Consider the following 89,038-nt stretch of genomic DNA (forward strand, 5'->3'; position numbering starts at 1 on the left):
CGCACATCCTGACCAACCCCAGAACCAGACACAAAACACCCCTCCCACGAGTGGTGCATCCACCACCAGACCCCACCCTGACACGCCCCCGCCACCGAAGGGGACATTCCACGCGGCCGGGGGCGTGTCGTCCCGGGCGGGGGCGTTCGACGCCGTCGGGGACAGCAATCCCGTCCCCGCACGCGCAGGATGCCCCCGGGCAGTAGATCCCCACCCTCGTGCAGTAGACCGCGCCGGAGACGGCCCAGGCCGGAACCGGCGTCGAAACCACAACCGCCGGACCCCACACAGACGCTAGAAGGGACCAGGCCGGGGAAAGGGGCGGCCCCCAGGGTGAGACGCCCAGATTCGCCGCCACGACCGGGCGGAGTGGATCAGGCCTGCGGCCCTGGGTGCCCGAGTCCGGCGGGTTCTCGCCACCGGCCCTCACCGGTCGGGGTGGCTCACCCCTATCCCAGCAGCCCGGCGCGTTCGGCGAGGACCGCCAGGTGCACCCGGTTACGGGCACCGACCCGCTCCTGCGCACTGCGCAGGTGGGCCTTGACGGTTGAGACCGAGATGTACAGCCGGTTCGCGATCTCCTCAGTGGTCAGTCCCTCGGCGGCCGCGGCGATGACCTCGAGCTCGCGCCGGCTGAGCCCCGCCGCCGCCTGCTGAGCCTGGGCCACGGCGTGCTGACGCTCCTGCGAGCGAAGGTCATAGGCCGCCGCCGCCGGTGCCGTCGGCTGGGAACGCACGTATCGCAGCAGCTCGGCAAGCGCCCCCGGTGAGAGCACCGACTCGCCCGCCATGACCCGACGCAGCCCGGCATGGAGCTCCTCGGAGGCGGAGTACTTGAGCAGGTACCCCACAGCACCGGCCTCAATGACGCGCACGACGGCGTCGTCAACGTCCCAGGTAGTCAGCGCCACGACGTGGGGGTGGCGCGGTGCGGCACAGATCTGGCGGGTGGCCTCGATCCCGTCCATGACGGGCATGCCCAGGTCCATGAGCACGATATCGGCCTCGATACGGCCCACCACGTCGATCGCCTCACGGCCGTCACCGGCCTCAGCGACGACGACGTAGTCCTGGCCGGGCCGCAGGAGCGGCTTGATGGCCGCGCGCGTCAGTGGGTCGTCGTCGACGAGGATGACACGGACCGGGCGGGCCGGTGCGGGGGACGCGGACCAGGAGGCCGGGGCGGCGGAGGGATCGGGCACGGAGCCCAGCCTAGGTGCGTGCGCCGACACAATCACCATCCCAACGGCCCAGGCCCCGGATGGTACAGCCCCGTGAGCTGCACGCCGGCCGATTTCTCCCGACCGGGCTGTGCAGATACTGGTTGGCGGCCGCTCAGCGACTGGTGCGGGGTGACTCCGCCGAGCGCCAGGGCAGGTGCGCGCTCACGACGAACCTGCCCTGGCCGTCGGGGCCGGCATGGAACGTACCGCCGCAGATCGCCGCCCGTTGGGCCATGCCGCGCAGGCCCGAGCCGCCCTGGGCGTCACCGACGACGACTCCGGGTTCTGACGCTGCGCCTCGGCCAGCACCCGAGGCCTGAGGCACCTCATAGGACTCGGGGTCCTGAGCCTCCGGCTCGGTCCGAGAGATCCGGTTGGAGCAGGTGATGTCGATGCCGGTGTCCGGACCGCCCTCGACGCGCAGCTGCACACTCGTACCGGGCGAGTGCTTGCGGGCGTTGGTCAGGGACTCCTGGACGATCCGGTAGACGGCGCGCGAGAGCACCTCATCGGCCTGCGCAGCGCGGTCGAGGTAGATCGAGGAGCTCAGCGGCTGACGGGCGGCAAGAACCCCGTCCACCACCTCTCTGAGGTCCTCCAGGCGCGGGGCGGGCTCGACCGCGCCCACCGGCTCGCGCAGCACGGCGAGCAGGGAACGCAGGTCCCGCATGGCGCCCTGGGCCTCCTGTCGCACGCGCTGGGCGGCGGCCCGCGGATCGTCCTCGCCGACGGCGCCGGCTGAGTCCGGGGCCTGCGAGCCCTCTGGGGCATTCGAGCTCTCCGACGTCTCCAGGACGCCCTGCTCCAGGGCGGCGGCGTGGAGGGCGAGCAGCGACAGGCGGTGGCCGAGTCCGTCATGCACCTCGCGAGCCACCCGCTCACGCTCAGCCTGCAGGCTGACGGTGTCCGCCAACCGGCTGGAGGTCCGGGTCTGCTCCTGGGCGGTGCGCTCGGCCTGGGCTGAGGCGTCGGCCGCCTCCCGGGCTCGGCGTCGTGCCTTCATCTCCCCGTCACGCGCGCGCAGCCACAGTCCGACGCCGACCGGCAGGGACATGGCCACCACCGCGAGGAACAGCACCTGCAGCACCGACACATGGGTCACGGCATGGGGGTCAGGGGAGGATGAGTTGAAGGCACCGATCATCGAGCTCCCGGTGGCCCCGTAGCTCGCGTCCCGGAAGAGCGCCGTCAGGGTGCCGACGGCGAGCAGCGCGCCCGTGGCCCACGGGACAGGGTCGCGCAGGGAGCGGGACCGGCGCACCACGGTGGTGAAGGCGATGAGTCCCACCGTGGTGTCCAGGGCAGCGATAACACTCGCGAGCGCCGAGACGACCGTGATTGGCACCGGCCAGCGCCGGCGCAGGAAGAACGCCACGAGAAGCCCCAGCCCCGTGAGGATTCCAGCGGCTTCGAGCACTGGGTGGTGGCTCTCCTTGAGAACCTGCTCATGGTTGAAACGTGTTCCCAGCGCAATGAGGAACCCCATGGCGCACAGGGCGAACAGGCCCAGGGATCGCAGGATCGTCAGGGTGACGCGCAGGGCATGGCGTTGCGACGGGGACAGGGACTGTGTAAACGACGGAGCCGGTCTTACAGGCGCGTACGGCACAGGGGCGGAGGGAACCGCAGTCATCGGGGGGCGGAGGCGCGGGTCCGACGCCGCAGGAGTACCGGGAGCAGCGGAAGGAGCGGGGTATGAGGGATGCGGGGAGAGTCCCGCGTACCCCGTGTACCCCGGATATCCCGGATATCTCGGATAGGAGGGGTAGGCCGGTGGGATCGGCGGGTATGGCAGGGCCCGCGCCCCGAAGGCGGGCGCAGTGAGCTCAGTCCGACCACCCCCAGGGCTACCGCTCCAGCCCGACACGGGTGGGGTGCCGGGTCCAGGAGTGGGCGGGTAGGTGGGGACTGACATGTGCTCACTGTAGAACCGGGCACTGACACGCATGATCGCCCGATAGGACACGATTCGGGCGCTACAGCACGGGAGGCATCGTCCTTTTGGACAGTCGCGATGAGTGCCCTTTCGGACGGCCGCCTCGGACTCATCGGTCGATGTGCGCGCCGCACGGCCGGGGCCATCGTTGTTCCCGTCAGCTGATCCCGTCAGCTCCGGTGACGACACACCGTGATGGGCACTGCCGCATCCCGCTCAGTGCCTCACCTCCCGCATCTCGAAGGACCCATCATGACCAGCCCCGTCAACCCAGTCCCTTCCTCACCCGCCGGTGTCCCCGCCGCGGGCTTCCCCGCCCCGGCCGCAGGCATGGGCTTCCCCGCCCCCGAGCCGAAGCGCTCCTGGTTCGCCCGGCACAAGATCCTCACCGGTATCGGCGCCTTCATCGCCGTCGGCATGATCGCCTCCGCACTCAACGGTGGTGGGGGTTCGGGGAACTCGAGCACTACCGCCGCCACCCTGCCGTCCATCCAGTCGATGGCCAGCGCGCCCGCTCAAGCAACCGCCGGCCAGGACTCCGCAGCCGCACCCAGCCCTCAGCAGCAGGAGCCGGCAAAGGATGCCGAGAAGTCGGACTCCGCACTGAGCTTCCCCGGGAAGCAGAGCGACGACGTCGTCGGAAACGCCGGTGACACGATCGACGACGGCGGCATCAAGGTCAGCGCCACGCCTGTGGCCGCGGGTGACGCCACCCTGGGCCCCACCGCCTGCTCGACCATCACGATCACCAACGGCTCCAAGAACACCCTGGACGTCAATGCCCTGGACTTCACCTTGCAGAACCCGGCCGGGGCGATCAGCAACAGCGGCTTCCTGGGGTCGAGCAACCACCTGTCCTCATCCACGCTCATCGCGGGTGGCTCGGTCAGCGGCGATGTCTGCTTCGATGCCGACGTGTCGGCCGGAGGGCAGTACGTGCTCCTCTACAAGCCCACACTCTCGCTGTTCGGGCACCGCCGGGCCTGGATCAACAACCTCTGACATCCCACGGGGTCCGCAGGTGCATCTGGCACGTGCGGACCCCACCGGCCGGGGACATTCCACGCGGCCGGGTGCGTCTCGTCCCAGCCGGGGGCATTCGACGCCGTCGGGGACAGCAATCCCGTCCCCGCACGCGCGACATGCCCCCGGCCGGAAGAGAATGTCCCCGCACGCGCGGGATGTGCCCCAGCTGTCGAACGAACAAGACTCGACACACATTCTGTTGACACTTATGGTGGTGAACTGTCAACAGATTGTCCGGGGGTGTCAGAAATGGTTCATGCAGCCGCCACTTCCTCATGGCCGCGCGTGACCTGGGAGACCTTGCCCTGGCGCCCCCGGGACGGTGCTGCCCTCAGCGCTCGGCAGCGCTCTCGTCTGCCACGCTCCTACGACTCGGCCGTCGTACCGAACATCGCCGACGCCGCGGTCGAGCTCCCCACCGAGGTCATGGCACGTGAAGCGGCTACGGTATCGGCGGTAGCGCGCTTCGATGCGACTGCGGCCTGCGCCCTGCTTCCGTTCACTGCCCTGCTTCTGCGCAGCGAGTCGAGTGCGTCCTCGCGCATTGAGCGCCTGACGTCGTCGGCACGCCGCATCGTGGAAGAGGAGACCTTCGGCGGCGACCGCAGCAGTGGAAACGCCGCCCTCATCGTGGCCAACACCCGGGCGATGGAGACGGCCACCGGAGCACCCTGGCCTCTGGGCCTCGGCTCCCTGCTGTCCATGCATCAGGCCCTGCTGGGGGACTCTGCCCCGACCATCGCAGGCCGTCTCCGGCAAGAGCCGGTATGGATCGGTGGCTCGGACCTGTCCCCGGCAGGCGCCATGTTCGTCCCTCCTCACTATGAACGGGTGCCGAGCGCAGTGGAGGATCTGCTCTCCTTCTTGCGGCGCTCAGATCTGCCGCCCTTGACCAAGGCGGCGCTGGCGCACGCCCAGCTGGAGACGATCCATCCTTTCGCAGATGGCAACGGCCGCACCGGGCGGGCGCTGATTCACGTCGTCCTGTCGGGGGAAGGGCTGTCCCTCAACGCGCCGCTGCCGCTGTCGGCGATCCTCCTGACCGATGTGGGGACCTACTTCCGAGCCCTGGACAAGTACCGAGCGGGGGCGCCGCTGGCGGTGGTCGAACTGTTCATCGATGCGGCGCAGCGCGCCGCGGAGCTCGGGGCCTGGGCGGGCCGGGAGCTCGACGACGTGCACAGGCAGATGCAGGATCGTGTGTCCTCCCGTGCCGGGACCCCCGACCGCGACCTCGTACGTCATCTTGTCTCCCAGCCGGTGACGGATGTTCGCGGGGCGGCCGCTGCGGTGGGAGTGTCGGAGCAGGCGGCGCGGCGCGCGCTGGAGCGCTTGGAGAACGCCGGCGTCGTTCGGGGCTACCAGGTCTCCCGGGGTCGCCGAGCCTGGAGGGCTCAGGACGTCCTGGACCTCATGGATGAGGTGGCCGAAGGACTCGGGCGCCGGCAGGCTCCCGCGGACGTCTGACAGGACGTCGTCACGGCGGGGACATTCCACGCGGCCGGGTGCGTCTCGTTCCAGTTAGGGGCATTCGACGCCGTCGGGGACAGCAATCCCGTCCCCGAATGCGTCACCTGTCCCCGACCGCACAGAAATGTCCCCGCACGCGCGAGACGTCACCGGCCGCGCGGGGTCCCAGCAGCGCGGGGCGTCGGCTCAGATGCCGCGCGCCGACAGCACGCCGTCGATCGCGCGCAGCTCCTCCAGGACCTTGGGCTCGATCTCGCCCTCGACGTCGACCAACGTCACCGCCAGCTCGCCGCGGGACTTGTTGAGCAGGTTGGCGATGTTCTGCCCGTGCTGGGCCACGATCGTGGAGACCTGGCCGACCATGTTGGGCACGTTGCGGTTGACGATGACGAGCCGGTGCGTGCCCTCCTGGCGCGCCATGACGGCCTCGGGGAAGTTGACCGAGTTGTGGACCTGCCCGTCCTCGAGGAAGCCGCGCAGGGAGTCGGCGGCCATGATGGCGCAGTTACGCTCGGCCTCCTTGGTGGAGGCGCCCAGGTGGGGCAGGGAGATGCACTTGGGGTGCTTGTGGACCTGCGTGGAGGGGAAGTCGCACACGTAGCCGCGCAGCGTGCCCTCGTCGAGGGCCGCCACGACGGCGTCAGTGTCAACGATCTCGGCGCGCGCGAAGTTGAGCAGCACCGCGGTCTCCTTCATGAGGGCCAGGCGCTGGGTGCTCACCAGTCCGCGGGTGGCGGGGATGAGCGGCACGTGAACGGTGAGGATGTCGGCGCGGCGGAAGACCTCCTCCATGGAGTCGGCCCGCTCGACCTCGGCGCTCAGGTGCCAGGCGTGCTCCACGGAGATTCCCGGGTCGAAGCCGACGACGTTGAGCCCCAGCCCCAGGGCGGCGTTGGCCACCTGCACACCGATGGCCCCCAGGCCGATGACGCCGAGCGTGCGGCCGGGCAGCTCGAATCCGACGAACTGCTTCTTGCCGGCCTCGACGGCCTTGGCGATCTCGGCGTCGTCGCCCTCGAGGGTGTGGGCGAAGCGGGCTGCCGGGATGAGGTTGCGCGAGGCGATGAACAGTCCCGCCAGGACCAGCTCCTTGACGGCGTTGGCGTTGGCGCCGGGGGTGTTGAATACGGGCACACCGCGCTCGGTGAGCGCCTCGACCGGGATGTTGTTCGTGCCGGCGCCGGCGCGGGCCACCGCCAGGACCGACTCCTCGATGGGGGTGTCGTGGAGCTTGGCCGAGCGCACCAGGAGGGCATCGGGCTCCTCCACGGAGCCGCCGACCTCGTAGAGCTCGTCGGGCAGGCGGGACAGGCCGGCCCCGGAGATGGCGTTGAGGGTGCGGATACGGAACTTGTGGTCAACGCTGCTGGTGGTCACGGAAGTACTTTCTGCAGAGCGGTCCGGGTGGGGGAAGGTCGTGGCGGACAGGTGGTCGAGCCCACGGGCCGATGGCCGGCCCACAAACCGGTCGGGCCCACAGGCCAGGCGAGACGGCCGGGATGGCGAGCCGGCGGGCGCTCAGGCCCGGGCGGCGAAGTCGGTCATGTAGTCGATGAGGGCGCGCACGCCCTCGATCGGCATGGCGTTGTAGATGGAGGCGCGCATGCCGCCCACGGAGCGGTGCCCCTTGAGGTTGGTGAGCCCGGCGGCCTCGGCGCCGGCCAGGAAGTCGGCGTCGCGGGCGGGGTCGGCCAGGGTGAAGGGCACGTTCATCCAGGACCGCGAGCGCTCCTGAACGGGGTTGGCGTAGAAGTCGGAGGAGTCGATGTAGCCGTAGAGGAGCTCGGCCTTGGCGCGGTTGCGCTCGGCCATCGCCTCCAGGCCGCCGCCGTCCTCGATCCAGTGGCCGATGAGCCCCAGCAGGTAGATGGCGAAGGTGGGGGGCGTGTTGAGCATGGAGTCGGCGTCGGCCATCTTCTGGTAGTCCAGGACGGTGGGGGTCACCGGGCGAGCCCGCCCCAGCAGGTCCTCGCGCACGATGACGACGGCCAGGCCCGAGGGCCCCATGTTCTTCTGAGCCCCGGCGTAGATGAGGCCGTAGCGGGAAACGTCAATGGGCCGGGAGAGGATCGTGGAGGAGAAGTCGGCCACCAGCGGGACCTCGCCGGCCTCGGGCACGTAGTCGAACTCGACGCCGCCGATGGTCTCGTTGGGCGTGTAGTGCAGGTAGCGGGCCGCCTCGGGCACCGTGAAGGAACCGGGCTCGGGGGTGGTCGTGTAGGAGGAGGCGGCCTCGTCGGCGGGCACGACGACGTCGAGCTCGTAAGCGCCGGCCTGCTTGATGGCCTTGGCGGACCACTGGCCGGTGTTGAGGTAGGCGACCGTGTCGCCGGGGGCGGTCAGGTTGAGGGGGATGCCGGCGAACTGGGCGCTGGCCCCGCCCTGGAGGAAGAGCACGCGGTAGTTGTCGGGGACGGACAGGAGGCGGCGCAGGGTGGCCTCGGCGTCGGCCGCGCAAGCCACGAAGTCGGCTCCGCGGTGGGAGACCTCCAGGACGGACATTCCCGATCCGCCCCAGCTGGTGAGCTCGGAGGCGGCCTGCTCGAGGACGGGCAGGGGGAGCTGGGCGGGACCGGCGGAGAAATTGAAAACGCGCACGGAGTCATCATGGCCGCTTATGCGCGCGGCGGCAATGTCGTCCCGCATGGCGTCGCCCGCCGACGTCGGAACGCAGCCGGACCGCTGCCGGCATGCGGCCGGCATGCGGCCGGAACGCGGCACAACACGAAATTCTCATGTCCTCCAAAAGTACGGGTGGCACAGGCCCTTCACCCCGTCAACCGAGCACGTTGTCAGCGATAGCACAGGTGGACCGCTCAACTGGCCGGTAGGGTTTACCCACGCCCAAGTCCCTACCTGACAAGTTTTTATGATCGATTCACAGCACGACGAGACCACTTCTGCAGCAGCTTCCGGCTCCACGTCGGCGGCCGCGCAGCAATCGCACGGCCCAGGTTCCGATCGCACGCCCTCCCTGGGACACCAGGTGCTCGACCGGCTCCGCAGGGGGCGCAAGCCGCGCTTGGGCGCCATCCTCATGGCGCTCGTCGCCGTGGTGTCCCTGGCCACCGGGTTCCGGGCCTGCAACTGCAACCGGGCCTGGATCGAGGTCTCCGCGGCGGCCACGCCGGAGGCCAACCCGCTCAAGGGCATGATGCCCTTCGCGCCGGCGGACGCCTCCCACTCACCGGCGCTGCAGGAGAACGCCCCGCCCCACACGATGGAGTGGCTGACGCTGCCGGTCAGCGACGTCGTCGCCGGGCCCGGCTCGTACTCGTGGGACAGGCTCGATGCGCACCTCAATGCCATCGCCTCGCGCGGACACCAGGCGGTGCTGCGCTTCTACGTCGACTACCCCGGGCGCCCCAGCGGCATCCCAGCCTACCTGCTGAGCTCCCACGCGGTGCCGACCCACGACTACACGTTCCACGGCAACGCGCCGGGCCAGTCGCTGGCGCCGGACTACAACGACCCCGAGATGATGTCGATGCTCACCGGCTTCATCTCGGCCCTGGGCCAGCAGTACGACGGCGACTCGCGCCTGGCCTTCATCACCCACGGCCTGGTGGGCTTCTGGGGCGAGGGGCACACCTACCCGATGAACGGCAAGGTCTCCGGCGAGAACCCCTCCGGCGAGAACTGGATGCCGTCGGCGGCGAACCAGAACACCCTCGTTGACACCTGGGACAGCGCCTTCCAGGTGACGCCGACGCTGGCGCGCTACCCGTCCGCGGAGACGGTCAAGCACGGGGTCGGCTACCACGATGACTCCTTCGGCTACGCGACGATGGACACCGCCGACTGGCACTTCCTGCCGAAGCTGAAGGAGGCCAAGGCGGACCAGGCCTGGCAGCAGCATCCGATCGGCGGCGAGATCTACCCGGGCATCCAGGAGTGCTCCGTGCGCAACCCGGGCAGCTGCATGGCCTCGGGCTCCAACGGAGGAACGGTGGACATCAACGCCTCCATCAAGGCCACGCACGCGAGCTGGCTGGTGGACAACTGGGCCTTCACCACGACCCTCAACGGCTCCGAGCGCGAGCGGACCGTGCAGGCCTCCGCCGAGACCGGCTACGACCTGGCGGTGGCGCGCTGGCGGATGCGCAACGGCAAGGTCGAGGTGCAGATCGCCAACAACGGGGTGGCGCCCTTCTACTACAACTGGAACGTGGAGGCGGTGGCCATCAACACCTCCAACGGCATGGAGGTCGGGCGCACCACGCTCAGCGGCGACCTGCGCAAGGTCGCGGTCGGCAAGTCCCAGACCTTCTCCGGGCAGCTCCCGGCGGACCCGGACGGACAGAACACGATCCTGGTGCGCGTGGTCAACCCGCTGGACTCGGGTCAGCCGCTGCGCTTCTCCAGCGCCGGCCAGGACCAGACGCTGCCCGGCTACCTCACCCTGGGCCGCACCCCCACCAAGTAGGGCGCTGGGCCACCGAAGGGATCCCGACGGGGACCCGGCCCCACCCGGGGCCGGGCGCCCTCACCGGATCCCACTCCAAGACAACGTCAGCCGCAGGTCCGTGTGAACCCCCGCATACGCGGGGCTGACGCACTGCGGCTCACCTGGCCGCCGGACGGTAACGGCAAGCACCGGAAGTGAGAGACGGCGGGGGTTGAAAATGAACCAAGCATCTTCAATCCCCGCCCTCCTGGTCAGGGTAAGCCTCTCGGGAAGGAACACCACGACTGAGACCGGACGCCGCGTCGTGATCGCCTCGGCGACGAACTCCCCTCTACCCCCGCATACGCGGGGACGACGTGCTGCTGTTCGTGATGGTGCTGCGCAACCTGCCTCTACCCCGCATGCGCAGGGCCGGCAACTCGCTGGCCTTGTGGGTGGTGGTGGCGACGCCTCTACCCCCGCGTGTGCGGGGCTGACTGCTGATCTCATGGGTACCTCCTCGCTCGCTGGCTAGCCTCTACCCCCACATACGCGGGGCTAACTTCCTCCTCTCCGACGGCTCGAAGCTCACCGCCCCTCTACCCCCGCATACGCGGGGCTGACCTGCTGACCTGCTGACCTGCTGACCTGCTGACCTGCGATGTTAGTCGGCTCGAGGTCGCCGTGGGTTCACTGCCAAGGTGGTGGCGCCCAGGGGAACCATGAGCGCACCGTCGAAGACCACCGGCCCGGGCACCTTCGCGTCGAAGGTGACCGAGACGTGCCAGCGCCCGTTGTCCTCCTGCACATCGATACCTCCGTCGCTTCGTGAGTCGGAGTGACGCTCAGCCGCAACGAGTCTGCAACCGAGCCCCGAAGCGCATTCCTCCAACAAGGACACAATGTGTTCAGGCTCCTCCGCCGTCGGCACAACGGTGGTCCACCGTAACGAAGGAGCCGTAGCGGCCCGCAGAACTCGAGGCAGAGAAGCCATCGTCCTGGTCTCGGCGAGTTTGGCCTCAACCACCCCCGTCCTCACCGCGAGTCCCACGGAGGGCAGCCGAGAACCCCCGGCCACGAGCACCCCCCGCAGGACGGGCAGGTGACGGCGACCCAGCCCGCCGATGAGTGGCAGCATCCAGCCCGCCTCCCCAAGGGAGTCTCGCAGCTGCTCCATGACGAGAGCAGCGTCGACGGCATGCACCAGAACTGCCCCTTGTCTCCCACTGTGGGGCATTCGGTAGAGCGAGCACGTGCGCAGCAGCTCCCGAGTATCAGGCGCAGCCCCGTCACCCGACCTCCCACCCATGAACCGATAAAGATAGGTGGGTCGCACGCTCATATACGGATGCGTCCCCGTCACGGTGCTGCGGCGCCGCTCCTCCTCTCGGGCGTCCAAAGCAGCCAGGAGTCCTTCCGTCCCCACCCGCAGCCGAATCCAGCCCGTCGGGTCCGGTTCCCAACAGAAATGACCAGGTGGCACCTCACCAGCACCGTCGACGACGTCGAGCAGCACGGGTGAGGTCGGACGCCCGAGGTACTCCACGGACCGCGCCACCTTCTGCAGAACGGCCAGATCGACCGGGCCATCGGCGGCGAAGGTCCAACGCACGACGTCGCTCGGACCGGTGCCGACCATCATGCCGCACTCGGGATCTTTCGCCTGCTTCTCCAGGAGGCGGTCGTTTCGGTCGACAATCCCGGTCGGCGAACCGTTCTTGTCCATCTTCAGCTCATTGTTAACGGGAACCCACCGCCGGTAACCGATCCGACGCTCACCAGCCGGAGGGGCGGTGATTCGTGGAGGAAGGCATCGGAAGAGAACCTCGACCTCGGAAACGCCTTCTCCGAGGCCATGGGCGGCAGACAGCATCGCGGCCAGTACGCGCGCTGGAGCCGGCGGCCATTCGGCGCACCCCTCTCCGTCGTGCGCGTTGAACTCTCCGAGGGGGAACGAGGCCGTGATGGTCAGATCACTCATCGCTGCGTCCGTCAGTTTTGCGCCCGTCGACGTCCAGGATGATCTTTCCCAGCGGGGAGCCGTGGGTGATCGTGACCGTGGTGGCGCCGTTCCAACCGATCTCCTGGCCCAGGTCACGCACGAGGTCCACCAGCTCGTCGACCTCCGGCAGTGCGAGGGGCTCAGAGGGTGCTCCGTGCCTCTCAACCTTGACTTCAAGGCCCGGCTCGCGCAGGCGCAGTTCCGCCCCTGCTCGCAGGTCCAGCCGTTCCTGAAGCAGTCGGTACAGCAGCAGGGTCAGACTGACCACCAGCGCTCGTGCAGGCTCCGGGCGAGAGAAGGCGAATGTCCTCAACCCCGCGAGGGAGAAGAAAGCCTTCCCCTTGATGAGTTCATAAGTGAGGTCAGAAGGAGCCTTAGCGACCTTTGCAGGAGGCATCGACCCCAGCCCTAAATTGGACAGCTTCACTCCCTGAATCGTCACTTCTTTACCCACTGCCGCGAAAAGCGGGTCTGTTTTCGCGGCCATACGACGGCGCTCAGACACTCCGGTCGCGATAATCTCCGATGTGAACAACCTCGCAGAACGCGACTCCGCAGGGTTCATGACGTAGTAACCGAGATATTCATCTCGCGTCGCATTCAGCTCGCGGGCATTCTTACCCCCCTCTTTATTTCCTCCCTGGTTGGCTTTGTCAGCAGCCTTCTGGGAGCGCTTCGTCTGCGAGTGCCACCATCCGAAGGGGATCGCTGTGGGGAATCCAGTAAGCAGGGCATCCGGCTGGGAGCGGGTGGCATTCTGGATCCCCTCAAAATCGACGCCCTTGTCGGCGAGCTCACCTCGTATGAGCCTCCAGGTGGCGTCGGCTTGCCGGTGCGAGAGCTCCACGGAGGTGGTCAGCACCTCTCCTTCCTCGTCGACGAGGACCACCAGGGGGAACCCCAGCACCTCAGCGAGAGTGGAGGTTCCTCCTCTGAAGCGACTGGCCAGAAGTGCCTCGCACCGCGAGGCCTGAGAGCCCCAGCTATCAATTGTGGCCGCCTTCTTACCGTCGAAGGTTTCAAAGACTCCGACAACCTCTCCCTCCTGACGGATCGTGCCCGCCGGAGGTGTCACAGTCATTCCCGCCAATGAATCATATTTGCTGGCCACGCTAATTCCAGCCACCGCACTGTCCTCCATGAGAGCACCGATGGTGGAGCGAAATTCCTGGGCCGTCGTCATCGTTCAATCTCCTTATCCGCATATCTATGGTCATGCTGGCCGAGCACAGCTTTCATCCGCGTCCTCACAACACCAGGGGCATTCCGTAGCCGTAGGCCTTCCCCCTCCCGATGCCCTGGTGGTAGGCGGATGTTCCAGCCTCACTGATACTGCTCACCGTGCCGGTGAGGTCCCGGAGGGTGAAGGAGCGTCCGCCTCGCCTGCCCACGAACCACCTCGGTGAGACCGCCAGCTCACTGACCCCCAGACCATGGCGCTCCAGCAAATCGGTGGCCCATCCGTCAGCTTCTTCGTCGAGGACGGCGCGGACACGATTCCTTCCCGATTCGTCAGCATGGCGTTTCTCTGCCACCACTCGAACAGTGAAGCGCTGACCGACGGCAAACCCTGACGGCGCCTCGATGGCCTGTGTTCCGGGCAGATCGAGATCGGCCCGGAATCTGATGACCAGGGAGCCCTTCTGCCCGCCGTACTCGGTTGGTAGAGCCAGGCGGTACAGGACACCGAGGTCTGCGCGAATCGACCGCGAAGCGCCTCTGAGATCGGGCAAGTACGACATGGCGAGACGATGGACCGCATCAGGTGTCTCCAGGTCCGATAGCGCCTTCGCCAGCGGGAGGACTGCGATCTGATCAGGCATGGGTTGTTGTCACCTCTTTCTCTCTCATGCCCCGGGGCGGGCGGGCCCGAACGATGTCACTTTGGCCGTGGAACCGGTGCCGCGAATGAGGGATGTCCACCGGCGCCACGGCAGGTCAGGCGGCGGGGACTCGTGCAGATCGATGATTGCCTCCATCGTGAAGGGAACCGGATTCAGCACCCACGTGAGGGCCTTGGCCGGACTTTTTCGCGCCATCTCGCGCTGCTGCGGCTGGAGGAGCAGGTGACCGCAGAAGGCCAGGAGATCCACGAGCGGGTACACGTCGCACTCCTCCGATCCACTGGTGATACGCGGGGTCGCCTGACTGGCGGAGAAGCGCAGCCCCGGCTTGGCCCGAGCAACGGCAAGGTCGCCGTGCACCAGTCGGTCAAGGTGTGCCGCCCCCGTAGCGACGGCATCGTCGGCAGTGGTCAGTGACGCCCCCATCAGCCTCCAGGTGTCCTGCACCGATTTGGCGGTATGGCTCTTACCGCTGAGCAAGGTCAACGCCGAGGAGCGGACCTGGAGATCGTGCATGCCAGTACTCTTCAACCGCTCGGCTGACGTCGCTGACGCATCGAAGACGGCTACCGGCCCACATGCGCTGAGGTCGCTCGTCTTGTCGGCGGCCTGCCAGCCGGCATGTGACAGGACGTTGACCGCAGATCGCGCGGGCGTCGTCGTGGTGATGCCGCGCAACCCACGCTCCCCGAGGCCCCAGGTCCGCTCCACCAGGCCACGAGCGGCCACATTCACCAGCTCATCCGTATCCCCGCCATAGCCGACGACGGGAACTGCCTCCCCCTCGAAGCGGAGCGTCGCCCCCGGCAGTAGCGACACCAGTCCCCACGTAGCCAGGACATAGGCTGCACGATTTCCCGGCAGCGCAGTCAGGCGGTACTCGGCAGCCCCATCAGGGCATTGCACGCTACTCATGGTTCTGCTCCAGTTCTTGCGAGACGTCCCAGTCAGCCAGGCGCAGGATCGTCTCGATCAGCGCCAGGGTGTAGGGACCGTAGCGATCATTGAGACGGTGGAAACGATTCATCGCCTCAGCCCAAGAAGAGCCACACGGGTCCTGATGCCGTGGAGCTGGTCCGTGCTCGGGCAAGCACACTGGTCCTGGGCCTCGGAAGCGGCCGTGGTGACTGAGAACCAGATGCATCACCAGGTCAGGATCGTGCGCCGTCTGCTCACCCTTTTCCAGCTGCTCCTTGAGGAGATCCGCTGAGGCCGCTTCGTGCCTCCAGCCGGAAGGAACGCCGGCCATGCGCATGGAGCGGTTCCAGTACCTGCGAGGGAGCCGAGACTTGCTCAGCTGCCTTCGATGCTTCCGCTGAACCGGTTCCTCCAGGACGAGGAAGCCGCTCTCATCCACGGCTGCGCCCAGGGCGGCCTGCATCCTGGGATCATCCTTGCCATCATCATGGTGACACCCGGCTGTGACGAGGTCCTCCACCAGGTTCTCGGGCAGGCCGATGGCTCGGGCCCACTGTCCTGCACGCTCACCCACCCGGTCTCCGTGGCCGCACAGGGTGCGCTCGTCGGCGTCATCCTCGGTGCTCGCGGGACCTTCGGTGGCGGACTCCACGAGCCGCAGGCGGAGCCACGGGTGACCACTGTCGGCGCCAAGGACGTCGTCGACGATCTGCCCGCCCGGTGGCACTGCGAGCAGGGCCGCCTCTTCCAGGAGGTCGGCGTACGGGTCGTCAGTTCGCAGGTCACCCCCGGACAGGTCCGTGAGGATGACCTCCTCCCTCCGGATCATTCCCCGGTCCGTCCCCGTCGCGAGGGACACCAGCTCCTTGGACACCTCCTCAGCCGTGGCGCCGGGCATGACGTGCTGCCCGGAGTAGTCACGGCCGGCGTTCTCCAGCCCATAGGGGTTGCTGCCGTCACTCGGCGCCAAGACGAGGATCTGACCGGGAACCAGATCGGGAAGAGAGTCCCCGGCCTCAAGGACGCTCGACTCCTGCGACGTCGGATCGATGATGACGAGGGGCTGCGTTTTCACCGCCTGCTTCGCTACCTCCCGAGCATCGTTCAGCGGGATGCTCCAGGCCTCGGCTCGAAGATCGGGCCGCCAACGAGTCAGGTCCTCCTGGAGGGCATCGGAACTGACACCGGCGAGGTCTCCCACACTCTTACGGAAGACGATGAATGTGTCCGGCCGTGGATCGGCCAGCGGCCGGATCCACGGGTGGACCGGGGCGTCGTTGCGGGACCCCAGGGTGCGCAGATAGGCGGCGAAGACATTCGGAGGGATGACGACCGGAACCTGATCCGCGTTCACCAGCTCCTCCCGCCCATCAGCGTCGTCGAGCCGCTTCACCACCTCACCGAGGGTGGTGGCTCCGCCGATCAGCTCGACGACGGCGTCTGCGGCCGCACCGTGGATCGGGTCCCTACTCGTGGTGGAGTGAACGATGGTCACGCTGCCGTCAGAGCGGGCACCGACCCGGTTGACCCGTCCCAGGCGCTGCACCAGGGAGCCCGCCTGACAGCTCTCCGTCAGGAGGTGGGTGAAGTCGAGGTCGGCACCAACCTCCAGAGTCGATGTGGCCACCACAACGGTGGCCTGCGCGTCCTGACGGCCCTCGGCCCCCGTCCGATAAGGGGAGAGTCCTTCCACGGCGTGCTCGCTACGGCGAGCAGGCATCCCGCCGACCATGACGTCCACGTGAGGAGCCTGATCCTTCAGCCTTCGGGCCTGCTTCTTCAACCCGGCCACGACCCTCTTGACGGTGTCCAGGGTGTTGCAGAAGACGACCAGCGACTCTCCCCGGCTCAGCTCCTTCGCACGGCTACATGCCTGCTCCGTGAGAGCGACTGCCGCTTTGCCTTCCACGCAGTGAACATCCACCGGGACACCGTCACGAAGCGCCCGCCGCGCAGCCAGTTGCGGATCCAGGCGGCACTCCTCCTCCCAGTCCAGACTGAGACCGGGAGTCGGCTCCTGGCCGGTCCCCCGGCGGAGGGTGGGAAGCGTCATGGGTGTCGCCGTCATCGGCATGACCTGCAGGCCCGGGACGCTGCCACCACAACGATCCTCGAGCCTGCTCTCCTCGCTGCGGAGCACGAACAAGGTAGTCAGGGCCTGCTCGGAGATGTGCGCCTCGTCGAGGACCCAGAACGCATCCATCCCCGTCAGCGCCGCATCGATGCTGCGGCGGTAGGGCGAGAGCTGGTAGCCGCGGAACAGCAGACGGGACACGGTCATGTCGAGTGTTCCCACGATGATGGCTGGGCGCGAGGGGTAGCGCGTGTGCTCCGTCAGGTCCCGATCAGCATCAGCGAGCCCGCCGCGCAGGCGACGCACCTCGAGCACCTCCGCCGCAGCAGGGATCGCGAAAGCCGAGCGCAGCACCTCGGCCACATATCTCACCGTCGACCGATCACCCGTACCTTCTCCGAGCGCCTTCCTAATCCTTTGCGCCGCCTCGAAGGAGTCATCGACGACGGCGCGCCGGTCGACAACGAGATGCAGTCTCAGGGGGACCACCCGCCTCCGATGACGTCGGCTTACCTGCTCGGCATCCTGGGCCAGCGCGTACAACCATCCGATGAGGACCGCGAGGGTCTTGCCCATCCCGGTCGGGACGCTGAGGTGGGACGGCGGCTCTCCCTGGGCAAGTCGCTCGGCCAGGCGCACCTGGTAGTCCCTGGGCTCATGCCCAGTGATCTCGCGGAAGAGGTCTGTGAAGTCCAGGCCGCTCACATCAACACTCCTGAGAACTTGTTCTAACCATAGATAAGTTCAACCCCCAGTCCCCTGGGGCAGCATCGCCAGCACTTCCGTGCGGACCATTGATAATCCGCTACCTCCACCAGCTGTGGAGCCGATGCGTCCCATGAGAGGCACGGCGATGATGAGACTCATCTTATACTTGGTGAGCCCCCCTGTCACTGCCCGCTGCTGCGCCGAGGGTCCAGAGGGGCACTGCGGTCAACATCGAACTTGACCAAACCGATCATTAACTCTTGACCAAATAGTCGATGAAGGCACGACCGATCTGATCGTCACCCGCAGCTCCCGGACCCCAGAGTTATCCACAGACCCACTCTTTTGGCTGTACGGCAGCACAAAGTGGCCCTTACGATCAGTTCATGACCACCTACCAGCCGCGTCTCATGGACCAGCGCCTCGAGGAGCTGCTGCGGTCGGTCCCGGCGGTCAGCGTCGAGGGAGCCCGCGCCGTCGGGAAGACCCGCACCGCCAGGGCCCACGGCACTACCTTCATTGCCGTTGACGATCCTGATGAACGCGCCCAGCTCGCCGCCATCGGATCGCGCTTCACCGCTCTTCCCAGTCCTCTCGTCATCGACGAGTGGCAACGCATGCCCGAGCTGTGGGACCGGGTACGTCGCGCCGTCGACGACGATCCCTCTCCCGGCCGTTTTCTGCTCACTGGGTCCTCCACACCGTCCCAGGCACCCACCCACACCGGCGCAGGACGGATCATCACTCTGAGGATGCGTCCCTTCAGCCTGGCCGAGCGCGCGATCGAGACCCCAACGGTCTCGGTGGGGCGCCTGTTAGGCAGTGGCCTCGGCACTCAGGACCCCTCCGCCCTGACCCCGATCGAGGGGTACACGAGTGTCACGATCGACCAGTACGTCGATGAGATCTGCCGCTCGGGCTTCCCCGCCATCAGGGAGCAGCCGCCTTTAGGGCGCAAGGCCCAGCTGGACGGATACATCGAGCAAACACTCCGACATGATCTACCGGAAGCGACGGGCGGCAGGCGACGTTCACGAACCGTGAGGGAGTGGCTGACGGCCTACGCAAGCGCGGTGGCCACAACGGCGAGCTTCACCTCCATCGCCGAGCTGGCGACCAGACCCCTGAGCACCGACATGGGCTTGGCGACAGCACGCTCCTACCGAGACCATCTCAGCGGGATGTGGCTCCTGGACCCGGTTCCGGGCTGGAGCCCCAGCGAGAACGAGTTCTCCCGCAACAACCTGACCGACAAGCACCAGCTGTGCGACCCGGCCCTGGCCGCTCGCCTTCTCGGATACGGCCCCTCCGAGGTGCTCGGGGTCGGACACCCGATCCTCACCAGCCCTCGGGGCACCCCACGCCGCCCCCGAGTACTCGGCTCACTATTCGAGTCCCTGGTGATTCAGAGTCTTCAGGTCTACGCAGAGGTCCTCAGCGCCCGGGTCTTCCACCTGCGCACCAAAGGCGGGCTCCAGGAGATCGACATCATCCTCGAAGGAGCCGACCGTCGGGTCGTCGCCTTCGAGATCAAGGCGAGGGCCACCCCAAAGCCGGAGGACACCAAGCACCTGCGCTGGCTGCGCAAGAAGATCGGGCCGAGGCTCGCGGACGCAGTCCTGGTGACCACCGGCCGTCTGGCCTACCGGGACGAGGACGGGATCGCCGTCGTGCCCGCCGCCCTGCTGGGGCCGTAGGACCTCAGCCGACTCCCGGCCCCGACGTCGTCCCAGCCCCGCCTCACAGGGGGTAGGCCGACGACGCCCCCTCGATGGCCTCGGTGAGGTCGATCTCGCGCTCACCCAGGCTGAAGCGGTAGCGGCCCAGGATCTCCAGGGGCTCGTCCTCGGTGGCCAGGAAGGCGCGCACGGCCTCCTTCTCCTCCTCATCGAGCCAGGTCATCTGGTCCGACAGGCACCGGTAGCGGCTGGCCTCGGCCACGTCGCGCAGCCACTGCATCTGGGTGTCGTCCAGGAGGTTGCGGCGGTGACGGAAGAAGACGACGTCGGGGTCGACCCCGATGACCCGCCCCAGCCAGAGCCGGTTGATGCCGGCGTGCAGGGCGTTGTAGGCCTTGGCGTCGGACAGGTCGTCGGAGGCGTAGTTCTCCCACATGGGGGCCACGTCCGGCCCCACCCGCACCGCGTCGAGCAGCCCGATGGAGGGCATGATGAGCGCCCCGGAGCCCAGGAGGAAGGTCTCCTCCCCGGCGGTGTCGCGCACGAGGCGCAGCCCGGTGCGGTAGGCCTCCTCCCGGTCGATCTGGCGGTGCCGGTAGCCGGGGATGGCGGCGGCGTTGATGAAGTCGAGCTTGAGGTAGCTGAAGCCCCACCGGTGGACGATCTTGGCGATGAGCTTGCGCACGTAGGTCTGGGCGGTGGGGTGGGTCGTGTCCAGCGCGTAGTAGTCGCCGCCCCAGTTGGAGCCGGCCACGGCCAGTCCGCCGTCGGCGTTGTGGACGAACATCTCCGGGTAGTCGCGCACGGCCCGTGAGCCGGGCAGGGCGATGAAGGGCGCCACCCACAGGCCCGGCTGCATGCCGGCCTCCCGGATCCGGGTCGCGGCGGCCTCCATGCCGTCGCCGAAGCTCTCGCCGGCCTCCCAGTCGCCGACCGCGACCTCCCAGCCGTCGTCGATCTGCAGCGTCTTGAAGCCGAGCTCGGCGACCTGCGGGATTTCGCGCTCGAGGGCCTCCTGCGAGATGCCCTCGTAGTAGGAGTACCAGGAGCACCAGACGCTCTGCGGCTCGATCGCCCGGCCACCCAGGCTCTCGCCGAGCTCGCGCGCGTAGCGGGCCATGACGGCGGTGGCCGGGCCGGGCAGGATCACCCAGCGCGCCGGGTCACCGGACTCGGTGAAGGCCTCCAGGACCGCGGTGTCGGCGCGCAGCCGCGGCGTGCGCCCGTCCAGGCAGCCGACGAGCAGAGCCCCGGCGGAGTCCTCCAGGACCGCCATCCAGGCCGAGTGGTGGCGGGCCGGGTCATCCCAGGGGGCGTCGTCGGCGGTCCGACGGCGCTGCTCGTCGGCGATGCGCATGGGCGCCTCGCTCAGGCGGCGCCAGCCCGACGGCGACCAGGAGTTCTGGCCGGTGCGGTAGAACTCGCCGTCGCGCATGTCATGCAGGAGGGTCAGGTGGGAGGCCTCGACATAGACCGCACCGGTGGCGCCGCCGGCCCCGTGCTGGGTGGTCACCGTGCCGTCGCAGGCCAGGGCGATGCTCCGCCCGGTCAGGGTGATGTGGTGAATCATGCGCTCTCCTCGGCTCCGGCCTGTCCTGCCCGCGGCTCGGGTCCCCCGCGAGGCACCGGCACCGCCGGCTCGCACTGTACGTGCTACCGACCGTACAGACCGACATTTTCTTCACAGATGACGCGGAGCCGCGTCGTTGATGAGATTTCCGTTGATCAGTGAGGATTGTGCTGCCCACGGTGGAAGTAGTCCGCCAGCTCCGCGTCGAGCTCGGGCACGTCGAAGGGCACGGAGCCCGAGCGCAGGGACCGGGTGGCCAGCACCCCCGCTGCGACGGCGTCGCGCGCACTGACCGGGGAGACCTCGGTGGCCCCGCCGTCGCGCACGAAGCGCAGGAACTCGTCGATGGCGAGCTGGTCGGCGCTGTCGTGCCCGGTGCCCTCCTCGGCGATGACGTACTCCTGGGTGGCGCGCTCGGCGTAGTGCTCGGTGCGCTCGGTCCACACCTTGACGACGTCGCCGGCCCCGTCACCGAGGTTCTCGGCCCGGCCGCGGGTGCCGATGACCGTGTAGCTGCGCCAGTAGTCGGGGGTGAAGTGGCACTGCTGGTAGGAGGTCATGGCCCCGTTGCGCATGGTCATCATGAGCATGGAGTGGTCCTCGACGTCGATGACGGGGTTGAGCCCGTCCACCTCGTCGGCGGGCCAGTGCTCGAGGCTGAACCAGTCCTGCATGACGGTGCCGGCGCTCGTCCCGGCCGGGCGCCGCTCGGCCTCCCCGTAGACCATGAGTCCACCCATGCCGACGACGCGGGCGGGCGCGGAGTGAGCCAGCCAGCTCATGACGTCGATGTCGTGGGCGGCCTTCTGCAGCAGCAGGCCGGTGACGTGGCGGCGCTCGGCGTGCCAGTCGCGGAAGTAGTAGTCGCCGCCGTTGCCCACGAAGTGGCGGCACCAGATGGCCTTGACCTCGCCGATCCGCCCGGAGTCGATGATCGACTTCAGCAGCCGCACCACCTCCATGTGGCGCATGTTGTGGCCCACGTAGAGGCGGGTGCCGGTGCGCCGGGCGGTCTCAAGGATGTGGTCGGCGGCCTCGATGGTGATGGCCAGGGGCTTTTCCAGGTAGACCGGGATGCCGGCCTCGAGGAAGAAGCAGGCCAGCTCCTCGTGCGTGTCGTCGGGGGTGGTCAGGACGACGGCGTCGATCCCGTGCCCCAGCAGGTCGCGGTGGTCGGCCACGACCGCCACGCCCTCGGGCAGGAGCCGCCGGGCGCGCTCGACGGCGTCGGGGGCGGTGTCGGCCGCGGCGACGAGGCGGGCCGACACCGGTGAGGAGTCCGCGAGCGCGGCCAGGTAGCAGCGGGCCCCGATGCCGACGACACCGACCCGCAGCTCCCTTGAGGCTTCAAGCACCCTGTCTCCCTCAGCTCTTCTGGCGGGCCGCCCACCAGGAGCGCAGTGCCTGGCGGGCCAGGTCCTCGCCGATGGGCCCCTTCTCCATGCGCAGGTCCATGAGGAAACGGTAGGCCTCGCCGACGACCGGCCCGGGGGCCACGCCGAGCTCGACCATGATCTGGCCGCCGTCGAGGTCGGGGCGGATGGCGGCCAGCTCCTCGGCGGCGCGCAGGGCCTCGATGCGCTCCTCGAGGTCGTCGTAGGCGCGGTCCAGCATGGCGGCCTTGCGGCGGTTGCGGGTGGTGACGTCGGCCCGGGTGAGCCGGTGGAGGCGCTCCAGCAGGGGGCCGGCGTCGGTGGCGTAACGGCGCACGGCCGAGTCCGACCAGGCGGCGTCGACGTAGCCGTGGAAGCGCAGGTGGAGCTCGACCAGCCGGGAGACGTCCTTGATGGTCTGCTTGTCGAAGCGCAGGGCCCGCAGCCGCTTGGCCGTCATCCGGGCGCCGACGTGGTCGTGGCCGTGGAAGGTGACGGTGCCGTCGGGCAGGAAGCGGCGGGTGGCGGGCTTGCCGATGTCGTGGAGGATGGCGGCCAGGCGCAGCACCAGGTCGGGGCCGGGGACGGGCCCGTCGGGCCCGGTCTCCAGGTCGATGGCCTGGTCCAGGACGGTCAGGGTGTGCTCGTAGACGTCCTTGTGGCGCTTGTGCTCGTCGACGGTCTCGCGCAGGGCGCTCAGCTCGGGCAGGACGACGTCGGCCACGCCGGTGTGGACCATGAGCTCCAGTCCGCGCCGGGGCCAGGGGCTGATGAGCAGGCGCTCGAGCTCGGCGCGCACGCGCTCGGCGGAGACGATCTCCAGGCGGGGGGCCATCTCCTCCATGGCGGTCATGACGTCCATCTCGACGTCGAAGCCGAGCTGGGCGGCGAAGCGGGCGGCCCGCATGATGCGCAGGGGGTCGTCGTCGAAGGACTGCTCGGCACTGACGGGGGTGCGCAGGACGCCGGCGTTCAGGTCGGCCAGGCCGCCGCAGGGGTCGACGAGCTCGAGGTCGGGCAGGCGCAGCGCCATGGCGTTGACGGTGAAGTCGCGGCGGGTGAGGTCCCCGGTGAGGGTGTCACCGTAGGTCACCTGGGGCTTGCGCGAGCCGACCTCGTAGGCCTCGGTACGGTAGGTGGTGACCTCCACGATGGTGGATCCCTTGCGCGCGCCAATGGTGCCGAAGGCCCGGCCCACGTCCCAGGTGGTCTCGCCCCAGGCGGCCAGGATCTTCTCGGTCTGCTCGGGGCGGGCCGAGGTGGTCAGGTCCAGGTCGTGGGGGGCGACGCCGAGGAAGGCGTCCCGCACCGGCCCGCCGACCAGGGCGATCTCGTGCCCGGCGCGCACGAAGGCGTGGCCCAGGGCCGCCAGGGCGGGGGGCAGGCCCTCGAGTGCCTGACGGGCCTTGGGCGTCAGGCCGCGGTTCTCAGCGGCTTCCGGGGAGTCGGCAGGGTCAGCGGGAGCGGGGTGCGCAGTCATCGGCCCAAGCCTGCCATGAACCCTCACCGGTGCGCCGTCGTCCTCGGCCTCCGCCGCCCTGTGGTGAGGACCATCCCGCACCCCGGCCACGGCCGCCACCGACCGCCGTCGCCCCCTCACGTCCGTCTGCGGATGGCGCAGTTGTGTGCGACGACGTACTCGGCCAGCGGCGCCCGGCGGCCCGGACGCCCTAGAGTGTCCCCATGCCCTCTCCACGCACTCGCACGCCCCGCGCCGGAAACCCGGCCCACCGGGCGAGTGCACGCGCCCTGCCCATCGTCAATGAGACCAGTGCCGGCGGCCTGGTCGTCGACGTTCAGAACGGGCAGGCCTTCACCGCGGTCATCGCCCGGCGCAACCGGGGCGGGCGCCTGGAGTGGTGCCTGCCCAAGGGGCACCTGGAGGGCGCCGAGACCCCCGAGCAGGCCGCGGTCCGCGAGATCATGGAGGAGACCGGGATCACCGGTCGGGTTCTTCGCCACCTGGCGACCATCGACTACTGGTTCGCCGGCCACGAGCACCGCGTCCACAAGGTGGTGCACCACTTCCTGCTGGAGGCGGTCAGCGGCACGCTGACCACGGAGAACGACCCGGACCATGAGGCCGAGGACGTCGAGTGGGTCGCCCTCGACGACGTCTCCCATCGCCTGGCCTACCCCAACGAGCGCCGTATCGTGGCCGCGGCCTGGGACATCCTGGTGGGGGATGGATGACGGGCACCGCCGCCTCTGTGTACGCGAAGGTGGTCACCACGCTGGGCTCCCGGCTGCGGAGCAGGGCGATGGTGACCATTGCCGCCCTACTGGGGGTGGCCGGCCTGGTGCTGTGGCCGGTGGCCGCCCTGCCCGTGGCCGAGGCGGACCAGGGCTCCGGCACACTCCCGCTCGCGCAGTCCGCCAGGCTCTCCGCTGAGATTGCCCCGGCCGCCCCGGCGACCCCGTCCACGACGTCGGCCTCGACGACGGCCGCCCCATCCGCCCCGGCGGAGAAGGACAAGACCACCAACCAGGTGACCGTGAGCATCGACGCCATGGCCCCCGAGGTGCTCCACAGCGACCAGGACCTCAACCTGACCGGCACCATCACCAACGGAACCGCTCAGACCATCACCGGGGCGGACCTGGTGACGCGGGTGCAGCGATCCACGGAGGCCACGAGTCGGGGCCTGAGCAAGTGGCTGACCGGGACCGACGAGTCGGGACTGTCCGATCCCTTCACGGTCCCACTGGGTCACGACCTCCAGCCGGGGGGCGTCTCCCAGTTCTCCATCACCATTCCCGCCGACGAGCTGCCGCTGGTCAGCACTGACCAGTGGGGGCCGCGCGGCGTCTCCGTCACCCTGGCGACCCAGGACGTCTCCCTGGCCCAGGACCGCAGCATCCTCGTGTGGGACAGCGGCACCTCCGTCGCGCCGGTGCGCATGACCGTCTTCCTGCCGGTGACCGCCTCCGCTCAGGAGATGGCGGTGCTGTCCGCCCCGCATACCCAGGAGCGCACGGAGGCCCTCAGTCGCATCCACAACCGGGTCCTGGGCCTGGTGAGCATGGCCGGCGACGGCGTCGTGGTCGCCGTCGACCCGGCACTGATCGAGGCCCTCGGTGTCACCACGGCCAGCCTCGAGCAGGCCGCCCGCAACAGCAGCTCCCAGCCCTCCACGCCGGACGCCTCCCCTCAGGCGCCCCAGAGCGCCGACTCCTCCGCGTCGTCGGCCCCGACCACGCCGTCGACGCCGGCCCCCTCGGCGAGCGCCGCCCCGTCCCCGCAGGCGGGGGGCACCGCAACGTCGCCGTCGGACAAGAAGACGTCTCAAGTCTCCAACGAGGTCATCCAGCTCTCCGCGGCTCTCGCGCGGGCCATCCACACCGACAGCCTCGTGGCTCTGCCGTGGGGCGACTCCGACACCGCGGCCCTGGCGCACCTGCAGCAGACGAGCCTCATCGAGACCGCCGCACGGCGCACCCAGGAGTCGGCCATCGTCAAGGTGGGGGCCCCGACATCGGTGTCCTGGTTGGCCTCCAGCGTCGCGGACACCACCACCGTCAATGCGCTGGCGCAGCCGGATTCGACCATCATCGCCTCACCGGAGTCCTTGCCTCCGCCCGACGATCTCACCTACACCCCCTCCGGTCTGGGCGCCTCCGGGGACCACGCGATCCTGATCCCGGAGCAGTCCCTGTCGGGGGCGCTCACCGGTGAGGACGCCAAACCCACTGCCTCCGATCAGGGCACCCCGACCACCCAGAGCGCCCAGGCCACCGCGCTCGACACCCGCCAGCTGCTGCGCAGCGACAGTGCCATCCTGGCCCGCCAGGCCCCGGCGCTGGAGCGGGACATCGTCGTGGCGATGCCCCGCCGGGCCGCCTCCGCCGTGCAGTCATCGGTCGTGCGCGAGCGGGTGGCCGCCCTGCGCTCAGTCCCCTGGACCCAGTCCCAGCCTCTGTCCGCCCTCCAGGAGCGCGCCCAACAGGAGGTCTCGGCCGTGGCTGAGGGCACCTCTCGGATCGATCGCTCCGAGATGCCGGAGACGGTGATCGACGTCGACGAGCTGTCCGCCGACACCCTCGCCGCCGCCGGCCGTACCGCCGCGACCCTGCAGTCGATCTCCTCAGTGCTTTCCGAGCCGGCCGCCCTCCTGGGCGACTACACCAGCCTGGAGGCGGTGGTCTCCTCAGCGTCCTGGCGCTCCGACCCCAAGACCCGCAATGCCCAGATCCCCTATGCCGAGGCGGCCGGCGCCGGCGTCACCTCCTCGCTGGCCGCGGTGCCGTCGTCGACCATCAACGTCATCAGCTCCGAGGCCCAGCTGCCGGTGCGCATCACCTCCTCCCTGAACCAGGACGTGACGGTTCAGGTCTACCTGGTCTCGAACAACAAGCGACTCCGGGTCCCGCGCACCACCACCGTGCGGGTCCCGGCCCACCAGCAGGCCAAGGTCACAGTGCCGATCCAGGCCGTCGGCTCCGGCGACGTCGCCCTGACGGTGCAGGTGCTCGCCGCCGACGGCGCCACCGTGGGCACCCCCACCACCGTCAACATGCGCGTACGCGCCGACTGGGAGGGACGCGGTACCGGAGTCATCGTCGGGGTCCTGGTCGCCATCGTGGTGACCGGTACGGTGAGGACAGTACGACGAGGCCGCCGCACCGCTGTGGCCCCGGCTGCACAGGAGACGGCATGAGCATCATCAAGCGTGTACGGATCGGGCGATCCTCCTCCCAGGGGCGCAGCCAGGCCTCCCTGGCGCGCTCCTCGGCCATCATGGCCTCGGGGACCCTGGTCTCCCGCATTCTGGGCATGGTGCGCAACGCCCTGATCGTCATGGCGCTGGGCGCCACCGGGTCGGGGGCCGCCGACGCCTTCAACACGGCCAACAACCTGCCCACCTACCTGTACAACATGATGATCGGCGGGATCCTCAACGCGATCCTGGTGCCGCAGATCGTTCAGGCGCTGCGACGGCGCAACGGCGAGGAGGTCGTCAACCGCCTCCTGACCGCCGCGGCCACGCTCATGCTGGTGGTCACGTGCATCGCGACCGCGGCCGCGCCCCTCATCTTCACCCTCAACGCCAACTCCTTGGCCCAGGGGCAGTGGCGAGCGCTGTCCTTCGCCTTCGCGTTCTGGTTCATGCCGCAGGTCTTCTTCTACGGCCTGTACGCCCTGTGGGGGCAGGTGCTCAACGCCCGCTCGAGCTTCGGGCCCTACATGTGGTCGCCGGTGCTCAACAACATCATCTCGATCGCCTCGATCCTGTTCTACCTCCATATCTACGGCCGCTACACCACCGGTGAAGGCGCAGAGGTCTGGGACTGGGGCCGGATCACCCTCATCGGGGCGACGACGACCCTGGGCATCGCGGTCCAGGCGCTGATCCTCTACATCCCCCTGGTGCGCTCCGGGTTCCGGCCGCGCATCATCTTCGGGGTGCGGGGCCTGGGGCTGGGCAAGACCGTCAAGGTGGCCCTGTGGGCGCTGGCCGGGGTGGGCGTGGCCAGCCTGAGCAACTGGATCACCTCCAACCTGGGCTCCTACGCGGTCACGGCCTCCGAGCAGCCCGAGTACGCGAACGTCATCGTGCCCTCCACGACCATGTGGCTCAACGCCTACCTGGTGTACATGCTGCCCCAGTCACTCGTGGTCACCTCCATCATCACGGCCCTGTTCACCCGGATGAGTGAGAAGGCCGCGGCCGGGGACGCGGCCGGCGTGCGCGAGGACCTCTCCTTGGGGCTGCGCTCGGCGGGCGTCTTCACGGTGCTGGCCACCGCGGGCATCTGCGTCCTGGCCGTCCCGGCCCTGCAGCTCTTCACCCCCTCGATCTCCCTGCCCGAGGCCCAGGCCAGCGCCCCCATGCTCATCGCTCTGGCACTGGGCATCGTCCCGCAGGGGATCTGGTTCGGGACCCAGCGGGTGATGCTGGCCTACTCCGATACCAAGCGGCTGCTGCTGGCCGACGTCGTCGTCGGCGTCATCCCCGTGATCCTGTGCGTCCTGGCCTACTTCGTCGCCCCGGCCAACCACTGGATGACCTGGGCCGGCGCGGCCAACACGATCAGCCAGATCGGGGGCTGCGTGGTGGTCATCCCCATGATGCGCTCCCACCTGCCCAGCCTCGACGGCCGCAAGATCGTCACCACCCACCTGCGTCTCATCATGGCGGTGGCGCCCGCGGTCGTCGTCGGGATCCTGCTCAACACGATGCTCGGTGACATCGACGCCGACTCCTCCCTGGCCAACATGACCGCGGCACTCGGACACATCGCCGTGGTCGCCACCGTCATGTCACTCATCTACCTGCTGATGGGGCGCATTGTCCGGATCGAGGAGATCACAGTCGCCTTCCGGCCCTTCTCGCGGATCCTGTCCACGCTCGGTCAGCGTCTGCCCGGCGCCCCCGGGCGAGCGGTCCTGGCGGCTGCGGCCTGGTTGTCACCGGCGCAGCCGCAGACCCAGGCAACCGCTCAGATGGCGGCCGTCCAGACGCCTGCACCCCCGCCGCCACCGGCTCAGGCGGCCTCAGGCCCCTCCGGTCTTTCAACGGGGACGACGGCGCATGGTGCTGTTGGCTACACCTCCGGGGGTGCTCAAGCGATTCCGCCCGCACCGCCGCCGCCTGCTCAGGCCCAGGCCCACTCCTGGGGACAGCCGGGTCAAATGGGGTCTCAGCCCGCGGGCGGCCACCCCTCTCAGGCCGTGGCGGGCCACCCTCACAACGGGCAGCCCGTCCAGCGTCTCGCACCGCCGCCCCCGGCACCCTCGCAGGCCGCGGCCGCACCTCCGCCCCCGAGCGCCGATGCCGCAGCCGGCTCCTCCCACCACTGGCCCACCCCGGGGCAGGTACCAGCCAACGCACCCGGGAGTATCCCGCCGTCGCTGCCGGCCAGTATTCCCCCGTCGCGGGGGGCCACAGGACGCTCCGCCGCCCACCCGTCACACAGCTCTGCCCACACCGGCCACATCACCCCGGTCTGGAGCCCGCGGACAGTTACGATGGGGTCAACTGGTTCAGAGGGACAACCATCCCAAGGAAGGAGACGCATGTCGGAGGCGACGCCGATCGGCAGTGGTCGCTACGGGCTCCTGGGAACGCTGTCCACCACCCTGCCGCGTATTGTCAGGCACCGTGGCGTCGACACGATCCTGGATCGAGACGTCACGATCCTGGTTCTCACCGACGCGACGCTTCATCGCGACAACGTCCTGGAGTCGGCCAGCAGGGCGGTGCTGGTCGAGGACCAGCGTCTCCAGCAGGTCTATGACGTCGAGCGCGCCGAGCCCTCCGTCATCGTCACCGAGCCGCTGACCGGACGCACCTTCTCCTCATTGGTCTCCCGGGGCATGCCCCCGGCGCAGGCGCGCGCCATCATCGGCGAGACCGCGCAGGCGCTCGACGCCGGTGCTCGCCGGGGACTGCACCACCTCAACCTGTCGCCGGAGTCCATCCGCGTTCTTCCCGACGGAACGGTGAAGGTCAGTGGCCTGGGCATTGAGGCCGCAGCCCTCGATCTGGAGAGCCGGGTCGCCGGCCATGACCCATCGGCCGCCGACCGTGCCGACGCCCGCTCCCTGGTGGAGATCCTCTACTACGGTCTGACCGGCCGGTGGCCGGGCAAGCGCCCCGGTATTCCCTCCGCACCTCGACTGGGCGGCGTCCCGGTCAAGCCCTCCACGCTCGTGCCGGGAATCGACCCGATCCTGGATGATCTGTGCGAACGCACCTGGAGCAGCCAGCCCCCCATTTCCGCTGCTGAGGTGGCGCGCTCACTGGGCACCTGGGACCAGGTGGCCGGCTACCACGACTCCGGGCCGGCGCAGCGCCCCTCGTCCCAGCACCCCTCGTCGAGCGGCGGCGCCACTGGTGGCGGTGCCGCAGGTGCCTCGGCCGCCGTCAGTGCCGCGGGAGCCGGTGTCGCCAACGCGGCGCGCGGAGTCCTGGACCGGCTGCGGCGCAGCGGTGCGGGCAAGAGCACCACGGTCAGCGCACCGGCGGGCCAGACGGCACCCGCACCAGTTCAGCCGGAACCGGCACCGTCCGTCGAGCCCACCGCCTCCGACGCGCCTGCCGAGCAAACCTCCGTCATCGAGGCGGCCTCGACTGCCACAGCACCGGTCACGCAGGCCCCTGATCCGCAGCAGCCCGAGTCGGCGGCCGCGCAGAATCAGTCCACCGACGACGTCTACGTCCAGGTCACCGGACCGACGAACCCGATCCCGAACGTCCTGTCGACCGCCTCCGAGACTGTTCCCGGGCCGGCCCCGGTCCCGGCCGAGCCCTTCACCGGCAGCTTCCCGGCCTTCGATGACGACGAGGATGAGGAGGTCGACCCCGAGGCCGCTCGCCGCGAGCAGCGCACGACCAGCTCGGTCCTGGTCACCTTCTTCCTCATGGTCATCGTCTTGCTCGTGGTGGCCAGCTACATCGTGTACCAGACGATCGGCATCCCCTTCGCGGACAAGGACCGCGCGGCCGCTGACACCGTCCCCTCGGCCAGTGCCCAGGAGAACGGCGGCGGGGGCGGACAGCAGCCCGCGCCCCAGCCGGCTGAGGCCAAGCCCGAGATCGCCGGTGTCAACGTGGTCAACAACCTGAGTACGCAGGCGGCCAACAACCAGCAGTACCTGGCTGACGGGGACACGAGCCACGCCTGGTTCTCCCACAACAGCAGCAGTCAAGAGCTGCTCCAGCCGATCGACATCGAGATCAAGCTCAAGAGCCGGGCCAAGGTCTCAGAGATCGACTTGCAGGGCACCAACGACGGCGGACAGGTCGAGGTCCGAGCCACGGACCTCAGCAACGCGGGCGGCGGCACGCTCCTCGCCCAGGGTCCCTTCACCTCGGGAACCACCACCCTCAAGGTCGACAACCCCCAGGAGGTCGACACCATCGTCATCAGAGTGACCCAGTTGCCCAAGAACAGTGATCCCACCGAGTTCCCCTACAAGGCGACAGTGACTGAAGTCACAATTAAATAAGATCTTCCCTGGGAACAGACTGCACTGATTACCAGTTACCTTAGGCAGTCGCGCACTGCGGCCCCCTATCCGCTCGTCAGGAGAGTCATGATTCACGACGTCGTCATCGTCGGCTCCGGTCCCGCCGGCTACACAGCCGCCATCTACGCGGCCCGCGCCCAGCTCAATCCGGTCATCCTGGCCGGTTCGGTGACTGCCGGCGGTGCCCTGATGAACACCACCGAGGTGGAGAACTACCCCGGCTTCGTCGAGGGCATCATGGGCCCTGAGCTCATGACCCAGATGCAGGAGCAGGCCGAGCGCTTCGGTGCCGACATCCGCTACGAGGACGTCACCGCCCTCGAGCTGGAGGGCGATGTCAAGCGCATCACCACCTCTGACGGCGTCTACGAGGCCCGCACAGTCATCATCTCCACCGGCTCGGAGTACCGGCACCTGGGCATCGACGGGGAGGAGCGCCTCTCCGGCCACGGCGTGTCCTACTGCGCCACCTGCGACGGGTTCTTCTTCAAGGACCAGGACATCGTCGTCGTCGGTGGTGGGGACTCGGCCATGGAGGAGGCCACCTTCCTGACCCGCTTCGCCCGCTCCGTGACGGTGGTCCACCGCCGCGACGAGCTGCGCGCCTCGGCCGTCATGGCCAAGCGCGCCCAGGAGGACCCGAAGATCTCCTTCGCCTGGAACTCGCGAGTCGTCGAGCTCGACGGTGAGGACTCGCTGACCGGCGTCACCCTGGAGGACACCGTCACCGGGGACCGCCGCCGGCTCGAGGCCACGGGTCTGTTCGTCGCCATTGGACAGGTGCCGCGCAGCGAGCTCGTCACCGACGTCCTCGAGCTCGACGAGGCCGGCTACATCAAGGTCGAAGCGCCTTCTCAGCGCACCCGCATCCCCGGGGTCTTCGCCTGCGGTGACGTCGCCGACCCCACCTACCAGCAGGCGATCACGGCGGCCGGATCCGGCTGCCGAGCGGCCCTGGACGCCGAGCACTACCTGACCACTCTGCAGGCCTGAGGGCCGGCTGCCTCCACTCAGCACAGGGCTGGCAGGCTCCGCCGACGTCGACAAGCCAGTCCTGCTCCAATCCCGACTCACCCATTCACAACGTTCGAGGAGAACAATCATGTCCCAGGCTCTCGCCGTCACCGACGCCACCTTCGAGGAGGAGGTCCTTAAGTCCGAGGTGCCCGTCGTCATTGACTTCTGGGCCGAGTGGTGCGGGCCCTGCCGCCAGATGGCGCCGATCGTGGACGAGGTCGCCGCCGACTTCGGTGACAAGGTCAAGTTCGTCAAGGTCGACGTGGACGCCAACCCGGCCACGGCCCGCTCCTACGGCGTGCGTTCCATCCCGACCTTCGCGGTGGTGCGCGACGGCGAGGTCTTCCACCAGTTCGCCGGCTCGCGCCCCAAGACCTCGTTCAAGGCCGAGGTGGAGAAGGTCCTGGCCTGAGCCCGAGCCCCCGTCCTTTTCTCTCACTCTCACGCATCGGCCTCGCCGTGCTGCCCCTCGCGGGTGTCTCGGCGGGGCCGATGTTCTGTCCCACCGGTTGTCTGATGTCTGGTTCCGTCGTTGGGTGGGCCGTCACCTCAGCGAGGCCGTATCTGACACAGCATCTGACACAGCATCTGACACCGCACCTGTCACCCGCCGTCACGGCCCCGTAGAATCGCACCGGATTCGCACGCGGCACCAGGGCATGCGACACGGCAAGAAGGCGGCACATGCAGCACACCCAGTACATCTCCACCCGTGGCCAGATGGCGGCAGCGGGGTTCACGGACGTTCTTGTGGCGGGCCTGGCGCCCGACGGTGGCCTGGCGGTTCCCAGCCGGCTGCCCGCCCTGAGCCCTGAGCAGATCGAGGTCTGGCGGCCCTTGGGCTACGCCGACCTGGCCACGGAAGTCATCGGCCTGTTCGCCACCGACATTCCCCGCGAGGACCTCGCGGAGCTGACCCGGGCCGCCTATGGAGAGGGGAGGTTCCCCCAGCCGGTCGTCCCTGTCACCGGGCTTGACGAGGTCGCCGACGGCCTGACCCTCGTGGGCCTGTCCGAGGGACCGACGATGGCCTTCAAGGACCTGGCCATGCAGTTCCTGGGGCAGGCGATTCCCTATGTCCTGGCCAAGCACGGACAGGTGCTCAACATCCTGGGCGCCACCTCCGGCGACACCGGTTCGGCGGCCGAGCACGCCTTCAGGGGGCAGGAGGGCGTCAGCGTCTTCATGCTCTCGCCGGCCGGCCGTATGAGTCCGGTGCAGCGCGCCCAGATGTACACCCTCCAGGACGCCAACATCCACAACATCGCGGTGCGCGGTGTCTTCGACGACTGCCAGGCGCTGGTCAAGGCGTTGAGCAACGATGCGGAGTTCAAGGCCGCTCATCACCTGGGCGCCGTCAACTCCATCAACATCGGCCGGATCGCCGCGCAGGCCGTCTACTACGTGTGGTCCTGGCTGCGGGTCACCGACACCGTGGAGGAGGGGTGCCGCGCCGGCTACCGCATCGATGTGTGCGTGCCCTCGGGCAACTTCGGCAACATCTACGCCGGATTCCTGGCCCGGTCCATGGGGGTGCCGATCCGCCGCCTCATTCTGGCCACCAATGAGAACAACGTGCTCGAGGAGTTCTTCACCACCGGCATCTACCGGCCCCGTTCCGCGGAGGACACCCTGGCCACCTCCAGCCCGTCCATGGACATCTCCAAGGCCTCCAACCTGGAGCGCTTCATCTGGGCGCTGCTGGGCCCCGAGGTCTTCGTGCAGCGCTGGGCGGAGCTGGAGACCACCGGCACGCTCGACCTGCGCGATCAGCTCCCGCGCCTGCGCGAGGAGTTCGGCTTCGTGGCCGGCACGTCCTCACACGCTGACCGACTGGAGGCCATCCGCACCGTCAAGGAGCGCTCCGGCCGGCTCATCGACCCGCACACGGCCGACGGCGTCACGGTCGCTCTGCGCGTCATGGAGACCGGGTTCCCCACACTCGTCATGGAGACCGCCAAGGCCGCGAAGTTCCCGCAGACGGTGGCCGAGGCGCTCGGGAGCGAGCCGGAGACCCCCGACGTCGTCGCCGATCTGCTCGCCCGGCCCCAGAAGGTCGAGACGATCGACAACGAGGAGGCCCCTCTGCGCGCCCTCATCGAGGAGCGGGCCCTGACCCGCTGACCGAGGTCGGCCCGTAGGGCTACTGACACCTCACCGCGCCGCGCATCGCACCCACGATGCGCGGCGCGTCCTTGTCCGGCGCGCGCGCCGTCCCAGCGATGAGGTGAGGAGCGTGTTTCACGTGAAACACCGCGGAATACTCTTGCCCCCGCCGACTGCTGAGCACGGCTGGGTCCGTGGCAGACTTAGGGCCACGGACGCATCAGTGGCGACCAAGGAAGGACCGCAGGTGAGTGAGAGCAGTAACCAGGTGAAGGGCAACCGACTCGACCAGTGGCTGGACAGCTACGCGGCACGAGCCCACGGACTGCGTGCCTCGGAGACGCGGTCCCTGTTCGCCGTCGCCTCCCGACCCGAGGTCGTCTCCCTGGCCGGCGGCATGCCCAACCTCAAGGACCTCCCGCTGGAGCGTCTGGCCGAGGCCACCGCGCGGATGATCCGGGAGGACGGCGGCCGGGCGCTGCAGTACGGGAACGGGCAGGGACTGCCGCGGCTACGCGAGCAGATCACCGAGGTCATGGCCCTGGAGGGGATCAGAGCCGATCCCGAGGACGTCATCGTCACCACCGGCTCTCAGCAGGCCGTCGACATCATCACCGAACTCTTCGTCGACCCCGGCGATGTCGTGCTGACCGAGGCACCCACCTACGTCGGCTCACTGTCGATCTTCGCGACCTACCAGGCCGATGTGCAGCAGGTGCCCATTGATGCCGGGGGCGTCGTCCCGGAGGCGCTGGAAGAGACGATCGTCCGCCTCGAACGCGAAGGACGCCGTATCAAGTTCTTCTACTGCCTCCCCAACTTCCATAACCCCGCCGGAGTGACCCTCGCCGAGGAGCGCCGTGGACAGGTCGTTGAGATCTGCCGACGCCACCACATCCTCATCGTGGAGGACAATCCCTACGGTCTCCTGGGCTTCGAGGGGCAGACCCACACCGCACTCAAGACCCTCGCGCCCGACGACGTCGTCTACCTGGGTTCCTTCTCCAAGATCTTCGCCCCGGGTTACCGCGTGGGCTGGGCGGTGGCCCCGCCGGCCGTGCGGGAGAAGATGAAGCTGGCCTCCGAGGCGGCGATCCTGTGCCCGTCGTCGGTGGGTCAGTTCTCGATCTCCATGTACCTGGAGCAGTTCGACTGGAAGCAGCAGATTGTGGACTTCCGGGCCATGTACCAGGAGCGGCGCGACGCCATGGTCTCGGCGCTGGAGGAGTTCCTGCCCATGTGCCACTGGAACGTGCCCGACGGTGGCTTCTACGTGTGGGTGCGGCTTCCCGAGGGTCTCGACGCCAAGGACATGCTGCCGCGCGCGGTCACGAGCCTGGTCGCCTACGTCTCCGGGACGGCCTTCTACGCCGGCGGCAGGGCGGGGCAGGACCACCTGCGACTGTCGTTCTGCTACCCCGAGCCCGCCGAGATCCGTGAAGGGGTGCGCCGGCTCTCCGGCGTCGTGACCCGCGATCTCGAGCTGCTGAGCCTGTTCGGGCCCACCCACAGTCCCCATCCGTCCGAGGGCGTCCACGCGCCCGCACCCGACCAGATCTGAGGTTGACGATGAACCAGTCTCCACTCCGTATCGCTGTCCTCGCCGGCGGATTGAGCCATGAGCGCGACATCTCCTTGCGCTCAGGGCATCGCGTCGCCCAGGTACTCAAGCACCTCGGGCACACCGTCCTCGTCCTGGACATCGACGCACGCACCATTGGATCGCTCAAGACCTTCGGACCCGACGTCGTGTGGCCCTTGGTTCACGGCGGCCCCGGGGAGGACGGGGGGCTTCAGAATGTGCTCATCTCCCTCGGACTGCCGTATGTCGGCACGCACTCCGACGGCTGCCAGCGGGCCTCATTCAAACCGACCGCCAAGGCGAGTGTTCGCACCGGCGGAGTGATTACTCCTGATTCATTGACGCTTCCACAGTCCTATTTCAGTCAGCTGGGGGCCCAGGAGGTTCTCACCGTCGTGGCGGGTCATCTGGGACTTCCTGTCGTGGTGAAGCCGCATCAGGGGGGCTCCGGACTTGGTGTTTCCTACGCATCGACGGCGGACGAGCTGCGCTCCGCGATGGTGGCGTGCTTCGCCTACGACGAGCGCGCCCTCATCGAGCACTACATCGCCGGGACGGAGCTGGCGGTCTCCGTCGTCGACACAGGAGAGGGGCCACGCGCACTTCCCCCTGTTGAGGTCGTCACCGACGGGCAGTATGACTTCGATGCACGGTACAACCCGGGCCGTTCGGAGTACTTCGTGCCGGCTCGGCTGGATGAGGCGGTCATCGAGAAGGTGAAGAAGACGGCTATCACGGTTCACACCACTCTCGGGCTGGGCAATCTCTCGCGCACCGACCTCATTCTCGATGACAAGGGGACTCCGTGGTTCATCGACGTCAACGTCATTCCGGGAATGACGGAGACCTCCCTGCTACCCATTGCCGCAGAGGCTGAGGGCTCCTTGGACGACCTGTATGACGCGTTGGCGAGGAATCCACTGGTTCATCCGTAACACCGGCTCGGTTTCACGTGAAACGGTGGCTCCACTCCTATCGAGTGGAGCCACCGCTGTATTCATGTGACGTTCCGTAGGACCGTGGAGCGGATATCACCATCAGCATCTTCTTCTCGACGGCGCGCCATCACGAGTAACCGGAGGGCCTGCGGTTTCACCTGGAACCGGATGCGGTGTGCGTGTGTCATCGCCTGGTGAGACACGTCTGCCGTACGGTCATCGAGACACGCTGCTCTCGGAACAGGGCAGGGGCTGGCGTTGCTCGGACCGGCCTCAATATCCCGTCAGAACGATCAGTGCTGGCATCGTAACGGCAGGACAGAGCATCGGGACATTTGGAATCCTCAGCGTTTCACGTGAAACCTGCTTATGAGCTTCCCGCTTCTCGTGCTGATGAGGGGGTTGACGGTTCCTTCGTTCGGGGAACGGCGTGCTTTGAACGCAAGGCGCTGCCGCCCTCGTTGATGTGCTTCAAGTGCAACGCACGGCAAACAATGCTGCCCACCGGGTCACAGGTATGGACGTCATTGCCCATACCCAAGCGCTAGCCGATCGGGAGATGGAGCACGCACGCTCAACGCAACGCGATCATGTTTCACGTGAAACCAGACGTCAACGGTGCCACTGACCAAATCAGCACGTCTCAGCCAGGTCCACGGCGCACGGGCCCTTCTCCCATTCAGTATGTCGTCGTGTGCCGTTGAGAGACCGTGTGGCGCGTCAGAAGCGCGGTAGCGCATCCGGTCTACCCAGCGTTGCGATGAGGCGTGCCGCACGGCTGCTACAAGGAGACGCGGGAGTAGGCGGCTTCAGACGAGCAGGACACGAATCGGCTCTCATCGTCAGCATGGGGCAATGCCACCAGCGAGGTCGACGCAGAGCCACGTAGGACCGGCAAAGGCACCCGCGACCGACTACCGATACTGCGTCCATTTGTTTCACGTGAAACCTGCTGTTGGCTGCGGCCTTGTTCGATTCCTGCGCAGACGGGCGTCAGCTTCATGGCGGGAGAGGGGTGCCGATGCCAACTGAGACGGTGGCCCCTATGCGGGTACGGCCCGGCTCAGCCTGACACCCAACGGTTCCCATAAGGGACAGCCATTCCCGGGGTAGCGGTACTCCAAGCCAGCAAGCGGCGTCCCAATAGATCGGTTTCGGATGGAACACGCTCATGTATGACAGCCCCGGCTCCATACCCTGGAGCTAGCCACCGTACCGCGTGGCGCGTTACTGGTGGTCGATGACGACCGCCGTTCTCTGCCCCTCCTGCCCTGATAGTGGGTGGCCGAACCAGCGAGGATTACCTGCCGGGTAGGTGGGGAGGGGTGTCGAAGGCCCCGGAGGTTCCTGTCTCTGCCAATGAAGCCTGACGAACAAGCTCAACACCGATGGCCTCCGGTATCTGGAGCGGCCAATCCGCCTCTCCCACACATCGGATCGATGGGCAGGCCCGCGACACCCTTCATGACCTCTGATCGATCAGCACGTAATCCAGACAGCCGTTCTGAAACGGAGCGCTCCGCGTACCCTGTTGATCTCGCGGTTTCACGTGAAACATGCTCTGCATTGCGTTGGTATAGCGTCAGCACAGTCAGGACTCCGCTGTATCGTCTGCTCCGTCATCCTCATGCGCCGATGCGGAGGCAGATGCATTCCAATCCAAGTGAAGGAGTCGAGTAGTCTGCTGCACGGCTCCGTGCCCAACACTGACTATCGGCACATGCGATCAGGAGCATGACCGACTTCTGTTCTTCGCGTCGGAACGTGTGCGGGACCTTCGCGTCGTACTCATCGCTCGGGGACGAGCGGTACCTCCCCCGGGGGAGGCCTGAGCATCCCGTTCCCGCACGCCAGGATGAACCCTACGAACATTGACGCGACACCGCTGGCCCAATCGGAACGAGAGCGCTCTTCAGCGACTTACGGCGGTTTCACGTGAAACCGGCTCATAGCCCCCAGGAAGTGCACACCATGCCTGCCCCTTCAGTGCGGCGGTACACGTCGTGACGCTCGGATTCGCTGTGCTTCCCCAATGCACGGCACTCGATCAGCACCCGCCAAAGCAGATGTATCTTCCGCACTCTTCCATTTCAGCACAACGCCTTCCATCCCTTCCGACGCGACGTACTCGACGGCCGACCTCCCGTATCCACATAGCAGCGGCGTCCGGCTCGTCCTCACGTGCTACAGCACATGACGGGTCTCCCTCCAGGAAGGAGAGTCCATCAGTCATCAACGCCATCCGGCAACTTGAAGTCACGGACTCAGTCCTCAGTTCCGTCCGCAGCGTCTTATGGAACACTCCCGGCGGAGGCCTCGCCATTGGTTTCACGTGAAACCAGCCCCAGCCCCGAGAAACGGCTGCCATGCCGCCCACGCCAGTCAGGCAGCGCACGTTGTCACGATCGGATTTGCAGTACTTCTCTAACAGACGGCACTCGATCTGCCCCGCCCAAAGCAGATGTATCTGCCCCGTTCTTCCGCGGCAGCAGTACGTCGTATCCCGTCGGGCACGACGTATTGAACGGGAGACCGCTACCGGGCACTGGGAGACGGCATCACGTTGCTCCTCATGTGCTACGGCATACGCCCTACCTGCCTCCGAGGAGGGAGAGGGCATCACGTCTCATCAACAGCTTGAGATCACAGCATCTGCGCTCGGTGACGTCTGCAGAGTCTCACGGAGCATTGCCGTCGGACGCTTCACCATCGGTTTCACGTGAAACCGACTCACAAACACGGCGCGGGCGTCATGGCAGCGCCGACGTCATTCCGCGGTCCGCTCTCCCAGGATAGGTAAGCACGGTGCTCCTCTTCGCGGTGTCTGCCACGCACATGACGCCTGTGAGTAGCCAGGAGCCTCACTCATGCCTCAGCACTGCGCCACGATTCAGAACTCCGCCCTTGACGCCGCGCTTGGTGCACCAACAGATGCGCTACAGAGGACGTGAGCAACACGAGCAGTCTTCACTGTTGGAATGCAAACCCGATGCCTCCCCCGGGGGAAGGGACTGCGACGGCATCACCGACCACTCATCGGCTAGGTACGCAAGCACCACGTCCGCTAGAAGACCCTCAACGAAAGCCACCCTCCATCGACCGTCTTCTGGTTTCACGTGAAACCAGCGATCACGAGTATTCGGTATGAGTTCCCCTGTGTACATTCCTCCGCTGTTCGTGGCCGACATACTGAGGTCAGCATGGCCCCGCGGTCGTGAGTCCCACCGGGAAGCGGCATTCTCCGGCCACCGATCTACCTGGCCACGACGAAACACTGATACCCCGCAGAGCGCCACCCCTACCCCACGGGGAGGGGAAGAACTCGCCTTGTGGTTTCACGTGAAACCACGTGGATCCCCAGTCTCCCCGCTACCGTCGGGACCGACGTGCTGGAGCAGTCAGCAACGCATAGGCTCATGACGACTAGCTCGGCATTTCAGGACCCACCGCCCCGCTTTTTGAAGCGCTGACGCGGCGAACATTGACCGTTTCTCTGTATCCATGCGAGCGACTACGCCAGTTTCGAGCGGCCCTAGCAACGACTCTGAAGAGGGCGTACGCGTGCAGCCTCATCCGCGTCATCGCCCATACAACGCCGCACGGGAGGCGTCGTGACTCCGCGATCCCTGCCATAGGCACTCCTCTATCGCCGCCTGAGAACCACATCCTCCAGTACCGCTACGCCTCGATACGGTCGCGCACACAGTTTCGGTAGCGATGCAACCGCCACTTCCCATGTTTCACGTGAAACCTTGGGAGTACCAGGACCTGTCTGTATCTGATCTCCTCACGTCCAAGACTCTGCTCGAGTAGGAGCGTGGGGTGGTGTTCATCGTCTCGGGGATGAGCAAGCAAAGGCATCTGAGGACGCAGCGGCGTTCATGGAGTGGCATCAACCCCCGCTTCCGCGCCGCGATCCCGAAGCGACCGGTGGTTTCACGTGAAACCGAGGTCGTATTCCAGCGACGCTCCCTTCTCACTTTGCCCACGGAACCATGACAGTCAACGCTGCGGGCACTAAGCCGCGAGCTTGATCGACCCTGCGGCGTCATGGTGGCCTGGCCCGGCATTCTCAGCTGGGGGTCGGCCGCACCTTCCCCTACCTGCCCCCAGACTTCAGCACAGAGGCGCGAGGCGGACGGTAGAGGCCGGTTCCGACCCCCTCCCCAGGTCGACCCACTCTGCGAGTAGCGAGAGGCATTGGTCAGGCCTCGTGCGTGCTTCACGATGGTTCCAGGCGACGCCTCAACCAGCGGCTCGGTTGTCACGATACCCGACATTCTGGCGCGTCATGCATCCGCAACCGTTCCGCCTCAACTCATCAAGCATTCGCCGGTATCCACGTACCTCAGCAATGACGGGTAACTCGGTATCCACATGTTTCACGTGAAACCCTGGGCTGACACAATCAGCGTTGGACACCGTGAGTGACACCCTGAGCTCACCCCGAGTCATGGGATCACCGGTGAGTGCCACCGTGTTTCACGTGAAACACGACCGTCGACCCATCCACGAGCCCCATCAATGGCTATTCAGTAAAGACGACGGTGGGGCCGAGACACTGAGTGTCTCGGCCCCACCACGCTCAAAGGATCAGAGCAGGCTACTCCTCGTCAAGAGACGTTCCCGGCGCCAGCGCATCGACCAAGCGGGCGAGGTCCTCATCGCCCGCGAACTCAATGGTGATGCGCCCCTTCTTCGCTCCACGTGTCACCTTCACACGAGTGTCGAAGGCATCGGACAGCCGGGTTGAAAGCGCCGGGAGAGGAGTGCTCCGAGCACGCAAGACCCTCGGCTGGTCCGGTCCCGGCTCAGGCTCCTCATGCAGCGCAACCAGCTCCTCCGTGGCACGCACCGACAGCCCCTCCGCCACCACGCGCTGAGCAAGTCGCTCCATCTCCGCCGCATTGGGAAGACCCAGAAGCGCACGAGCGTGTCCTGCAGAAATGACATTCGCAGCAAGCCTGCGCTGCACCAGCGGCGGCAGCTTCATGAGGCGCAAGGTGTTGGAGATCTGGGACCGAGACCGGGCAATCCGCTCGGAAAGCTCCGCATGAGTGCACTGGAAGTCCTCCAGCAGCTGCTGGTAGGCCGCAGCCTCCTCCAGAGGATTGAGCTGAACACGGTGCAAGTTCTCCAGCAACGCGTCACGCAGCAGATCGACGTCGTCCGTATCCCGAACGACCGCCGGAATCGTCTCCAGCCCGGCTTCTTTGGAAGCGCGAAGACGCCGCTCACCCATAATAAGCTCGTACCGAAGCTCCTCTCCCGGAGCAGTCGGCACCTGACGCACCACAATCGGCTGCAGCAGACCCACTTCTGCAATCGAGGCTGCCAGTTCCGCGATGTCCTCTTCATCGAAAACCTGACGGGGTTGACGAGGGTTCGGGTGGATTAGCTCCACCGGAATCTCAGCGAAGCGGGCACCCGGAACGGGAACAAGCTCATCGGCGCCTGTATCCGCCGTCTTCTCCTCGGCATCGGTCTCGTCGGGCGCCTCGGTTCCAGCATCGGCCGAGGCCGCCGTCAGGTCCTCCTCGGTCCTCTCCTTCTGGGCATCGGAGTTCCCGTGATCGGCAGCCTCAGGCTGCTCCTCCTCCGTTTCACGTGAAACCTCGGGGACCACGGGCGTAGATTCCGGTTGAGGAACCGACGTCGAAGCGCTCTCCTCCTGGACGTCTTCAGCCGTCGAGGCCTCATGCGAAGGCTCCTCCACCACAGCGGGGACTGTCTTCGTTGCCTTCTTGGTTACTCGCTTCGGCGCGGCCGATGCACTCCGCTTCGCTGAGCCGGCGGATGACGACTTCTTCGCGGTCTTCTTCTCCGTCACCTCCGCATCAGTCGTCGAATCCGGCGTAGTTTCACGTGAAACCGGCTTCTTCTGCTTGTTCTGAGCACCGGTCTTGGATGCGGTCGTGGATCGAGTCGAGCGACTCTTGGATCCACGCTTCCGCTGAGACGGAGCCAGGAGAGTAGCGGCCAGATCGCGAGTACTGCGCGCCTCGGCGGCCGGCTCAGGCTCCGGAGCGTCATGCGTGGCCTGCGAGGCCGCATCCTCATCACGCGACTCGTCCTTCCGGGAGTCGGGGAAGAACACATCGGAAGGACGAGACGCAGCAGGTACTTTCTCCTTCTGCGCCTCGGGAATCAGCGCCTGCAGACCTCGTCCCAGTCCGCGCCGTTTCTGAGCCATCAGGCTTCCTCGCCTTCAATTCGGGGAGCGCCCCGCAGAGCGACCTCACGAGCCATTTTCTTGTATGCAATTGCGCCGGTGGACCGGGGATCCCAGAACACCACAGGAGCACCGAAGGAGGGGGCCTCGGCAACACGGATGGAACGCGGCACCTTGGTGTCCAGCGTCGCATCAGGGAAATAGGAACGAACTTCGGACTCCACCTCACGGGCCAGGGTGGTGCGTCCGTCAAACATGGTGAGCACAATCATGGAGACTCCCAGTCCCGGATTGTGAATACGCGCGATCCTGTCAATGGAGCGCGTCAGCAGGGCGAGGCCTTCGAGAGCGTAGTACTCGGCCTGCATCGGAATAAGCACCTCGTCAGCAGCGACGAAGGCGTTGATCGTCATAATGCCGAGGCTCGGCGGGCAGTCGATGATGACGTAGTCGAGGGGCTCCAGACCATCCGTTTCACGTGAAACCAGGTAGTCCACCAGCGCACGCCGCAGTCGTGACTCACGCTCAGCAGTGGAGATGAGCTCTATCTCAACCGCAGCCACGTCAATAGTCGCAGGCACACACCACAGGGACTCGCAGAATCGCGTCTTGGCGACGACATCCTTGATCGGCATGGCGTCAACGAGGACGTCGTAGATGGAGGCGCTGTCCTCATCATGCTCCACCCCCAGTGCAGTGGAGGCATTACCTTGAGAGTCGGCATCGATGAGCAGAACGTGCAGCCCACCTTCAGCTAAAGCCGCCGCAAGATTCACCGCGGTCGACGTCTTTCCAACGCCGCCTTTCTGATTGGCGACTGCGATGACACGAGTCCGCTCGGGATGTGGGAACTCTCCACCCGCTACCTCGTCTAACGCGAGGTGCTCGGCCTGGAGCTGATCGAAGATAGACGATCCGGACAAACCTGCTTCTCCTCGGACGGCGACCCAACAGCCCGAGCCAGTCGGGCAGTTACGAGTCTACGCGAGCAGGTCGATCCTTACGCGTTACACCGAACGCGCGCCGTATCTCAACGGCTCTTCGGGCGGCGAATCTCAACCACAGCCGTCGTTTCGTCACCGGCAGTGACGACCTCATGAACGACAGCAACTGATAACTTCGCCTTCTTAATGACATACTTGGCGTCGTCGACCTCATCCTGCGCCCGCATCCCCTTGAGGGCCAGCAGGGCGCCCCCCGGTCGGAGCAAGGGCGCCGTCAGCCGCACGAGCTTGGACAGGTTCGCCACTGCGCGAGCCGTCACCACGTCATAGCGGTCCTTGACCTCCTCGGCCCGGGCCCGGCGGATGGTCACATTGTCCAGGTCCAGCTCCTCGACGACGTCGGAGAGCCACTGCGTACGCCGCTCCATCGTCTCAATGAGCGTGACGTCGAGGTCGGGGCGCAGCAGCGCGACGACGATGCCGGGAAAGCCGGCCCCGGAACCCACGTCGGCCACGCTTCCCCGGGCCGGCAGGAAGGGGACCACGGCCGCCGAGTTGACGATGTGCCGGGTCCACAGGCGGGGAAGCTCGCGCGGCCCCACGAGACCGCGCAGCTCACCCTCCTCAGCGAGCATCTGCGCGAAGTGCTCCGCCGCGGAGAAGGAGACCCCGAAGATCTCCCGCATCTCCGCCGTCGGCTCCTCCACCTGGGCCCGCTGCTCCTCACTCATGCTCAGGCCTGCTCCGAAGCGGAGTCGTCAGCCGCGTCCTCGGCGTCCTCGTCCACGCCCTCCTCATCGGCGGGCAGGACCACGACGTAACGGTGCGGCTCGGCGCCCTCGGACTCGGAGACCAGTCCGGCGGCGGCGACGACGTCGTGGCACACCTTGCGCTCAAAGGGGTTCATCGGCTCGAGGCTGACGGCCTCTCCCGAGGTGAGGACCTTGGTGACCGCCTCCTGGGCGACCTTGGTCAGCTCGGTACGTCGATCGGCGCGGTAGCCGTTGATGTCGAGCATGAGCCGGGAGCGGTTGCCGGTACGCGCCTGCACCGCGAGGCGAGTCAGCTCCTGAACGGCCTCGAGAACCTCGCCGTCGCGTCCAACGAGGTCGGCGAGCTCGCGCTCGTCACCCTCCTCGGAGGCGACCACGGCAATCGAGGCGCGCCCGTGATCGATGTCGATGTCGATGTCACCGCCCAGGTCGGCGATGTCGAGGAGCTCCTCGAGGTAGTCGGCACCGATCTCGCCCTCCTCCTCGAGGCGCGAGACGGTGTTGCTCACGGGGCTGCTCACGGCCTCATCCGCCGCCTGGTGGGAGGAGTCGTTACTGTGCTGCTCACTCATCATGTCATCCGTATCTGTGATGGGAACCGGGTTATCTGGCCGCTGAACACGTGTCAGCGGTTGCGCTTCTTCTTGGCCTGGGCCTTGCGTCGGGCCGCCGCCTCGCGCCGCTGACGGGCACGGCGCTCATAACGACGTCGAGCGATCTCCTCATCGCTGAGGCCACCACTCTTGGACGAGGTCGAGTCCTTGTCCTCATCAGCGTCCTCGAGCTGCTCGACGTCGGAGTCCTCGGCGACGTCCTCACTGCGGGACTCGCCCTGACCGCCGGACTTCTTCTGCCGGTTCTTGCGCACCGGCTGCACCCGCTGACCTCCGGTGCGTCCCTCGGCCTCGGCCTTGGCGATCGCCTCGGCTCGCTCCTCCTCCTCCAGGGAGGGCAGTCCCTTGCGGGCCCGCTTGGCGTTGATGCGGGCGCGGTACTTCTTCTCGGCCTCGCTGCCGGGGGCGGGCATGTTGCGGATGGTGAAGAACTGCTGGCCCATGGTCCACAGGTTGGAGACCACCCAGTAGACGAGCACACCGATCTGGAAGTTGACGCCGGAGACGGCGAAGATCACCGGCATCACATACAGCATCATCCGCTGGGAACGGATCATGGGGTTGTCGGAGTTGAGGGAGTCCGTCGACATGTTCTTCATCGACAGCTGCGCCATGGTGTACCACTGCGTCACCGACATAAGGACGATCATGGCGACCGTGACGATCTTGACCTGCGTGTCGGAGCTGCCCAGGAAGGAGGAGGACAGGCTGGCGCCGAAGACGCTGGAGGCCTGGACCTGCTCGGCCAGCTGCTGCGTGAGCGGACCGATCGAGGGGCGGCCGTATTTGCCGGTAGCAACGGCACCCAGGGAGGCCAGCACCCGGAACAGGGCGAAGAAGATGGGCATCTGCACCAGAATCGGCAAGCAGGAGGCCAAGGGGTTGGTCCCGTGCTTGCGATAGAGCGCCATCATCTCCTCGTTCATGCGCTGGCGCGACTCGGGATCCTTCTTGCCCTTGTACTTGGCCTGGAGGGCCTGCATCTCGGGTTGGAGGAGCTGCATCCCGCGGGAGGCTCGGATCTGCTTGACGAACAGCGGCATGATGAGCAGCCGCACCACGATCGTCAGACCGATGATGGACAGCACCCAGGCAATACCCGGTCCTTCAGGGAAGCCGATGAGGACCAGGGCCTTGTGGATCGTGACCATGACCCAGGCCACGGCCACCTTGAGCGGCCACAGCAACGTGTCCATCCGTACTCCTTGTATGAGGGTTCTCGTGCGAGAGGTATCAGTGTGGGCTCAGGATCTGAGCCGGCGTCGTGTCCACCGGTTCAGCGGCGTCGGTCAGGGGTCCTCGATCATGAACCGCGGAACGTCACGGGGATGGTGGTACCGCCACTGCCCCTTGTCCGGAACATGGTCGACTCCACCGCGGGTCAACGGGTTGCATCGCAGCAGACGCCACAGGGCCAGCAGCAGGCCCTTGATCGGACCGTGCACCTTGAGCGCCGTGACGGCGTAGGCCGAGCACGTGGGGTAGTAGCGACAGGAGGCCGGCAGGGCGGGCGAGATGAAGCGCTGATAGAAACGCACCGGTGCCACGAGGACGCGCGTCAGCCATCCGCTCATCGCTACGCCCGCAACCGGCCGGCTCACCGCCGGCGCCCTTCAGCTTGACGCTCCCGGCACCGGCTCAGAAGCCGATCCAGGTCACGTCCCAGGGTGCTGCTGTCGGCGCCGTCGGCACCCGCCAGTCCGCGCACGACGACGCGAGCTCCCGGTTCCAGGGAACCGACCCGCTGCGCCATAAGGGCTCTGACCCGGCGCTTGACGCGGTTGCGGCGAGTGGCCAGCGGGACCTGCTTCTTGGGCACGACGACGCCGACGAGAGCCGGGGAGTCATCCCCTCTCCCGCCGGCGTGGTAGTGCACGACCAGCCTGCGGTTCCCGCAGCGCGTACCCCGACGAATCGCGGTAGTGAAGTCCTCACCCCGCGCTAATCGGTGCGTCGCGCCGAGCACCTCAGGCGGCGAGGCGAACGCGGCCCTTGCGGCGCCGCGAAGCGAGGACGGCGCGGCCTGCGCGGGTGGACATGCGCTTACGGAAGCCGTGCACCTTGGCACGACGACGGTTGTTCGGCTGGTAGGTCCGCTTGCTCACGGGCTTAACTCCTGCTTGAGGTGATCGGAACAGTGCATCGCGAGGTTCGCGGCACTGTCGCTCGTGCGGCTGCCCCATGGATCGGGACCTGACTCCGCGCGAACGTCTGCAATAGCCTACGTTTGGCCCTCTTGCCGGTCAAACGAATGTGGCCGACTGTGACCACTGTGACCGGTGGCGTCATCCACATCCTCTCCACACTCCGTCCACAAGCGGGGTCGTCCGTGTCCACGGCTGTGGGAAGGACTCCGTCCACACCCTTGCGGATATGTGGATAACTCCTGGACCTGCTCACACCTCCTCGAAAGCCCCGTCAATGACAACATATTTGTCATTCCGCGGGCTCGCAGCAGATCATCCGGGCCATCGATACCTAACTGTTTTCAGAGTTTATTCTGAACGTTATCTGTGAGGCATCGCTCGGTGTGTCCCCAGGTGTGGACAAGGCTGTGGAGAACCAGCATGATGGGACGCCTGGTCAAGACCTTCCGGTTCGCCAGTTCCACACAACCCTGTCATCATCGACACAGGGCCCCGGCCGGCGTCGGTCGGGTTGCAGTCACCGGGTTCACCAACCATGCCGATCAGGAGTCCGTCGTGCCCGACGCCGCCAATACCAAATGGCTCTCAGCCCTTGAGGTGCTCTCCAGCTCCGGAGAGCTCGGCCAGGGCAAGATGTCCATGATCCGCATGACCCACCTCATCGACGTCGACGGCACGCTCGTCCTCGTCGTCGGATCGGCCTTCGCCAAGGACATCGTCGAGCAGGCACGTGCCCCCATCAGCGCCGCCATCACCCAGGTCTGGGGCCGCCCCATGCCCATGGAGGTCACGGTCGACACCTCCTCGGAGGCCTCGCGCGCACCGATGACTCCCATGGCTCCCGAACCGGTCAACCTGACGACCGTCGCCCCCGCACCGGCATCCTCCCCGTCCCCCTCGATGCCGCCCCAGCCCTCGGGGCCCTCCGCCGTGCCGGCTGCGCCCGCTCCACCGACGGTGCCCGCCTACGGCGAGCAGCTCGCCGAGCCCTCGCCCTACTCGGCGACCGCCCCCTCACCGATGCCTCACTCCCAGGCCTCCGCCGCCTCGGCGCCGTCGACGATGTCGGGTTCCCTTCCCGGCAGGTCGGGAATTCCCGGCACTTACAGCCCCGGGGGCACCGGCCCTCAGAACCCCACCGGGCTGCTGACGCCCACCGCGGCCCACGACGTCTCCCAGCTCAATCCGAGATACACCTTCGACACCTACGTCACCGGCTCCTCCAACCGCTTCGCCCACGCCACCGCGCTGGCCGTGGCCGAGGCCCCGGCCCGTGCCTACAACCCCCTGTTCATCTACGGCGGCTCCGGCCTGGGCAAGACGCACCTCCTGCACGCCATCGGCCACTACGCCCAGACCCTCAACCCGGGGATCCGCGTCAAGTACGTCAACTCCGAGGTCTTCGTCTCCGACTTCATCGCCTGCGTGCGCGACGGCAACCAGGACGACGGCCGCATGGAGGGTTTCAAGCGCCGCTACCGCGAGGTCGATATCCTCCTGGTCGACGACATCCAGTTCCTCCAGGGCAAGGAGTCGACCCTCGAGGAGTTCTTCCACACCTTCAACTCCCTGCACTCCTCGGGCAAGCAGGTGGTCCTCACCTCCGATCAGCCCCCCAAGGCCCTCGGTGGGCTCGACGAGCGCCTGCGCTCCCGCTTCGAGTGGGGCCTGCTGGCCGACGTCCAACCCCCGGACCTGGAGACCCGCATCGCGATCCTCTCCCGCAAGGGCACCGCCGAGGGCCTCGATCTGCCCTTCGACGTCCTGGAGTACATCGCCTCACGCATCACCACCAACATCCGCGAGCTCGAGGGCGCCCTCATCCGGGTCACGGCCTTCGCCTCCCTCAACAAGCAGCCCGTCGACCAGACCCTGGCCGAGATGGTCCTCAAGGACATCATCTCCGACCCCGAGGGCCAGGAGATCACGACCTCCCTCATCATGGCGCAGACCGCCGACTACTTCGGCATCACCATCGATGACCTGTGCTCGGCCAACCGCTCACGCACCATGGTCTCGGCCCGCCACATCGCCATGTACCTGTGCCGTGAGCTCACCGACCTCTCCCTGCCCAAGATCGGGCGGGAGTTCGGCGGGCGCGACCACACCACCGTCATGAGCGCGGACAAGAAGATCCGCACCCTCATGGCCGAGCGGCGCTCCACCTTCAACCAGGTCACCGAGCTGACCAGCCGCATCAAGCAGGCCGCCCAGTCACCCGCCTGAGCCGACGAGGGGACGCATCATTCACGTGACTGACAGATGTGGTCCGGTGAAGGTGCTCGAAGGCGTGGACGGGACTGGCGGGAGCGCCGCGAGGAACGAGCGGCGCGGATGGTTGCCAAGAGTGCCTTCACCGGACCACGTCAACCACCGCTGTGGACGGTGCTGAGGAGGGCACGTGGAGGAGCGAGCGTGTCGCTGTGGAGGTAGCGCATCCCCGCTGTGGAATGACATGGATGTCATTCGCTCTCTCCACCGAGACGTTGCCTGACTCACCAGAACCACCCACGTGTCATTCCCCAGCATCACTGGCGTCATGACGGCGAAAAATCCTGTTATCCCCAGCATCCACACGTGCTACTACCCCTACAGATCTAGATGACAAGAAATCGCGAAGCACGATCGGCCAACGAGACCGGACCAGGCCCCGGGCGCTTGTCATTCGGAAAGGCTCATGGGATGAGCATGGGTGATCGCTGGTGACAGGGTGGCTCCCACGGACTACCGTCTACACTCTCGACCCAGGACTGCGTTCCCAGCGACGCCGTTCCCATGACGACTGTCCGCCGGCGACCTGCCGGCACCACGTATTTTTCTCGGCTCAGTAGTGCCACGACGCCTACCGGCCGACCGACCACGATTGACGGAGGCACCTACCGTGAAGCTCAGGGTTGACCGAGACATCCTCGCTGAAGCCGTCACCTGGACTGCACGATCCGTGCCCGCCCGCCCGCCGGTACCCGTGCTCGCCGGAGTCAGGCTGGAGGCCAAGGGCTCCAGCCTCGTCCTGGCCTCTTTCGACTACGAGGTCTCCGCCCACTGCGAGGTGGCCGCCGATGTCGAGGAGGACGGCGTCGTCCTCGTCTCTGGACGCCTCCTGGCCGATATCGCCAAGGCGCTGCCGAACAAGCCCGTCGACCTGGAGGTCGAGGGCAACAAGGTCGCCGTCTCCTGCGGATCGGCCCGCTTCTCCCTGGCGGCCATGGCCGCCGACGACTACCCGGCGCTGCCGGTCATGCCCGCCGTCGCCGGCACGATCGACGCCCACGACCTGGCCCGCGCCGTCGGACAGGTCTCCATCGCCGCCTCCCGCGACGACACCCTGCCGCTGCTCACCAGCGTCCAGATCGAGGTCGAGGGCAGCTCGTTGGTCCTCATGGCCACCGACCGCTACCGCCTTGCCATGCGGGAGCTGACCTGGTCGCCGTCCAACACCGAGCTGTCCACCACGGCCCTGCTCAAGGCCCGCACCCTCTCCGACGTCGCCAAGTCCCTGACCTCTTCCGGAGACGTGACCGTGGCCCTCAGCAGCGAGTCGGCCGCCTCCAGCCTCATCGGCTTCGAGGCCGGCGGCCGGCGCACCACCTCCCTGCTCACCGACGGCGACTACCCGCCGGTGCGCCGCCTCTTCCCGGAGTCCACCTCGATCCACGCCACCGTGGGCACCGACGAGCTCATGGCCGCCGTGCGCCGCGTCAGCCTCGTCGCCGACCGCTCCACCCCCATCCACATGTCCTTCACCCAGGGCAACCTGGAGCTCGACGCCGGACAGGGCGACGACGCCCAGGCCACCGAGCAGCTCGTCGCCCACCTCGAGGGCGACGACATCTCCACCGCCTTCAACCCCGGCTACCTCCTCGACGGCCTGGGCGCTCTCAACCAGCCCTACGTGCGCCTCGACTTCACCCACGCCTCGAAGCCCGCGGTGCTCACCGGCATGGACTCCATCGGGGGCACCGAGGACTCCTCCTTCCGCTACCTGCTCATGCCGATCCGCTTCGGGGCCTGAGACCCGACGGTGCATGTACGTCTCTGACCTCTCCCTGGACGACTTCCGCTCCTACCGCAGCCTGGTGCTGTCCCTGGAGCCGGGCCCCAGCGCCTTCGTCGGCTCCAACGGGCAGGGCAAGACCAACCTGGTCGAGGCCATCGTCTACCTGGCGACCCTCTCCTCCCACCGGATCGGCGCGGACACCGCCCTCGTCCGACGGGCGGCACCGGGGCAGGCCCAGCCGGCCGGCGCCGTCGTGCGCGCCCGGGCCGTTCACGGGGAAAGACCCAGCGTCCTGGAGATCGAGATCATCGCCGGCAAGGCGAACCGGGCCCGCCTCAACCGGGGCGGTTGCCGGCCCCGTGACCTGCTCGGGGTGCTGCGCGCGGTCGTCTTCGCCCCCGAGGATCTCTCCCTGGTGCGCGCCGAGCCCGGGGTCCGCCGGGGCTTCCTCGACGACCTGGTCGTCACGCTGCGCCCGGGCCTGGCCGGGGTGCGCGCCGAGCACGACAAGATCCTCGCCCAGCGCGCCAGCCTCCTGAAGTCCGCGCGCGCGGCCCGCTCCTCGACCTCCTCCATGCTCTCCACCCTGGAGGTCTGGGATGCCCAGCTCGCCGCGGCGGCCGCCCGGCTCATCGCCGCCCGGGTTGACGTCGTGCGGCGCCTGCGCCCCTGGGTGGCCTCCGCCTACGAGACCGTCTCCGGGACCTCCGGGCAGCGTTCCCGCGCCCAGATCGCCTACCGCTCCAGCCTGCTGACTCACGAGGGAGTCCCGGAGCCCGACCCCCACGACGAGACGGCCTGGCTCGCCGGCGAGGAGACGCTCCTCGATGAGACCGCCCTGGCCGCGCGCCTGGAGAGCGCCATGGCTGAGCTCCACGCCCGCGAGATCGACCGCGGCGCCAACCTCGTCGGGGCGCACCGCGACGACCTGAGCCTGTTCCTCACCGGTCTGCCCGCCCGCGGATTCGCCTCCCACGGCGAGCAGTGGTCCTTGGCCCTGGCACTGCGCCTGGCCTCCTACGACATGCTGCGCACTGACATCGACGCCTACGGCGGGGACGGCGAGCCGGTCCTCATCCTCGACGACGTCTTCGCCTCCCTCGACGAGCAGCGCCGCCGCGCCCTGGCCCAGATGGTCGCCGGCGCCCAGCAGGTCCTGCTGACCGCCGCCGTCGACGACGACGTCCCCGCCGAGCTCGCCGGCGCCCGGTACCGCGTGGCCGACGGTGAGGTCACCCGTGGCTGAGCCCTCCGCGTCCACCGGCGATGGCCCACTGCCCGACGTCCTGGCCCAGCGGGCCCTGACCCGCCAGCGCGCCCAGGCCTGGGAGAAGGGCGACAGTCGCGTGCCGGCCCGCCGCCTGCGCGAGCCGGCCGGCGGTTCCGGGGGCAAGAACGCACAGCCGGCAGCGCCCTGGGACCAACGCCGCGAGCTGGCCCGGGCCCTGGGCCAGAACCCCGACGATCCGGCCGACCGCGGCCCCGGACTGGCGCGGGGACGCGACCGGCCCGGACCCACCCCCTTCGACCCCCGCACCGGGCAGCGCGAACTGCGCCGCATGGTGGCCGACAACGGCTGGGCGGGAAAGCTCGCGGTGGCCGGCGTCGTCGCCCGGTGGCGAGCCATCGTGGGCGATCAGGTCGCCGAGCACTGCACCATCGAGTCCTTCGACGCCGGGCGTATCACCCTGCGCGCCTCGTCCTCGAGCTGGGCCCAGCAGCTCCGGCTCCTCCAGCCCACCATCGAAGCCAGGATCGTCGAGGCCCTGCGCTCGGGGCCCGGCGGCCGCCAGGCCGGAGGGATCAGTACCGGCGACGCGGTGGAGCTGCGGATCCTGGGGCCGGCCGGCCCATCCTGGAAGCGCCGCGGAGTCGGCCTGCGCGGCACCCGTGGTCCGCGCGATACCTACGGATAGTGGCAGCGCAGGTATCATCGGCAACGTGCCGGCCGCAGCCGTCGTCGTCGCAAAGACACGGAGCGGGCGCCAGGCATCGGGCGATGCGGTGATCCAGGCGAGACAGAGGTGACCACGGGCACGCCCCCAGCTGTTCACGGCACAACGGTTCACGGGCCCATCTACGCTAGAATGCGGTGAAACCGCCCAAGGTGCGCCCAGGACCGTCCTGATGTACCCACCTACGTGTGCGCACGATCCTCCTCAGGATCGTCGTGTGAAGGGGCCGGACGGAGACATCGGACCACTGAGGTCCCGATGCGCACAGATTGAGGAGCAACTGACACGTGTCTGACCAGGACGCCACTGTGAATCACGATTACGGAGCCTCGGACATCACCGTCCTCGAAGGGCTCGAAGCGGTCCGGAAGCGCCCCGGAATGTACATCGGTTCCACCGGTGAGCGGGGCCTGCACCACCTCGTCTACGAGGTCGTCGACAACTCCGTCGACGAGGCCCTGGCCGGCTACTGCGACCACATCGAGGTCACCATCCTGGCCGACGGCGGCGTGCGCGTCAGCGACAACGGCCGCGGCATCCCGGTCGACGAGCACCCCACCGAGCACAAGCCCACCGTCGAGGTCGTCATGACGATCCTGCACGCCGGCGGCAAGTTCGGGGGCGGCGGCTACGCCGTCTCCGGCGGTCTGCACGGCGTGGGCATCTCCGTGGTCAACGCCCTGTCCACCCGGGTGGACACCGAGGTCCGCCGGCAGGGCTTCGTGTGGCGCATGTCCTTCGCCGACGGCGGCCGCCCCATCACCGAGCTCGTCAAGGGCGAGGCCACCGAGTCCACCGGCACCACTCAGACCTTCTACCCGGACCCGACCATCTTCGAGACGGTCGACTTCGACTACGAGACGCTGCGCCGTCGCTTCCAGCAGATGGCCTTCCTCAACAAGGGCCTGCGCATCACCCTGACCGACGAGCGCCTCGGCGTCCAGGACGCCGGCGACGAGATCGCCGGGGACGACTCCGCCCCCGACGCCCCCGAGGTCGGCTTCCGCACCGACTCCTACTGCTATGAGCACGGCCTGCGCGACTACGTCGCCTTCCTCAACAAGTCCAAGAAGGCCGAGCTCATCCACCCCGAGATCATCGACTTCGAGGCCGAGCAGTCCCTGGGCGAGAACCACTCCATCAGCCTGGAGATCGCCATGCAGTGGACCAGCGCCTACTCGGAGTCGGTCCACACCTACGCCAATACGATCAACACCACCGAGGGCGGCACCCACGAGGAGGGCTTCCGCACGGCCCTGACCACCCTGGTCAACAAGTACGCCCGGGACAAGGGCCTGCTCAAGGAGCGCGACGACAACCTCACCGGTGACGACATCCGTGAGGGGCTGACCGCCGTCATCTCCGTCAAGCTCTCCGAGCCGCAGTTCGAGGGCCAGACCAAGACCAAGCTCGGCAACACCGAGGCGCGTACCTTCGTCCAGCAGACGGTCTACGCCCAGCTCGGCGACTGGCTGGACTCCCACCCCGGTGACGCCCGCGCCATCATCACCAAGGCCTCCCAGGCCGCCGCCGCGCGCCTGGCCGCCCGCAAGGCCCGCGAGGCCACCCGCCGCAAGGGCGTCCTGGAGTCCGCCTCCATGCCCGGCAAGCTGCGCGACTGCTCCTCGAAGAACGCCGCGGACTCCGAGATCTTCATCGTCGAGGGAGACTCCGCCGGTGGCTCCGCCGTCGGCGGCCGCGACCCCGAGCACCAGGCGATCATGCCGATCCGCGGCAAGATCCTCAACGTGGAGAAGGCGCGCCTGGACCGGGCCCTGTCCTCCGACACGATCCGCAGCCTCATCACCGCCTTCGGCACCGGTATCGGCGAGGACTTCGACATCGCCAAGCTGCGCTACGGCAAGATCGTCATCATGGCCGACGCCGACGTCGACGGTCAGCACATCGCCACCCTCCTGCTGACCCTCCTGTTCCGCTACATGCGGCCCCTCATCGAGCACGGCCACACCTACATCGCCATGCCGCCGCTCTACCGGCTCAAGTGGTCTAACGCCGAGCACGAGTTCGCCTACTCCGACGCCGAGCGCGACAAGCTCCTGGCCGCCGGACAGGAGAAGGGCCGCCGCCTGCCCAAGGACGGCGGGATCCAGCGCTACAAGGGTCTGGGCGAGATGAACGACCACGAGCTGTGGGAGACGACCATGGACCCCACCACCCGGATCCTCAAGCAGGTCACGCTCGATGAGGCGGCCGACGCCGACGAGACCTTCGCGATCCTCATGGGCGACGACGTCGAGCAGCGGCGCTCCTTCATCCAGCGCAACGCCTCCGACGTCCGCTTCCTGGACATCTGAGCGGTACCGAGCCACACGTGAAGCGCCGGCCCGCTGCCGGCGACCTCCTCTGAACACGAAGGAATCCTGTGAGCGACGAAGTTGAAGAGATCATCGGCGACGAGGGAGCGACGAACGTAGCCGCCCCCGAGCGCATCCAGCCGGTCGACCTCCAGATGGAGATGCAGCGCTCCTACCTCGACTACGCGATGAGCGTCATCGTGGGCCGGGCCCTGCCCGACGTGCGCGACGGACTCAAGCCGGTCCACCGCCGCGTCCTGTACGCCATGTACGACGGCGGCTACCGCCCCACCGCCTCCTTCTCCAAGTCCTCGCGCATCGTCGGCGACGTCATGGGGACCTACCACCCCCACGGCGACAGCGCCATCTACGACGCCCTGGCCCGCCTGGTCCAGTGGTGGTCGCTGCGCTACCCGCTGGTGGCCGGCCAGGGGAACTTCGGCACCCCCGGCAACCTGGGGCCCGCCGCCCCCCGGTACACCGAGTGCAAGATGGCGCCCCTGGCCATGGAGATGCTCCGGGACATCGATGAGGACAGCGTCGACTTCCAGGACAACTACGACGGACGCAACCAGGAGCCGGTCATCCTGCCGTCGAGATTCCCCAACCTCCTGGTCAACGGCTCCGAGGGCATCGCCGTCGGCATGGCCACCCGCATCCCGCCGCACAACCTGCGCGAGGTCGCCCGCGGAGCCCAGTGGTACCTCGAGCACCCCGACGCCTCGCGCGAGGAGCTGCTCGACGCCCTCATCGAGCGGATCCCCGGACCCGACTTCCCCACCGGCGCCACCATCCTGGGCCGGCGGGGCATCGAGGACGCCTACCGCACCGGCCGCGGCTCCATCACCCAGCGGGCCGTGGTCAACGTCGAGGAGATCCAGGGCCGCCAGTGCTTGGTGGTCACCGAGCTGCCCTACCAGGTCAACCCCGACAACCTGGCCGACAAGATCGCCCAGCTCGTGCGCGACGGCCAGGTCACCGGCATCGCCGACATCCGTGACGAGACCTCCGGGCGCACCGGTCAGCGACTGGTCATCGTCCTCAAGCGCGACGCCGTCGCCAAGGTGGTCCTCAACAACCTCTACAAGCGCACCCAGCTCCAGGACAACTTCCCGGCCAACATGCTCGCCCTGGTCGACGGGGTGCCGCGCACCCTGAGCCTGGACGGCTTCGTGCGCCACTGGGTCGCCCACCAGATCGACGTCATCGTGCGCCGCTCCCGCTTCCGCCTGCGCAAGGCCGAGGAGCGCCTCCACATCCTCGAGGGCCTGCTCAAGGCCATTGACGCCCTCGATGCCGTCATCGCCCTCATCCGGCGCTCGCCCACCACCGAGGAGGCCCGCACCGGCCTCATGGGCCTGCTGGACGTCGACGAGGCCCAGGCCGAGGCCATCCTCTCCCTCCAGCTGCGCCGCCTGGCCGCCCTGGAACGCCTCAAGATCCAGGAGGAGTCCGAGGAGCTGCGCGCCCGCGTCAAGGACCTGCGCGAGATCATCGCCTCCCCGGAGCGCCAGCGGGGCATCGTCTCCGACGAGCTGGCCGAGATCGTCGAGAAGTACGGCGACGAGCGCCGCACCCGGATCGTGCCCTTCGACGGCGAGATGAGCATGGAGGATCTCATCCCCGAGGAGGACGTGGTCGTCACCATCACCCGCTCCGGCTACGCCAAGCGCACCCGCACCGACTCCTATCGCTCCCAGCACCGCGGCGGCAAGGGCATCCGCGGGGCCACGCTGCGCGAGGACGACGTCGTCGACCACTTCTTCGTCACCACGACGCACCGCTGGCTGCTGTTCTTCACCAACTACGGTCGCGTCTACCGCGCCAAGGGCTACGAGCTGCCTGAGGGTGGGCGTGACTCCAAGGGTCAGCACGTGGCCAACCTCCTGGCCTTCCAGCCCGGCGAGGAGATCGCCCAGGTCATGGAGCTCCAGGACTACGACCAGGCCGACTACCTGGTCCTGGCCACCCGCCGCGGCCTGGTGAAGAAGACCCGCCTGAGCGAGTACAACTCCAACCGCTCCGGCGGTGTCATCGCCATCAACCTGCGCCAGGACGAGGAGGGCAACTACGACGAGCTCGTCTCCGCCCGACTCCTGAGCACCGGGCAGGACCTCCTGCTGGTCTCCCGCGCCGGCCAGTCGCTGCGCTTCCACGCCGATGACGACACCTTGCGCCCCACGGGCCGGGCCACCAGCGGCGTCACCGGCATGCGCTTCCGTGAGGACGACTACCTGCTGGCCATGGACGTCGTCGACCCCTCCTGGCAGGACGCGGACCTGTTCGTCGTCACCGAGGGCGGCTACGCCAAGCGCACCAACGTCGTCGACTACCCCGTCAAGGGCCGTGGCGGCCTGGGTGTCAAGGTCGCCAACCTCGTCGAGGCCCGAGGCAACCTCGTGGGCGCCTTGGTGACCGACTCCGGTGACGAGGTCCTGTGCATCATGGCCTCGGGCAAGGTGGTCCGCTCCGCCGTCGTCGAGGTCTCGCGGACCGGTCGGACCACGCAGGGCGTGACTTTCGCCAAGCCCGACGCTGGAGACCGCATCATCGCGGTGGCCCGCAACACTGAACGGGACATGGAGGAGGCGGTCGATGCCGCCGATAGCGCCCCGAGTGCCGACTCTGCGGACTCCACCGACCAGGCCCAGGCTCTCCAGGCCCCGGAAGGTGACACTGGCGACTCTCCTGCGGACTCAGCGGCGGACACGGTAGCGTTGGAAGACAACGAGAGTGAGGTCGAAGCATGAGCCAGCCGGTTTCCATGTCCCCTGACGGTGGGCAGTCCGCAGGTGCCGCATCCATTGTGGGTGGCGCGGATGCCTCCGGCAGCGCGTCGGGCGGCAAGAGCAAGAAGAGCAAGAAGACCATCGCCGGGCCGCGCCGCGTGCGTCTGGCCCTGACCCGGGTCGACCCCTGGTCAGTGATGAAGGCGAGCTTCCTGCTCAGCTTCGCCGCGGGCATCATGCTCATCGTCGCCACGGCGGTCGTGTGGTTCATGCTCGACGCCATGCATGTGTTCTCCACCATCGAGGAGCTCGTCAAGACGGTCGCCGGTGAGCGCTCCAACACCTTCTCCGCGATCGTGGCCTACCTCGAGCTGCCGCGGGCCCTGGCTGTCTCCACGATTGTCGCCGTGGTGGATATCGTGCTGATGACTGCCCTGACCACGCTGGGCGCCTTTCTCTACAACATCACTGCCACCCTCGTCGGTGGGATCCATCTCACGCTTGCGGACGAGTGATCGGATTTGGTCTGCGATAGCCGGACAGGTTAATCTTCTCCGGTCGCAAGGGCCTATAGCTCAGTTGGTTAGAGCGCATCCCTGATAAGGATGAGGTCGCTGGTTCGAGTCCAGCTAGGCCCACCGTCCGCGGTGAGACGATGAGGAGGTTTCATGAGGAACCGTGCAGTCGTATCAGCCGCGGTCTTTTCGTTCCTGGCCGCTGCGGGTTATACCGCGTGGCTCAGGTTCGAGGCGGCCCGTATGGAGCGGGCCGCGTGGGCCGAGGTCACCGACCCCGTTGACTAGCAGCTGACGGAACCGGTGAGCATCCTCCCCGAGGGGCCATGGCGCAATTGGTAGCGCACCTGCTTTGCAAGCAGGGGGTTACGGGTTCGAGTCCCGTTGGCTCCACCACTGATTTCTCATACTCCCCGCTCCCCGAGATGGGCCATGATGGTGGTCCGCCTCGGGGATTCTCTCGTCGGTACAATGTGTGCCGGAGGTGACCGTGATGGATCCGGTGTCACTGGCGACCGGAGGGCTGTTCTTCTCATGGCTGGCGCATGACCTCGAAGAGCTGGCCACGATGCCCGGCTGGACGCACCCGCTTTTCGACAAGGTTCCCTTCCTACCCGAGGACATCCGACGTCACGGCTGCTCGCGTGAGCACGTCTACCTGGGGATCGGTCTCATGGGTGTCCTCATGGCTGTTGCCTCCATTGACGGCTACCGCACCCGTGGACGCTCGCCCGTCTACCAGGCCGCGCTCTACGGCTACGGCATGCACACCTTCAGCCACCTGGGTTCAGCGGCCCTGGCCCGGCGCTACACCCCGGGGGTGGCGACGGCGCTGCCGGTCGTCCTGCCCTTCTGGATCTTCGCGAAGCGGACGCTGCGAGCTCATGGGGTCGAGGTGCGCCCCCACCGATGGGTGATCCCCGCCTTCCCGGTCATCGCCGGCACGGCCCTGGGCAGTGCCTACCTGATGACGACGGGGCGGTCGAGGGAACGTCGTCGAGATGGAAAGTAACCTTGACTCGAGGGTGAAGGTCTTTTTATCATGTGTGTTGTGGTCAGGATTGATCTGGTCGATCACCAGTAACTGAGCCGATTCTATGTCTCCATTGACGGAAGGCAGCCATGACTATCGAGCGCAAGGTAGGTATCGCCTACTCCATCCGATTCACTGTCGGCGCCGTTCTTTACTCCGTCGGAGTTCTGGTCGGCCTGAGATGGGCGCGATCCATGGAAGGTGACCCATGGCGATTCGCCTTGGCACTGCTTCCCATGGTTGGTGTCCTCATCTGCGCGTGGGCGATGATGCGCTTAGTGCGTGAGGCGGATGAGATGCAGGCGCGCAAGGTGATGGAAGCGCTTGTTATTTCCACAGCGGGGACAGTCATCACATCGATCGCCTACAGCTTGTTGGAAGAGGTAGGGGCTCCTCGCGTCAGTCTCATCTGGGTCGGCGGTGCGTGGGCTCTGTTCTTCGGTGTCGGGATGCTGTGGTCCACCTGGCGGTACCGGTGAGGAACGATCTCAAGGTCCTGCGCGCCCAGCGCAGCTGGACTCAGGCCAGGCTCGCCGAGGAGCTGGGGGTCTCCCGCCAGACGGTCAACGCTTTGGAAGCCGGGCGCTATGACCCCTCCCTACCCCTGGCCTTCAACATTGCTCGCGTCTTCGGCCTGACCATCGAGGAGATCTTCTTCCCCGATGACGAGGCCTCTTAGGATGAACGCCGTGAGCCGCTCCGTTGACATTCCGCCCCCGAGGCGAGGACGTCGCGAGCTCGTCGAGGACACCGGGGTGCGGCTCGGCCTGCACATCAAGTCGGCCGAGCAGGCCATGATGGCCGCCAAGACCGAGGCTCTCAGAGGCTTTGGCCTCACCGTGGCTCAGTACGCGGCCATGCTCTCCCTGTACTACGTGCCCGAGCAGTCCTCGGCCCAGCTGGCCAGGGCTGCCGCAGTCACTCCGCAGACGATGGCTACCGTCATCGCCAAGCTGGAGCAGAAGCGGCTCGTCACCCGTCACCCCTCCTCCGACCACGCCAAGGTCCTCATCGCCTCGCTCACGACCGAGGGTGAGGCCCTGCTACTGCGCGCCGACAAGGTTGCACGCCGCATCGAGCAGCGTATGGCCGAGTCCTTCACCGCCAAGGAGCGTCAGCAGCTCACCGATATGCTCAGGCGCGTCACCTCCCTCCTGCGCGACGACTTCATTGCCGAGTAGCGGCCAGCAAGTAGCAGGATGCTCGGCCCCGGATCGGTACCGATCATGCGAGTGAGGCGAGGCATCACATCTTCTCAACCTATGGGTGTGTCGCTGCGTCTGGGCTGCGGATGGGCTTGGCAGCGCCGGGTTCTCGGGGAAATTGGCACGGTGGTGTCCAAATCGGTGACAAAGGACCGAAGACCTCCGTTTCGTACCAAAGAGAACCTTGGAATCATGCGGTTTCACTCCGTCTCGACGGGAACGGTCCACGCCTTTGTCACCGATTTGGACATTCCCGGTCCTGTGATGACTCCTCATGACGCTCGCCTGGTTGCCGGCAGCCGTCGATCGAGGGACCGCCTCTTGTCGTGTATCAGGTATCTGATACTGTGTTGATGACTGATACAGGAAGGTGTTGCTCATGAAGGCCATGCAGATCGTCAACTTCGATGGCCCGGCGTCCGGGTTGCGGTACCAGGAGGCTTCCACCCCTGAGCCCGGACCGGGTCAGATCGCCGTGGATGTGGACCATGCCGGCGTCGGCTACGTCGAGGCGCTCTTCACAGAAGGACTCGTGCCTATCGACCTGCCCTGGACCCCCGGGCTGGAGGTGAGTGGCCGAGTCCGTGCTCTTGGAGACGGTGTGGATGGCTACCGGGTCGGGGATGCCGTCGTCGCGCTGACCATCACCGGGGGTGGTGGCTACGGGCAGGTTGCCGTGGCTCCCGCCGAGCTCGTGACGCCTCTGCCCGCGGGCCTGGACCCGGTCCTGGCCGCTGCGGTTCCGGCCAACTCGACGACGGCGCTCGTCGCCCTGGAGGAGATCGCCCACCTGCGCCGCGGCGAGAGCGTGCTGGTCCATGCCGCCGCCGGTGGCCTCGGCTCGCAGATGGGCCAGGTGGCTCGACTGCTTGGCGCGGGCCGCGTCGTCGGCGTCACCCGCAGCGAGGTCAAGCGCCAGGAGATCCTGGACCTGGGCTATGACGAGGCCTGGTTGACTGAGGACCTCTCCGAGGCTGAACCCGCCCAGTTCGACGTCGTCGCCGACCCGGTGGCCGGCCCGGCCCGGCTGCGCAGCCTCGACCTGCTGCGTACGGGAGGACGGCTCCTGGCTCTGGGGGACGCCTCCCAGGCGGAGGACCAGCAGGTGAGTACCACGTCGCTGTGGCTGCGGGGCATTGGCGTCATCGGCTTCAACCTCGGGGCCTTCAGCCAGGCGAACCCGGCGCTCGTCGGAGGCCACCTGAGGCGCGCGGTGGAGCTCGTGGCCTCCGGAGAGCTCCGTGTTCACGTCACCGACCGCCTCCCGATCCAGGAGGCCGCTCAGGCCGTTGCCGCGGTGCGTGCGGGAACCACCACCGGCAAGATCGTCCTGACCCACTCGCAGGACTGACGACCCGTCCAGGTCCGCAAGATTCGTCAGTGAGCTCTGGGCGCCATACGGGCATTATGGAGCGCATGAGAGAAACGATCGGCTCCTTCGACGTCGTTGGCCTGCCTCTTCGGACGTCGAACCGAGAGGCGGCCCGCACCATTCCTCCTCACTGGCGGGCCGCTGCCGACGCTGGGCTCCTCGCACCCGAGAAGCCCAGCGTCGGCCCCGGCATCTATGCGGTCTACACCGACTACGAGACTCCCGGTGACGATGTCGACGGTGTCTACACCCTCGTCATCGGTAGGCGCATCGAGGCCGGAGGTCCGGTTCCCCCCGGCCAGGTGACTGTGACGATCCCGAACTCCACTCGCGACATCGTCACGCTGGCCGATGCTCGGCCGGAGAGTGTCTATGACGCGTGGGTGGATGTCTGGGCCCGTAAGGACCTGATCCGTGACTATCGTGCCGACTACGAGTACTACGCTCCGGACGGATCGATTCATCTGTCCATCGGGATCCTTTCGGACACATGAGGGCTGAGCAGTACCAACGCCAGCTCGACGCCGTCACCGACTACATCTACACGCATCTCGACGACGACCTCAGCCTGGAGACTCTCGCTCACGTCTCCGGGTTCTCCCGCTATCACTGGCACCGCATCTACCGGGCGGTGCGCGGGGAGACGGCCGCTCAGACCGTACGCCGTCTCCGTCTGGAGCGGGCTGCCGCCATGCTCACAGAGACCTCGTGGCCGGTGGAACGGATCGCCTGGAAAGCCGGGTTCACTGGCACCGAAGTGTTCAGTCGAGCCTTTCTCCGCGCATATAGGACGACTCCCAGCCGATTCCGCATCGGTGGACGCCCGGCATCGATCGACTCACCAGTGACGAGTTGTGGTTCAGGATCGACGTCGTCGGTGAGTCAGGACCCGGGGTGGGCGGTTCGTGTGGAGACTCGCCGCGGCTATCGACTTGCCGTATCCGAGCACCGTGGTTCCTATATGGATATCGGCCGGGCCTTCAGCCGAGTCAGAGACCGTGTGGGCTCAGGGAGTCTGATGGTTGCCATCTATGAGGACGATCCCGACGCCGTTCCCCCGGCTGATCTGCGCTCGGCGGCTGGAACCGCCGTCGACCCCGGTACGAAGATTCCCCACGGCCTTGCTGAGAGGATGGTGCCGGCCGGCCGATACGCGATCATGCGTTACATCGGCCCGTACTCGTCGATGCATGCCGCCTACCGGTGGCTCTACGGTCAGTGGCTGCCGAGCTCGGGCGAGGAGCCGCGAGACCATCCGATCATCGAGGAGTACCTCACCGACCCGGCGACCACTCCACCTGTCGACGCCGTCACCGACATCCTCCTGCCGCTCCTGTGAGGCATCCGGCCTGATGCGGCCCATCAAGGTCGTTCTGACTCACGAGTCCCGCTAGGCATCGCGCCGGAGTGTCTGCCGGTTGGCGATGAGGACGCTTCCGACGGCGCACAGTGCGATGACGACCAGGGCCGCGATCACCGGCATCGCATGCAGCCCCGTCGGCAGGAGCAGCGCGGTGGGAAGCCGGCGGGACACTCCCGGTACCTGGTTCATCACCGGTAGGACGAGGACCAGGAGCGTGGTCAGGGCGATGGCCGTCGTCGTCCGGCGCAGGCCGGCCGCAAGCAGGTGGCCGATGCTCATCGCCATGACGATGTAGAGGCCACTGGCCACCCACGTCCTGACCACCATGGCGGTAGGTGGGCGTCCGATCGCGCCGGCAGTCACGACGACGGTGAGGAGCAGGCCGCACGAGTACGTTGCCCACGCGACGACCCAGTCGACGGCCAGACGCGGGAGCAGCACGGTGCTCAACCGGCGTACCCGGGTCCGGTAGAAGATCGAGGAGCCCGGGCGCGTGTCCCAACCGATCGAGGTGATCGCCACCGCGACTGTCACAATGAGGCCCAGCTGCATGGCGGACTGGTTGAACAGGGACACGGCATCGGCCGGTGTGGCCTGCGAGGCCGAGATCGTGAGCTGGTCGCTGCTCGCTGCGGCGCCGAGAATCTCAGGCATGTAGATCGCCAGAGCCGGACTGGACAGCCCGAAGAAGGCGAAGGCCACGAGTACCCCGAGACCGAGCCCGGAACGCATGAGCCGGCGCAGCTCGACGACGAGAGAGCTCAAGACGGAGGCTCGGATGGGGTGGGCCGAGGCCAGCCGAGGTGAAGTGGGCATCAGGACTCCTGTCCGGTGACGAGGCTGGCGAAGGAGGCATCGAGGTCGCGGCCCGTCAGCGTCACCTCGAGCATGGGGAGGTCCACCTGCTCCATGACCTGGGCAAGCAGGGCCGTACCCATCTCGAGGCTCGGGAACCGGACCGTGCAGGTGGTTGTGGTCGGTGTGGTGAAGGAACCGCTGGGGAAAGCCTCGTTCAACCTCGTCGTCAGACGTGCCTGCTCGCCGGGCTCACAGGGGTGCAGGAACCTGAGGGTCCAGGAGGGCTCACGACCCGAAGTGAGGAGATCCGCCGTCGTGCCCTGGGAGATGACGCGCCCCTCATTGATGACGACGACCTGGTCGGCCAGCTGCTCGACCTCGCTGAGCAGATGGCTGGACAGAAGAATGCTCCGATGCTGCTTCTGCTCCTGGATGAGACGGCGCACGTCGGCGCGGCCGACGGGATCCAGGGCGCTGTTGGGCTCGTCCAGGATCAGCAGAGCTGGGTCCAGAACGAGTGCTGCCGCGATCCCCAGGCGCTGCAGCATCCCTCGGGAGAAGTCGGCGACCCGCCGCTTGGCGACCCGGGCCAGCCCGCACTGATCCAGCGCCTCGGAGACACTGATGTCGCCGCAGGCGCCCGAGAGCGCCAAGGATGTCTCCACGATCTCGGTTGCCGTCAGCCATGACTCGAACTGAGGAACATCCGGGCAGTAGGCCACCGTCCGGCCATCGGTGACCTCGACGTCGCCCTCATCGGCCGGGCACAGGCCGGCGATCACGCTGAACAGAACGGTCTTACCGGCGCCATTGGGCCCGATGACTGCCGTGACCGACTGGTCCCGGGCCTCCAGGCAGATGTCATGGATCCCGGCTCCATTGGCGAAGACCCGACTCAGGTGACTGACGCGCACAGCGGTGCCGGGAGGCATCACAGATCTCCGTCACTCAGCGTTGTTCCCCTGACCCGCCCCAGGGCCAGGTAGGCCACCGCTCCAAGAGGGATGACGAGCACCACGATGAGAGCCCAGGCCGCCTTGGGCAGATGCTTGACGCGGGAGCCTCTGGCGATATCGATCAGACATGTCACGACCACGATGGTGACCAGGACGATGACGGGGATCCAGATGGCCCAATGGGCAGGAGCGTTCACGGTGAGGCTCGCTTTCTCGGTGAAGGGTGCGTGGGGAGGAGGTAGTGCGGTCAGGAGCCTTGCTCGCCGTCGGGCCGTGGGATGAGGACCGTGGTCAGCGTCCGACGACGCCGCTCGCCTCCGGGCTGATTCCCCAGCAGGTTCTGCAGGGCCTGGGAAACGGTGTCCAGGAAGGTGTCGACCTCGGCCTGGGTCGCCCAGAAGCTGGCCTGGGTGAAGTTCACCCGGTCCTTAGTGAGATCAGGATGATCGCCGTCGCGGATGTATGCGGAGAAGTCGCCGATGAGTCCGGTGGTGAAGACCGTGAACACCGTCATGAGCTCCTCGCGGCTCAAGGAGTTGAGGTCCTGCGGGGTCGGGTTGGCCATTCCGGGGGTGACTCGATAGGTCTTCTCACTGGTCCCCCGGACCTGCCGCTCCCGGGCCACTTCGATGAGTCCGTGCGAGGTGAGGTGGTTGATGTGCCGGTAGAGCGTCGCGATGGGGACGTCGACAAGGTGCGTATGAAGCTGATGAGGGGTGAGGTCGCCGTCGGCGAGCAGTGTCTGGATGATGCGCAGACGAACTGGGTGCAGCAGTGCGGAAGAGGCCATGTCCGAACAGTATCAGTATCGATACTGAAATCAAAGGGAGAGGGGTGCGGAAACGGCTGACGGGCTGCCGATGCCGAAGCACCCGCAGCCCGTCAGCCACGCTCATCCGCGGGGAGGATCGTTCCCTCACGGGGCTGTCGTCAGTCCATACCGGCCCGCCGGCGTCGGTAGGCCTGGATCATCATGGCCGGCACCGTGATCCCCAGCACCGCCCCTCCGGCGATGAGGAAGGTGTCGGCCGCGCTGCCTCCGGTGAAGGGGATGGCGGGCACCGCCGACTTGCGGTTGGAGATCTTGCCCAGCGCCACGACCTGCCCCTGGGAGGAGATGGTGATGGTGCGGGGGGTGGCGTCCAGGACGTAGCCGACCGGCGGCTTGGTCTCGACGAGCCGGTAGGAGCCGTAGCCCAGCTCCGCCAGCTTGAAGGCGCCGGGGTTCGCATCGGTGTCCAGGCCGCCCTGGGCGCAGGTGCCCACGCAGTCGGTGATGGTGCGGGCCTGATCCGGCTGAGGCCGACCGTTGGAGTCAAGGGGAATCAGCGACCACTGGGCGCCCTTGATGGGGTTGCCGCGCTCATCGGTCTTGGTCCAGGTGGCCGACCCCTTGATCCGGGCGTTGGTGACCTGACCCAGGTCAAGGGTGGGTGTGTCGTCGTCCCTACCGGCGGCCGGCGCCGATCCGTCCAGGGTCTTGGTCAGGGTGGTGGAGGACAGGTGGTAACCGGCCGGCGCCTGGGTCTCGGTGATGGAGTACTCGCCCCAGGTGAGCCCGGAGACCTTGAAGAACCCGGCTCGAGGGTCCTGATCCACCGAGCCGTTGGGGCACGTGGCCTTCCCACCGGTGACGACGCAGTCGGTCACCTCCTTCTGACCGCCGTTGAGCGCCGGGGAGGCCAGCGTGAACACGGTCCCCGCCAGCGGGTTGCCGGCGTCGTCGACCTTGCTCCAGACGACCTGACCGGGCTGAGCCGTGTTGACCATCGTGCACTGCATCCACTCACCAGTGGCCAGATCCAGGGTCTTGGAGGCGGAGTTGACCGTCGACGACGGAGTCCTGATATCCGAGTTCGGGTGCGGCACGCAGGAGACCGTGGCCTTGTACCCGGCCGACTTGGGCGACGACGAGGACTCCGACAGCACCGTCTGGCCCTGGGGCAGGTAAGCGGAGTCGAAGCCGCCGGCGCCTGAGGCGGTCTTACCGCGCTTGGGAGTTGCCGTGAGCGTCCAGTCCTTGGCGGACAGGCCCAGAGAACCGGCCGCGGTGTTGTCCACCTGCTTGGCCAGGGACAGGTTGGGCAGCTGGACCTGCACCTGGTGGTCCTCGACCTCACCATTGACCGCGATGCCGGTGGGCTGAGGGTCCTCGGCTGCCCGCCCGTTGGGCGGGGCGCCGGTGATGCGCAGACGCATGAAGGTGGCCGCACCGTTGCCATTGATGGTGCTGCGCTTGGCGTCCTGGGGGACGGTCCAGGTCACGGTGGCCTTACCGGCGCTGGAGCAGGAGGTCACCGCGGAGCGCTCACCGGCGGAGAAGGTTCCGTCCCGGTTCCAGTCCACCCAGCCGGCAATCTTGGTGTTGCTGCCCGAGCAGGTGATCTCCTGACTCCACTTCTGGCCGATATCGGTCCAGATGACGCGGTCCCAGTTGGCGGGGAGGGCGTCCTCGTCATCAATATCCGTGGTGTTGTCCCTCGAGGCGTCAGCGCTGTGGGTGATGTTGTCATCATGGTCCGTCAGGGCACCCAGACGCACGACGGCGGAGTTCGTGGTGGCCACGTTCCCCTGGTCCGTTGCCGCACTCAGGTTGTACCAGTCTCCGGCGTCGCCCTCATACGGTGCCTTGCCGCGGGCGATGTTGCGCTCTCCGCTGTCAGACAGCTCCCCGCCGCTCCAGGCCGGCTGGAACGCGCTGCCCGCGACACCGTAGCTCTCAGGCGCGTCGCCGTAGTCCATGTAGGAGACGACACCGAAGGCGACGGCGCCTCGACCGCCCCCGTGGATCTCGACGTAGCCGGTGCGCATGTTGCTCAGCAACATGACCGAGGAGGGGCCGTAGCCGTTGGGGACCTTGGCGCTGCACTCGGCGTCGTCCGGGCGCATCTTGACGCCGGGCCGGTTGCCAACAGGGGTGGAGACGGAGACCTTGCCGATGACGGAGTTCGTGATGCATCCCGGTGTCCGGGCGCTCTCCAACAGGCGGTAGGTGACGTCTTGGGAGGCGACGTAGGGGATCGGGGAAACGGAGATGTACTCCTTCTGGCCGTTCGGTATGTGCCAGCTCGAGGCCTCAGCATCGGCGAAGACGATGCCCTCCATCGGAACCTCCACCTTGTTGGGGAAGCGCTCCAGCTGGCTCTTCGCGGGCTGGGAGGTGGAGGTCACCAGGTAGGCGCTGCACTCGATCTGGAACTGCTGCGTGGAGGAGTCCCTCAGGTTGGCAATGCCCAGAGGCAGGTTCGATGAGGTCGTATAGGGCTTCTTGGCGACCCCGGCGGTGTAGTTGGTGCCGTCATTGTAAAGGCGAGCCAGGCCGTCTCCCCTCCAGTTACCCGGATAGTATCCGACACTCAGGCCCCGGTCCGTGGGCAGCCCCGTCTCGTTCTTTCCCACGGCGGTGGTGCGCACATTGGACAGGGTGCATCGACTGGTTCGCCACTTATCGCCGGAGATCCGTGAGGGAGTCGACCAGACCACGCCGGTGCTTCCGTCGGGAAGGATTCTCGTGCCTTTTCCGGGCAAGGTATTGGTCATCTCGGTCCAGTCGATCCAGTCGATCACCTGGGTGTATTTTCCCGATCCTCCGGCAGGATTACCATAAATGGCCTTGGCCGGGGGAGCCGGGAGCGTCGTCGTGCCCAATGCGCCGGCAATCAGGGCAAATGTCGAGATGGCGGCACCGCTCCTCAGTCTCCGACGAGACTGGCGTGAGGGTTGACGTGACGACGTCAGTTCCCGCCGGTGTGAGCGGACAAAGAATCTGCGAAGCATGAAGCGCTACCTCAGTTTTAGGGTCATGGGCCTTGACACGGTAGCATTAAGGAATTCCACAGAGAATCACGGTGAGATTCCTGCAACTCAACAGCAATCAATGTCACGGTTGAGTGTCGCCGATAAATTTGGGTCCCTGGTCGGAAAGTGACGTATTAGTATTCTTCTGGTGCACTCATTGTGCCTGCGCTCATTGTGCGGGAAGCGGTGCTTGGGCAGTGGTGGCCGGTTCTGTCTGCGCTGAGGCGATGCCGCGAGGAGTCGCTGAGGCACTGGGGTGAAGGGCTGCGCCATCGGACAGGACTGCTTAGGATAGGTAAGGCTCAGTCACCGCCCGGTTACAGAAGGATGAGGTCATGTCACAGCCCTGGGAGATCTACGATGCGCTTCTTGACGGACTGCCCGACGACGTCGTCGTGCGCACAGCGGGACAGGGGCCCCGCTGGAGCCGCGTCCTCAACTCCGCCGGCGGCGTCGGCACGGCCTGGACCATGGATGTGCGCAGCCGGCCGGCCCTCAACGACGGGCCACTCGACGGGCGGCCGCTGCGCGACGTCGGCGCCCTGGCGAAGTCCTGGAACCTGGCTGAGGCCAGCATCGGCCAGGCCGCCATCAACTCCTGGTACTCGCGCGAGCAGACGGCTGCTGACAACGGTTTCGAACCCACCGGGGAGGGACTGACCTGGCGCCAGGTCTTCGACCCCTACCGGGAGATGATCGTCGGCAAGAGAGTCGCAGTCATCGGGCACTTCCCCTTCGCCGAGGCCGCCCTGGCCGGCGCCGGCGAGTACATCTGCCTCGAGCGCAACCTTCAGCCCGGCGACTGGCCGGACAGCGCCTGCGAGTACGTCCTGCCCGAGTGCGACCTCGTCTTCATCTCCTCATCGAGCTTCGTCAACAAGACCGCGCCGCGCCTCATCGAGCTCTCCCGCCAGGCGCACACCGTCCTGGTGGGGCCATCGACGCCACTCAACCCGGTGCTCCTCGACTACGGCGTGGACACCATCACCGGTTTCATCGCGGCGAGTTCACTGAGCGACCCCGCCTCTCTGGCCGAGATGGTCCCGGCCGGCGACATCGGCCCCGGATTCCGCGTCCACCGTCACCGGGCCTGATCGGCTGGCCCTCGCCACGGCAGCCGGCAGGCGTCGGTCGCTGCGGCAGCGCTATGGAAAGTGCCATGGAAACTGCCATGGGATGAGAACTGGAACAACGACGGCGCCGCGCTGGACATGACCCAGCGCGGCGCCGTCGTGAATTCAGAGGGGGCGGTCAGGCCTGAGCATCCTCGGGGCTGATGCCGTAGGCGGCCTCATCCTCGGTGGAGTCGGCCCAGTACTCCTCGGCCCACGGGTCCTCAACGGGCTGGCTACGACGCCACACGACATAGGCGCCGGCAGCGGCCGCGCCGGCGACGGCGAGCCAACCCAGGGTCTTGAGCACGCGGTGCTTCTTCTGCTTCTTCACGGGAACCTCCAATGCGGCGGACTTTGCGGCAACAGCCACGCGCTGGGCGCGCTCTGTCAGGGTACCGTCCGTACCTGCAGCAGCCTGGGCAGCCACGGCGGCGCGCTGCGCACGAGGGATGTAGTCCTCGACAACCCGGTAGCGGGCCTCGTGGACCACCGGCTCCAGACGCTCCTGTGCGTCCTTGGCGGCGCGGGCCACGCCCCCGGCGGCCTTGCTGACGTGCGGAGCAGCCCACAGGGCGGCCTTCTCAGCCTGGCCGACGACGGATCCGGCAAGGGATGCTGCCTCCTTGCGCAGATGAGTGGTGTCGAGCTTCTTATCGCAGCATGTCTTCGTCAGGCAGGACATGGTTGCCTCCCAGGTTGGAAACGGATACAGACGGTCGTTGTGCAACGTGCACCAATGGTCGCACCCCGGCGCGGCCTGGCCCACACGATGTCCAGCCGTTTTGCCTGGGGTGAACAGCACCGCACACCACTGAGGGGTTCATGCCGATGGGCCCGCGACCGTGCCACCATGTCACTCATGGAAGCGACTCTTCACACCAACCTCGGCGATATCCGCCTGGAGCTCTACCCCGAGCAGGCTCCTGAGACCGTCTCCAACTTCGTGGGGCTGGCCACCGGCCAGAAGGCGTGGACGGATCCACGCACCGGCGCGGAGTCCCACGCTCCGCTGTACGACAACGTCATCTTCCACCGTGTCATCCCTGGTTTCATGATCCAGGGCGGTGACCCGCTGGGTGACGGTACCGGAGGACCCGGCTACGTCTTCGACGACGAGATCGACGCCTCCCTGACCTTCGCCGCCCCCTACGTCCTGGCCATGGCCAACGCCGGCCGCCGCCTGGGCAAGGGCACCAACGGCTCGCAGTTCTTCATCACCACCGCTCCCACCGAGTGGCTCCAGGGCAAGCACACGATCTTCGGTGCCGTCACCGACGAGGCCTCCCGCGCCGTCGTCGACGCGATCTCCGCTGTGGAGACCGACCCGCGTGACCGCCCGGTGCAGGACGTCATCATCACCTCGGTGGACATCACCGAGTAGTTTCCACGAGGACAAGGGGTGGCCGCTCAGCAACGAGGGGTCACCCACCGCACCGCTACCGAAGCACCGGAATCAGGTGTGATTCGCCTCTGTGACGCCGCTGGGACCCGCGTCCCGGCGGCGTCGTCGTATCCGGTTCACCCGTCCCAACCCGCTCAAGCCCCGATCATCCGCACAGGAGCATCCGATGACCTCGACGAACTCGTTTCCGCAGCAGGCACCGCCGGTGTGCCCGCGGCACCCGGACACGGTGGCCTACGTGCGCTGCCAGCGCTGCGACCGACCCACCTGTCCCGCCTGCCAGGTGCCCAGCTCGGTGGGGGTGCACTGTGTGGACTGTGCTCGTCAGTCTCAGGCCGGCCGACGTCAGGCGCGCACGCTGCTGGGCGGGAACGTCACCTCCGGGGCCCTGGTCACCAAGATCCTCGTCGGCCTGTGCGTCGTCGTCTACGCGCTTCAAGTCCTCATCCCCGAGGTGACGATGCAGTCGCTGGAGCTCCGCCTGGGCTTCGTGCCGGCGCTGGCCGTCTACGAGCCCTGGCGGTTCCTGACCACCGCCTTCCTGCATGCGAACTACATGCATCTCGGCTTCAACATGTGGGCTCTGTGGGTGCTGGGCGGTGCTCTTGAACCGTTGCTCGGGCGGTGGCGCTTCACCTGCGTCTACCTGCTCAGCGCCCTGGGTGGCTCGACGATGATCTACTGGCTCTCCTGGCCGGACACGGAGTCCTGGCTCACGCTGACGGTGGGCGCCTCGGGAGCGGTCTTCGGCCTGTTCTCGGCCATGTTCATCGTGCAACGGCGCTTCGGGCGAGACACCTCGGGGATCGTGGCGCTGGTGGCGATCAATGCCGTCATCTCCTTCCTGGGGGCCAACATCTCCTGGCAGGGGCACCTCGGTGGGCTTGTCGTTGGAGGGATCGTCTCGGCGATCTACGCCTGGGCGCCACGGGGGAAGCGGCAGGTCGTGGGGATCGCTGGAACCGTTGCGGTCGCGGTGGTTCTGGTGGGGCTCGATCTGCTTCGGGCCCTCCTCTCCTGAGACGCACCGCCCCTGTGTTGCGTCATGACTTCTGAGAGTTTCGGATGTCATGACATCTCAAAACACCGGTCGGGGGCGGGTCTGCCGGATGGGAGAGCTCTGCTGCTTCGGTCTGCCGGAGAGGGGCTGCCCCGGTCACTGTGGTGGCTGCCGGCATCGTCCGGGCGAACTGCACGAGGGTGGGATGCTACTGGACGAGGGTCGGGTGCACTTCGGGTAGGTGGGGCCTTCGTGCAGTACGCACAACCCTTGGCCAGTGGATCCCGACCCTCGTGGAGCAGGCCGACTCGGGCCCACTCTTGGCGGACCCGGCGTCGAGCCATAGCCTCCGTACCCCATCACTGGCGGCGGTCAGGGAGCGGTGGGGAGGACCTGTGACGGAGGCGCCGGGCTCTGCGACAAGAACCCCGGGCTCACTCCTGCGCGGCCTGGTGTCCACAGCGCTGACATGAGCGAGCCTGCCGGCGAATCACCCAACGGAGATCGTTGGAATACTGCGGTTTTTCCTCGGCGAGCAGTCTCGATGAGGGGTTAATGTCAGCGCTGTGGACACCGACGCCCCACCAGACCTCTTCCCTTCGTCCTGTCCTCGCTTCCAGGACCACCAGCCTGCCCTGGGTTCCCGCCCGAGCGGGTGTCTCAGAAGTCATGACACTCACGTGTCTCAGAAGTGAGGAGACGGCACATGAGACGCACCGGCCCTGAGAAGCCCCGCGCAGCCCGTGCAGCCCGTGCGGCCATGAATGACAAGCCTGAAAGAACACCTCTGTGGTTCATCCACATCTGTGGACACAGGTGTGGAAACACAAGCGTGTAGTTATCCACAGGCCTGTCCACATATGGGGAAAGTCGACGTGGGTTGTGGGGAGTCAGTTGTCCACGGATCCACAGATGGCCTGGGGAGGAAGAGGGAGCGGGCCGAGGCCATGCGTGCCGGGCTCCGGGGATCCAGCCCGGGCCCCTTCGTGGGGCGGCCCTCGGTGATGCGATCAACAAGCAGTCCTGTCGGCTCGCTCAACCCGCTGTGTCAATCCGCTGTGCCGGGCGCCTGGAAAGTAGGACCGAACCGTTGTGACGACAAGGCCCCCGAGCCGATGCTCGGGGGCCTGTGCGGATGCCTGATCGTGTGAGTGTCTGAAACCTGCTACTTCCAGCGAAGCAGACCGAGGAAGCCCGACATCATGATGAGGAAGCCGATGTAGAGGTTGCCGTTGTACAGCCAGTCTCCGGCGTGGTGCTCGGCGAAGTAGGGCAGCGGGTACCTGCCCTGGAAGAGGTAGGTGGCGACAACCCACAGCAGCCCGATGACCAGGAGCGTCACCATGGTGGGGGCGTACCAGCGCGGAGAGGCGGTGTCCTTGATCTTCTTGGGCGTGCGCGAGACCCGGTTCGCCGCGGCGCGCGACTCCTCCTCGAGAGCCTTGGCCGCCTTGGCCGGGTTGCCGGAGCGCTCAGGGTGCTTCTTCTTCGACGACGAGCTCTTCTTCGAGACCTTGGTCGCCTTGTCCTTCGTCTCCGTCTTCTCAGAGGCGGCAGAGCCCTTCTTCGAGCTCTTGCCCTTCTCAGCGCTCTTCGCGCTGTTCTTCTCCGAGCTCTTCTTCGAGACCTTCTCCGAGCTCTTGTCGGCGTCGTCCGCTGTGGACTTCTTCTCCAAGGCCACCCTGGGTCTCCTCACTAGTTGGGGATGGTGGCATGAGACCACCGCAATACATCCGGGCCTAGCCTAGGACATGCTGTGAAGCTTCCTCACGGTGCACCCTGTGATGAGTCCACCACTCCCGGCTGGTCATGTGGGGGGTGTACCCCCTTAGACTGGCCGCTAACCTGATGATGTCCCAGTTCTGAGGAGGGGCGATGACTAGAGGAGGTCTTGTGCGACACCGTGCACCCGGCCAGAGTCGTGCTGTTCGAATCTTCAACGGCACCTTGACCGGAATCGGTGAGCTGCTCATCACCGCTGGCCTCGTCGTCGCTCTCTTCCTGTGCTGGCAGCTGTGGTGGACCGGCATTGACGCCAACGCCAGCGCGCAGGCGGTGGCCACGCAGTTCCACGAGAAGCAGGTCGAGTCCCCCAGGAAGACAGGCCAGAAGCACTACGATGCTCCGCCTGTCATGGAGCAGGTCGGCTACGGCGAGACCATCGGGATGCTCGTCGTCCCCAAGTGGTACGGCGTCACCAACAACAACATGCCCATCATGGAGGGCACCGGATCCGACGTCCTGGACCAGGCGGCGGCGGGCCACTACACCAACACCCAGCAGCTCGGAGAGCTCGGGAACTTCGCGATCGCCGGGCACCGGCGCACCTACGGCAACTCCTTCCGCCGCATCGACCTGCTCCATGAGGGTGACGAGATCATCGTCTCCACGGCCAAGACCTGGTACGTGTTCAAGGTGCAGAGCCACGAGCTCGTCCAGCCCGAGCAGGTCGAGGTCATCGCTCCGGTCCCCGACCAGCCGGACGCCCAGCCCAAGGATCGCTACATCACGCTGACCACCTGCCACGGATCGACCGCCGGCGAGTTCGGCAATGACCAGCGCTGGATCGTCCACGCGAAGTTCGAGTACTGGATGGATCGCTCCGAGGGCCGTCCGGAGTCCGTGCTCAACGATCCGGGGGTCAACTGATGTACGGATTCATTTGGCGCCACCTACCGGGTCCCGCGTGGCTTAAGGCCATTGAGTCGCTCATCCTCATCGCCGGAGTCGTCTACGTGCTCATGCAGTACGTCTTCCCCTGGGCCAACGCCACCTGGCACCTGTCCGGCAACGCCGACGTCGGCTGACCGGCGGCCCAGTGTCCGCAGTGCTGACACTCACGAGTCCGACGGCGAAGACCTCCTCGAGGATCGTTGCAATACCGCGATTTCTTTTCGGCGCGCGGTGCCGGAGCGGGGTTGATGTCAGCACCATGGACACCGGCGCCCCGCCAAGCCTCGTCCATCGGAACGAAGAGGCAGTGTGAGGAACGGAGCGCGTGTGGGGAACAGGATTGCTGTTCCCCACACGCGCTCCGTCGTCGTCAGCGAGAGGGCGGGTGCGCGACCGGGCCCGCGGGAGTGCGGTGCAGGCCCGGCGCGACGTCCGCTCAGGCCAGCGAGGGCTGGAGGCCGAGCGTGCCCACGAGGTGCTCGCGGTAGGCCGGAGAGCTGACCTTGTCCAGCCAGGCGCGGGCCTCGGCCAGGCGGCCCTCGATGCCCAGGCGCTCGACGACCTCCTCGTTGTTCTCCGCGGTGTAGAAGCGGGTGAGGTCCTCGATGGCCTGGTGGGCCAGGCGGGTGTCGCGGGCGACCTTGGCGTCCAGGCGCTCCGCGTACCACGACGAGCTCAGGATGTTCTCCCGCTCGAACAGGGCGCGGAACTCCGGGCTCGTCAGGTCCCAGCCCTCGCGGGAGGTGCCGTCGATCATGATCTCCAGCAGGGCCCGCAGCGGCGGCACGGCCCACTCGATGGAGCCGTCAGCCCGGTAGTGCTCGGCCACCACCTTGTGGGTGGTGACGATGATGTCCACCGAGTCGGCGAAGACCGCCTCATCCTGCAGCTCGGGACGCAGCATCTGCTCGGTGAAGACGACGTCGGGGTGCAGGAAGATCCGGCCGAAGAAGGTCGAGGTGAAAGCCTGGTTCATGCGGTAGCCCAGGCGCGAGGCCTGGATGGTGCGACCCTCGTACTCGAAGTCCTCGATGCGCTCGAGGTAGCCGCCCTCGACGAGGTGGTGGGCGTCGCGCTCCTCAGCGCTCATGCGCGAGAAGATCTCCGGGATGAGCAGCGAGATGTCGTGGGCCACTTGCACCTTCGGGCCGATGTAGCCGGCCGAGGACAGCCAGCCGTCATAGCCGCTGAGGGCGTAGGACAGCAGGGCCGCGTTGAGGTCGTAGATGGCCGGCAGGGCGTTGAACGGGGCCTTGGTGAGGGCTCCCTCGCTGCCGGCGCCCGTCGTCGAGGGGGACTTGCCGGTCATGGAGGAGATGAACTCCATGAACAGCTCGGGCAGCTCCATGTAGTGCAGCGGGTTGTAGGCGCACAGGGGCGGAACCCCGTCCTCGGGCGGGTTATTGCGGCGCCCGGCGGCGACGACGTCGACGCTGTGACGCAGCGCCTCGTCCAGGGGAACGTCCCGGAAGAGGTGGTTGGTCAGGTCCGCCAGCGCCACGTCCTTCGGGTTGGCGATGTCGGGACGCACCTGGAGGTAGCGGGGGTTCTTGGTGGGGGCGCCGTTGACCAGGCGCGGGTCGGCCGTGGAGACCCAGTAGGTCTGCTCGGCGGGGTCCTCGGCCTCGGGCAGGGCGGCGGCGCGGGCCACCAGGTCCTGCATGGGCTGGGTGAAGCGGGACAGGCCGGGGGCGTCGGCGGCCATCGCCCGGGCGTCGGCGGGCGTCAGCGGCTGGAAGTTGGAGATGAACAGGTCCGCCTGCGGATCGGACATGTCCGACTCGGTCTGCTTGTCATAGCCGCGCACGATCGCGTCGTCGGGCCGCTGGAAGAGCAGGGACTCGCAGTTGGTGACGAACTTGCGCGACAGCTGCGAGTCCGGGGTGGAGACCAGGCCGCCGGGGGCCACGATCGAGGCGGTGATGTCGTCCTCGGTCTGGACCTTGGCCGCAGGCGAGAAGTCCGGGCGCAGGGACAGCAGGCGCCAGGCGCCGTCGTCCTCGAAGCCCACGCGCAGCATGTTGACCTTGATGACCTCACCGTCCAGGCGCAGGGAGTTGCCCTTGCGGCCGTTGATGATGCCCACGGAGAAGTGGCTGCGCCAGTCCTGGCCCCAGCTGGGCTGGTAGAAGCGCTTGACGGTGAAGACGAGCTCTTTGATGTGGGCCGGGATCGACTCCAGGAAGGCGTTGTACTCATCGGTGTACATCGACGACGGCGTCAGCAGCTTGATGACGCTTCCCAGCGAGCGGCGCTCGGAGAGGATCGAGCGGTGGTTGTTGCTCTTGTTGGCCGGGTCCACGAAGCGGTCGGCGTAGTTGCCGTCGAGGATCGCCTGGACGGCGTCGAAGTCCTCGTCGACGTCGCCGACGTAGGCCTCACCGAAGACGAAGGCGTCCAGGAGGGACTTGGAGATCTCCGACTTGCCGCCGCCGGAGACGGTGGCCGGCTTGTGTGCCTGCGTGGACCAGGGGGCGGTGCCCACCAGGTGCCACTGGGTGGCGTCGCCCTCGCGGTGCTTGGCATGGACCCGGTAGCCGTTGGGGGCCACGTAGGTGTTGCCCACGAGCAGCGGGATCGAGGCCTCCTGGCCGTCGGGGCCGGTCCAGGTGATCGTCTGGCTGCGCATCGAGTAGTGGGCGCCGGCGGGCACCAGCACCACGGTCGGGTCGTCCACGACGACGGCGGACCCGTCCTGGCGCGCCTCGAAGCGGCCGGGGTTGCGCTCGATGACGTGCTCGAGGGTCAGGCCCTCGGGGGTGTGGATGTCGGTGTACTCCTGGCCCAGGTTGTAGCGCGGGTAGGCGACGGCGCCGCCGGCGTGCTCCTCCTCCACGCAGCCGAAGAGGTTGGCCGAGTACCCGATCTGGGTCTTGACCTCCTTCTTGCAGTAGCCGAAGTAGTTGTCCGCGATGACGGTGACGATGACGCCGCGCTCGTCACGGGCCACGCACTTGAAGGCCTTGCCGCCGTTGTAGAGCTCGGCCTCGTCCTTCCAGCACTGGCCGTCGCGGCGCTGACGCTCGGTGGCCTCCTCCCAGGAGGGCAGGCCCAGCTCCTTCTTGGTCAGAGTGGTCAGGTGCGGGGCGAGGATGACGCAGCCGGTGTGGCCGGTCCAGGACTCCGGGGCCAGGGAGGAGTCGTTCTCCGGCAGGTAGGGGTCGCCGCCGTTGCCGAAGATGCCCTCGACGAAGTCCAGGTTGGAGACCAGGCCACCGGGGGCGATGAAACGGATCTCCATGGAGCGCTCGGCGGAGAAGCCGGGGACCTCGGGCACGACGACGGGGCGCAGCAGCAGGGACACGAAGCAGCGGGCCGGGTCCTCCTGCCGGGAGGCCCACGGCAGGGTCAGCAGGTCCTCGGGGGCATCGACGGCGTGGGCCAGCAGACGGGCGAAGACATCGCGCGGGACGGCGATCTTGTCATCGGGAATCGGCAGGCCGCCCTCGGCGACGTGGAAGACGCCGGCAGTGGTGCGGCGGTCGTTGCGGGGGTTGTGCAGGACGCCGCCGAGCACTCGGTAGCTCTCGACGTAGTCGGAGGTGAAGCTGGTGGCGTCCTCAGGCAGGGACAGGGCCCGCGCCAGGCCCGGCTGGTCCAGGACGAAGGTGGAGCGGGGCAGCCTCGGGGTGACGGCCGCGCCCTCCAGGTAGGAGTCGAGGAAGGTCTGAATGCGCTGGTCGGCGGCACAGGGGCGGTGAGCCAGCCGGCGGGAGAGCTCGCGCTGGCGAGCCAGAATCGGGGACATGAGACGGTCCGCCTCACTCTGCTTGACCGGTGCCGGAACGGGAAGTCCCAGCAGCTCCAAACGCAGGGCGATGGCGGAAGTGGTGGCCGCGTCTGTAGTTGTCATGGCACGAGCCTAGACGGACCAAACGACACGCTCCTGTTACGTTCTGCCCAGAAGGACCGCTTCTCCAGTGTGTTCGACGTCGCACCCGCCGGTCGGTCACCGTTCGCGGCGACCGACCGGTGCGACATCGAGCGCTCAGGACAGGGCGCTCAGGACAGGAGCATCTGGGACAGTGCCGTGCCCACGACGCAGGAGGTGAGCACTCCGATGAGCCCGGGCACCAGGAAGGAGTGGTTGATGACGTACTTGCCGATGTGGGTGGTGCCGGTGGGGTCGAAGCCGATCGCCGCCAGGTCCGAGGGGTAGGTGGGCAGGATGAAGTACCCGTAGGAGGCGCCGATGAACCCGACGACGACGACCGGGCTCACCCCGAGTGACAGGGCCATGGGGGCCACGATGAGCAGGCCGGCGGCCTGGGAGTTCACCAGCTTGCCGATGATGAACAGGACGATGGCGTACATCCACACGTGGTGGGACAGGACGCCCGAGAGGCTGTGCTCCAGGCTCTCCAGGTGGGCGTGGACGACCGTCTCGGTCATCCAGGCGACCCCGAAGATGGAGAACATGGCGGTGGCCCCCGCCTTGAACACGGCGGTGGAGGCGATCTTGCCGGCCTGCACCTTGCAGGTCAGCAGGATCAGTGCCCCGGCGGCGAGCATGACCATCTGGATGACCAGGTTCATGCTCAGGCGCTCCATGGCGCCGTTGTCTCCCGTGGGGAACTGGGGACGCAGTACCTCCAGGGCGCCCAGGACGACGACGGCGGCGATGGCGCCCAGGAAGATCCAGGTGGCGCGGTAGGCCTGGGGTGGGAACACCTTGCCGATGAGGGTCTCGGAGCTGGAGTGGACGGTGGCGCGGAACTCCGGATTCTCCAGCCGCTTCTGGTACTCCTCGTCCTCGTCCAGGTCCTTGCCCCGGCGCATCGACCACAGGGCGGCCAGAAGGACCCCGCACAGCGACGCCGGGATGGAGATCGCCAGGATCTGGAGGACTGACCAGTGCCGATCGGTGTTCTTGGCGATGATGGAGACGATGGAGACCGTGGCCACCGAGACCGGTGAGGCGGTGATGCCCATCTGGGCGGCGACCGATGAGGCGGCCATGGGGCGTTCGGGGCGGATGTTCTTCTTGATGGCGATGTCCGCGATGATGGGCAGCATCGTGTAGACGACATGGCCGGTCCCGCATAGGACGGTGAGGAACCAGGTGACGCAGGGACCCAGGATGGTGATCTGCTCGGGATGTCGACGCAGGACCCGTTCGGCCACCTGCATCATGACGTCCAGGCCGCCGGACTGCTGGAGCGTGGCGGCGCACCCGATGACGGCCAGGATGGTGAGAATGACGTCGACCGGGGCCTCCCCCGGCTCCAGGCGGAAGCCGAAGACGAGGACCAGCAGGCCGATCCCGGCGATGAGACCGAGGGCGATCCCGCCCTTCTTCGCCCCGACGATGAGGCAGGTGAGGATGATGGCTACTTGAAGGATGATGCTGAGGGTCTGAAGGGCTGCGCTGGCGTCCATGGAGGATCTCCCCGGTTGGGCGGAACGGGTGAGGACGAGTGAGGGGCGGCGCTCCTCGAGCAGGCGAGGAGCCGAGACGCGAAACTGGCCTAGCGGGAGGATTAAGGTCAGTGTCTCACCAGCAGCCGGGGACCATTGTCCTGGTTGATACCGGCCGTTTTCGGTGTGCTTCGTTGCCGGCTGGGCGCGAACTCACATTCTGGCTCCCGGTGCGCCGTCGTCGACCCTCAAAGCGCACGAAAGCGCTGTTCGGGGCGATTTAGGTGACAACCCGATAACGTGAGTCGGTCACGTCATGGCTGGTTCCCAGGTCTGCATCGCTACCATCACGGCCCGGTGTTCCTTCATACTGGACGCATGTCGGCGCCCGATGCGGCTTGTCCGCAGCGATCACTCCCGATCGCCGTCGGCGGTCCTGCTGGACGGTGACCGGCCTCCGAGTCGGCGCCAGCAGCCAACATCGGTCATGATGAGACCCTATGTCGCAACCGGAGCGTTATCCCCCGCGCCGTCGCGGCACCCAGTCACCTCCATGACATCAACCGAAACGAGGAGCGCGTGGCAGAAGGCACGAGTGGGAGCGGACCCAGCCGCCCCGTCGGCAACAAGCTGACCCAGGTGGCCAGCGCCGGTCGGCATACCCTGGGCAGGGTCTCGGGGGGCGGTAAGAAGCCCGGAAAGGGGCGCAAGCCGTCGAAGGCCGAGCGCTCCAAGGACGCCGCCTCGGGGCGTAAGCGCCGTTTCTTCAACTACCCCCGCGCCGGCAAGGGCAAGATTCACCGCTGGATTCCCAGCTGGCGGTTCGTCCTGGGCGTCTTCCTGCTGGGGGTGCTCAGCACTGTCGGCGCCTTCATGTGGGCCTACAACACCATCAAGGTGCCCAAGCCCAGCGAGTTCGCGCTGGCTCAGAGCAGCACGGTCTACTACGCCGACGGAACCACGGAGATGGGGAAGTTCGCGGAGATCAACCGGCAGTCGGTGGACGCTTCCACCCTGCCGGACTATGTGGGCAACGCGGTGGTGGCCTCCGAGGACCGCTCCTTCTACTCCAACAAGGGCGTCGACCCCAAGGGCATCGCGCGCGCCCTCATCAACAACCTGCGCGGAGGCGACACCCAGGGCGCCTCGACCCTGACGCAGCAGTACGTGAAGAACTACTACGTCGACACCACCAGCTCCTACTCCGGCAAGTTCAAGCAGGCCATCATGGCCATCAAGATCGACCGGGAGAAGCCCAAGAAGGAGATCCTGGGCGACTACCTCAACACGGTCTACTACGGCCGTGGCGCCTATGGAATCGAGGCCGCCTCGCAGGCCTTCTTCCACCATCCCGCCAAGGACATGAGCCCCTCGGAAGCCGCGCTCCTGGCGGGGATCCTGCCGTCGCCCAGCGCCTGGGACCCGGCCGAGAACCCGGACAAGGCCAAGGAGCGGTGGGGGCGAGTCCTGCAGTTCATGCTCGACGACGGCTACATCACCCAGGCCCAGTACAACGAGGCCAAGCAGACGGGTATGCCGGACGTCAAGGAGTCCCAGACCAAGCAGGTCTACGCCGGCACCAACGGCTACCTGCTGCAGATGGTGCGCTCCGAGCTCGAGAACAAGGCCAAGATCTCGCCGGAGCAGATCGACACCGGCGGCTTCAAGATCGTCACCACGATCAACCAGAAGGACCAGGAGGCCGCCGTCAACGCGGTCAACTCCCTGCCTCCTGGCGCCTCGCCGAACCTGCGCAAGGCGCTGGTGTCCATCGACCCCAAGACGGGCGGTCTGCTGGCGCTCTACGGGGGTGATGACTATCTGACCAGTCAGGTCAACACCTCGACCGATGCCATCGCCCAGGCCGGCTCCACCTTCAAGCCCTTCGCGCTGGTGGCCGCCCTGGAGAACGGGTGGTCCTTGAACAGTGGTTATCCGGCCACCTCGCCGATGACCATCGAGGGCCATCAGTTCCAGAACTTCAAGAACGTCTCCCTGAAGTGGGCCAGCCTCACCCAGGCCACGGAGCAGTCGCTCAACACCCCCTACCTCCAGCTCAATCAGGAGCTCATGAATGCCGAGGACCTGGAGGAGGGGATCACGGCCAAGGTGGCGAACCGTGCCGGCTACCCGGAGAACACCCAGGGGCTGAAGACCCCGGAGCAGCGGACTCTTGTCCAGAACGTGCTCGGCTCGGCCTCCCCGCACACGATCGATATCGCGACGGCCTACTCCACCTTCGCCTCGCAGGGCATCCGGCACGACACCCACATCGTGGCCTCCCTCAAGAACCCCGATGGCACGGATCGCTACACGGCGGACACCAAGGGGCATCGTGAGTTCGACGAGGACGTCATGGCGGATACGACCTACGCCCTCCAGCAGGTCGTCTCCGGCCCGAACGGCAGTGCGGACAAGGTGGCCGCCAAGATGGATCGCCCGGTTGCCGCGAAGACCGGATCGTCGTCGGACAACAAGTCCGCCCAGTTCGTGGGCTTTACTCCGCAGGTGGTCACCGCGGTGACCCTCTACCAGACGGGAACGGACGGCTCGGAGGAGTCGATCGAGCCCTGGGGGGAGTACGACGAGATCACCGGCTCGACCTACCCGGCGGACATTTTCATCGACTACATGAATGTCGCGCACGAGGGGTTGGAGGTTGAGGACTTCCCGCCGCCGGCCGAGCTGCTGGCCACCCGTGGTGGAACGGTTCCGCAGACCGCCAAGCCCACCGGTGAGCCGGAGGAGGAGGCGACTACGACCCCCACCGCTCCGCCTGAGGCGACTGCGACCCCCACCCCGCAGCCGACCACTGAGCCGACGCCGCAGGGCACCCCGCAGCCTGACGGGAAGCAGACCGAGCAACCGGACTCCGAGAAGAAGCCTGGAGGAGACCAGGGCGGTAATGGTGGCGACCAGGGCGGCGGCAACAATGGCGGCGACCAGGGTGGCGACCAGGGCGGCGGCGGCAACCGCGGCAACCCCGGCGACCAAGGCGGCGGCGGCAACCGCGGCAACCCCGGCGACCAAGGCGGCGGCAACAATGGCGGCAACGGTGGAAACAACGGCGGCGGTAATAACGGCGGCAACCAGGGCGGCGTCCTCTAGCGCCTCGCTGTCCGCCGACTGATCCCGTCCGCCCGCGGAAGCCTGACGGTGGGCCGATGACGTGTTGTATGGCACGTCGTCGGCCCACCGTCTCGGCTTTCAGGGCCACCCGGTTGTCCGGTAATGTGGCGAACTGGCTGCGCCGTCGGGCGGATGGACCTCTGTTCACCGGATGGTGCGCCGCACGCATCACCCTCCTGTCACGGAAGGACCGTGACCGCCACAGACCAGAGGAGGTGGGTACCAAGCATGCGTCACTACGAGATCATGATCATCCTCGACCCCGAGACGGACGAGCGCACCGCCAACGCGACGCTCGAGAAGCTGCTGCAGGTCGTCCCCAGCAACGGGGGCACCGTGGACAAGGTCGACATCTGGGGCAAGCGCCGGCTGGCCTACGACATCAAGAAGAAGTCCGAGGGCTTCTACGCCGTCGTGGACATGACCACCACGCCCGAGATCGCCCAGGAGCTCGACCGCCAGCTCGGCCTCAACGAGACCGTTCTGCGCACCAAGCTGCTGCGTCCCGAGGCCTGAGCCTCTACCGGGAACGGAGACAACGCCATGGCCGGAGACACCATCATCACCATCATCGGGAACCTCACCGCGGACCCCGAGATGCGCTTCACGCCCTCCGGGGCAGCGGTGGCCTCCTTCACGGTCGCCTCCACGCCGCGTACCTTCGACCGCCAGGCCGGCGAGTGGAAGGACGGGGAGACCCTGTTCATGCGCTGCTCGATCTGGCGTGACGCCGCGGAGAACGTGGCCGAGTCGCTGACCAAGGGCACGCGCGTCATCGTCCAGGGCCGGCTGGTCCAGCGCTCCTACACCACCCGTGAGGGCGAGAACCGCACGGTGGTGGAGATGCAGGTCGATGAGATCGGCCCCTCCCTGCGCTACGCCAAGGCCCAGGTCACCCGCCAGCCGCGCGGCGGCGGCCAGGGTGGCTTCGGCGGCGGTCAGGGCGGCCCTCAGGGCGGAGGCTTCGGCGGCAACCAGGGCGGTCAGGGCGGATACAACCAGGGCGGCCCCCAGCAGGGCGGCTACAACGGCGGTGGCGGCTTCGGCGGTCAGGGCCAGTCCGGGTACAACGCCCCCGCCGGCGGCGCCGCGGACGACCCGTGGGCCACGGGCGGCTCCACCTCCTTCGGTGACGAGCCCCCGTTCTAAAGCCGCGACGTCGTCGTCCCGTTCCCTCTCACACAACACTTTTCATCTCGTAGAGCGCTCAAGCGCTCAGACCAAGGAGTACCACCATGGCGAAGCCCCAACTTCGCAAGCCGAAGAAGAAGGTCAGCCCCGTCAAGGCCATCAAGGTCGGCACCATCGACTACAAGGACACCGCCACGCTGCGGAAGTTCATCTCCGACCGCGGCAAGATCCGCGCCCGTCGCGTCACCGGCGTCTCCGTCCAGGAGCAGCGCAAGATCGCCAAGGCCGTGAAGAACGCCCGCGAGATGGCTCTGCTGCCCTACTCGAGTTCGGCTCGCTGATCGGAGGCACGCGCAATGACCACCAAGCTCATCCTCACGCACGACGTCTCCCACCTCGGCTCCGCCGGCGAGGTCGTGGAGGTCAAGGACGGCTACGCCCGTAACTACCTCCTGCCCCGCAAGCTGGCCACCCCGTGGACCAAGGGCGCCCAGCGCCAGATCGACCAGATGGCCGAGGCGCGCCGCAAGCGCTCCATCGAGTCCCTCGAGCACGCCCAGACCGCTCGAGCCTGGCTGCAGGAGAACGTCGTGACCGTCTCCGCCACCGCCGGTGACAACGGCCGCCTCTTCGGCGCCATCACCACCGCGACCCTGGCCGACGCCGTCAAGGCAGCCGGCGGCCCCGCCGTCGACCGTCGCAAGATCCAGGTCGTGCCGCCGATCAAGTCGACCGGCCGTCACAGCGCCTCCGTGCGCCTGCACGCCGACGTCGTGGCCCCCCTCGAGGTCAACGTCGTCCCCGCGCGCTGAGCGCCGGGCATCCTTCCGCCGTCGGGCCGGGTCCTCCCCGTGGGGGCTCCGGCCCGACGGCGTTGTCCTGGGTCGTGCTGGGTCGTACAGCGTCGTGCCGGCGGTCCGGATCGTAGGGTAGGTCGCGACGTCGTACCCTTAACCCTCTGTGTTGTCTCATGACTTCTGAGAGTTTCGGATGTCATGACATCTGAGACACTGGTGGGGTGGGTTGCCTGGGGGTTATGGGTAACTCGATTTCGCCGTCTCGGCGTGAGCAGGTCATAGGTTTTGACTCCAGGACCAGTGGGATGAGCGTGGAGGAGTTCTGCGCTCAGGTGGGTATCTCGCGGGCCTCGTTCTACCGGATACGCCGACGCGCTGAGCACGAGGGCCTGGCTGCCGCGCTGACGGCGCGCTCACGGGCCCCGCACCACCCGGCGCGGGTGTGGGACCAGGGCACTGATGAGCGCATCGCCCAGGTTCGCGCCGACCTGCTCGCCGCCGGCCGGGAGGCGGGTCCGGCCTCGGTGTGGTGGGTGATGAGCCAGGGCGCCAGCGTTCCGGCTCCCTCTCGCGCGACGATCGCCCGCAGCCTGCGCAGAGCCGGCCTGGTGGTCCCCGCCCCGCGCAAGCGGCCCAGGACGTCGTACAAGCGCTTCACCCGCAGCGCGGCCAACGAGCTGTGGCAGATCGACGGCTTCCAATGGCGCCTGGAGGACCGTCTGGTGACCGTCTACCAGGTCGTTGACGACTGCTCGCGGGTCATCACCGCCCTGAGGGCCTGCTGGGGCGGTGAGAGCGTGGCAGGCGCCCGCACGGTCCTTGAGGAGGCCTTCGCCACCTGGGGGCGCCCGGCGGCGATCCTGTCGGACAACGCACTGGCGTTCAACACCAGCCGTATCACTGGACCGGGAGCCACCGAGAAGTGGCTGGCATCCCTGGGGGTGCGTCCCATCAGCGGGCGGGTGGGCCACCCTCAGACCCAGGGCAAGGTCGAGCGCTCCCACCAGCCGGCAGCCGCCTGGCTGCGCGCCCACCCGGCCAGCACCCTTGAGGAGCTCAACGCCGAGCTGGACCGCTTCACCAGCTACTACAACACCGAGCGCCAGCACCAGGGCCACGGCATCGCACTGACCCCGCTGAGGGTATGGGCGCAGACCCCCAGGGCGCTGGCCAGCCCAGCCCCCATCGACCTGGAGCGCCTCCCAGCCGGCGGCGGCCCCATCAGCCTGCCCGACCCCACCGACCCGACCGGCTCGGATAGTGCCGTGGACCGCGCCCGACGCACCGTGATGTCCAACGGGTGCGTGTCCTACAAGGACCGTGCACTGTCACTGGGCCAGACCATGCGCGGCATCGAGGTCACCCTGATCGAGTACCCCACGCGCCTGGACCTCTACGACCCCGACGGACGCCGCTTCGTGTCCCTGCCCTGGCCCCAACCCACCCAGAGGCAGCAAGGCAACCGCTCCACCATCGACACCAAGAAACCGCCCTACAGACTCATCCCACTACCACCCCGACGCCCCCGAACGTCTCACAGGTCATAACCCCCACCGGTGTCTCAGAAGTCATGACACCCAAATGTCTCAGATGTCATGACACCCAAATGTCTCAGAAGTGAGGAGACAGCACAGTACCCTTAACCCTCGACCTCGAGGCATAAGGCACGACGGGGCGGTCGGGAGCCGGCGATCATCTCCACAGGTCTGCTACGGGACGCGCGCTTCGGGCGACGGCGGCGGGGAAGAGAGTCAGGAGCCGGGCGCGCAGCACGTCGAGGTGCGTGAAGTCCGCCCAGATGAAGCGCTCGATGCGCCAGCCCATGCGAGTCAGGGCGTCCTGGCGCTGCTTCTCCTGCCACAGGTCCTCCGGGTCCCTGTACTTGATCCGCCCGTCGAACTCCGCCACTACCCGGTACTCCGGCCAGGCCTCATCGGGGAAGTAGAGGCGGGAGTGGTGGACGTCCGTGATCGCCATCTGAATGCGCGGAGCCGGCAGGCCCAGAGCGCGCACCAACCAGTGCAGCAGCGACTCGCCCGGTGATTCGGTGAAGGCCGAGGCCATGGCGACGACGGCACGTGCGCGCCGCGCCCCGGCACGTGGGCCCTGCGCCGCAATGGTGGCTTGGAGCTGATGCCGGGCAGCCTCGACTCGGCGGCTCGACTGGGAGTACTGGTATCGCGATGGACGGGCGATAGCGCGGAGCGCCGACTCGACCACGCACACCGAGTCGTGGGCGGGAAGGTCGAAGGCGCAGTCAACTGCGGTCCGTCCCAAGGTGCTCACAGGCAGGCCCGAGACGGTGGTGATGTCCTTCTGCGGCAGCGTCAGGTGTCGTCGTCGCAGGTAGGCGAGGCGTTGTGCTCCCGGCGGGAGGGGGAGCTCCTGGTGGGGATGGTGCGGACTTGAGGGGACGACGACGCTGACGTCCGGCTCACGTTCCCGCAACCACAGACCATGAACGAGTGCGGCCGACTCGTGGCTCAGGCAGCGCGCGGACGTGACCTGAAGGCAGGCGGCCGCGCAACGAGCCAGACTGAGACGCGCGCCGGCCTCCCAACGGGGCAGGTCCTGAGCGCCGATATCCCCATAGACACCACGAAGGAGCCTGACGGGGTTGCGCATGGCGGCCGGTGGGCCGGCGGACACGACAACGGGAGGCAGTTGAGGCGGTTCGGGATAGGGCTCCATACGGCAAGCGTGATGGGCGGGTGGATGAGGTGGCTACTGCAGTGTCGGAGCCCTGTGGATGCAGCAGGGAACGGACAGCACTGTGGCCACGGGGTGACGGCCTCGTGCTGGCTGCCCGGATCGTAGGGTAGGTCGCGAGGTCGTACCCTTAACCCTCTGTGCTGTCTCCTCACTTCTGAGACATTTGGGTGTCATGACATCTGAGACACTCACTCAGGCGGGAACCCGG

General features: G+C 67.2%; 68 protein-coding genes and 2 tRNA genes. 40 read left to right on the forward strand and 30 right to left on the reverse strand.

All coding sequences use genetic code 11. The annotated features are described in order from the left end of the window. Positions 1 to 449: 449 nt before the first annotated feature. A complete protein-coding gene (locus AB7V09_RS09680; protein WP_314156026.1) occupies positions 450 to 1,202 on the reverse strand; it encodes a response regulator transcription factor in 753 nt (250 codons plus the stop codon). A gap of 133 nt (positions 1,203 to 1,335) precedes the next feature. Continuing rightward, complete coding sequence (locus tag AB7V09_RS09685; protein ID WP_419143615.1) at positions 1,336 to 2,832, reverse strand: histidine kinase; 1,497 nt, start codon at positions 2,830 to 2,832, stop codon at positions 1,336 to 1,338. Positions 2,833 to 3,411: 579 nt separating this feature from the next. Between AB7V09_RS09685 and AB7V09_RS09690 the strand changes: the two genes are divergently transcribed. After that, positions 3,412 to 4,161, forward strand: a complete 750-nt coding sequence (locus tag AB7V09_RS09690) for a DUF4352 domain-containing protein (protein WP_419143616.1) — start codon at positions 3,412 to 3,414, stop codon at positions 4,159 to 4,161. A gap of 309 nt (positions 4,162 to 4,470) precedes the next feature. Then, on the forward strand, positions 4,471 to 5,652 hold the full coding sequence (locus AB7V09_RS09695) for a Fic family protein (RefSeq protein WP_419143617.1): 1,182 nt from the start codon (positions 4,471 to 4,473) through the stop codon (positions 5,650 to 5,652). Between the two features lie 189 nt (positions 5,653 to 5,841). Here the strand turns inward: AB7V09_RS09695 and AB7V09_RS09700 are convergent, their stop codons facing one another. Both AB7V09_RS09700 and serC read right to left on the reverse strand, forming a co-directional pair. Next, a complete protein-coding gene (locus AB7V09_RS09700) occupies positions 5,842 to 7,032 on the reverse strand; it encodes a phosphoglycerate dehydrogenase (protein ID WP_009406788.1) in 1,191 nt (396 codons plus the stop codon). Positions 7,033 to 7,173: 141 nt separating this feature from the next. Continuing rightward, the gene (serC, locus tag AB7V09_RS09705) at positions 7,174 to 8,253 is read right to left on the reverse strand and encodes a 3-phosphoserine/phosphohydroxythreonine transaminase (protein WP_003788576.1); all 1,080 of its coding nucleotides are present in this window, start codon (positions 8,251 to 8,253) and stop codon (positions 7,174 to 7,176) included. A 271-nt stretch (positions 8,254 to 8,524) separates the two neighbouring features. Between serC and AB7V09_RS09710 the strand changes: the two genes are divergently transcribed. Next, entirely contained in the window at positions 8,525 to 10,081 is a 1,557-nt protein-coding gene (locus AB7V09_RS09710; RefSeq protein ID WP_419143618.1) for a DUF4832 domain-containing protein, read from the forward strand. Between the two features lie 625 nt (positions 10,082 to 10,706). Here the strand turns inward: AB7V09_RS09710 and csb2 are convergent. From csb2 to cas3u, 5 genes are all read right to left on the reverse strand, one after another. Continuing rightward, the gene (gene csb2 / locus AB7V09_RS09715) at positions 10,707 to 12,023 is read right to left on the reverse strand and encodes a type I-U CRISPR-associated protein Csb2 (RefSeq protein WP_419143619.1); all 1,317 of its coding nucleotides are present in this window, start codon (positions 12,021 to 12,023) and stop codon (positions 10,707 to 10,709) included. After that, entirely contained in the window at positions 12,016 to 13,227 is a 1,212-nt protein-coding gene (gene cas7u / locus AB7V09_RS09720; RefSeq protein ID WP_419143620.1) for a type I-U CRISPR-associated RAMP protein Csb1/Cas7u, read from the reverse strand. The genes csb2 and cas7u overlap by 8 nt, the downstream gene beginning before the upstream one ends. A gap of 64 nt (positions 13,228 to 13,291) precedes the next feature. After that, positions 13,292 to 13,867, reverse strand: a complete 576-nt coding sequence (locus AB7V09_RS09725; protein WP_419143621.1) for a type I-E CRISPR-associated protein Cas6/Cse3/CasE — start codon at positions 13,865 to 13,867, stop codon at positions 13,292 to 13,294. A 24-nt stretch (positions 13,868 to 13,891) separates the two neighbouring features. Then, on the reverse strand, positions 13,892 to 14,803 hold the full coding sequence (locus AB7V09_RS09730; RefSeq protein ID WP_419143622.1) for a hypothetical protein: 912 nt from the start codon (positions 14,801 to 14,803) through the stop codon (positions 13,892 to 13,894). Next, complete coding sequence (gene cas3u, locus AB7V09_RS09735) at positions 14,796 to 17,585, reverse strand: type I-U CRISPR-associated helicase/endonuclease Cas3 (RefSeq protein ID WP_419143623.1); 2,790 nt, start codon at positions 17,583 to 17,585, stop codon at positions 14,796 to 14,798. Before cas3u ends, AB7V09_RS09730 begins: the two co-directional genes overlap by 8 nt. 389 nt (positions 17,586 to 17,974) lie before the next feature. Here cas3u and AB7V09_RS09740 point away from each other — a divergent pair, with 389 nt between their 5' ends. Further along, positions 17,975 to 19,285 (forward strand): ATP-binding protein, encoded by a 1,311-nt coding sequence (locus AB7V09_RS09740; RefSeq protein ID WP_419143624.1) that lies wholly within the window; start codon positions 17,975 to 17,977, stop codon positions 19,283 to 19,285. Between the two features lie 43 nt (positions 19,286 to 19,328). On the opposite strand, the gene AB7V09_RS09745 is transcribed toward AB7V09_RS09740, so the two are convergent. The 3 genes from AB7V09_RS09745 to AB7V09_RS09755 all read right to left on the reverse strand — a co-directional run bounded on the left by AB7V09_RS09745 (position 19,329) and on the right by AB7V09_RS09755 (position 23,690). Beyond that, positions 19,329 to 20,837, reverse strand: coding sequence for a glycoside hydrolase family 36 protein (locus tag AB7V09_RS09745; protein WP_419143625.1), 1,509 nt, complete (start codon positions 20,835 to 20,837; stop codon positions 19,329 to 19,331). 155 nt (positions 20,838 to 20,992) lie between these two features. Continuing rightward, positions 20,993 to 22,192 (reverse strand): Gfo/Idh/MocA family protein, encoded by a 1,200-nt coding sequence (locus AB7V09_RS09750; protein ID WP_419143626.1) that lies wholly within the window; start codon positions 22,190 to 22,192, stop codon positions 20,993 to 20,995. A gap of 10 nt (positions 22,193 to 22,202) precedes the next feature. Then, the gene (locus AB7V09_RS09755; RefSeq protein ID WP_419143627.1) at positions 22,203 to 23,690 is read right to left on the reverse strand and encodes a CCA tRNA nucleotidyltransferase; all 1,488 of its coding nucleotides are present in this window, start codon (positions 23,688 to 23,690) and stop codon (positions 22,203 to 22,205) included. A 203-nt stretch (positions 23,691 to 23,893) separates the two neighbouring features. On the opposite strand from AB7V09_RS09755, the gene AB7V09_RS09760 reads away from it, so the two are divergent. From AB7V09_RS09760 to AB7V09_RS09795, 8 genes are all read left to right on the forward strand, one after another. Continuing rightward, positions 23,894 to 24,403, forward strand: coding sequence for an NUDIX hydrolase (locus tag AB7V09_RS09760; protein WP_003788538.1), 510 nt, complete (start codon positions 23,894 to 23,896; stop codon positions 24,401 to 24,403). Next, on the forward strand, positions 24,400 to 26,868 hold the full coding sequence (locus AB7V09_RS09765; RefSeq protein WP_419143628.1) for a DUF6049 family protein: 2,469 nt from the start codon (positions 24,400 to 24,402) through the stop codon (positions 26,866 to 26,868). Before AB7V09_RS09760 ends, AB7V09_RS09765 begins: the two co-directional genes overlap by 4 nt. After that, the gene (locus tag AB7V09_RS09770; protein WP_419143629.1) at positions 26,865 to 31,163 is read left to right on the forward strand and encodes a lipid II flippase MurJ; all 4,299 of its coding nucleotides are present in this window, start codon (positions 26,865 to 26,867) and stop codon (positions 31,161 to 31,163) included. Before AB7V09_RS09765 ends, AB7V09_RS09770 begins: the two co-directional genes overlap by 4 nt. A gap of 87 nt (positions 31,164 to 31,250) precedes the next feature. Next, complete coding sequence (gene trxB, locus AB7V09_RS09775; RefSeq protein WP_075253662.1) at positions 31,251 to 32,177, forward strand: thioredoxin-disulfide reductase; 927 nt, start codon at positions 31,251 to 31,253, stop codon at positions 32,175 to 32,177. Positions 32,178 to 32,286: 109 nt separating this feature from the next. Next, positions 32,287 to 32,613 (forward strand): thioredoxin, encoded by a 327-nt coding sequence (gene trxA / locus AB7V09_RS09780; protein WP_419143630.1) that lies wholly within the window; start codon positions 32,287 to 32,289, stop codon positions 32,611 to 32,613. Between the two features lie 272 nt (positions 32,614 to 32,885). Then, positions 32,886 to 34,325: a threonine synthase gene (gene thrC / locus AB7V09_RS09785; RefSeq protein WP_419143631.1), complete on the forward strand. Its 1,440-nt coding sequence runs from the start codon at positions 32,886 to 32,888 to the stop codon at positions 34,323 to 34,325. A gap of 229 nt (positions 34,326 to 34,554) precedes the next feature. After that, the gene (locus AB7V09_RS09790; protein WP_419143632.1) at positions 34,555 to 35,868 is read left to right on the forward strand and encodes a PLP-dependent aminotransferase family protein; all 1,314 of its coding nucleotides are present in this window, start codon (positions 34,555 to 34,557) and stop codon (positions 35,866 to 35,868) included. An 8-nt stretch (positions 35,869 to 35,876) separates the two neighbouring features. Beyond that, entirely contained in the window at positions 35,877 to 36,824 is a 948-nt protein-coding gene (locus AB7V09_RS09795) for a D-alanine--D-alanine ligase family protein (protein WP_419143633.1), read from the forward strand. Between the two features lie 4,606 nt (positions 36,825 to 41,430). Here AB7V09_RS09795 and AB7V09_RS09800 read toward each other — a convergent pair. The 8 genes from AB7V09_RS09800 to rpmH all read right to left on the reverse strand — a co-directional run bounded on the left by AB7V09_RS09800 (position 41,431) and on the right by rpmH (position 47,435). Continuing rightward, on the reverse strand, positions 41,431 to 43,020 hold the full coding sequence (locus AB7V09_RS09800; protein ID WP_419143634.1) for a ParB/RepB/Spo0J family partition protein: 1,590 nt from the start codon (positions 43,018 to 43,020) through the stop codon (positions 41,431 to 41,433). Next, on the reverse strand, positions 43,020 to 43,922 hold the full coding sequence (locus AB7V09_RS09805) for a ParA family protein (protein ID WP_003788519.1): 903 nt from the start codon (positions 43,920 to 43,922) through the stop codon (positions 43,020 to 43,022). Before AB7V09_RS09805 ends, AB7V09_RS09800 begins: the two co-directional genes overlap by 1 nt. Before the next feature lie 107 nt (positions 43,923 to 44,029). Continuing rightward, entirely contained in the window at positions 44,030 to 44,674 is a 645-nt protein-coding gene (gene rsmG, locus AB7V09_RS09810; protein WP_020992091.1) for a 16S rRNA (guanine(527)-N(7))-methyltransferase RsmG, read from the reverse strand. A 2-nt stretch (positions 44,675 to 44,676) separates the two neighbouring features. Then, complete coding sequence (locus AB7V09_RS09815; RefSeq protein WP_070510276.1) at positions 44,677 to 45,291, reverse strand: protein jag; 615 nt, start codon at positions 45,289 to 45,291, stop codon at positions 44,677 to 44,679. A 50-nt stretch (positions 45,292 to 45,341) separates the two neighbouring features. Further along, positions 45,342 to 46,526 (reverse strand): membrane protein insertase YidC, encoded by a 1,185-nt coding sequence (gene yidC / locus AB7V09_RS09820; RefSeq protein WP_419143635.1) that lies wholly within the window; start codon positions 46,524 to 46,526, stop codon positions 45,342 to 45,344. A 93-nt stretch (positions 46,527 to 46,619) separates the two neighbouring features. Continuing rightward, entirely contained in the window at positions 46,620 to 46,904 is a 285-nt protein-coding gene (gene yidD, locus AB7V09_RS09825; protein WP_009406854.1) for a membrane protein insertion efficiency factor YidD, read from the reverse strand. A gap of 23 nt (positions 46,905 to 46,927) precedes the next feature. Continuing rightward, the gene (gene rnpA / locus AB7V09_RS09830) at positions 46,928 to 47,296 is read right to left on the reverse strand and encodes a ribonuclease P protein component (protein ID WP_419143636.1); all 369 of its coding nucleotides are present in this window, start codon (positions 47,294 to 47,296) and stop codon (positions 46,928 to 46,930) included. A gap of 1 nt (position 47,297) precedes the next feature. After that, positions 47,298 to 47,435, reverse strand: coding sequence for a 50S ribosomal protein L34 (gene rpmH / locus AB7V09_RS09835; protein WP_003788507.1), 138 nt, complete (start codon positions 47,433 to 47,435; stop codon positions 47,298 to 47,300). A 597-nt stretch (positions 47,436 to 48,032) separates the two neighbouring features. Between rpmH and dnaA the strand changes: the two genes are divergently transcribed. From dnaA to AB7V09_RS09920, 17 genes are all read left to right on the forward strand, one after another. Then, the gene (gene dnaA / locus AB7V09_RS09840) at positions 48,033 to 49,703 is read left to right on the forward strand and encodes a chromosomal replication initiator protein DnaA (RefSeq protein WP_419143637.1); all 1,671 of its coding nucleotides are present in this window, start codon (positions 48,033 to 48,035) and stop codon (positions 49,701 to 49,703) included. Between the two features lie 655 nt (positions 49,704 to 50,358). After that, positions 50,359 to 51,489 carry a DNA polymerase III subunit beta gene (gene dnaN / locus AB7V09_RS09845; RefSeq protein WP_003788502.1) on the forward strand — a complete coding sequence of 377 codons (1,131 nt, stop codon included), beginning with the start codon at positions 50,359 to 50,361 and terminating at the stop codon, positions 51,487 to 51,489. Between the two features lie 13 nt (positions 51,490 to 51,502). Next, a complete protein-coding gene (gene recF, locus AB7V09_RS09850) occupies positions 51,503 to 52,720 on the forward strand; it encodes a DNA replication/repair protein RecF (RefSeq protein ID WP_419143638.1) in 1,218 nt (405 codons plus the stop codon). After that, positions 52,713 to 53,390 (forward strand): DciA family protein, encoded by a 678-nt coding sequence (locus tag AB7V09_RS09855; RefSeq protein WP_414048378.1) that lies wholly within the window; start codon positions 52,713 to 52,715, stop codon positions 53,388 to 53,390. Before recF ends, AB7V09_RS09855 begins: the two co-directional genes overlap by 8 nt. A gap of 326 nt (positions 53,391 to 53,716) precedes the next feature. Beyond that, the gene (gene gyrB / locus AB7V09_RS09860; protein ID WP_075253653.1) at positions 53,717 to 55,744 is read left to right on the forward strand and encodes a DNA topoisomerase (ATP-hydrolyzing) subunit B; all 2,028 of its coding nucleotides are present in this window, start codon (positions 53,717 to 53,719) and stop codon (positions 55,742 to 55,744) included. Positions 55,745 to 55,812: 68 nt separating this feature from the next. Next, complete coding sequence (gyrA, locus tag AB7V09_RS09865; RefSeq protein ID WP_003788495.1) at positions 55,813 to 58,494, forward strand: DNA gyrase subunit A; 2,682 nt, start codon at positions 55,813 to 55,815, stop codon at positions 58,492 to 58,494. Next, on the forward strand, positions 58,491 to 58,988 hold the full coding sequence (locus tag AB7V09_RS09870; RefSeq protein WP_075253651.1) for a DUF3566 domain-containing protein: 498 nt from the start codon (positions 58,491 to 58,493) through the stop codon (positions 58,986 to 58,988). The genes gyrA and AB7V09_RS09870 overlap by 4 nt, the downstream gene beginning before the upstream one ends. A gap of 49 nt (positions 58,989 to 59,037) precedes the next feature. Next, positions 59,038 to 59,111: transfer RNA gene (locus AB7V09_RS09875), tRNA-Ile, on the forward strand. Between the two features lie 30 nt (positions 59,112 to 59,141). Continuing rightward, positions 59,142 to 59,276: a DLW-39 family protein gene (locus tag AB7V09_RS09880; RefSeq protein WP_419143639.1), complete on the forward strand. Its 135-nt coding sequence runs from the start codon at positions 59,142 to 59,144 to the stop codon at positions 59,274 to 59,276. Positions 59,277 to 59,308: 32 nt separating this feature from the next. Further along, positions 59,309 to 59,384, forward strand: a tRNA-Ala gene (locus AB7V09_RS09885). A gap of 97 nt (positions 59,385 to 59,481) precedes the next feature. Beyond that, entirely contained in the window at positions 59,482 to 60,000 is a 519-nt protein-coding gene (locus tag AB7V09_RS09890; RefSeq protein WP_070510342.1) for an HXXEE domain-containing protein, read from the forward strand. A gap of 110 nt (positions 60,001 to 60,110) precedes the next feature. Further along, positions 60,111 to 60,500 (forward strand): hypothetical protein, encoded by a 390-nt coding sequence (locus tag AB7V09_RS09895; RefSeq protein WP_075378092.1) that lies wholly within the window; start codon positions 60,111 to 60,113, stop codon positions 60,498 to 60,500. Continuing rightward, positions 60,497 to 60,700 carry a helix-turn-helix transcriptional regulator gene (locus tag AB7V09_RS09900; protein WP_419143640.1) on the forward strand — a complete coding sequence of 68 codons (204 nt, stop codon included), beginning with the start codon at positions 60,497 to 60,499 and terminating at the stop codon, positions 60,698 to 60,700. The genes AB7V09_RS09895 and AB7V09_RS09900 overlap by 4 nt, the downstream gene beginning before the upstream one ends. Before the next feature lies 1 nt (position 60,701). Beyond that, positions 60,702 to 61,202, forward strand: a complete 501-nt coding sequence (locus tag AB7V09_RS09905) for a MarR family winged helix-turn-helix transcriptional regulator (protein WP_419143641.1) — start codon at positions 60,702 to 60,704, stop codon at positions 61,200 to 61,202. Positions 61,203 to 61,605: 403 nt separating this feature from the next. Then, positions 61,606 to 62,577 (forward strand): quinone oxidoreductase family protein, encoded by a 972-nt coding sequence (locus tag AB7V09_RS09910; protein WP_419143642.1) that lies wholly within the window; start codon positions 61,606 to 61,608, stop codon positions 62,575 to 62,577. 65 nt (positions 62,578 to 62,642) lie between these two features. Then, positions 62,643 to 63,092, forward strand: a complete 450-nt coding sequence (locus AB7V09_RS09915; protein WP_314920504.1) for a GyrI-like domain-containing protein — start codon at positions 62,643 to 62,645, stop codon at positions 63,090 to 63,092. Beyond that, positions 63,089 to 63,937 carry an AraC family transcriptional regulator gene (locus AB7V09_RS09920; protein ID WP_419143643.1) on the forward strand — a complete coding sequence of 283 codons (849 nt, stop codon included), beginning with the start codon at positions 63,089 to 63,091 and terminating at the stop codon, positions 63,935 to 63,937. Before AB7V09_RS09915 ends, AB7V09_RS09920 begins: the two co-directional genes overlap by 4 nt. 51 nt (positions 63,938 to 63,988) lie before the next feature. Here the strand turns inward: AB7V09_RS09920 and AB7V09_RS09925 are convergent, their stop codons facing one another. From AB7V09_RS09925 to AB7V09_RS09945, 5 genes are all read right to left on the reverse strand, one after another. Next, positions 63,989 to 64,777, reverse strand: coding sequence for an ABC transporter (locus AB7V09_RS09925; RefSeq protein WP_419143644.1), 789 nt, complete (start codon positions 64,775 to 64,777; stop codon positions 63,989 to 63,991). Next, positions 64,777 to 65,691 (reverse strand): ABC transporter ATP-binding protein, encoded by a 915-nt coding sequence (locus AB7V09_RS09930; protein WP_419143645.1) that lies wholly within the window; start codon positions 65,689 to 65,691, stop codon positions 64,777 to 64,779. Before AB7V09_RS09930 ends, AB7V09_RS09925 begins: the two co-directional genes overlap by 1 nt. After that, positions 65,691 to 65,912, reverse strand: coding sequence for a PLDc N-terminal domain-containing protein (locus AB7V09_RS09935; protein ID WP_419143646.1), 222 nt, complete (start codon positions 65,910 to 65,912; stop codon positions 65,691 to 65,693). The genes AB7V09_RS09930 and AB7V09_RS09935 overlap by 1 nt, the downstream gene beginning before the upstream one ends. A 50-nt stretch (positions 65,913 to 65,962) precedes the next feature. Beyond that, the gene (locus AB7V09_RS09940; RefSeq protein WP_419143647.1) at positions 65,963 to 66,505 is read right to left on the reverse strand and encodes a helix-turn-helix domain-containing protein; all 543 of its coding nucleotides are present in this window, start codon (positions 66,503 to 66,505) and stop codon (positions 65,963 to 65,965) included. Positions 66,506 to 66,645: 140 nt separating this feature from the next. Next, a complete protein-coding gene (locus AB7V09_RS09945) occupies positions 66,646 to 69,282 on the reverse strand; it encodes a CshA/CshB family fibrillar adhesin-related protein (protein WP_419143648.1) in 2,637 nt (878 codons plus the stop codon). A 566-nt stretch (positions 69,283 to 69,848) separates the two neighbouring features. Here AB7V09_RS09945 and AB7V09_RS09950 point away from each other — a divergent pair. Next, positions 69,849 to 70,607, forward strand: a complete 759-nt coding sequence (locus tag AB7V09_RS09950) for a Rossmann-like domain-containing protein (RefSeq protein ID WP_075414319.1) — start codon at positions 69,849 to 69,851, stop codon at positions 70,605 to 70,607. A 157-nt stretch (positions 70,608 to 70,764) separates the two neighbouring features. Here the strand turns inward: AB7V09_RS09950 and AB7V09_RS09955 are convergent, their stop codons facing one another. Next, a complete protein-coding gene (locus AB7V09_RS09955; RefSeq protein ID WP_075414320.1) occupies positions 70,765 to 71,310 on the reverse strand; it encodes a hypothetical protein in 546 nt (181 codons plus the stop codon). 177 nt (positions 71,311 to 71,487) lie between these two features. Here AB7V09_RS09955 and AB7V09_RS09960 point away from each other — a divergent pair, with 177 nt between their 5' ends. Both AB7V09_RS09960 and AB7V09_RS09965 read left to right on the forward strand, forming a co-directional pair. Beyond that, positions 71,488 to 72,009, forward strand: coding sequence for a peptidylprolyl isomerase (locus AB7V09_RS09960; protein WP_029316092.1), 522 nt, complete (start codon positions 71,488 to 71,490; stop codon positions 72,007 to 72,009). A gap of 187 nt (positions 72,010 to 72,196) precedes the next feature. Beyond that, a complete protein-coding gene (locus AB7V09_RS09965; RefSeq protein ID WP_075414321.1) occupies positions 72,197 to 73,051 on the forward strand; it encodes a rhomboid family intramembrane serine protease in 855 nt (284 codons plus the stop codon). Between the two features lie 1,144 nt (positions 73,052 to 74,195). Here the strand turns inward: AB7V09_RS09965 and AB7V09_RS09970 are convergent. Further along, on the reverse strand, positions 74,196 to 74,711 hold the full coding sequence (locus AB7V09_RS09970) for a cell division protein CrgA (protein WP_278699481.1): 516 nt from the start codon (positions 74,709 to 74,711) through the stop codon (positions 74,196 to 74,198). A 194-nt stretch (positions 74,712 to 74,905) separates the two neighbouring features. Here AB7V09_RS09970 and AB7V09_RS09975 point away from each other — a divergent pair, with 194 nt between their 5' ends. Both AB7V09_RS09975 and AB7V09_RS09980 read left to right on the forward strand, forming a co-directional pair. After that, positions 74,906 to 75,679 carry a class E sortase gene (locus AB7V09_RS09975; RefSeq protein ID WP_314158097.1) on the forward strand — a complete coding sequence of 258 codons (774 nt, stop codon included), beginning with the start codon at positions 74,906 to 74,908 and terminating at the stop codon, positions 75,677 to 75,679. Next, complete coding sequence (locus AB7V09_RS09980; RefSeq protein ID WP_009406747.1) at positions 75,679 to 75,837, forward strand: hypothetical protein; 159 nt, start codon at positions 75,679 to 75,681, stop codon at positions 75,835 to 75,837. Before AB7V09_RS09975 ends, AB7V09_RS09980 begins: the two co-directional genes overlap by 1 nt. 302 nt (positions 75,838 to 76,139) lie before the next feature. Here the strand turns inward: AB7V09_RS09980 and AB7V09_RS09985 are convergent, their stop codons facing one another. Then, on the reverse strand, positions 76,140 to 79,556 hold the full coding sequence (locus AB7V09_RS09985; protein ID WP_419143649.1) for a hypothetical protein: 3,417 nt from the start codon (positions 79,554 to 79,556) through the stop codon (positions 76,140 to 76,142). Positions 79,557 to 79,705: 149 nt separating this feature from the next. Then, positions 79,706 to 81,082: an anaerobic C4-dicarboxylate transporter gene (locus tag AB7V09_RS09990; protein ID WP_419143650.1), complete on the reverse strand. Its 1,377-nt coding sequence runs from the start codon at positions 81,080 to 81,082 to the stop codon at positions 79,706 to 79,708. Positions 81,083 to 81,640: 558 nt separating this feature from the next. Between AB7V09_RS09990 and AB7V09_RS09995 the strand changes: the two genes are divergently transcribed. From AB7V09_RS09995 to AB7V09_RS10020, 6 genes are all read left to right on the forward strand, one after another. After that, a complete protein-coding gene (locus AB7V09_RS09995; protein WP_419143651.1) occupies positions 81,641 to 84,169 on the forward strand; it encodes a transglycosylase domain-containing protein in 2,529 nt (842 codons plus the stop codon). A 249-nt stretch (positions 84,170 to 84,418) separates the two neighbouring features. Then, complete coding sequence (gene rpsF / locus AB7V09_RS10000) at positions 84,419 to 84,706, forward strand: 30S ribosomal protein S6 (RefSeq protein WP_003788455.1); 288 nt, start codon at positions 84,419 to 84,421, stop codon at positions 84,704 to 84,706. Between the two features lie 27 nt (positions 84,707 to 84,733). Beyond that, a complete protein-coding gene (locus tag AB7V09_RS10005; protein WP_003788452.1) occupies positions 84,734 to 85,339 on the forward strand; it encodes a single-stranded DNA-binding protein in 606 nt (201 codons plus the stop codon). A gap of 86 nt (positions 85,340 to 85,425) precedes the next feature. After that, positions 85,426 to 85,662, forward strand: a complete 237-nt coding sequence (rpsR, locus tag AB7V09_RS10010) for a 30S ribosomal protein S18 (protein WP_003783656.1) — start codon at positions 85,426 to 85,428, stop codon at positions 85,660 to 85,662. Between the two features lie 15 nt (positions 85,663 to 85,677). Next, positions 85,678 to 86,133: a 50S ribosomal protein L9 gene (rplI, locus tag AB7V09_RS10015; RefSeq protein ID WP_003788450.1), complete on the forward strand. Its 456-nt coding sequence runs from the start codon at positions 85,678 to 85,680 to the stop codon at positions 86,131 to 86,133. A 290-nt stretch (positions 86,134 to 86,423) separates the two neighbouring features. Then, positions 86,424 to 87,665 (forward strand): DDE-type integrase/transposase/recombinase, encoded by a 1,242-nt coding sequence (locus tag AB7V09_RS10020; RefSeq protein ID WP_419143652.1) that lies wholly within the window; start codon positions 86,424 to 86,426, stop codon positions 87,663 to 87,665. 145 nt (positions 87,666 to 87,810) lie between these two features. On the opposite strand, the gene AB7V09_RS10025 is transcribed toward AB7V09_RS10020, so the two are convergent. After that, positions 87,811 to 88,809 carry a hypothetical protein gene (locus tag AB7V09_RS10025; protein WP_419143653.1) on the reverse strand — a complete coding sequence of 333 codons (999 nt, stop codon included), beginning with the start codon at positions 88,807 to 88,809 and terminating at the stop codon, positions 87,811 to 87,813. Positions 88,810 to 89,038: the final 229 nt, after the last annotated feature.

Source organism: Actinomyces sp. SKVG-SVH-4(1), from assembly GCF_048514265.1.
Taxonomy (GTDB): Bacteria; Actinomycetota; Actinomycetes; order Actinomycetales; family Actinomycetaceae; genus Actinomyces; species Actinomyces oris.

Excerpts from the sequence above, each read along its gene's own strand:
- AB7V09_RS09690 (WP_419143616.1), top strand. The coding sequence starts at position 3,412 with ATGACCAGCCCCGTCAACCCAGTCCCTTCCTCACCCGCCGGTGTCCCC.
- AB7V09_RS09710 (WP_419143618.1), top strand. The coding sequence starts at position 8,525 with ATGATCGATTCACAGCACGACGAGACCACTTCTGCAGCAGCTTCCGGC.
- csb2 (WP_419143619.1), bottom strand. The coding sequence starts at position 12,023 with ATGAGTGATCTGACCATCACGGCCTCGTTCCCCCTCGGAGAGTTCAAC.
- cas7u (WP_419143620.1), bottom strand. The coding sequence starts at position 13,227 with ATGACGACGGCCCAGGAATTTCGCTCCACCATCGGTGCTCTCATGGAG.
- AB7V09_RS09725 (WP_419143621.1), bottom strand. The coding sequence starts at position 13,867 with ATGCCTGATCAGATCGCAGTCCTCCCGCTGGCGAAGGCGCTATCGGAC.
- AB7V09_RS09730 (WP_419143622.1), bottom strand. The coding sequence starts at position 14,803 with ATGAGTAGCGTGCAATGCCCTGATGGGGCTGCCGAGTACCGCCTGACT.
- AB7V09_RS09740 (WP_419143624.1), top strand. The coding sequence starts at position 17,975 with ATGACCACCTACCAGCCGCGTCTCATGGACCAGCGCCTCGAGGAGCTG.
- AB7V09_RS09745 (WP_419143625.1), bottom strand. The coding sequence starts at position 20,837 with ATGATTCACCACATCACCCTGACCGGGCGGAGCATCGCCCTGGCCTGC.
- AB7V09_RS09755 (WP_419143627.1), bottom strand. The coding sequence starts at position 23,690 with ATGACTGCGCACCCCGCTCCCGCTGACCCTGCCGACTCCCCGGAAGCC.
- AB7V09_RS09760 (WP_003788538.1), top strand. The coding sequence starts at position 23,894 with ATGCCCTCTCCACGCACTCGCACGCCCCGCGCCGGAAACCCGGCCCAC.
- AB7V09_RS09765 (WP_419143628.1), top strand. The coding sequence starts at position 24,400 with ATGACGGGCACCGCCGCCTCTGTGTACGCGAAGGTGGTCACCACGCTG.
- AB7V09_RS09770 (WP_419143629.1), top strand. The coding sequence starts at position 26,865 with ATGAGCATCATCAAGCGTGTACGGATCGGGCGATCCTCCTCCCAGGGG.
- trxB (WP_075253662.1), top strand. The coding sequence starts at position 31,251 with ATGATTCACGACGTCGTCATCGTCGGCTCCGGTCCCGCCGGCTACACA.
- trxA (WP_419143630.1), top strand. The coding sequence starts at position 32,287 with ATGTCCCAGGCTCTCGCCGTCACCGACGCCACCTTCGAGGAGGAGGTC.
- thrC (WP_419143631.1), top strand. The coding sequence starts at position 32,886 with ATGCAGCACACCCAGTACATCTCCACCCGTGGCCAGATGGCGGCAGCG.
- AB7V09_RS09795 (WP_419143633.1), top strand. The coding sequence starts at position 35,877 with ATGAACCAGTCTCCACTCCGTATCGCTGTCCTCGCCGGCGGATTGAGC.
- AB7V09_RS09800 (WP_419143634.1), bottom strand. The coding sequence starts at position 43,020 with ATGGCTCAGAAACGGCGCGGACTGGGACGAGGTCTGCAGGCGCTGATT.
- rsmG (WP_020992091.1), bottom strand. The coding sequence starts at position 44,674 with ATGAGTGAGGAGCAGCGGGCCCAGGTGGAGGAGCCGACGGCGGAGATG.
- AB7V09_RS09815 (WP_070510276.1), bottom strand. The coding sequence starts at position 45,291 with ATGATGAGTGAGCAGCACAGTAACGACTCCTCCCACCAGGCGGCGGAT.
- yidC (WP_419143635.1), bottom strand. The coding sequence starts at position 46,526 with ATGGACACGTTGCTGTGGCCGCTCAAGGTGGCCGTGGCCTGGGTCATG.
- yidD (WP_009406854.1), bottom strand. The coding sequence starts at position 46,904 with ATGAGCGGATGGCTGACGCGCGTCCTCGTGGCACCGGTGCGTTTCTAT.
- recF (WP_419143638.1), top strand. The coding sequence starts at position 51,503 with ATGTACGTCTCTGACCTCTCCCTGGACGACTTCCGCTCCTACCGCAGC.
- AB7V09_RS09870 (WP_075253651.1), top strand. The coding sequence starts at position 58,491 with ATGAGCCAGCCGGTTTCCATGTCCCCTGACGGTGGGCAGTCCGCAGGT.
- AB7V09_RS09880 (WP_419143639.1), top strand. The coding sequence starts at position 59,142 with ATGAGGAACCGTGCAGTCGTATCAGCCGCGGTCTTTTCGTTCCTGGCC.
- AB7V09_RS09890 (WP_070510342.1), top strand. The coding sequence starts at position 59,482 with ATGGATCCGGTGTCACTGGCGACCGGAGGGCTGTTCTTCTCATGGCTG.
- AB7V09_RS09895 (WP_075378092.1), top strand. The coding sequence starts at position 60,111 with ATGACTATCGAGCGCAAGGTAGGTATCGCCTACTCCATCCGATTCACT.
- AB7V09_RS09905 (WP_419143641.1), top strand. The coding sequence starts at position 60,702 with ATGAACGCCGTGAGCCGCTCCGTTGACATTCCGCCCCCGAGGCGAGGA.
- AB7V09_RS09910 (WP_419143642.1), top strand. The coding sequence starts at position 61,606 with ATGAAGGCCATGCAGATCGTCAACTTCGATGGCCCGGCGTCCGGGTTG.
- AB7V09_RS09915 (WP_314920504.1), top strand. The coding sequence starts at position 62,643 with ATGAGAGAAACGATCGGCTCCTTCGACGTCGTTGGCCTGCCTCTTCGG.
- AB7V09_RS09920 (WP_419143643.1), top strand. The coding sequence starts at position 63,089 with ATGAGGGCTGAGCAGTACCAACGCCAGCTCGACGCCGTCACCGACTAC.
- AB7V09_RS09925 (WP_419143644.1), bottom strand. The coding sequence starts at position 64,777 with ATGCCCACTTCACCTCGGCTGGCCTCGGCCCACCCCATCCGAGCCTCC.
- AB7V09_RS09930 (WP_419143645.1), bottom strand. The coding sequence starts at position 65,691 with ATGCCTCCCGGCACCGCTGTGCGCGTCAGTCACCTGAGTCGGGTCTTC.
- AB7V09_RS09940 (WP_419143647.1), bottom strand. The coding sequence starts at position 66,505 with ATGGCCTCTTCCGCACTGCTGCACCCAGTTCGTCTGCGCATCATCCAG.
- AB7V09_RS09950 (WP_075414319.1), top strand. The coding sequence starts at position 69,849 with ATGTCACAGCCCTGGGAGATCTACGATGCGCTTCTTGACGGACTGCCC.
- AB7V09_RS09955 (WP_075414320.1), bottom strand. The coding sequence starts at position 71,310 with ATGTCCTGCCTGACGAAGACATGCTGCGATAAGAAGCTCGACACCACT.
- AB7V09_RS09960 (WP_029316092.1), top strand. The coding sequence starts at position 71,488 with ATGGAAGCGACTCTTCACACCAACCTCGGCGATATCCGCCTGGAGCTC.
- AB7V09_RS09965 (WP_075414321.1), top strand. The coding sequence starts at position 72,197 with ATGACCTCGACGAACTCGTTTCCGCAGCAGGCACCGCCGGTGTGCCCG.
- AB7V09_RS09975 (WP_314158097.1), top strand. The coding sequence starts at position 74,906 with ATGACTAGAGGAGGTCTTGTGCGACACCGTGCACCCGGCCAGAGTCGT.
- AB7V09_RS09980 (WP_009406747.1), top strand. The coding sequence starts at position 75,679 with ATGTACGGATTCATTTGGCGCCACCTACCGGGTCCCGCGTGGCTTAAG.
- AB7V09_RS09985 (WP_419143649.1), bottom strand. The coding sequence starts at position 79,556 with ATGACAACTACAGACGCGGCCACCACTTCCGCCATCGCCCTGCGTTTG.
- AB7V09_RS09990 (WP_419143650.1), bottom strand. The coding sequence starts at position 81,082 with ATGGACGCCAGCGCAGCCCTTCAGACCCTCAGCATCATCCTTCAAGTA.
- rpsF (WP_003788455.1), top strand. The coding sequence starts at position 84,419 with ATGCGTCACTACGAGATCATGATCATCCTCGACCCCGAGACGGACGAG.
- AB7V09_RS10005 (WP_003788452.1), top strand. The coding sequence starts at position 84,734 with ATGGCCGGAGACACCATCATCACCATCATCGGGAACCTCACCGCGGAC.
- rpsR (WP_003783656.1), top strand. The coding sequence starts at position 85,426 with ATGGCGAAGCCCCAACTTCGCAAGCCGAAGAAGAAGGTCAGCCCCGTC.
- rplI (WP_003788450.1), top strand. The coding sequence starts at position 85,678 with ATGACCACCAAGCTCATCCTCACGCACGACGTCTCCCACCTCGGCTCC.
- AB7V09_RS10020 (WP_419143652.1), top strand. The coding sequence starts at position 86,424 with ATGAGCGTGGAGGAGTTCTGCGCTCAGGTGGGTATCTCGCGGGCCTCG.
- AB7V09_RS10025 (WP_419143653.1), bottom strand. The coding sequence starts at position 88,809 with ATGGAGCCCTATCCCGAACCGCCTCAACTGCCTCCCGTTGTCGTGTCC.